Source organism: Neoroseomonas terrae, assembly GCF_018129025.1.
GTDB classification, from domain to species: domain Bacteria; phylum Pseudomonadota; class Alphaproteobacteria; order Acetobacterales; family Acetobacteraceae; genus Neoroseomonas; species Neoroseomonas terrae.
Genome location: NZ_JAAEDI010000002.1, coordinates 112529 through 222943, shown reverse-complemented (window position 1 = coordinate 222943; position 110415 = coordinate 112529). Strand labels below are relative to the sequence as shown.

The following is a 110415-nucleotide window of genomic DNA, read 5'->3' as shown; positions in this document are numbered from 1 at the left end:
GCCGCGGCGGCGGGAATCGCCCAGGCCACGGCGGCCCGCCGTCCTACCGAAGAACGGCAGGGGCCGAAACCCGGGCAGGCTTCGAAGCGAAGAAGGGCGACGCGCCCCTATGCGCGAATATGCCCCGCGGATGACTGCGAAGGGCTTTGAGCCATTCCCGACCACATCCCGGCAAAGCCGGGAGGGCCGCTGCAACCCCCCTCGTGCCGAGCAATACCGTTCGTCCGGAGTGGCGAGGCTGTAGGGAACACGTCCTGGCGACGGACGCGAAGGGCGCCGGCCCTTCCGGCCCCAACGCCAAATCAAGGTTTCCAAAGGCCCTTCGGCCTTTGGCGGGGTGAGGCCTGGAGAGGGGCAGAGCCCCTCTCCACCGCCACCGCGGACAGCGAAACCCCTTACCCGGCGCTCAGCCCCAGTTCCTGGATCAGCGCCGTCTCCTGCTGCACCATCTCCCGCAGCAGCGCCGCGTAGTCCGCGCTGTTGCGGTATTCCGGCAGCATCTCGTAGCGGTCGCGCATCTCGATGAAGCCCGGGTCCTGCATCGCCGCGTGGAAGGCTTCATGCAGCCGCGCCGTGATCGGCGCCGGCAGCCCGGCCGGAGCCATCAGCCCGAAGGGCGTCGTGACCACCTTGTTGTAGCCGAGGTCGATCAGCGTCGGCGTGTCCGGGAAGCGACGCAGGCGCTGCGGCGTCCAGGCCTGGACGAAGACCGCCTGGCCGCCCTCGACGAGGCCGGCCATGCTGGTCGAGCCCGCCATCAGGTCGATATGCCCGCCGATCATCGCCTGGGACCCGTCGGCATCGCCGCGGAAGGGCACATGCGTCACGTCCAGCCCCTCGCGCTTGCACAACTCGGCAAGGTGGACATGCGGCGTGCCGTTCGCGCCCGTGCTGCCGAAGGTCAGCTTGCCCGGGTTGGCGCGGGCTTCCTCGACGAAGCTGCGCCAACCATTGGCGAAGCGCCCGGTCTTGGCGGCCACGACGAAGGGATAGCCCACGACGCAGATGACCGGTGTGAAGTCCCGCAACGTGTCATAGGGCAGCCGCTGGAGGATCTGCACGCGGATCGCCGAGGCCGGGAACTGCGTCAGGGTGTAGCCATCCGGCCGGGCGCGGGCGACCTGCGCGGCGCCGAGCGTGTTCGCCGCGCCGGGCTTGTTCTCGATGACGATGGGCTGGCCGAGCAGCTTCGCCGCCGCCTCGGCAAGCGCACGCATCGAGATGTCGGTGGTCCCGCCCGGCGGAAAGGGCACGATCAGCGTGATCGGCCTCGTCGGGAAGGCGCCTTGGGCCTGGGCGATGCCGGGTGCCGCCAACGCGCCGAGCATCAGCGCGCGACGACGCAGGGTGGGGGTGATCGTCATGTCGTTCCTCCGGCAGGTGTCGGCCGGAAGCTAGGGATGGCGCGCAGTGGCCGCAATGCCGAGTTCGCGATCTTCGCTGCGGGCAGTCCGGGATGCGAGCGGCGACTGGTTGCCGGAGACCGGCCGAGCCGCACCTCTGGCCGATCGACGAGAGCAGGTTACTGTCTGGGTAGAGCGAAGGCCCGTGTCAGTCGAACGCGGAGTTCATCAACCCACGCCGCACGGACAGGGGTCCACACTCGCCCCAACATGCGCTCTCCGGCCTCCCGATCACCGGCATGCTGCGCCAGAGGCACGATCAGCGGCATGAGCTGGCCCGCGATGCTCGGATACTCGAGACTTTGTTCAGCGAGTGCCAAGGCGTCTGCATGGCGACCCATCATAGCGAGGCCGCGCACCATCCAATACTGGCCAATCGGTCTTCCCGACTTCCCAGTACGGCATAGTTCCTCCGCCAGCTCGTGGAGCTTCTCGCCGTTGTGACACCTGGAGGCGCAGATGCACGCGACCTCCAGCAAGGTCCGCCGTTCGTGCCCCAGCACGGCGGTGGCGTGCTTCACAATCGTATTCGAACGCCATGGCGTCGTCGCGCGACCGGCGAGATTCCGCAAAAAGGCTCGTGTGTCTCGACGCCGCCGCACGGACCGCCGCCACGCAGAAGCATTCCATGAGCCAGCGACGAACTCGTCGAAAACCGGGCCAAGCAGTGCCATGCGTTGCAAGTGCTCCGGCACCGCATGGCCAACAAAAGGTATGCGGAGAAATGTCGCAGCGTTCCCGAGACGGTCGGCGTGCTTAGCGTCAAGCCGCTCGTGCGGATCAAAGGTGACCAGCGCGCGACTCGCCCGATCCACCCCATGCTTCCCGTCGCGGAAAGCGCCGTCCCAATTCTGCCGGCGCCCCTGCGGAAATCTGGATTCCCATGGCACGATGCGGGTGTCCAACGTCGTTTGGGGATTGTGCGCGACGATGATGGCGCCGGGTGCCGCCGCCGCGAATGCGCATGCCCCGTAGCCCCCCATCGAACTGCCATAGAAGATGTGGCGATCATGAGCGGCGAGTAGAGTTCGAAAGGCTGCGCTTTTGAAATACGCATGAAGCGCCTCGCCTCGGTACCAGTCGTTCTCAAGCGGAACGATGCCAAGAACGCTGAAGTTCCGTTTTAGCAGAAAGGAGCGTCCCCAGACGTCCCGCTCGCCCGTCACCGCCAAGGGCTTCATCGGCGAGAAGGTGATAGCCAGCGAAGCCCCGCCCCGCGTGTAGGACAGCACGTACCCGCTCAACTCGAGCCTGAACGCGTCCATCACCGGGTGATTCTATACCGCCCGGAAGGAAATTGGCTTCGCCCCATCCCACAACACCGATCGCCCGACGACCGCGAGGCGATCGATCCCCTCGCGGATCGTCAGCACATGGTTGCCGGCAAGCTGCCCGGCCTTGGAGGCGAAACAGGTCGGGCCGTAGGCGACCAGGATCTCGGTCTCGCTGACCCCGCCGGGATAGACGATGACCTGACCGGGCGCAGGGTAGGAGGTCGCATTCTCGAAGCCGAGGCCGAGGTCGAAATCGCCCATCGGGATCCAGCACGCCTCGCCCGACCAGCGGACATGGATGATCCGGTTGGAATAGGGGACGAAGTCGCGGAAGCGGGCAACGGTCCTGGGCGCGTCCTTGGCCTCGTAGAAAGCCTCGAAGACCTCGCCGCCGATGTCGATGATCACGTCCGCCACGCCGGTCGCTCCTGCTGGTGTGGCGCCACGATGCAGCGGTTCGCGGCGCGGGGGAATATCCTCCCCCCGCGCGCGCCGCCCCCCTTACGAATTGGGGCCGCGTTCCATCGAATAGGGCTGCCAACGGCGCAGGGAGGACTTCTCCAGCACCGTCGGGTTGACGCAGGACATCGGCCACTTGCCCTGCAGCGTCAGCGCCAGTTCCTGCCCCACGCGCCGCTTGCGCGCCGGGTCGAAGCGGGAGGAGGCGGAGGCGTTGTGCGGCGACAGGATGATGTGCGGCATCTTGTGCAGGGGGTTGTCCTGGCGGGTCGGCTCGATCTCGAACACGTCGAGCCCGGCGCCGGCGATCCACTTCTCCTCCAGCGCCTTGATCAGCGCAGCCTCGTTCACCGTCGGGCCACGGCCCGTCGTGACGAAGATCGCGGTCTTCTTCATCTGGCGGAAGTGCTTCTCCTTCAGGAAGCCGCGGCTCTCCGGCGTGTCCGGCAGGTGCATGGAAACGAAGTCGGCGGTGGACAGCACGTCCGACAGCGATGCCGGCTCGACGCCGAGCGCGGAGAGGGTCAGCTCCTCGACATACGGGTCGTACGCCTTCATGTGCAGGCCGAAAGCCTTGGCGCGGCGGGCGGTCGCGCGGGCCACGCGGCCGAAGCCGATGAAGCCGAGCGTCTGGCCCATCAGGCGCGGCACCGTCAGAAGCTGTGGCCGGCCCTCGGCCCAGCGGCCTTCGCGCACCATGCGGTCCTGCTCGATGCAGCGGCGATGCGCCGCGAGCAGCAGCATCATCGCGTGGTCGGCGACTTCCTCGATGAAGGTGTCCGGGCAGTTGGTGACGGGAATGCCCTTCGCCGTCGCCGCCGCGACATCGACATAGTCCACGCCCACCGTCCCGAGCGCGATGTGCCGGCACTTGGCCAGCGCATTGATCATCGGCGCCGTGAACTTCATGCCCTTGGCATAGACGGCGTCCGCCTTGGGCGCCGCCGCGATGAAGCCTTCCTCAGTCGCCGGACACTCGACGATCTCGGCATCGAGGCCTTCCAGCGCCTCCAGCTCATAGTCATAGCCACCGCCGGCCGTCGTGAATGAAGCGCCGGCCGGCGTCAGGATCGTGTACTTCGCCAAGGGTGTTCTCCTGTGTGGGGCGTCACTCCTTCACCGCGCCGGTGAGGGAGGAGACGTAGTAGTCGACGAAGAAGGAATAGAAGATCGCGACCGGCAGCGAACCCAGCAGCGCGCCTGCCATCAGCGCCCCCCACTGGTACACGTCCCCGGTGACGAGCTCGGTCAGGATGGCGACCGGCACCGTCTTGTTCTCGCTGCTCTGGATGAAGGCGAGCGCGTAGATGAACTCATTCCAGGACAGGGTGAAGGAGAAGATGCCCGCGCTGATCAGGCCGGGGATCGCGAGCGGCAGGGTGATCTGTCGCAGAATCTGCAGCCGCGTCGCCCCGTCGATCAGCGCGCATTCCTCAAGTTCGTAGGGGATCGACTTGAAGTAGCCGATCAGCAGCCAGGTGCAGAAGGGCACGAGAAAGGTCGGATAGACCAGGATCAGCGCGATCGGACTGTCGAACAGGCCGAACTGCACGATGGTCGTCGCCAGCGGGATGAACAGGATGGACGGCGGGACGAGATAGGCGAGGTAGATCGCCAGCCCGACATACTGGCTGCCACGAAAGCGCAGGCGCTGGATCGCATAGGCCGCGAGCGTGCTCGACAGCAGCGACAGGAAGGTCGCGCCGATCGCGACCGACATGGTGGTGAACAGCCAGGACGGATACGCCGTCTCGAACAGCAGCTTGTAGATGTGGTCGAGCGTCGGGGAGGTGATCCAGAACGGGTTGTGCCGGCCGAAATCATACAGCTCCGCGTTCGGTTTGAAGGCCGTGACGGTCATCCAATAGAACGGGAACAGCAGGATCAGCAGGAAGCAGCAGAGCGGCAGCCACAGGACCACCATCCGGCGCGCGCCGCTGTCCCACGACAGGCGCTCGGGTGGAGCGGTCTTGGTGCTCTCGGCGTGATTCTCGGCGAGGGTTGCGTCAGTCATTGGACTCTCCCTGCTGCCACTTCCGCCGCGCGAGCGCGAAGTAGGAGAACAGCGTCGCGAAGACGAGGAAGGGGATCATCGACACGGCGATCGCAGCACCCTCCCCCAACTGTCCGCCCGGAATGCCGCGCTGGAAGGCGAGCGTCGCGAGGAGGTGGGTGGAGTTCACCGGCCCGCCGCGAGTGATGGCGTAGACGAGTTGGAAGTCGGTGAAGGTGAAGATGATGCTGAAGGTCATGACGATCGCGAGGATCGGCAGCAGCATCGGGAAGGTGACGTAGCGGAATCGTTGCCAGGCGCTGGCGCCGTCAAGCATCGCCGCCTCGTACAACGAGGGCGAGATGGTCTGCAGCCCGGCGAGCAGCGAGATCGCCACGAAGGGAATGCCGCGCCAGATATTGGCCGCGATCAGCGACCAGCGCGCCGGCCAGGCGGTGTTGATGAAGTCGACATTCGTCTCGCGGATGCCGGTCTCGATCAGCACCCAGGAGATGATCGAGAACTGCGGATCGTAGATCCACCAGAAGGCGATGGCGGAAAGCACCGTCGGCACGATCCAGGGCAGCAGGATGATCGCGCGCAGCAGGGACTTCATCGGCAGGTGGTTGTTCAGAAGCAGCGCCAGCCACAGGCCGAGGGCGAATTTCCCGACCGTCGCGACCGATGTGTAGAAGACGCTGTAGAACACCGCATTCCAGAAGATCGGGTCCTCGAACAGGAACTCGAAATTCTCCAGCCCGACGAAGACGCCACGGCGGCCGATGGTGGTGTCCGTGAAGGCCAGCCAGACGCCGAGGCCGAGCGGGTAGGTGAGGAAGACGCCAAGAAGCCCAATCGCGGGCAGCAGACAGGCAATGATCAGGAAAGCCTTGTTGTCGAACAGGCGCACCAGCGCAGATTGCTGCTTGGCGGGCCGTATCCAGCGCTCAGCGGCGGTAACGGACATGGGGTTCTCCCCGCGCCGTGCCGGCGGCCCCCGAGGGACCGCCGGCGGCGCGACCGGTCAGCGGCGGAAGAAGCGGCGGGCGCGGCGCTCGGCCTCGCGCACCGCCTGTTCGGGCGTGGCCTGGCCGGACGCGACCGAGGCGCACATCTGGACCATGATGTAATCCGCATTCGCGGCGGCCGAGGCCTCGCTGATGGGACCCTTGTAGCCGATCCAGAAGTTGCTCCGCATCGTGTCCTTGAAGATGCGGACCTTCGGATCGCTGTCCCACACCGCGCTCGCCGCATAGGCCTCCAGCGGCTGCGCCCAGTAGCCGAGATTGGCCTGTAGCCACGGGTCGTATTGCGGCGTCTCGAGCAGGAAGCTGAGCAGCGCCTTCGACGCGTTAGGGAAGCGGCTGTGCTTGAACACCATGGCATTCAGCGTCAGCCCCGCCATCGGTGAGGTATCGAGCTTGCCCTTCGGCAGCAGCGTATGCTCGGTGTCGTCGGCGATCGCGCGCGTCGCCGGATCGTTCTTCAGCGCGAAGTACAGCGACACGCCGTTCGCCGTCAGCCAGCATTCCTGCGCGGCATAGGCGCGGTTGTTGCTGATGTCGCCCCAGGCGATCGTGCCCGGCACGAAGGTAGCGTAGAGTTCCTTGAGGTAGTTCAGCGCCTCGATCGACTGCGGGCTGTTGATCGCGACCTTGCCTTCCTCATCGACCAGATAGCCGCCATGCGACCAGATCAGCCAGTTGGCAAAGCCGTTGCCGTCGCCGACGGCGTTGCCCAGGGCGAAGCCCGGCGGCTTGTTCGCGGCCTTCAGCTTCTTGCAGAGGTCGAGATACTGCGCGAGGTCATCCGGCGGCGCCTGGAATCCGACCTGGTTGAGCGCCGATTTCCGCCACACCAGCGGACCGCCCGACGCACCGAAGGGCAGGCCGATCCAGTTGTTGGTGCCATGCCGCTTGCCATATTTCTGCGCCAGCGGCAGCCAGCCGCCGTACTTCGTCCCGATGTATTCGGCGACGTCGTTCAGCTCGACCAGCTTGTCGACATAGATGTGCGGGGCCTCGTTGAAGCCGATGATCACGTCCGGGCCGGCACCGGTATTGGCCGTGACGGCGGTCTGCTGGGTAATGTCCTCCCATCCCACGAAGTCGACGCGAACCTGCACGCCGGTCTGCTGGGTGAAGCGGGCGCAGTTCGCGCGGAACACTTCCTCATCCGGCTGAACGAAACGGACCGGGCGCAGCATGCGCAGCGTCGCGCCGTTCTCGATCGGCAGGTTCGGCGCCGTCGCCGGCTGCGTCTGGATCGCCGATTGGGCGAAGGCGCTGCCGCCCGCCGCGATCGCGGCGCTGGCGCCGAGGATGCTCCGGCGTGTGATGATGTAGGACATTTCTTTTCTCTCCCTTCGACTTCTTCGTTGTCGTTATCTAGATGCGTTGCCCCGTCTTCTTGTCGAACAGGTGCACGAGCCCGGGGTCGGGGCTGACCGGCAGGACGTCCCCCGGCCGGGCCGAGACGCGCTCGCGGAAGGCGCCGCTCACATTGGCCTCGCCGATGCGCAGCAGGACCTGGGTTTCCGATCCGGTCGGCTCCACCAGCTGCACGGTGGCGGGAATGCCATCGGGATCGAGGCGCAGATGCTCGGGCCGGATGCCATAGATGACCTCGCCCGCCGGCGGCGCATGGCCGTTCGCGGGCAGCGGCCAGGCGGCCCCACCGGGGCCTGCGAAATGCCCGTCCGCGATGCGTCCCTCCATCATGTTCATCGCCGGGGATCCGATGAAGCCCGCGACGAACAGGTTGGCCGGCCGGTCATAGAGTTCGAGCGGCGCGCCGGCCTGCTCGATGCGGCCATGGTTCATCACCACGATCAGGTCGGCCATGGTCATGGCCTCGATCTGGTCATGGGTGACGTAGACGGTCGTGACCTTCAGCCGCTGGTGCAGTTCCTTGATCTCGGAGCGCATCTGCACGCGCAGCTTGGCGTCCAGGTTCGACAGTGGCTCGTCGAACAGGAAGACCTGGGGGTTGCGCACGATGGCGCGGCCCATCGCCACGCGCTGCCGCTGCCCGCCCGAGAGCTGGCGGGGGAACCGGTGCAGCAGCTGTTCCAGGCCGAGGATCTTCGCGGCCTTCTGCACCTCCCTCTCCATGACCTCCTTCGGCGCGCCGGCGAGCTTCATGGAGAAGGCCATGTTCTGGAACACGGTCATGTGCGGATACAAAGCGTAGTTCTGGAACACCATCGCGATGTCCCGGTCCTTGGGCGGGACGTTGTTCACCACCCGCCCGCCGATCGCGATCTCGCCGCCCGTGATGTTCTCCAGCCCCGCGAGCATGCGCAGCAGCGTGGATTTCCCGCAGCCCGACGGGCCGACGAGGACGACGAACTGCCCGTCCTCGATCCCGACGCTGACCCCATGCAGGATCTGCGTCGTCCCGAACGCCTTCCGCACCTCGCGGATATCGACCGTCGCCATTCATCCTCCCTTGTGGCCGGGCGGGTTTCTCCCGCCTCGTGGCCGATGGTGTCGCCTACAGACGGGACACGGCGGTTTCCTTGGACGTGATGAACTCAAGCAGGGCCGGCGTCCCGTTCCGCGTCTGCTCGATGCCGCGCTTGATGGCCGGCACGATGTCCGCAATCTTCGTCACACGCTCGCCATAGCCGCCGAAGGCGCGGGCCATCGCGGCATAATCGCCCGAAATATCGGTCGAGCGATACTTCTCCGTGCTGACCGGCATGACTTTCAGCTCGATCGCCATGGAGAAGTTGTTCAGCAGGATGGACAGGATGGGGATGCGCTCGCGCACCGCCGTCTCGAAATCCATGCCGGTGAAGCCGATCGCCGCATCGCCCCACACGTTGATGCAGAGCTTGTCCGGTGCCGCGAGCTTCGCCCCCATCGCGAGCCCCAGCCCGTAGCCGAGCTGCGTCGTCTTGCCCCAGCCGAGATAGGAGAGCGGCGTGCGGCTTACCCAGAACGGGGAAAGCTGGTCGCGCGGGCTGCCGGCGTCGTGGGTAATGATCGTGTTGTCCACATCGACGGTGCGCCAGAGGTCGCGCAGCACGCGGTACGGGTTCAGCGGCTCCGCATCGCTGTCCGTCTTGGCCGCCCAGGCAGCGAGCCATTCGGTACGGTGTTCCTGGATCTCCTTCGCCACCGGCCCGTGATCGCGCTTCTGCTTTACGCGGCCGGCGAGTTCCGCGACCAGAGCATCCAGCGTCAGCGCCGCATCGCCGATCAGCCCGATGTCGCAGGCGACATCCTTGTTGAGATGATCGGGGTCCAGCGTGGCGTGGATGATCTTCTTTCCCGCCGGCATCTTCACGCCGAAATTCGTCTCGGTGAAGGAGCAGCCGATGCCGAAGATCAGGTCGGCATTGTCGAGGAAATGCCGCACCGGCTTCGGGATGGCGAGGCCGCCCGAACCCAGCGCCAGCGGATGATCCTCGGGGAAGGACGACTTGCCGCCGAGGCTCGTCGTCACCGGCGCGGCCAACAGTTCCGCCAGCGCCTTGAGCTGCGGCCAGGCCTTCGCCCAATGCACGCCGGTCCCGGCGTAGATCACCGGCCGCTTCGCCGCCGCCAGCGCATCCGCCGCGCGCGCCACGTCGGCCGGGTCCGGCCCGTAGCGCGTCGCGATCACCGGCGTATAGACCAGCGGCTCCGGCACCTCGTCGTTCCACATGTCGGTCGGGATCTCGACCAGCACGGGGCCGCCACGGCCGTTCCTCAGCCGCGTGAAGGCGCGCCGCAGGATGTTCGGCACCTCCGCCGCCGAGGTGATCGGCTCCGCGGACTTCGTGATGCCGCGCATCTGCACGGAGGAATTGAAGTTCGGATCGACATGCGCGAGCCGGCGCGCATAGCCCATCGGCAGCACCAGCACCGGGATGCTCTCGCCATAACACTGCGCGACGCCGCCATAGGCGTTTTCAGACCCCGGCCCGTGCTGCATGCAGAAGGCGCCGATGGTGCGGCCGGAGGTGACGCGGCTGATCGCATCGGCCATATGCGCCGCGATGCGCTCCTGGCGGACCATCACCGGGCGGATGTCGATCTCCGCCGCGTATTCGATCAGGTGATTGACGGGATAGCCGGTGAGGATCTCGATGCCCTCACGCTTCATGATCTCGGCGATGGCGGCGCCCAGCTTCATCGTATCGTTTCCTCTTGGCCGGCGCTAACGTTGCCCGACTGCTATGGCAGCCTACCCACCGCCTTGTGTTGCCGGCAACCCCCTGCCTCGCCTGCCCAAAGCGAAGGCATAGCTTACGCCGCTTAACATGCGCTCGGCGCTGGCGCGGCCTCGCAACGATCGTCTAGCCTTCCCCCAAGCACGGCGAAGCCGCGCAGGGGAGGCGTGACAAGATGCATCTGTCGGACCGGGTGACGGGCGGCTTCCTCGTGCTGCTCGGCGCCTTCGCCTTCTGGGCCGGATCGCGCCTCCCCGCCGTGCCGGGCCAGGATGTCGGACCGGCGGTCTTCCCCATGGTGATCGGCGGCGGCCTCATGCTGTGCGGGGCGCTGATCGTCCTCGGCGTCGGGCGCAGCTTCGAGGAGCCGGATCCCGAGCCGACCGAGGCGCATGCGGGCCTCGCCCGCTGGCTGGGGAAACGCCGCGTGCTCGCCGCCCTGGTGCCGCCGGCGCTGCTGCTGTTCTACGTGCTGGCCGCGGACACGCTCGGCTTCCTGCTGACCGGCTTCGCGATGGTCCTCATCGCGGCGCTGTCGCTGGGGGCGACGCTGCGGCTGGCGGTCGCCATGGCGATCGCCGCGCCGCCCGTGATCCATCTCGTCTTCTACAAGCTCCTCCGGGTGCCGTTGCCTGAAGGTCTGCTCGCGGCGCCCTGGGCCTGACGCGATGGGCACCCTTCTCGACGCCCTCGCTATGGTCGCGGCAGCGGATGTGCTGATCGCGATCATGGCCTCCGCGGTCTATGGCCTCGTCGTCGGCTCGCTGCCCGGGCTGTCGGCCACCATGGCGACGGCGCTGCTCGTACCCGTGACCTTCTACCTCTCGCCGATCGCGGCGGTCGCGACGATCATCACCGCCTCGGCCATGGCGATCTTCTCGGGCGACATTCCCGGCGCGCTGATGCGCATCCCCGGTACGCCCGCCTCTGCCGCCTACACCGACGAAGCCTACGCCATGACCCGCAAGGGCCAGGCCGAGCTCGCCCTCGGCGCCGGGCTGTGGTTCAGCGCCATCGGCGGCATCGTCGGCACGCTCTCGCTGGTGCTCATGGCGCCGCTGCTCGCCGAGATGGCGCTGTCCTTCTCGACCTACGAGTATTTCTGGCTCGCCCTGCTCGGCCTGATGTGCGCGACACTGGTCGCCCGGTCCTCGCCCATCAAGGCGATCGCCTCGATGCTGCTGGGCCTGCTGTTCGCCTGTGTCGGCATCGAGAATCCGGGTGGCGTGCCGCGCTTCACCTTCGGCAGCACCGACCTGCTCGGCGGCATCGAGGTCATCCCCGCCCTCGTCGGCGTCTTCGCGGTCTCCGAGGTCATGCGCGCCATGACCACGCCGGAACCGCCCCCGCTCCCGCGCCGGCGCTTCGGTTCCATCCTCGCCGGCCAGTGGGGGCTGACGAAGAAGTACCAGTGGCCGATGTGGCGGGGGAACGTCATCGGTATCATCATCGGCGTGCTGCCCGGCGCCGGGGCGGACATGGCGGCCTGGGTGTCCTACGCCATGTCGAAAAGGTTCTCGAAGGAGCCTGAGAAGTTCGGCACCGGCCATCCGGAGGGCCTGGTCGAGGCCGGCGCCTCCAACAACGCCTCCCTCGCCTCCGGCTGGGTGCCGGCGCTGCTGTTCGGCATCCCGGGCGACACCATCACGGCGATCGCCATCGGCGTGCTCTACATGAAGGGCCTGAACCCCGGGCCGACGCTGTTCACCGAACGCGCGTCGAGCATGTACGCGCTCTACATCATCTTCGTGCTCGCCAACATCATCATGATCCCGCTCGGCATCGCGATGATCCGGCTGGCCTCGCTGGTGCTGCGCGCGCCGCGCGCCGCGGTCATGCCGGTGATCGTGCTGATCTGCGCGGTCGGCTCCTTCGCCACCGGCAACAACCTGTTCTCGGTCATGCTGGTCGGGCTGTTCGGCATCATCGGCTTCGTCATGGACCGCAACGGCTACCCCGTCGCGGCCATGGTCCTCGGCATCGTCATGGGCACGATGGTCGAGCAGAGCTTCGTCACATCCCTCATCAAATCCGACGGCGACATCCTGCCCTTCTTCGAACGGCCGGTCTCCGCCGTGCTGGCCGCCATGGCGATCGCCGCCCTGCTCTGGCCCGTCCTTGTCTGGGCGATGCGCCGCTTGCGGCACGCCGAACCGGCTTGATAGCGTCGTTCCACTATCGGGAGGAAATCAGGACATGATCAAGCTCACCCGACGCGGCGCGCTCGCCGCCGGCGCCCTTGCCGGGCTCGCGCGGCCCGTCCTCGCGCAGCCTCGCTATCCGGCCCGCCCCGTCCAGGTCATCGTGCCCTGGGGCGCGGGCGGCGGCACCGATGCGACGGCCCGCATCGTCGCCTCCCTGCTCGAGAAGGAGATGGGCCAGCCCTTCAACGTCGTGAACCGCACCGGCGGCTCCGGCGTCGTGGGCCATGCCGCGATCGCCCAGGCGGCACCGGACGGCTACACGATCGGCATGATCACGGTCGAGATCTGCATGATGCACTGGCAGGGTCTCACCGAACTCAAGCGGACCTCCTACACGCCGCTGGCGCTGATGAACGAGGACCCGCCGGGGGTGCAGGTGAACGCCGGTTCGCCCTACCAGGACGTGAAGGCGCTGTCCGAGGCGATCAAGGCCAGCCGGCCGGGCCAGTTGAAGGCCTCGGGCACCGGCCAGGGCGGCATCTGGCACCTCGCCCTCGCCGGCTGGCTCGGCGCCATAGGGCTGCGCGCGGACCATGTCCGCTGGGTGCCGTCGAACGGCGCGGCGCCGGCGATGCAGGACCTCGCGGCCGGCGGGCTCGACCTCGTCACCTGTTCGGTGCCCGAGGCACGGGCGATCATCGAGGCAGGGCGCGCGCGTTCCCTCGCGATCATGGCGGCACAGCGCAACCCGCAATTCCCCAACGTGCCGACGCTGAACGAGTCGCTCGGCATCACCTACAGCGTCGGCGCCTGGCGCGGCCTGGCCGCGCCGCTGAACCTGCCGGCGCCGATCGCGCAGCAGCTCACCGCCGCACTGCAGAAGGTCTACAACGGCCAGGAGTTCAAGGACTTCATGAACGCCCGTGGCTTCGCAATGACCTGGGGCGACGCCGGGCAGTTCGAGCGACACATGGAGCAGTCCGACGCGACGCTGGGGGCCGCGATGCGGGAGGCGGGGCTGGTGCGAGGGTAGGAAGCGCGCGCTTCCCGGAGAGGGGCTTTGCCCCTCTCCGGACCTCACCCCACCAAAGGCCGAAGGGCCTTTGGAAACCTCGACCTGGCGCCGGGCACGGCTCAGTGTAGAGCAGGGGACGATCGCTCCGGGCCCGTTGCAAGGAGTCTTCTCGGGCACCGGTGCGGCGCGTGCCCTCCACCCCCGTCCGCGCGATGCCGGACCTATAGGGCCGGCCCATTCACGGCCTGACCCACATCCAGGCACGCCCCCCTGCCAGGGCGGTTCAAGGTATCCAAAGGCCCTTCGGCCTTTGGCGGGTGGGGCCCGGGGAGCGCAGAGCCCTCCCCGGTCCTCTCCTCACCCCCGGCGTCGCGCGACCCAAAGCGCCAGCACACCCAGCGCCAGCCCGTAGATCACGTTCATCCCCGCCATCGACAGCGGCACCCCCGGGATCAGATACGTCGCCGCGTCGCAAGGCTTGTTCGGCGCGGCCGCGAGGCTGCGCATCATGTCGTCGATGCTGGCAGCCGCACCGGCTGTCGGTGCTGCGCAGCCCGGCAGCGGCGACGGCCACCACCCCTGCTCGACCCCCACATGCAGCACCCCGGTCCCGGCCGAGACCAGAGCGGCCAGCCCGGCCAGGCCGATCAGCACCGCGCGCCCACGCCCCGGAACCACGGCGCCGAGCAACGCCAGCGCCGCCGCCGCCCAATAGGGCCAGCGCTGCCACAGGCACAGCTCGCAGGGGGCCAGCCCCCACCAGCTTTCGCTGCCGATGGCGAAAAGGGGCGCAGCGGCGGCGAGCACCGCGATCAGGAGGGCGTAGGCCATGGCGCGCATGTTGCGCGGCGGGACGGACAGCGCAACTGGACCGTCGCCCGTCCGGCGCCTAGCCTCCCGCCCGAACCGCGGGAGGATGCGATGCAGAAGCTCTGGGGCCGGACCAGTTCCAGCAATGTCATGAAGGTGCTGTGGACCCTCGAGGAACTCGGCCTCGACTACGAACGCATCGACGCCGGCGGCGCCTTCGGCCGCACGCGGGAACCGGAATACCGGGCGATGAACCCGATGGGGCTGGTGCCGACCTGGCAGGAGGATGACGGCTGGTCGGTGTGGGAAAGCAACACCATCGCCCGCTACCTCTGCAACGCCCATGCGCCGGACGGCACGCTTTACCCGTCCGGCCCCCGGCCGCGCGCCGAGGTCGAGACCTGGATGGACTGGATCCTCGGCCATCTGGTCAATCCGATGGTCGTGATCTTCTTCACCCACGTCCGGCTGAAGGAGAACGAGCGCGACTGGAATGCGGAGAAGAAGGCGCGCGAGGATTGCGCCCGGCTATGGAAGATCGTCGATGCGCGGGTCGCGAACCAGCCCTTCATGTGCGGCCAGGCGGTGACGCTGGCCGACGTCGCCCTGGGCTGCTGGGTGCATCGCTGGTTCAGCCTGCCGATCGAACGGCCGGACCTGCCGAACCTCGCGCGCTACTATGAGACGCTGAAGACCCGGCCGGGCTTCGTGAAGCACGTCGCCCTGCCGCTGGAGTAACCCATCAACGGGAGGAAACGATGGCACGGACCACGACCAGCCACGCCGAGGGTGCCGAGTTCGAGCGGGGGCTGCGCGCCTTCTTCGAATACCGCGACCTCGGCATCAAGGACGCGACGGCGGGCGCCTTCGGCGCCCATGTGATCCGCGCCATCCCGGGCGAGCACGCGACCGGCCAATGGCACACCCACGACCTGCCCTTCCAGATGTTCTTCGTGCTCAAGGGCTGGGTGAAGTTCGAGTACGAGGACATCGGAGAGCGCACCTTCAAGGCCGGGGATTGCTGCTACCAGCCGCGGCTGGTGCGGCATCGCGAGATCGCGCATTCCGACGACGTCGAGATCCTGGAGATCACCGGCCCGGCCGAGTTCGAGACGAAGACCGTCGAGGCCCCGGCGCGACCCGCGGCGGCGGAGTAACCACGGGCCGCCGTCACGGGGGCTGTGGCAGAGAGGCGGAAGACGCTCTATAGGTCCGACGCCGCGCCTCCCCCGCCGGGAGGGGGCGATCGGCTGCGCCGTGCGGGCGTGGCGGAATGGTAGACGCAGCGGACTCAAAATCCGCCGTCCTCACGGACATGTCGGTTCGAGTCCGACCGCCCGCACCAGGTTTCTGCGCGTCATGCAGCCAAGGCGGGCCGTGTGGCGTTCCGCCTGCGGAGCCGGCGCCCGGTGCGCCGTTCCCGTCAGGAGGACGCGATGGCGCGACTGCCCCGCAGGACCGACTTCCCCGTCTCGGAAATCCGCCGATATCTGGAGCCCGGGCCGATCGTGCTCGTCTCCTCCCGGCACGGCGATGCCACGAACATCATGACCCTCGGATGGCACACGGTGCTGGAGTTCGTGCCCTCGCTCATCGGGCTGATGATCTCCGCCGGCAACCACAGTCATGCGATGATCCGCGACAGCGGGGAGTGCGTGGTCAACCTGCCGACCTCGGTGCTGACCGACACGGTGGTGGGCATCGGCAACACCACCGGTGCGGAGATCGACAAATTCGCCCATTTCGGCCTGACCGCCGTGAAGGCCCACAAGGTCAAGGCGCCTCTGATCGGCGAATGCCACGCCAGCTTCGAGTGCCGGCTGCACGACGATGCCCTGGTGAAGGGCTACAACTTCTTCGTCCTCCGCGTCGTGAAAGCGCATGTCGCCCCACGGCCCGCCCATCCTGAGACCCTGCACTACATGGGCGATGGCCGCTTCATGCTGGCGGGCCGGACCATCAGCCGCCGATCACGCTTCCGGCCCGAGATGCTCGGCTGAAGCGCTTCATCCGCGCGGCGCGCCGGCGCCAGCAAGATGGTCGCAGGCCCGCGCCGTTCCACTCGCCAGCGCGACGCCAATCAGCATCGGCACGGCAAAGTCGTGATCCGCGCCCGTGAATTCGAAGCCAAGCATGATCGCCGTGATCGGCATGCGCTGCGACACCGCGAGGAAGGCGACCGCCCCCACCAGCGCGAAGGCGGCCTGCCCTGGCGCCGATGGCCACCACAGGCTCCACGCCGCGCCGAGCAGTACCCCCGCCAGCGCGCCGATCGACATCCCCGGAGTCAGCAGCCCGCCCGCCGCCCCGGCCCGCAGGGCCGCCAGCGTGGCGAGCACCTTCAGCACGAGCAGCATGGCCGCGAGGCGCAGCCCCAGATCACCTTCGAGCCCGAGTTGGATGGGTCCCTTGCCGTTGCCCGGCAGTTGCGGGAAGGCCATGGCCAGCACGCCGATGGCGGCGAAGACCAGGAGGCAGAACGGGATGATCCGCGCATCCTCGGGCGCGGCTGCCCGCGCACGCTCGGCCAGCCGCGCGAACACCCAGGCGCCGGCGCCGAGGGCCGGCCCGGCCGCCACCGCCCAGGCCACCAGCGACGCGCTGATGCCGATCCGCTGCAGGTCGTACTGATAGACGTCGCCAAGCCCGACCCAGGCGACGCAGGCGCCGATCACCGAAGCCGCCATCGCCGGCACCGCGACGACCGGGGCAAAGCTGCGGAGCAGCACCTCCATGATGAAGACCGTGCCGCCGAGAGGGACGTTGTACACGGCGGCGAGCCCCGCCCCCGCGCCGCAGGCGACCAGGATGCGGAGTTCCTCACCCGTTATGCCCAGCCGCCGCGCGACGCCCGCGGCCAATAGCGCCCCGAGTTCGCGCGGCGCCACCTCCCGTCCCAGTGGGGAACCGAGCGCCACGGTGGCGATCTGCAGCAGCACATGGGCCAGGGTCGCGCCCGCCGGCATGCGGGCGGACGGATCGGCGACCACGTCCCGGATCGGCACAAGCTTCCGCCCGAATCGATACACCGCCCACCAGCCGAGCCCCGCGACCAGCCCGCATGCGGCAAGTACCGCCAGGCGGCGCTCCGGCGCCGCGCCGGTGACACCGTCCAGGAAACTCTCGCCGCCGACCAGCGCATCGAGGCTGTAGCCGTAGGCGAGATGCTGGATCCCGTGCAGCAGCAGGGCGAGCGACAAGCCGGCCAGCCCGCCGGCCAGGCCGGTGAGCACGACAGCAAAGGGGTAGGCGACAAGTGACCGCCGCCGTGCCGCCTGCGGTGGTCGTGCCGCAGAATCAACGGTGGCGCCGTCCTCCGCGGTCGTTTCGGGGGTGAGTGCCACGGGCTGTCGCTGCGCCTCCCCGCCGCAGGATGCTGCGGCGGCGCCGGAGCCTCGGGGCCCGGACGCCCGGGGTCAACCACCGGCCGTCAGGCCCGCGGCGCGTGGGAATCGCCCCGCTGCCCAGTACCCGGGTGCCGACGCAGGCCGTCAGCCGGTCGCGACGCGGGCGGCCAAACCTTGCCTTCCGCGTCCATTCGCGCCAAAGACGCCCCCCAATCCCTTTTCCTCACCCCGGATTCCCACGGAGGGCCAGCCATGGCCACGTCCTTCGACCGCATTGCGGACATCATCGCCGAAAACAGCGAAGTCCCGCGCGAGAAGATCCTGCCCGACAGCCACGTCATCAACGACCTCGGCATCGACAGCCTCGACTTCCTCGACATCGTCTTCGCCATCGACAAGGCGTTCGGCATCAAGGTGCCGGTCGAGGCCTGGACGCAGGAAGTCAACGCCGGCACCGCGCCGGCCGAGCAGTACTTCGTCATGAAGAACCTCGCCGCCCGCATCGACGAGCTGGTCGCCGCCAAGGGGGGCTGACCTCCCTTCCCGCGCAAGGAGCACCCGCGTGCGGCTCGAATACTTCCAGATGATCGACCGCGTCGCCGCGCTGGAAGGCGAGGCGATCACGGTCGAGAGCACCATCCCCGATGCCTCCCCGGTCTTCGAGGGGCACTTCCCCGGCTACCCGCTGATGCCCGGGGTGCTGCTGGTGGAGACCATGGCCCAGGCCTCGGGCTGGCTGCTGCTCAAGCTGATGAATTTCGAGCGCATGCCCTTCCTGATGGGGGTGAAGGAGGCCAAGTTCCGCTCCTTCGTCGGGCCCGCCACGCCCGTGACGGTGCATGCGCAGCGGCTGCATGACGGGTCCGGCTATGCCGTGACCAAGGCGCGCATCGAAGCCGGCGGCAAGCGCATCTGCGACGCGGAGCTGACCTTGCGCATCATGGATTTCCCCGCCCCCGAGCTGGCCGCCGCCATGCGGCAGCGCGGGCAGGAGCTTGGCCTCGCATGAAGAAGCAGGACGTCGTCATCACCGGCATCGGGCTGGTCTCCTCCCTCGGCGAGGGCGCTGACCTCCATTGGGAAACGCTGTCCCGCCCCGGCGCGAAGCCTGTCCTGGACGAAGCCGGCTTCGCCCCCTTCCCCGTGCATCCGCTGCCGGCGCTGTCGCTCGACAAGCAGATCCCGAAGAAGGGCGACCAGCGACAGATGGAGCCCTGGCAGCGGCTCGGCACCTATGCCGCCGGCCTCGCCATCGACCAGGCCGGCGCGCGCGATCTCGTCTCCGACATGCACCTGATCGTCGCCGCCGGCGGCGGGGAGCGCGACGTGGCGGTGGACGAGGCGGTGGCGACCGCGTTCTGCACGACGCCGCCCGATGAAGCCGGCCCGCTGCTGAACGAGAAGCTGGGGACCGAGCTGCGCCCGACGCTGTTCCTCGCGCAGTTGTCGAACCTGCTCGCCGGCAACATCTCGATCGTGCACGGCGTCACCGGCTCCTCCCGCACCTTCATGGGTGAGGAATCCGCCGCCGCCGACGCGGTCCGCATCGCCGCCGCACGGCTCGCGGAAGGCCGCGGCGGCATCGCGCTCGTGGGCGGCGCCTATGCGTCCCAGCGCTGGGATCTGGAACTGCTCTACGGCTCGGGCGGCGCGCTGTGGCGCGGCGCCTTCGCGCCGGTCTCGGCGCGCGGCGAAGCAGGCGGCTTCGTCGGCGGCGCGCTCGGCGCCTTCCTGGTGCTGGAGACGGCGGAGCATGCGGCCCAGCGCGGCGCAACGGCCCTCGCGAAGCTGTCCGGTGTCGCAACCGACACCGCCCATATGCGGCCGGACGCTTCGGCCGCCGCAGCGGCCGCGTTGTGGCAGAAGCTCGGTGCGCCCTCCGACAGCCTCGGCGTGCTGTCCGGCATGACCGGCGTGGCAGAGGCCCGCGCCGCGGAGGACGCCTTCCTTGCGGGGCTTGGCGCGGCGGCGGTGCGCCGCACCGGCTCGCTGATCGGGCATGGCATCGAGGCCACCTTCCCTGCCAACGTCGCCCTCGGCGCGCTCGCCCTGTCGCGTGGCGGCTTCTACCCCGCCATGGACCCGGCGGACACCGGGGAAGGCGCGGTGGACCGCATCCTCGTCACCGGCTTCGGCCAGTGGCGCGGCGAAGCCCTGGCCCTGTTGGAGCGCGTGGCATGAAGGACCATCTCGGTCGGCCCCTCGTCGCCGTCACCGGCATCGGCATCGTCACCCCCCTCGGCTGGGGACGGGAGGAGAGCTGGGCCGCGCTGAAGGCCGGCACCTCCGGCATCAGTCGCATCCGCCGCTTCCCGGTGGACAAGCTGCGCACCACCATCGCCGGCACGGTCGAACTGCCCGAGGAAGCCGCCGGCGGGCCGGTGGTCTCGGCCGCCGCGCGCGTGGAGCGCATGGCCGAAGCCGCGGTGACCGAGGCGCTGGCCCAGGCGAAGCTCGGCGACGACGGCGCCTTCCCCGGCCCGCTCATGCTCGGCATGCCGCCGGTCGAGATGGAATGGCCGCAGCGCTTCGAACTCGCCCGCCAGGCGAACGGCTCCGGCGCCTATCCCGCCATCACCGAGCGCGCGCTCGGCCGGCGCGACATCTACGAGACCTTCCTGTTCGGCGGCGTCGGCGAACGCCTGGCCGCGCGCTTCGGCACCACCGGCGCGCCGATCGCGCTGACCACCGCCTGCGCCACCGGCGCTTCCGCCATCCAGATGGCGGTGGAAGCGATCCAGCGCGGCGAATCGGACGCGGCGATCGCCCTGGGCACCGACGGCTCGGTGCAGCCGGAAGCGGTGATCCGCTTCTCGCTGCTCTCGGCGCTGACCGCCCGCAACGCCGATCCCGAGAAGGCATCCCGCCCCTTCGAGAAGGCGCGGGACGGTTTCGTCATGAGTGAAGGCGCGGCCGCGCTGATCCTCGAAAGCCTGGAACACGCGACGGCCCGCGGTGCCGAGGTGCTCGGCATCATCGCCGGCTGCGGCGAACGCGCGGACAGCTTCCACCGCACGCGCTCGAATCCCGATGGCTCCGCCATCATCGGCGCCATGCGCAACGCCATCGCCGATGCCGGGCTGAGCCCCGAGGACATCGGCTACGTCAACGCGCACGGCACCTCGACGCCCGAGAACGACAAGATGGAGACGCTCGGCATGCGCGCCGTGTTCGGCGAGGCGCCGCCGCCTATCTCGTCCAACAAGTCGATGATCGGCCATACCCTCTCCGCCGCCGGCGCGCTGGAAGCGGCCTTCAGCCTGCTAACCATCCGCGACCAGGTCCTGCCGCCGACCATCAACCACGACGAGCCGGACCCGACCATCGCGCTGGACGTGGTGCCCAACGTGGCGCGGCCGGTGGAAGGGCTTCGCCACGTGCTGTCGAACTCGTTCGGGTTCGGGGGGCAGAATGTGTGCCTGGTGGTGAGCGCGGCGCCTGGCGCGTAGAGCCGAGGAGGGGCTTTGCCCCTCCCCCTACCCCACTCCACCAAAGGCCGAAGGGCCTTTGGAAACCTCAATTTGGCGCTGCATTTCGCGGTTTGGCCTGCCGGTGCGGGTCGGACTCTGTTCCGGTGCTGGGCACACGGCGGCCCTGCGCCTATAGGAAGACCCCCACTGCCCGGCACCAGCTTGAGGTGTCCAGAGGCCTTCGGCCTTTGGCGGGGTGGTTTGGAGGGGCAGCGCCCCTCCAATTCTGACTGACGGGAAGCCATGCGCGCACTTCGCCTCCACGCCGACCGCGACCTCCGCCTGGAAGACGTCGCCGACCCGCCGCCCCCCGCCCCGGGCGAGGTCACGCTGCGCATCAAGGCGGTCGCGCTCAACCACATCGATGTCTGGGGCTTTCGCGGCATGGCCTTCGCCAAGCGCGAGATGCCGCTGATCGTTGGCGCCGAGGCAGTGGGCGAGGTCATCGCGGTCGGTGACGGCGTCACCGACTGGAAGGTCGGCGACCGTGCCGCGCCCTATGGCGCGCTCACCTGCGGCAAGTGCCGCCGCTGCCTGGCCGGCCAGGACAACCTCTGCGAGGACGTCCGCGGCGTGAAGGGATTTCATGTCGGCGGCTTCGCCTGCGAGAAGGTGAACCAGGAAGCGCGTCTGCTGGTGCGCGTGCCCGATGGCATCTCCTGGGACGACGCCGCCTGCGGGACCATCACCTTCTCCACCGTCGAGCACATGCTGTTCGACAATGCGAAGCTGGAACCGGGCGAGACGATCCTGGTGCACGCAGCCGGGTCCGGCATCGGCACGGTGGCGGTACGCATCGCGAAGGACATGGGCTGCACCGTGATCGCCACCGCCGGCGATGACGAGAAATGCGCGAAGGCCAAGGCGCTCGGTGCCGACGTCGTGGTGAACTACTCCACGCAGAACTTCCCGACCGTGGCCCGTCGCGCGACGAACAAGGTCGGCGTCGATGTGGTGTTCGAGCATGTCGGCGCCTCGACCTGGTCGGGCAGCCTGCTGTCGCTGCGCATGGGCGGACGGCTGGTGACGTGCGGTTCGACCTCCGGCGTCAGCGCCGAGACGAACCTGATGATGATCTTCCAGCGGCAGCTGCGGATCTTCGGGTCCTTCGGCGCGTCGATGCGCAACATCGCCGATGGCTACGCCAAGATGGCGCGCGGCATCCTGCCGGTGCTCGATACCGTCCTGCCGGTGGAACGCTTCACGGAAGGGCTCGACCGGCTGGAAAGCCGCCGCGTCTTCGGCAAGATCGTTGTTACGCTTTAAGTACAGGCTCTGGCTCGTCGCGGACCGCCTGTTCGGACTGCTGGTCCGGGCGGTCTTCGCGCTGCTGCGCCTGCTCGGGCCCGATAGCGGGCCGCGCATCGGGGCCTGGATCACGCGCAACCTCGGGCCCCTGACGAGTGCGAACCGCATCGCGCGCGACAACATCGCCGCCGCCTTCCCCGAGAAGACGCAGGCGGAACGCGACGCGATCCTGACGGAGGCCTGGGACAATCTTGGCCGCGTCGCCTGCGAATACGTCCATATGGATCGCATCTGGGATTTCGACCCGGAACGGCCCGATGCGGGACGGATCACGGCCAGCACCGGGACCATTGAGCTGTATGAACGCCTGCGGGATGACGGCAAGCCCGCCATCGTATTCTCGGCGCATCTCGCGAACTGGGAGCTGCCGGCGATCGCCGCGGCGCGGCACGGCATCGACAGCGCGGTGCTCTACCGCACGCCAAACAGCCCTGCCGTCGCGAAGGAGATCCTGCGCCTGCGGCAGGACAGCATGGGCACGCTGGTGGCAGCCGGCATGTCCGCCCCCTTCAAGCTGGCCCGCGCCCTGGAACGCGGCCGGCATGTCGGGATGCTGGTGGACCAGCGGTTCGGCCGCGGGCCGCGCGTGATGTTCCTCGGCCGCCCCGCCCATGCGAACCCGCTGCTGGCGCAGCTCGCGCGCCGTTTCGACTGCCCGGTGCATGGCGCGCGCGCCATCCGCCTGCCGGATGGCCGGTTCCGCCTGGACCTGACGGAGGAAATCGCCCTGCCGCGCGATGCCGAAGGCCAGATCGACGTCGAGGCGGCAACGCAGGTCATGAACGACGTCATCGCCGGCTGGATCCGCGAATACCCGGGCCAATGGCTGTGGATGCACCGCCGCTGGCGATAGCGTTGCGCAGCCGGCCCTGACCGCCGCACCCTGCCGCCTCGCCTTGAACGGGAGAGACGGCCTTGCCCCACATCATGGTCACCGCCGGCGCGCTCGACGTCGGCGTGGAGCTGCATGGGCCGGAGGACGGCACGCCCGTCATCCTGCTGCACGGCTTCCCCGACGACGTCCGCACCTATGACGGCGTCGCGCCACCGCTTGCCTCCGCCGGGTTTCGCGTGGTGGTGCCCTACCTGCGCGGCTATGGCCCGACGCGCTACCGGAACCCGTCCACGCCGCGATCCGGGCAGCAGGCCGCCCTAGGCGCCGACCTGCTCGCGCTGATGGATGCCCTCGGCATCGGGCGCGCCCTGCTGGCTGGCTATGACTGGGGCGGGCGGGCCGCCTGCATCGTCTCGGCCCTGTGGCCGGAACGGGTGATCGGGCTGGTCTCCGCCACCGGCTACAACATCCAGGACATTGCCCGGTCGGCCGAGCCGCGCGATCCGGAGGCCGAACTCCGCTACTGGTACCAATGGTATCTGCACACCGAGCGCGGCATCGCGGGGCTGACCGCGAACCGCGCCGCCTTCTGCCGGAAGCTGTGGGAGCTGTGGTCCCCCACCTATCCGCTGACCGACGCGGAATATGCCGTGACGGCGGCGAGCTTCGACAATCCGGACTTCGTCGCGACCGTGGTGCAGTCATACCGCCATCGGCACAAGGCGGCACCGGGCGATCCGGCACTGGAGGACATCGAGACGCGGTTGGCGGCGCAGCCACCCATCACCGTGCCCACCGTTGTGCTGCACGGCGCAGAGGACGGCGTGGACCCGCCAGCCAACAGCGAAGGAGCGTCCCGGCGTTTCCGCGGGCCCTACCAGCGCATCGTCGTGCCTGGCGCTGGTCATTTCCTGCCGCGCGAGGCGCCACAACCTTGGATTGCATGCCTGCAGGAGCTGGCGGCCCGATAATGGCCTGACCATTCGCAAATTCGGTTCAGACTTCCGAAAAAATGCTCACAGAATCTTTTTTCATACGAACAGAAGGTGAAAATCTGCTTGAGAATGCTATCATAGGTGGTATTCTACGCCTGTAAGGTGAGAGGACACCAAAATGCGCGTCTTATTAGTTGAGGACGATCTCACAACAGCTCGCGGCATCACGATGATGCTCCGCCAGTCCGGCATGATCGTCGACAGCGTGGACACGGGTGAGGAAGCGGTCGACCTCGCCCGCCTCTACGACTACGACATCATGATCCTCGACCTGATCCTGCCCGACATCGACGGCTCGGAAGTCGTGCGCCGGCTGCGCGCCGCGCGGATCGAAACGCCGGTGCTGATCCTCTCGGGCGTCAGCCGCCCGCAGACCAAGGTGAAGGTCTTCGGCATGGGCGCCGATGATTTCATCACCAAGCCCTTCGACCAGCAGGAGCTGGTGGCGCGCATCCAGGCCATCGTCCGCCGCGCCAAAGGCTTCAGCCAGCCGATGCTTGCGGTCGGCCCGCTGAACTTGAATCTCGGCTCGCGGGAAGTGACCGTGGAAGGCCGCGCCGTCCACCTGACCGGCAAGGAATACGCGATCCTGGAACTGCTCGCCCTGCGCAAGGGCGTGGTGATGACCAAGGAAGCCTTCCTCAACCACCTCTATGGCGGCATCGACGAACCCGAGGTGAAGATCATCGACGTCTTCATCTGCAAGCTGCGGAAGAAGCTGTCGCAGGCGGGCGCGGCGGACCTGATCGGCACGGTCTGGGGCCGCGGCTATGTCCTGCGCGACCCTGCCGCCATGCGCGCGGCGGGCTGGTCGTCGCAAGCCGGCACCACGCCCACCCCCGCCGTGGACATGCGCGCGGCCTGATGCCTCCGGCCACGGCCCGCAGCCGCCGGGCCGGCCCCGGACGGGCCAGGCCCATTCAGCCTGCGCGGGCAGTGGCGCGCGCCGGCTCATAGACGCCCCGCTCCCCTGCCGCCGGCGTCAGCCGGTCGGTCAGTCCAAGCACCGTCTCCGCCCCGCCCAGATAAACGACGCCGTCAGTTGCCACGCGCCCGGCCAGCGCGGCCAGCACGCGCGACTTGGTCGGCGCGTCGAAATAGATCAGCACGTTGCGGCAGAAGACGATGTCGAAGCGGCCGAGCGCGCGCGCATCGTCCAGCAGGTTGAAGCCCTGCCAGCGCACCATGGCGCGCAGTTCCGGCGCGATGCGCCAGCGCGTCCCCTCCTGCCGGAAATGCTTCACCAGCATCGTCACCGGCAGGCCGCGCTGCACCTCGAACTGCGTGAAGACTCCGTCCTGCGCGCGGTCCAGCATCTCCCTCGAGATGTCGGTGCCAAGGATGTCCACACGTCGGCCGCCAAGCTGCGTCGCCAGTTCCACGGCGACCATGGCGACTGAATAGGCCTCCTGCCCGGAGGAACAGGCCGCCGACCAGATGCGGATCGCCTGGCCCGGCGGCCGCGCGGCAGCGAGGCGCGGCAACAGCTTCCGCAGATGCTCGAACGGCCTGCCGTCGCGGAAGAAGGAACTCTCGTTCGTGGTCAGCGCCTCGACCACCTCGGCCGCAAGCGCGTGGGCCATCGGCCCGCGCAGGCGCATCGCCAGCGCGTCCAGCCCCGGGATGTTCTCTCGCCGCAGCAGCGCGCCCAGCCGGGTCTCCAGCATGTAGCCCTTGTCGGCAGTCAGCACGATGCCCGATCGCGCCTTCACCAGGCCGGCCAGGAAATTGAAGCTGTCCGGCGTCATGCGACGATCCTCTCCGCAGCGATGACGGCAATGCGGTCGGCGAGCGATTCTGGCGGTGCAACCCACCCCGGAAGCCCGGCGCGAACGACGGCACCGGGCATGCCCCAGACCACCGAACTCGCTTCGTCCTGCGCCAGCACCTGGCCGCCGGCGGCAATGACCGCCCGGCACCCGTCCAACCCGTCATGGCCCATGCCGGTCAGGATGGTGGCGAGCACGCGACCCTTCACGGCCTGCGCCGCACTGCGCAGCATCGGGTCCACGGCGGGGCGACAGAAATTCTCCGGCGGGTCGGTCGTCACCCGCGCCAGCAGCCCGGCGCGCGATGCCTCGACCAGAAGGTGCCGGTCGCCGGGCGCGAGATACACCCGTCCCGCCAGCAGCGCCTCCCCATCCTTCGCCTCAGCGCAGCGCATCGCGCCGCTGCGGTCGAGATGCTCCGCCAGCATCGCGGTGAAGCCCGCCGGCATGTGCTGCACGACGACAACCGGCACCGGCAGCGGCGGCAGACGCTTCAGCAATACGCCCAACGCCTGCGGCCCACCGGTCGAACAGCCGATCGCGAGGATCGCCGGCCGCGCGGTCGCCACCGGCCGGGTGGGCCGCACCGCCGGGGGCGCTGCCGCCACGCCCGCTCCTTCGCGCCGCTTCATCCGGGCCCAGCCGCGCACCTTGGTGACCAGCTCGGTCCGGAAGCCCGGATCGGTCGCGCCGCCCGCCGCACCCTGCGGCTTCGGGATGTAGTCCACCGCCCCGGCGGCAAGCGCCGCGATCGCCGCCTTCGCCCCGCGCTGGGTGAGCGCCGACGCCACGATCACGGCCACCTTCGGCGCCACCTTCAGGATCAGCGGCAGCGCCGTCATGCCGTCCATCACCGGCATTTCGAGGTCGAGCAGCACGACATCCGGACGTGCCTCAGCCAGCGCCGCGAGCGCCGCCTGGCCATCCGCCGCGCGATGCACGACACGGATACCCGGCTCGGATTCCAGCAGCCGGGCAAGGATGGCGCGCGCCGTCGCGCTGTCGTCACACAGCATCACCCGGATCTCCGCCGCGGGCGGCGAAGCCGTCACGCGACCTGCTCCATCAGCCCGGCCTGGGTGAACTTGTCGCGGATGATCTCCGCGTCGAAGGGCTTCATCACGTATTCCTGGGCGCCGGCCTCCAGCGCCTCGAGGATGCGGGCCAGCTCCGCCTCGGTCGTGCACAGCACGATGCGCGGTCGCTCCGGGCCGAACTCCGCCCGCGCGGCGCGAGGAAGGCGATGCCGTCCATCACCGGCATGTTCCAATCGAGCAGCACGCCGTCCGGCAGCGATTCGCGACAGGCGTCGAGCGCCTCCTGCCCATCCTTCGCCTCCCGGACCGTGAACCCCAGGCCCTCCACGATGCGGCGCGCCGCCTTGCGCACCACAAGGCTGTCGTCCACCACCAGGCAGCTCCGCTGCGTCATCGCCGCCCCTCCTCAGCCGATCGCCAGCACGCGCGCGACGTCGAGCACGATGACGAGGTGCCCTTCCCGCCGCTGCACGCCGCGCGACACCTCCCGCCACAGCACGTCGAGCGTCGGCGGGTTGGTGGTCAGCCCGCCGGCGGGCAGCGGCACCACCTCCCCCACCTGGTCGACGAGCAGGGCGTAGAGTTCGCCCGACTGCTCGACGACGACGCTCATCGCCGGCGCCGCCGCGGCCTCGCGCGGCGGCAGGCCGAGCCGCTGTCGCAGGTCGAGCGCGGTGACAATCCGCCCACGCAGGTTCAGGCTGCCCGCGACCTCCCCAGGCGCGAGGGGAATCCGCGTGATGGCGTGCGCACCCAGCACGTCGCGCACGGCGAGCACCGGCACCGCGCAGGCCTGCTCCGCGACGGTCAGCGTCAGGAAGACGTCCGCCTCCCCAGCTCCCGCGGCAATCACGGGCGGCGGCGCAGCGGACGTTGCGACGGCACTTTGCATCCCGGTCATCCTTTCAGGCCGCTAGCGGCGCCGAGAGACAGTCGGCGAGCGACTGCAACAGCGCCTCGCGATCGTATTTCGCGACGTAGTCGGTGAAGCCGGCCTCCCGCCCGCGCGCGACATCGGCAGGCTCAGCGCGGGAGGACAGCGCGATCAGCGGCGCCTCGGACCATGTGCCCCCGGCGCGCAGCGCCTGCGCGAAGGCGATGCCGTCCATGTCGGGCATCTCGATGTCGGAGACGATGGCGTCGAAGGGCACGCCTTCCTCGCGCAGCCGCAGCGCGGCGACCGGACCGTCCACCGCTGTCACCTCGTACCCGCCGGCCGAGAGTGCCGGCACGACGAGATGGCGGAAGAAGGCACTGTCCTCGACCAGCAGCAGGCGTGGCCGGACAGCATCCCGCCGCGCGGCCACGCCGCCGCGGAACCAGTCGTCACCGGCCCGCGCGAGCCAGTAGGCTGTGTCGATCACCTCCGTGACCCGCCCGGCGATCACCGCGCTGCCGATGAAGCCGGGCCGGCCCGTACCGGGCTGAATCTCGAGCGCCTCATCCAGCACGTCGAGGATCTCCTCGACCGCGAGGCCCATGGCGCGGTCGTTCTCGGTGAAGACGAGCACCGGCTGCCGCGCCTCGCCGTCCGGCGCGACCCAACCAGCCGAGACCGGTACGATCGGCATCAGCGCGCCGCGGTACTGCACCACCGGCGTCAGGCCGGACATCTCGATGCGGTCCCCGGGAATGTCCTCCAGCCGCGCCACGAGACCGAGCGGCACCGCCTTCGGCCCCCCGTCACCGGCCCGGAACAGCAGCAACGCGGTCTGCGCGTTCGATCGCATGCCGATCGCCGCTGGCGCCCGCCGCTCCTCCTCCACCGCGGTATCGAGCCCGACGCCCGCCGCGCGCGCGATGCCATTCGGGTCGAGGATCATGATCACCGACCCGTCACCGAGGATGGTGTTGCCGCTGAACATGGTGATGTGGCGCAGGATGGGCGCGACCGGCTTCACCACGATCTCCTCGGTGTCGAAGACGCGGTCGAGGATGATGCCGAAGACCTGCCCGCCGACCTGCATCACCGCGACGAAGCCGGCATCCTCGGCGGCGGGCGGCAGGCGCAGCAGCCCGGCGAGCGACACCAGCGGCAGCAGGCGGTCGCGCAGCCGCAGCACGGGCGCGTCCTTGATGCGCTCGATGCGCGGTGCGCCGTCCTGCGCGGCACCCACGCGAACGAGCTCGACCACGCCGATCTGCGGCAGGGCGAAGCGCTCGCCGCCCGCCTCGACGATCAGCGCCGAGGCGATGGCGAGCGTCAGCGGGATCTTGATGGTGAAGGTCGTCCCGCGTCCCTCGCGCGACGTCAGCTCGACCGTGCCGCCGATCTTCTCGATGTTGGTCTTCACCACGTCCATGCCGACGCCGCGGCCCGACACGGCGGTGACCTGCTGCGCGGTGGAGAAGCCCGGCGCGAAGATGAAGCGCAGGATCTCCCGCTCGCTCATCTGCGCCAGATCGGCCTCCGTCGTCAGCCCGTTGCCGAGCGCCTTGGCGCGGATGCGGTCCACCGGCAGCCCGCGCCCGTCGTCGCCGACCTCGATGATGATGTGCCCGCCTTCATGATAGGCATTGAGGACGATCCGCCCGGTCTCCGGCTTGCCCGCCGCACGGCGGTCGGCCGGCGCTTCCAGCCCGTGGTCGCCGGAATTGCGCACCATGTGCGTCAGCGGGTCGCGGATCAGTTCCAGCACCTGCCGGTCGAGTTCCGTCTGCGCGCCGCGCATGTCGAGTTCGATCTTCTTGCCCAGTTCATGGGCGAGGTCGCGCACCAGCCGCGGCAGCTTGGCCCAGGCGTTGCCGATGGGCTGCATGCGCGTCTTCATCACCCCCTCCTGCAGGTCGGAGGTGATGTGCGACAGCCGCTGCAACGGGACCGCGAAGGCATCGGACTGATGCGCGCGGGCAAGCTGGAGCAGCTGGTTGCGCGTCAGCACAAGCTCGCTGACGAGGGTCATGAGGTTTTCCAGCACGTCGACGGAGACGCGGATCGTCTGCGGCGCCGCGCCGCCGGCCAAATCGGTTGTCGCCATTTCCGCGGACGGCGCCTCGACCGGCGCGGGATCGGGGCGTGCGACGTCGATGGCGCCCGCCTCGGTTGCCGGCGGTGAATCGAGCGCGTGCCGGATGTCGGCGGGCGGCGGCTCCACGGCCTGCCCTTCGGCGGCTGCGTCCAGCGCCCCGATAAGCGCGGCATCGTCGCCCGCCGGCTCCGTCCCGCTCGCCTCGATGCCCGCGACGATCGCCTTCACCCGGTCCAGCGCCGACAGGATCAGCGTGATGCCGCCCGCCGTTACCGCCAGCGTGCCGTCGCGATACCGGCCGAGCACGTTCTCCGCCGCATGCGCCACCGCCTCCAGCCGCGGCAGGCCGAGGAAGCCGCAGGTCCCCTTGATGGTGTGGACCAGGCGGAACACCTCGGACAGCGTCGGCTGGTCGTCCGGCGCGCGTTCCAGCCGCACCAGCGCAGAATCGAGGGCGACCAGCCCCTCATGCGTCTCGGTGAGGAAATCCGCCAATAGATCGTCCATCGCAGCCCTCGCACATCGAGGGCCGCAGACTCACCCGCCGCAGCCGAATATTCCGTAAAGCCGACCCCCAGGACATCCGGATCGCCGCCAGGCTGCCATCCGCGGGCGCGCAGCGCGACCCACGCTCAGGCCGTCCGCGGCCGCCGATTCGGCAGTGCATGGCGCGAAGGCGGGCCGGACGGACGGATCAGCCAACACTCACCATCAACGGCCCGATCTCCTGCCCGGGCGGCATGGCGATGGACAGCCGTACCCCGGCCGTGGCGGCGACCGTGCACAGCCAGACCACCGTCACCTCCCGCCCCATCGGATCGGGCGGCATCTCGCCGGCGAGTGCCCGCACCAGCGATGCCGGCCAGGCCGCGCGCTGCCCGTCGGGCCAGATCGCGAGTTCCTGCGCAGGGTCGCCGGCGAGCCGTACCAGGCCCCCGCGCGGCAGGGCCTCGCCGCCCATCAGCATCGCGGCCAGGACCACCGGCACGATCGGTTCGGCCAGGCGCTGCGCGGGGTCCAGCGTCCCAAGGTCGGCCTCAGCCCGGCCGCCAGCCAATTGGCCCTTCAGCAGTGCGACCGTGTCGCGCAGGGTGGCTTCCCCCTGCCCGCCCAGCATGGCGCGCCACAGCACCAGCCGGCACCGCAGCACCTCCGCGGCATCCTGGGCCAGAGTCGCCGCCTCCCCGCCCGCGCCGGGCATCATGTCGAGCGCATTGCCGATGGTGCCGACCACGCCCCCGAGGTCATGGCACAGGCGTAGCCCGACGATCCGCGCCAGGGCGATGTCGGCGGTCGGCGGGATGGTCATCGTCCGGGGGTCCCTTGCATCATGGCCGCGAACGGTATCCTCTGCGGTCCTTGACGCCACCTTAGCGCCGGACCCGTGAGCGCGACCATCGAACCAGGCATGCGTGTCCGCCTCCCGGCGCATCCCGAATGGGGAATCGGGCAGGTGCAGTCCGTGGCGGGCCATCGCATCACGGTCAACTTCGAGCATGCCGGCAAGGTCCTGATCAACGCCGCCGTGGTGGAACTCGTCATCGAGGAGGATGATCGGCGTTGAACAGCCTGTCCGAGGCCGCCTGGACGGTCTTCGCCGACTGGCGGCTGCTGGCCGCCGTCCTCGCGACCGCCGTGGCCGGGGTGATGCGCGGCTATTCCGGCTTCGGCACGGCCGTGATCCTCGCGCCGATCTACTCGCTGCTCTGGGGGCCGCGCGCCGGCGTCCCGGTCATGCTGCTCATGGAACTGCTGGTCTCGGTCCAGCTCCTGCCCTCCGCGCTGAAGGAGGCCGACCGGCGCGTGGTGCTGCCGCTGGGCGGCGCGGCGGCCATCGCCACGCCGATCGGCGCCTGGATCCTGTTCACCGTGGATGGGGAGGCGCTTCGGCGCTTCATCGGCGGCTTCGTGCTGGTCTTCGGCCTGCTGCTGATGTCCGGCTGGCGGTACCACGGCACCCGGCCCCTATCGCTCAACATCATGGTCGGCACGCTGGCGGGGTTGCTGAAGGGCTCGACAGGCATGAGCGGCCCGCCGGTCATCCTCTACCTGCTTGCAGGGCTCGAGGAAGCCAGGCGTCACCGGGCCAACCTGATCATGTTCTTCGCGACCATCGCGATCGTCTCGGTGATCGTGCCGATCCTCGGCGGGCTGGTCGATATTCCCGCGCTTCTGCGCCTCGCCGTGCTGCTGCCGGTCATGGCGCTGGCGGTGCCCATCGGGGCGCGGCTGTTCCTCGTGGTCCCGGATCGGCTCTACCGGCCCTTCGCCATGGCGGTGCTGCTGGTGGCGGGTGGCATGGCGCTGTTCGGATAAGTGGCGGAAGGGGCTTGCGGCGGCCCGCCGTCCGGCCCCAAATCCCGGCAATGCGCGATCGTGACCCAACTGCCGCCGCCGGCCTGGTCGATCCGTTCGGGCGCGCCATCACTTACCTGCGCGTTTCCGTGACGGACCGGTGCGACCTTCGCTGCGTCTACTGCATGGCGGAAGACATGACCTTCCTGCCCAAGAAGGACATCCTGACGCTCGAGGAACTGGACCGGCTCTGCGGCGCTTTCGTCGCCCTCGGCACGGACAAGATCCGGTTGACCGGCGGGGAGCCGCTGGTGCGCAAGGGTGTGATGACCCTTGTGCGCAGCCTGGGCGCGCGGATCGGCCCCGGCGGGCTGCGGGAACTGACCGTCACCACCAACGGCACCCAGCTCGCCAGGATGGCCGGCGACCTCCATGCCGCCGGCGTCCGGCGCGTCAACGTGTCCATGGATACGCTCGATCCGGCCGTCTTCGCCGCCGTCACCCGCTGGGGCAAGCTGGAACAGACGCTCGACGGCGTCTTCGCCGCCAAGGCGGCCGGCCTCGCCGTGAAGATCAACGCCGTCGCGCTGAAGGGCGTGAACGAGAATGAGTTCGACCGCATGGTCGCCTGGTGCGGCGAACACGGCTTCGATCTCTGCCTGATCGAAACCATGCCGATGGGTGACATCACCGGCGACCGCACCGACCAGTACCTGCCGCTGTCCCTCGTCCGGTCGCGCCTCCGCCAGACCTGGACGCTCGAGGATACCGACTACGCGACAGGCGGCCCCGCCCGCTACGTCACGGTCAAGGAAACCGGGCGGCGGATCGGCTTCATCACGCCGATGACCCATAATTTCTGCGAATCCTGCAACCGCGTGCGGCTCACCTGCACGGGCACGCTGTTCATGTGCCTCGGCCAGGACGATGCCGCCGAGTTCCGAGACCTGCTGCGCGACCCCGGCGTCGACGAGGCCGCCCTGGCCGATGCCATCCGCGACGCCATCACCCGGAAGCCCAAAGGCCATGACTTCGTGATCGACCGCCGCCACAAGCGCCCCGCCGTGGCGCGCCACATGTCCATGACGGGCGGCTGAGATGCTGCAGGGCCTCGTCGAGAAGCTGACCATCCCCGGCCTGCCCTCCTGGGTGGGCCTCGTGCTGCTGGCGGCGATCGCGGTATCGATCCTCGCTTTCCTCGCCATGCCCTTCGCCGTCTTCGGGGTGAAGTCGCGGCTGGAGGCGATCGAGGCCGAGCTGGCCGACCTGCGCATGGAAATCCGCGCCATGGCACTGCAGGCGACGGGCGGCCCCGCCGCGGCGCGCCCGCCCGTGGAAATGGACTACGTCCCCCCGCCCGCACATGGCGGCCGCCGGGCGCCGGAGATTCAGCCGCGCGTCGCGGCGCCGGTGCCGCCGCCACCCGCCCGGCCATCCCGCAGCGGCCGCGCGGAACCACGGCTGGATTGGCCGAGGACGGACCGGAGCGCGTGAGCGCGCCTCCAGCCAGAGATGTCCACTCCGAGCGCCCCGATGCCCCGGATCGGGTGACGGACGCTAAGCGCGACCGCGCCCAGGCCACGATGTCATGGCACGAAGCCGAGCGGCCCGGACGGGCGGCGCCCACCGTCTGAGGAACCAAGCACCGTGCGCGTCTCCGTCATCCAGATGAACCAGGGCAGCGACAAGGCTGCCAATCTCGACCAGGCCCGCCGCCTGATCGAGGCGGCGATCGACGCCGATCGCCCCGGACTCGTCACCCTGCCCGAGACCTGGACGAATCTCGGCGGCGGCCGCGAGAGCCGGCGTGCGGCGGCCGAGGTGCTGCCTGAGCCCGGCAAACAGGGCGGCGCCGCCTATGAGATGCTGCGCGGCCTCGCCCGCACCCACGGCATCACCGTCCATGGCGGCTCCATCATCGAGGATGGCGGCGAGAAGCTGTTCAACACGACGCTGGTCTTCGGCCCGGATGGCACCGAGATCGCCCGCTACCGAAAGATCCACCTGTTCGACATCACGGCGCCGGACGGCACGGGATACAAGGAAAGCGCGCTGTACGGCGGCGGTTCCGACCTGGCGTTCTTCGAGGCCGGCGGCATCCGCTTCGCCTGCACCATCTGCTACGACATCCGCTTCCCGGAACTGTACCTGACGCTGCGGCGCATGGGCGCCGAGGCCATCCTGGTCCCGTCCAACTTCACCCTGCAGACGGGCAAGGATCATTGGGAAGCGCTGCTGCGCGCCCGCGCGATCGACACGCAATGCTGGATGATCGCCGCCGCGTCCTACGGCACGTATGAGGAGCGTGGCGCGGCGCGCAGCGTCTACGGCCATTCGCTGATCACCGATCCCTGGGGACACGTGGTCGCGAAGTGCAGCGACGGCACCGGCTGGGCCACCGCCCGCATCGACCCGAAGCTGACGGCCCGCGTGCGCGCCGGCATGCCCCTCGAGGAACATCGCGATGCCGCCCGTGCCTGGCATACCCGGGCGGGGTCGTGAAGCTCGCCATCCTCGCCGCTCAGAACGAGGCTGCGCGCGTCGCGCAGGAGGCGCTGGCCGCGCGCTACGGCGCCGCGCCGCCCGACCAGGCCGATATTGTCGTCGCCCTCGGCGGCGATGGCTTCATGTTGGAAACGCTGCACCGCTTCCTCGGCCGTGGCACCCCAGTCTACGGCATGAATCGCGGCTCGGTCGGCTTTCTGATGAACGACTATGCCGAGGAGGATCTGCCGGCCCGGATCGCCGCCGCGCAGGCCTCCACGCTGCACCCGCTGCGCATGCGCGCCATCTCCAACGGCAGCGAACCGGTCGAAGCGCTGGCGATCAATGAGGTCTCCCTGCTGCGCGAAAGCCGCCAGGTGGCGAAGATCCGCATCCTGATCGACGGCCGCGAACGCCTGCCGGAGCTGATGTGCGACGGCGTCCTGGTCAGCACACCGGCGGGCAGCACGGCCTACAACCTGTCGGCCCACGGGCCGATCGTGCCGCTGAACGCGAACCTGCTGCCCCTGACGCCGATCTCGGCCTTCCGCCCGCGGCGCTGGCGCGGCGCGCTGCTGCCCTCCGACGTCGAGGTGGTCTTCGAGATCCTGGAACGCGACAAGCGGCCCGTTGCGGCGGTCGCGGACTACACGGAGGCGCGGGACGTGTCCCGTGTCGAGGTCCGGGAGGCACGGGACGTGTCGCTGACGCTGCTGTTCGACCCCGACCACGGGCTGTCGGAACGGATCATCGCGGAACAGTTCACCGTGTGAGGACGCGCGTGGCGCGCCGGAGAAGGGCGCTGCCCCTCCGTAACCCCCCCGTCCCCAAAGGCACCCGGGCCTTTGAAGGGCGATACGTTGAGCGGGCCGTGGCGGGCGCGGAACCGCGCTGCCGGTGCCCGTCCTGCTCAACGCGCCACCTGCCAAGCCGAGCACCGAACTGCGGTTCCGAAAGGCCCGCTGGCCGATCACAGTGCCGTGGCAACGTTGCAGGGCACCCGCCGCGGCGTCGGATCCGGCGGGAGGCAACCCACGCTTCCGGCGCGCCTTCCCCATCATGCTGACCCCGCCCGGCATCCCCGATCGCACCCTGATCTGGGGCACCGCGATCACGCAGTTCATCGGCTGGGGCACGCTCTACTTCTGCTTCCCGCTGCTGGTCGCACCAATGGAAGCCGAACTCGGCTGGTCGCGGGTGCTGATCAATGGCGCCCTCACCGGCGGTCTGCTCGTCGCCGGCCTGCTCGCCGTGCCGGCCGGGCGTTGGCTAGATACGCGCGGCGCGCGCGGCATGATGACCCTCGGCGCCCTCGCCGGCGCCCTGCTGCTGGTGGCCTGGAGCGTGGTCGATCACCCCGTCGCGTACGTCGTCGTGTGGCTGGCGATCGGCGTGGTGCATGCGACCGCCCTGTGGGGCCCCGCCATGGCGGTCGTGGTGGCGGAGGCGCGCGATCCGATGCGCATCATCACCGCCATCACCTTCATCACGGGCTTCACCGCGACGGTGTTCCTGCCGCTGACGGAACTGCTCGTGCAGGCCCTCGGCTGGCGCGGCGCGCTGCAGGCGCTGGCCGCGATGCAACTCGTCTCGGCCTGGCTGACCTGGCGCATGCTGCGGGACGCGCGGCCGCCCGCGGGGGACGCCCGCAGCGGCCCGCCGGCCGGCCTGATGCGACGGCTGCGGGATCCGGCCTTCCTTGGCCTGGCACTGTGCATCGCCGCCCACGCCTTCATCGCGACGGCCCTCGCCGCGCATCTCATCCCGCTGCTGCGCGAACGCGGCTGGCCGGAAGCGACGGTGCTGCTGATCGCCGCCGCCCAGGGCCCGGCACAGGTCGCCGCCCGCGCGCTGCTGTATGCCGCGCGGCAGGGGCTGACGATGCGCCGCGTCGGCGTGTTCGCGACGGCGCTCGTGCCGCTCGCCATGATCGCCCTGGCGCTCGGCGGCGCGAACATCGCCATGGCCGCATTGTTCATGCTGCTGTGGTCGGTCGGCGACGGGCTGATGGGCATCGTGCGCGCCGCGGGCACGGCGGACATCCTCGGGCGCGAGGATTACGGCGCGATCAGCGGAGCGCTGACGGCGGTGTCCACCCTGCCGCGCACCTCGGCGCCGCTGATCGTCGCCCTGGTCTGGGAGGGCGCCGGCAGCTACGGGCCGGTGCCGTGGCTGCTGGCAGCGGTGGGCGCGTTGTCGGTCGCGGGCTTCATCGTCGCGGCGCGCCGCTGATCAGCGCCCGCCCGCGGCGGCACCGATGCCGCCGCCGACATAGGCGCCCCGCGAACCATGGCCCTCGCACGCCGCCACCAGTACCAGGACGGCAAGCAGGGCAAGCGCCCGCGTCACGCCATGTCGTTCAGATGGCACGCGCTGCGCTGGCCGGGCGCCACAGTCTTCAGCTCCGGCTTCTCCACCTTGCACCGTTCCATCGCATGCGGGCAGCGAGGATGGAAATGGCATCCGGGCGGTGGGTTGAGCGGCGACGGGATCTCCCCCTTCACCACCGAGAACGCGCGCTTGCGGCTTTCGATGCGCGGCACAGAGGCGAGCAACGACTGTGTATAGGGATGGTTCGGACTGGCGAAGACCGTCTCGGACGACGCTTCCTCGACCACCCGGCCGAGATACATGATCACCACGCGGTCGGAGATGTGCTCCACCACGCCGAGATCGTGGCTGATGAACAGGTAGGTCAGGTCGAGTTCCGAGCGCAGCCGGATGAACAGGTTCAGGATCTGCGCCTGGATCGAGACGTCGAGCGCGGCGACGGCTTCGTCGCAGACGATGAAGTCCGGCTTCACCGCGAGCGCGCGGGCGATGCCGATGCGCTGCCGCTGCCCGCCCGAGAACTGGTGCGGGTAGCGCCGCTTGAAGGCGGGATCGAGTCCGGCCCGGCGCATCTGTTCGTCGACGTAGGCATCGAAGCCCGAGCGGCTGGTGATGCCGTGGACCAGCGGTGCCTCGCCGACGATGTCGACGACGCGCATGCGAGGATTCAGGGACGCATAGGGGTCCTGGAAAATCATCTGCGTGCGCAGCTTGAGTTCACGCGCCGCGGCGGAATCGCGGTCGAGCAGTTCCGTCCCATCGCGCAGGATGCTGCCGTCCGAGGGTGGCAGGATGCCAGCGACCATGCGGCCGAGGGTGGACTTGCCGCAGCCGGATTCGCCGACAAGGCCGACCACCTCACCCTTGCGGATCGTCAGATCGACATTGTCGACGGCGTGTACCGTTTCTTCGCGGACGCCGGCGCCAAGGCGCTTCGCCAGCCGCCCGGCGAAATCGAGCTTCTTCTCGAACCGGCGGGAAATGCCCCGCAGTTCCACCATCGGGGCGCCGTCACCCAGGGCGCGGCGCGCAGCGGCCATGCTCTCGCTCATGCCGCCTGCTCCGCCGCTTCGTTCATCGGTCGGAAGCAGCGTGCTTCGCGCCCGGGTGCGAGTTCGCGGATCTCGGGTTCGGCCATGCAGACCTCGGCGGCGCGCGGGCATCGGGTGCGGAAGGCGCAGCCCGGCGGCAGGTTGAGAAGCGAGGGGGTCATGCCCGGAATCTGGCGCAGCGGCTCGCCGCGCTTGTTGCGCGACGGCACGGAACCGATCAGGCCGAAGGTGTAGGGATGCAGCGGCGCGTCCAGTACGTCGGACACCGCGCCCTTCTCGACGATGCGGCCGGCATACATGACCGCCACCTCGTCGGCGAGGCCGGCGACGACGGACAGGTCATGGGTGATCCAGATCAGCGAGGTGCCGGTCGTCGTGGCGAGCTTCTGCACCTCCGCCAGAATCTGCCCCTGGATGGTGACGTCGAGCGCCGTGGTCGGCTCGTCCGCCACGATCAGATCCGGTTCGTGCAGCAGCGCGATGGCGATCGCCACGCGCTGGCGCATGCCGCCGGAGAACTGATGCGGGTACGACTTCAGCCGCTCATCCGGGGACGGTATGCCCACCATGCCGAGCGTGTCCCGCGCGCGCTGGCGGGCTTCCTCACGGCTGACCTTCTTATGGGCCAGCACGGTCTCGATCATCTGGGTGTCGACGCGCAGGACCGGATTCAGCGTCATCATCGGGTCCTGGAAGATCATCGCGACGCGGTTGCCGCGCAGGTCGCGCATCTCCGCCTCGGACATCTTCGTGAGATCCCGGCCCTGGAACAGGATCTCACCACCGACGATCCGCCCCGGCGGATCGACCAGGCCGAGCACGGAAAAGCCCGTGACCGTCTTGCCGGAGCCGGATTCCCCCACCAGGCCGAGGACCTTGCCCCGGCCGATGGAGAAGGAGACGTCGTCCACCGCCTTCACCACGCCGGCGCGGGTGAAGAAGTGGGTCCGGAGGTTGCGGACCTCGAGGGTCGGAGCGGCGGCGGGGCTGGCGGGTGTGCTGGCGACCGTCATGTCCTGCTTTACTTCTTCAGTCGGGGATTCAACACGTCGCGCAGCTGGTCGCCGACGAGGTTGATCGAGACGATGGTGATGAGCAGCGCGATGCCCGGGTAGAAGCTGATCCAGTACTTGCCGGAGAGCATGTACTCGTAGCCGTTGGCGATCAGCAGGCCGAGCGAGGGCTCGGTGATCGGCACGCCGAGGCCGAGGAAGGACAGGGTCGCTTCCAGCGCGATGGCGCGCGCCACCTGCATCGTCGCGATGACGATCAGCGGCGGCAGGCAGTTCGGCAGCAGGTGCCGGAACATGATGCGATGCGTCGGCAGGGCGAGGCACTGCGCCGCCTCGATGTACTCGCGCCGGCGTTCCACCAGCGCCGTGCCGCGCACGGTGCGTGCGTAGTACGCCCATTCCACGATGACGAGCGCGATGACGACGTTCATCACGCCCTTGCCCAGGAAGGCAAGGATCATCAGCGCGACGAGGATCGACGGGAAGGACAGCTGCAGGTCCACCAGGCGCATGATCGCGGAATCGGTCCGCCCGCCGGCATAGGCCGCGAGCAGCCCGAGCGACGCCCCGACCAGGCAGGCGATCAGCGCAGAGCCGGCACCGACAGTCAGCGAGATGCGGAGCCCGTACATGATGCCCGAGAGCATGTCGCGCCCCTGGTCATCCGTGCCGAGCCAGTAGGTGAAGCCCGCACCTCCCACAGTGCCCGGCTCCATCCGCCCGTCCATGATGTCGAGCTGAGCGAGGTCGTACGGGTTCTGCGGCGCGATCCAGGGTGCGAGGATCGCGATCAGGGCGATGATCGAGAAGACGATCAGCCCGAACATCGCCACTTTGGATTCGGCGAATTCGGACACGAAGCGCCGGAACGGCGTCTCCACCTTGTCCTTGCGCGGGGCAGCCGGGGTGGCAGCCCCGCCGATGGCGGCCTGGCTCATGCCTTGCTCTCCAGCCTGACGCGGGGATCGAGCATCGAATAGGTGAGGTCGACCACGAGGTTGATGGTGATGAACAGCAGCACGATGATCATCAGGTAGGCGACGATCACGGGCCGGTCGAGCACGTTGATGCTGTCGATGATCAGCTTGCCCATGCCCGGCCAGGCGAAGACGCTTTCCGTCACCACCGAGAAGGCGATGGTCGAACCGAGCTCAAGCCCGACGACAGTGACGACCGGGATCAGGATGTTCTTGAAGACGTGCACGAAGGTAACGCGGGACGGCGAAAGCCCCTTGGCCCGCGCGAACTTCACGTAGTCCATCAGCATCGTCTCGCGCACGCCCGCGCGGGTCAGGCGGATGACGAGGCTGATCTTGAACAGCGCGAGGTTCAGGGCCGGCATCGCCATGTGCGACAGGCCGTTCAGCGTCAGGAACGACCATTGCGTGCCGGAGCTGCACGAGGTCAGCCCGACGAAGCCAAGGACCGAGCATGTCTCCCCGCGGCCCGTGGAGGGTAGCCAGCCGAGCTGCACGGCGAACACCATGATCAGCATCAGCCCGACCCAGAAGGTCGGCAGCGAGAAGCCGAGGATCGACCCCGCCATGATCGTCTTGGACGCAGGCGAGTTCGGCCGCAGGCCCGCATACAGTCCCAGCGGCAGGCCGATGATGATCGACAGGAACATCGCGCCAAAGGCGAGTTCCAGCGTCGCCGGCATGCGCTGCAGGATCAGCTTCAGCGCCGGTTCGTTGAACACGAAGGACCGACCGAGATCGCCCTGCACCGCATTGGTCAGGAAGACCAGGTATTGCTGCCACAGCGGCAGGTCGAGGCCGAGCGCCCGCACGGCGCGCTCGCGCTCGATCTGGTCGGCATCCGGGCTGATCAGGATCTCGACGGGGTCGCCGATGGCATAGACCCCGACGAAGACGATCACCGACATCGCCAGGACGACGAACAGAGCCTGTATCAGGCGCCGCACAAGGTAAACGGTCATGGGCGGCGCCCTCTCTAATCAGGTCAGCGTGCGGCCGGACGCAGGTCCTGCGCCCGCGTCAGCTCGTCGTTGCGGGCAGTGAACTCGAAGCCGCGGCGCACCGCCCAGATGTTGGTCTGGATGTGCAGCGGGATGACGCCGACATCGGTCATGGCGATCCGCATGCCTTCGATCACCTGCTGCTCGCGCTTCGCCTCGTCCATCTCGCCCAGCGATTGCAGCAGCAGCGCATCCACCTGCGGGTTGGAGTAGCGCCCGCGGTTGGAGGAGCCCCAGCCGCGATCGCGGTTCACGGTGGCGAGGATGTTGCGCAGCGGGTGCGATCCGTCCGGGTTCGACCCCCAGCCGATCAGGAAGGCCGAGTATTCCTGGCGGCCGGCGCGGCCGACGAAGGTCGCCCAGGGTTGCGCCTCGACCGTCGTGCGGACGCCGATGCGCGTCCACATCTGGCCGATCGCCTGGATGATGCGCGAATCGTTGATGTAGCGGTCGTTCGGCCCATTCAGCTGGATGCGGAAGCCATTTGGATACCCGGCCTCGGCGAGCAGCCGCTTCGCGCCGTCCGGATCGTAGCTCGCCGCCGCCAGGTTGGCGACGTAGCCGAACACGCCCTCCGGCAGGAACTGGTTGGCCGGCACCGCCGCGCCTTCCATGATGCGCTCGACGATGGCGCGGCGGTCGATCGCCATGGACAACGCCCGGCGCACCCGCACGTCCTGCAGCGGATTCCGTCCGAGCGGCTTGCCGTCATTGTCGGTGACGAAGGGCGAGTTCTCATTCCCCGGCCGCAGGAAGTCGAGGCCGAGGAAGACCAGCCGCAGACCCACCGTCTCGGACAGACGCACGTTGTTGTTGCGGCGCAGATTGGCCAGGTCCGAGGTCGGCACCTGGTCGATCAGGTCCACATCGCCGGCCAGCAGCGCCGCGGTGCGTGCCGCGTCATTGGTGATCATGCGGTAGTTCACGCGCTGGAACGGCGCGCGCTCGCCCCAGTATTCGTTGAAGCGCTCGAATTCGATGCGATCGCCATTGCGATGGACAACGGCGCGATAGGAACCGGTGCCGACCGCCGCGCGCAGCGCGTTGAAGTCGTCGGTCGTCGCGTGCTCGGCCGTTTCCTTGTCGATGATGCGGACATTGGTCATGTCCAGCGGCAGCAGCGGATACGGCTCCGGCGTATGGAAACGGATGGTCAGCGGATCGACGATCTCGACGCGCGAGATCGGGCGGGAATACGCCGCGAAGGAGGACGGGCTGTTCGGCACATTCGGCAGGCGGGCCAGGGTGAAGGCCACATCCTCCGCCGTGAAGGCGTTGCCGTTGTGGAACCGCACATTCGGCCGCAGCTTGAACTCCCACACGGTCGGCTCGACGACGCGCCATTCCGTGGCGAGGCCCGGCACCATCCGCGCGCGCTCATCGGTATTCACCAGACGCTCGAAGATCGTGTCCGCGACCGCGTTGTTCGGCGACAGCTGATGGTAATGCGGGTCGAGCGACGTGACCGGCGCGCCGACGGCCATCGTCGCCGTCTGGGCCGACGCATGGCTGGCCAGCAGCGCGAAGGCTGCGGCGACGGTCGTGGTGACGGCCACACCCCGCCCCGAATTATGCCTCATTTTGTTTCCCCACATTTCGTCCCAGACGCCGTCTTGTAGCAGCCCGTTCAAGTCGCCGCTAGGCTACGGCCCGTAACGAACCACTGCCGGAGCAACCGACCATGATCCGCCCCACCCTGCGGCGCGCCGCCTTCGCGGCAGCCGTCACCCTCGTTGCCGCCGCGCCCGCTGCCGCGCAGCCGCTGACGATCGGCATCGGCGGGTCCCCCACCTCGCTCGATCCGCATTTCTACAACGCCTCGCCCAACATCAGCCTGACCCAGCATCTGTTCGACCGGCTGGTGGAACAGGATGCGCAGGCGCGCCTGCGCCCGATGCTCGCGGAATCCTGGCGCGCGGTGGAGCCGACCGTATGGGAGTTCAAGCTGCGCCCCGGCGTGAAGTGGCATGACGGACGCGACTTCACCGCTGACGACGTCGCCTTCACCATCGGGCGCGTGCCCACGGTGCGCAACAGCCCCGGCACCTTCGCCGGGCTGATCCGCGCCATCACCCGGGTGGAGGTGGTCGATCCGACGACGGTCCGCTTCCACACCGCGTCCCCCCACCCGCTGCTGCCGACCGAACTGGCCTCGATCCAGATCATCTCCCGCCACGCCGGCACGGACGCGGAGACCGAACAGTACAATTCCGGCCAGGCCGCGATCGGCACCGGGCCGTACCGCCTGGTCTCCTATCGGTCCGGCGACCGCACCGAGTTCGTGCGCAACGACGGCTACTGGGCCGGCCCGCAACCCTGGGCGCGCGTCTCCTACCGCTTCATCGCCAACGACACCTCCCGCACCGCGGCGCTGCTGGCGGGCGATGTGGACCTCATCGACCAGGTGCCGTCCTCGGACATTGCCCGGCTGCGGCGTGAGCCGCGCGTCAGCCTGTTCGATATCCAGGGCCTGCGGCTGATCTACCTGATCCCCGACTATTCCCGGACCGAGAACCCGCTGTGGGTGACCGACAACAACGGCCAGCCGCTGGCGCGCAACCCGTTCCACGATGTCCGGGTCCGCCGCGCCATGTCGATCGCGATCGACCGCGCCGGCCTCGCGGAGCGCGTGATGGAGGGCACGGCGCGCCCGACCGGCCAATGGCTGCCGGAAGGCGCCTTCGGCTTCAATTCGGACGTGCCCGTGCCGCCGCACGACCCGGAAGGCGCGCGGCGCCTGCTGGCCGAGGCCGGCTTCCCGCAGGGCTTCCGCATGACACTGTCCTGCCCCAACGACCGCTATCCCAACGACGCGCGGACCTGCCAGGCTGTCGCGCAGATGTGGGCGCGCATCGGCGTGCGCACGGAAGTGCAGGCGCTGCCTTGGTCCACCTTCTCCGCCCGCACCTCGCGGCAGGAGTTCAACATGCGCATGGGCGGGTGGGGCAGCGTGACCGGCGAGGCATCCTACATGCTGGTCAACATCTTCGGCACCTATGACCGCGAACGCCGGCGCGGCGCCTCGAACTCGTCCCGCTGGTCCAGCGCCGCGCTCGATTCGCTGACCGAGCGCGCGGCCGCGACGCTCGACGACACGCAGCGCGAGGCCATGCTGCGCGAGGCGGTGCGCATGGTCACCGTGGACGACCAGGCGATGATGCCGTTGTTCCAGCTCGTGAACTTCTGGGCCGCGCGGCGCGGCGTGGCCTATGAGGCGCGGATGGACGAACGCACCACGGCGATGTCGGCCAAGCCGGCGAACTGAGGCGCCGACCTCCGCGCGTGATGGAGAGGGGCCGAGCCCCTCTCCGATGCCCCCTCACGCCGACAGCTTCAGCCCGACGATCCCCGCCAGGATCAGCCCGACGCAGGCAAGCCGCATCGCCGTCGCGGCTTCCCCGAACAGCACGATGCCCAGCACCACCGTGCCCACCGTCCCGATCCCGGTCCAGATCGCGTAGGCGGTGCCCAGCGGCAGCGTGCGCAGCGCGAGCCCGAGCAGGAACAGGCTCACGATCATGCTCACGACGGTCAGTATGGTCGGCAACGGGCGCGTGAAGCCTTCCGTGTACTTCAGCCCGACCGCCCAGCCGATCTCCGACAATCCGGCGGCCAACAGATACAACCAACCCATCACAGGTCCCCTTTCGGTCCTGTGGCGGGGTCGTCCCCACCTGTTGAATGACGCGCCGGGGTCGTCCCCGGCGCCATTCGTCAGCCCTGTCGGGTCGCGACGAAGCGCTCCAGCCAGTGGATGGTGTATTCCCCGGACTGGAATTCCGGATCGTCCATCACCGCCTGGTGCAGCGGCAATGTAGTGCGGATTCCCGCGACGACCATCTCGTTCAGCGCGCGCCGCATCCGCGCGATGGCCTCGGGCCGCGACGGCGCATGCACCACCAGCTTGGCAACCAGGCTGTCGTAGTGCGGCGGCACCGTATAGCCCGAATACAGCGCGCTATCGACGCGGACGCCGAGCCCGCCCGGCGCGTGATAGGTGTTCACCCGGCCGGGGCTGGGCGCGAAGGTCTCGGGATCCTCGGCGGTGATGCGGCATTCGATCGCATGGCCGGCGAAGGCGACGTCCTTCTGGCCGTAGCCGAGCGGTTCGCCCGCGGCGATGCGGATCTGTTCCTTCACCAGGTCGATGCCGCAGACCATCTCGGTCACCGGATGTTCGACCTGCAGGCGGGTGTTCATCTCGATGAAGGCGAACTGCCCGTCCTGCCACAGGAATTCCAGCGTCCCGGCATTGCGGTAGCCCAGCTTCGCCAGCCCCGCCGTGACGCGGGCGCCGAGTGCCTCGCGATCCGCGGCGGAAAGGACCGGGCTGCCCGCTTCTTCCACCAGCTTCTGGTGCCGGCGCTGCAGGGAACAGTCGCGTTCCCCGAAATGCACGACATTGCCGTGGGTGTCGGCCAGCACCTGCAGCTCGATATGCCGCGGCCGGTCGAGATACTTCTCCATATAGACGCTGTCGTCGCCGAAGGCGGCCTTGGCCTCCGCGCGCGCGACGCGCCAGGCCTCCTCCAGCTCATCCGCGCTGCGCGCCACCTTCATCCCGCGCCCGCCACCGCCGGCGGCGGCCTTGATCAGCACGGGGTACTTGATCTGGTCTGCGACCGCGCGCGCTTCCTCCAGCGATTCCAGCGCGCCGGGCGAACCGGGGACCAGCGGCACGTCCAGCCGCCGCATGGCATCCTTCGCCGCGATCTTGTCGCCCATCATGCGGATGTGGTCGGGCGTCGGGCCGATGAACTTCAGCCCGTGCGCCTCGACCATTTCCGCAAAGCGCGCGTTCTCGGAAAGGAAGCCGTAGCCGGGATGCACCGCATCCGCGCCGGTAATCGTCGCGGCCGACAGGATGGCCGCGACGTTCAGATAGGAATCGCGCGCCGCAGGCGGCCCGATGCAGACACTCTCATCCGCAAGGCGCACATGCATCGCCGTCGCATCCGCCGTGGAATGCACGGCGACGGTGCGGATGCCCATCTCCTGACAGGCGCGGTGGACCCGCAGCGCAATCTCGCCGCGGTTCGCGATCAGAACTTTCCCGAACATGGCGGGACTATTCGATGATGATCAGCGGCTCGCCGTACTCGACCGGCATGCCGCTCTCGACCAGGATGCGCGTCACGGTGCCCGCGCGCGGCGCCTTGATCTGGTTGAAGGTCTTCATCGCCTCGATCAGCAGCAGCGTCTGGCCCTGCGAGACCTTGGCCCCGACCGTGACGAACTGCGCAGCACCCGGTTCCGGCGCCAAGTAGACGACGCCCACCATGGGGCTGACGACCGCGCCCGGATGGTCGGCATCGGCTGCCACGACCGGCGCGGGCCCCGCCGCGACGACCGGCGCGACCACCGGCGCCGCCCCGGCAACCGGCGCCACCACGGATGCGGCCACCAGCGCCTGCCGCACCACCCGCAGCCGGGCCTCGCCGTCCACCAGCTCGATCTCGGTCAGGTCCGTCTCACGCAGGATCTGCGCCAGTTCGCGAATCGCCGCCGCGTCGAATTCGATGAAGTTGCCCATCATTCCTCGTCCTGCTCGACCAGATCGGCCATGGCGCGCATGGCGAGCGCATAGCCCGCCACCCCCAGCCCGCAGATGACCCCGGTCGCCGCCTTGGAGATAAAGCTGTGATGCCGGAATTCCTCCCGGCGGTGGATATTCGTGATGTGCACCTCGATGACCGGCACGTCGACAGTCAGCAGCGCGTCCATCACGGCGATCGAGGTGGTGGTGTACCCGGCAGGATTGATGATGATCCCGGCTGCCCGGCCCCGGCATTCCTGCACCCAGGTCACCAGTTCCCCTTCGGAATTCGTCTGGCGGAAATCGATCGCCAGGCCGAACGCATCGGCCGTCTCGGCGCACAGCGCCTCGACGTCGTCCAGCGTGGCGGTGCCGTATTTCTCCGGCTCGCGCACGCCGAGCATGTTGAGGTTCGGGCCGTTCAGCACGACGATCAGGGGGGGTGTCACGGGCGATTCCGGCGGAAAACAGGGCGTGGTGGGCTAGCACGGGCGGTTTGGGGGGGGCAAGCGGCGGGGCACCCCTGCCATGCGGGCCACCCGGCTTGCCGCCGCCCCAACCCTTCGCCACATTCCGCCCCATCATGTCCAAGACGATTGCCATCACCGTAAACGGAGAGGCGCGGGAGATCGCCCCCGGCGAGTCCCTCGCCGCCCTGCTCCGCGCCATCGGCCTCGACACGCGCAAGGTCGCGGTCGAACGGAACGAGGAAATCGTGCCGCGCTCGACCTATCCCACGGTCGCGCTCGCCGCCGGCGATCGTCTGGAAATCGTGCACTTCATCGGCGGAGGCTGAGACCATGGACGGAACCCCCGCAGCGATGGGCGACGACAGCTGGGAGGTCGCAGGCCGCCGCTTCCGCTCCCGCCTCATCGTCGGCACCGGCCGCTACAAGTCGCTTGAGGAAACAGCCGCGGCGATCGCCGCCTCGGGCGCCGAGATCGTCACCGTGGCCGTGCGCCGGGTGAACCTCTCCGACCCCAACGCGCCGATGCTGCAGGATTTCGTCTCGCCCAAGGACTACACCTACCTGCCCAACACCGCCGGCTGTCACACGGCGAACGAGGCCGTGCGCACCCTGCGCCTGGCGCGCGAAGCCGGCGGCTGGAACCTCGTGAAGCTCGAGGTCCTCGGCCCGCCGCCGTATCTGTACCCCGACATGGAAGGCACCCTCGAAGCCGCCAAGGCTCTGATCTCCGATGGCTTCGAGGTGATGGTCTACTGCGCGGATGACCCGGTCGCAGCGAAGAAGCTCGAAGATCTCGGCTGCGTCGCCATCATGCCGCTCGGCGCGCCGATCGGGTCGGGGCTCGGGCTGACCAACCCCTTCATGATCCGCTCCATCAAGCAGAACGCGAAGGTGCCGGTGCTGGTGGATGCGGGCATCGGCACGGCGTCGGATGCGGCGAAGGCGATGGAACTGGGCTGCGACGCGGTGCTGCTGAACTCCGCCATCGCGCACGCGAAGGACCCGGTGCGGATGGCGGTCGCGATGAAGGCTGCGGTCGAGGCCGGTCGAGACGCGTTCCTCGCGGGCCGGATGCCGTGGAATTACCAGGCGGATGCGTCGAGCCCGATGACCGGGCTTATCCGCTAGAAGCTCAAGGTCGGGGGAGAGAACTCCCCCGAACCCCCTCCTTTTTCTGTCTGTTGGACGGGCGCGTGGCGTGGCGGGCGTGCACGATCGCCGCAGTATTGCTCGCGGAGCGGCGGCCTCTTAAAACGAAATCGCAACAAGTAGGGCGAGCCCAACATGCTGCGGCATTTCGACCATCTGACGATCGTCGTCCGGGATCTCCCGAAGGCGAAGGCCTTCTTCGTCGCGCTGGGCTTCAGCGAGGCCCAGGCCGTCGTCATCGAAGGCGAGCCCTTCGGCTCCTACATGGGTGTCCCCGGCATTAAGGCTGATCATGTAACGCTGGTGCTGGACGACGCCTCCCCGCGGACCGAGATTCAGCTCCTGCACTATTGGCACCCTGATCGCCTGCCCGACCCGCATATCCGCGACCTGAACAAGCTCGGCATGAACCACATCTGCTTCGCAGTGGACGACGTCGAGGCCGAAGTGGCCAAGCTCAAAGCGCTCGGCTTCCACACCCGCAACGAGATCATGGATTTCCATTCCAGGAAGCTGGTCTTCCTCGACGGACCAGAAGGCGTGACTGTCGAATTGGCCGAGTGGCACTAGGGGGCCGGAGCGGAAAGCCTCGCTCCGACTCAGCCTAGCAGCCCCCGCAGCTTCTCCGGATTCCGCACCACATACACGGCCCGGATCGCCCCAGCCTCAATCTCCAACGCCATCGTCTGCATCGACCCGTCCTCGAACCGCGTCACATAGCCGGGCAGGCCGTTAATCCACGCCATCTCGTGGTGGTGCCCGAGACGCCCCTTCCGCGCGAGGCCGGCAAAGAACCGGGCGATGCGGCTGGCCCCAAGCAACGGCCTGGTCGCCGCCCGCGCGACACCGCCGCCATCAGCTCGAAGCACGGCATCCTCAGCCAGCAGCCGCTGCAGCGCCTCGCCGTTTCCGGTCTCCATCGCCGATCGGAACGCGCCCGCGATGCGCCGCCCCTCCTCCGGCGTCACCGGGAAGCGCGGCCGCGCCTCCTGCACATGCGCCCGCGCCCGGGCCGCGAGCTGCCGCACCGCCGCCGGCGTCCGCCCCAGCGTCGTCGCCACCTCCTCGGACTTCCCGCCGAACACGTCGTGCAGCAGGAAGGCGGCGCGTTCCAGCGGCGACAGCCGTTCCAGCGCGAGCATCAGCGCGACCGACACCTCTTCCGCCGCCGCCTGGCCGGCGAGCGGATCGGTCTCCACCACCGGCTCCGGCAGCCACGGCCCGACATAGGTCTCGCGCCTGCGACGGGCGGATTTCAGCTCGTCCAGGCACAGCCGGGCGACGATGCGGCGCAGATAGCCCTCCGCATCGCCGACGCTCTCCCGGTCCGCCTCCGCCCAGCGCAGCCAGGCGGCCTGCACCACATCCTCGGCATCCGCCATGGAACCGAGGAAGCGGTACGCCAGCGCCCGCAGCCGCGGCCGGGCGGCGAGGAAGGCTTCCGCCCCAGCCGCGGCGCCCGACATCAGGCTGCCACCTTGCCGCCGCGCGCCGGCTCCGCCCGGAAGCCGACAGCGAAGCGGTTCCAGCCATTGATCGTCACGATCGCCAGCGTCAGCGCCACCTGCTCCTCCGCGCTGAACTCGGCCGCCATCGCCTCGAAGGCCGCATCCGGCGCGCCCGTCTCGGCGAGGCGCGTCAGAGCATCGACCCAGGCCAGCGCGGCACGCTCGCGCGGCGTGTAGCAGGTCGCTTCCTCCCAGGCGGCGAGCATGATCAGCCGCTCCTCAGTCTCGCCCGCCGCCCGCGCCTCGCGCGTGTGCATGTCCAGGCAGAAGGCGCAGCGGTTGATGATCGAGGCGCGGGTCTTCACCAGTTCCAGCAGGCTGTGCTCCAGGCCGTTGCTGCGGCTCGCCTTCTCGAGCGCCATCATGGCCTGCATCACCTTCGGCGCGGCGGTCCAATGGTTCAGTCGGGTGGTCATCGGTGCTTCTCCTGCATCCGGTTGGCTTCCGAAGACAGGACGAGGTAGCGCCCGCCGCTGTGACACGCCCCGGCGACTATTCCTGCGCGCCATCCCGCAGGGCACGGATCTCCGCCGCCACGACCTCGTCCGCCAGCGTCGCCACCCAGCGCGCCGGAACCTCGAGGGCCGCCGCCAGACGCGCCTTGTACTCCGCCTTGGGGATCTCGACCGTGCCGAAGCGCGCCAGATGCGCCGTCAGGAACTGCGTGTCGCAGAGCACGAAGCCGCACAGCCGCAGCCGCGCCACAAGATGCACCAGCGCGACCTTCGAGGCGTCCGTCACGCGGGAGAACATGCTTTCCCCGAAGAACGCCCCACCAAGCGCCACCCCGTACAGCCCGCCGACCAGCCGCCCGTCCAGCCAGGTCTCCACCGAATGGGCGAAGCCGCGCCGATGCAGTTCCACGAACAGCCGCTCGATCTCGTCGCTGATCCAGGTATCGCTCCGCCCCGGCGCCGGTTCGGCGCAGCCGCGGATCGCCCCGGCGAAGTCCTTGTCCGCCGTGACGGTGAAGCGGTCCGACAACGCCGTGCGCCGCAGCCGCCGCGACAGATGGAATCCGCCATCGAGCGGCAGCACCCCCCGCAGCGCCGGGTCCAGCCAATACATCCGGTCCGAGCCGCGGCTTTCCGCCATCGGGAATACGCCGGCGGCATAGGCGCGGATCACCAGGTCGGGCGTCACTTCAAGCTGCCGGCGGCTCATGGGCAAAGCCTGCACCAGCCGGCCGGCACCCGTCACGCCTCGTCGTCATCCGGCGGTGCGACAGGCACCATCGCGGTCTCCTTGGCCGTCAGCAGCGCGATGACGGTCTCCGTCCGCTCCACGCCGGCGCAGCGCCGGACCTCCTGCGCGACGAAGTCCTCCAGTTCCCGCAGCCCCGGCGCGCGCAGCTTCAGCATGTAGGACCACGGCCCGCTCACCGCGTGGCATTCCAGCACCTGCTCCAGCGGCAGGATCGATTCGCGGAACTTCTGGTCCAGCGCCCCCGCCCGCAGGGCGACGAACACCCAGGCCAGCAGCGGGCAGCCCACCGCCGCCGGATCAAGATCCGCCCGCCAGCCACGGATCGTGCCGCGTTCCTCCAGCCGTTTGACGCGTTCCGCCGTAGCGGAGACCGACAACCCCGCGACCTTCGCGAGCTCCGCCAGCCCCGCCGCACCATCGTGCTGCAGCGCGACCAAGATGTTCCGGTCTATGCTGTCCATGACCGCAGCCTATCCGGCGCCTGGACAAAACGGAACGAGGAATCGGGCGTCAGAGATGGAAAGCGCCTCCCCCTCATTCCAGACCACGCCCCACCGAAGGCCGGAGGGCCTTTGGAAACATCGCTTTGGCGAGGGGCCGGACGCAGGGAGGAAAGCGCCCTTGGGGCATCAGCCAGCGGGCGCGGCGCGACATGGTCACGGCCAGGCACCCAGGGCGAGCAACGCCCGGTACCGGGCTTCGAAGGCCCTTCGGCCTTCGGTGGGGCAGGCCCGGAGGGGGCAATGCCCCTCCGGCCACCGCCTCAGTTCGGCATTTCGAGGTCTTCGGACAGCACCACGATCTGCACGGCGTAGGACACCTCACCATCCTCGGCATCCCGATGGATGGTGCCGATGAACTCGTCGCCCACGCGCAGCTCCACGCTTGCGCCCTTGCGCTCCGGCGCCATCACGGCGATCCGGTTGTTGCCGAACAGGCGGCGGAGATGAGCTTGCACGGCAGCGCGTTCGGCCGGGGTCATGGCGGGGCCCTCATGTTGGAATGGCCGGCTGATAGACCCCGTGCGCCGCGGGTGCAAACCCCGTAGCATGTCCGCCCTTCATGGCCCTCCCTCCTGCCTTCCTTGACGAGCTTCGCGCCCGCACCCCCCTGCCTGGGCTGATCGGGCGCAAGACGCGGCTGGCGAAGTCCGGGCGGAACTGGAAGGGCTGCTGCCCCTTCCATGGGGAGAAGACGCCCTCATTCTACGTCTACGACGACCACTTCCACTGCTTCGGCTGCGGCGCGCATGGCGACGCCATCACCTTCATCATGCGCGCGGACGGTGCCTCATTCCCCGAAGCGGTCGAGCGGCTGGCGTCCGAGGCCGGGATGGACGTCCCCAAGCCCTCCGCTCAGGACGCGGCGCGGGACCGCCGCGTGCGGGACCTGCATGCGGTCATGGCCGTCGCCGCGGACGCCTATCACCGCCGCCTGTTCCTGCCGGAAGGCCGGCCGGCGCTGGATTACCTCCTGCGACGCGGGCTGACCGAGCGCACGATCCGCGACTTCGCCCTGGGCTGGGCGCCCGGCGGGCGCGGTGCGCTGGCCGCGGATCTGCGCGCCGAGGACATCACCGAGGCGCAGATGATCGAAGCCGGGCTGCTGCGCCGCGGCGAGGGTGGCGACCCGCCGCGCGACTTCTTCTTCGCCCGCGTGATGTTCCCGATCCGCGACCGCCGCGGCCGCGTCATCGCCTTCGGCGGCCGCATCCTGGGCGATGGCCAGCCGAAGTATGTGAACAGCCCGGAGACTCCGCTTTTCCGCAAGCGGATGGGACTCTACGGCCTGGATCTGGCGCGGGAGGGTGCGTTCCGCGGCGCCCCGGTCGTCGCCGTCGAGGGCTACATGGATGTCATCGCGCTGCACCAGGCGGGCTTCACCGGGGCGGTCGCGCCGCTCGGCACGGCGCTGACGGCCGAGCAGCTTGAGGAGCTGTGGCGCCTCAACCCCGAGCCCGTGCTCTGCTTCGACGGCGACGCCGCCGGTGCACGGGCGGCCGCACGCGCCGCCGAAGTGGCGCTGCCGCTCATCAGCAGCGAACGCAGCCTGCGCTTCGCGACCCTGCCCGCCGGGGATGACCCCGACACCCTTACGGCGAAGCGCGGCTCCGGCGCCTTCCAGGCCGTGCTGGACGCCGCACGCCCAATGGCCGAGGCACTGTACGGCCTGGTCGCGGAAGGCCGTCCCGCCGTGACGCCGGAACAGCGCGCCGCGCTGCGCCATCGCCTGACCGGCGCCGCCGGGGCCATCGCGGACAAGGCGCTGTCGGCCGAGTATCGCCGGGTGCTGCTGGATCGCTTCTTCGCGGCATCGCGCCGCCCGCAATCCGGCGGCCGCCCCCCGTCGCGCACCCTACCCCGCCCGGCCATCGCCGCCGGCCCCGTGCAGGCCGAACGGGCCCGCATGATGTTCGCCGTCATCCTCCGCCACCCCTGGCTTTTGCCTCAGGTGGAGGAGGCTGTGGGTCTGCTCGACCTGCCTCCAGGCCCCGCGACGCAACTGAGGGACGCGCTTCTCGCATCAACTGTTGCCGCGGAACCGCTTGACTCTGAGGGTCTGATCGCCCAACTCGCCCGATACGGCGTTGAAGATGCGGTGTCCTGGGCCCTTGCGCCCATCGGCCTGCCCCTTGCGGCGAGGGCCGAGGCCCTGCCCGGGGAGGTCGAGGAAGGCTTCTGGCACTTCTTCCTGCGCCTGCGCGGCGAGGCGGAATTGATCGAGGACCAGCAGGACGCCTTGAAGGCACTGGCCGAGACGAACGACCCCTCGGCGCAGCGGCGGCTCATCCTGGTGTCGGAGGCGCTCGATGCGCTCCGCCGCGGGGAAGGTGCCTCCGGGGCGTCCGGCGACGCCGCATAGGTTAGGGACTGAAATTTCTTCGGGCATCCGGCCCCCCGGATGCCCGAAACCGTTGGACGGAGCGGAACACGCATGGCGAGCAAGGCGGCGGCAGGGGCTGAGACGACCGAGACGCGTGACGAGCAGGTCGAGGGACTGCTGCTCGACACCCAGTCGGCGGCCGTGAAGAAGCTGATCGCCCGGGGCAAGGAGCGCGGCTACGTCACGGTGGACGAGCTCAATGCCGCCCTGCCCTCCGAACAGGTCTCCTCCGAGATGATCGAGGACACCATGGCGATGCTGAGCGAAGCCGGCATCAACGTGGTCGAGGCCGAGGAGAACGAGGACGGCGAGACGGTCGCCAAGCCCGCCGAGAAGAAGGACGGCGACGAGGAGGAGGAATCCGGCGGCAACGTCGATGAGGAATCCCTCGGCCGCACCGACGACCCCGTGCGCATGTACCTGCGCGAGATGGGCAGCGTCGAGTTGCTCTCCCGCGAGGGCGAGATCGCGATCGCGAAGCGCATCGAAGCCGGCCGCGACATGATGATCGGGGGCCTGTGCGAGAGCCCCCTCACCTTCCAGGCGATCCTGCGCTGGCATGAAGCGGTGAAGGCGACCCCGCCCCGCATGCTGCTGCGCGACGTCATCGACCTTGAAGCCACGCAATCCGCGGGCAACCCCGATGGCGGCCCCTCCGACGCCGCCAATGAGGAGGAGTTCGAGGAAGGCGAGGAAGGCGAGGGCATGGGCCTGTCCCTCTCCGCCCTGGAAGAGAAGCTGAAGCCCGAGGTCCTGGCGAATTTCGCCGAGATCGAGAGCCTTTACGGCAAGCTTCAGAAGCTGACCTCGAAGCGCATGGATGCCTACCATGCCGGTGAGGAGCTCGCCGGGCGTGGCGAGAAGAACTACGAGAAGCAGCGCCGCGACCTGATTACGCTGGTGGAGAAGGTGCATCTCCACAACAACCGCATCGAGGAACTGGTCGACCAGCTCAAGGGCCTGAACCGCAAGCTGACGGTGCTCGAAGGCCAGGTGCTCCGCCTTGCCGAGGCGCAGAAGGTGAAGCGCGAGGACTTCCTCCAGCATTGGCGCGGCGCCGAGCTGGATCCGGCCTGGCTGGAGCGCGTCGGCGCCCTGCCTGGCAAGGGCTGGAAGCTCTTCGTCGCCAAGTCGAGCGAGGAGGTGGAGGCCATCCGCGCCCGCATCGCCGAGGTCGCCAACCTGACCGGCATGCCGGTCAATGAATTCAAGCGCGTCTACGCCACGGTCAGCCGCGGCGAGCGCGACATGACCCAGGCGAAGAAGGAGATGATCGAGGCCAATCTCCGCCTCGTGATCTCCATCGCCAAGAAGTACACGAACCGCGGCCTGCAGTTCCTGGACCTGATCCAGGAGGGCAACATCGGCCTGATGAAGGCCGTGGATAAGTTCGAATACCGCCGCGGCTACAAGTTCAGCACCTACGCGACCTGGTGGATCCGCCAGGCGATCACGCGGTCCATCGCCGACCAGGCGCGGACCATCCGCATCCCGGTCCACATGATCGAGACGATCAACAAGCTGGTCCGCACCAGCCGGCAGATGCTGCACGAGATCGGCCGCGAGCCGCAGCCCGAGGAACTGGCCGAGAAGCTCGGCATGCCGCTCGAGAAGGTCCGCAAGGTCCTGAAGATCGCCAAGGAGCCGATCTCCCTCGAGACGCCGATCGGCGACGAGGAAGACAGCCACCTGGGCGACTTCATCGAGGACAAGGCCGCGGTCATCCCCCTGGATGCCGCGATCCAGTCCAATCTGCGCGAGGCGACCACCCGCGTCCTTGCCTCCCTCACCCCCCGCGAGGAACGCGTTCTCCGCATGCGCTTCGGCATCGGCATGAACACCGACCACACGCTGGAAGAGGTCGGCCAGCAGTTCAACGTGACGCGCGAGCGTATCCGCCAGATCGAGGCCAAGGCCCTGCGCAAGCTCAAGCACCCGTCCCGGTCGCGGAAGCTGCGGTCCTTCCTCGATAATTGAATACGGTCCGGGGCTTTCGCCCCGTTGACCGGCGCCGGTCCATTCCGCGAGATTTCGCGCCATACGAGGGGTGCGCGGCCATGGCGGCAACGATGAACGCGGTGCAGGAGGTGATGATCGACGTCACCTTCCTGCGCATGGAAGACCCGCCGTCCGATCCGCCACGTCCCTTGCCGCCGGACGTCCGGGTCGAACATGTGCGACACTGCTCGGTTCCCTATTACCGCTATCTTTACGACACGGTCGGGGAGCCCTGGCTGTGGTGGATGCGGCGCACGGCTTCCGACGCCGACCTCGCCGCCCTGCTGTCGCTGCCGGCGGTATCGATCCACGTGCTGATGAAGGATGGCGAGCCGGCCGGGTTCTACGAACTCGACCGGCGACACCCGCAGGCCGTCAACCTCGCCTATTTCGGGCTGATGCCCTGGGCGATCGGCACGGGCCTCGGCCGCGCCTTCCTGCGCCATGCGGTGGATACGGCGTGGGCCGGGGGAAAGCCGATGGTGACGGTCAACACCTGCACGGCAGACCATCCGCGCGCGCTGCCGTCCTACCTGGCCGTCGGCTTCCAGCGGCTGCGCACGGTGCGCGAGCTGTGGCCGGTCCCGACGCGCCTCGGGCTGAAGGTGCCGGCGCATCTGGCGCGGTAGCGGCGGTGTGACGCCCGCGCGCGATGGGTGACCGGAAAGGGGCGTCGCCCCTCTCCGGACCTCTCCCCAGCAAAGGCCGAAAGGCCTTTGCAAACCTCCACTTGGTGCCGGGCGTGACGGGCAGGAACGGCGCCGAAACCCACTTCTGTGCCTGAAACGCGCGTGGTTGTTGTGGCGTGTCCGGGCGTGGCGCCAACAAGTTCGGTCCAGGAGCTTCAAGCACCGGGGCACGCCATTGGCGTTGCAGACTTGGAGAGGGGCCGAGGCCCTCTCCAATTCCCCCTACGCTCCCACGTACTTGATCACGCACCCATAGGGCGGCGTGCTCGCGCGCGTCACCGCCCGTCCCTCCGCCACTTCGACGAAGGCGTTGCGGAAGAAGGGCTCGGCCGTCGCGACGTCGGCCGGGCGGGTCGAGCGGATCGAGTCGATCCCGCCCATGTAGCGCAGCATCCCATCCGCCGAGATGACGAACATGTGCGGGGTTACGGAGGCGCGATAGGCCCGTGCCGCCACCGAGGAATGGTCCAGCAGCACGGCGGCCGGTGCCGCATTGCGGCTGGCCGTCAGTTCCTTCGCCTGGGCGCCGGTGACGTAGCCCTGCTCCCCGGCGGGTGAGGAGGCGATGGTCAGCCACACGCCGCCGCGTTCGGCGACCAGCCGCTGCAGCCCCTGCATGTTGTTGCTGCCGTAGTGCTTCCGCACATAGGGGCATTCGTGGTTGGTCCATTCCAGGACCACCACCTTGCCGCGGAAATCCGACAGGCGACGGGTGTCGCCATCCTGGTCAGGCAGGCTGAAATCGGGCGCCGCGGCGCCGATCACTGGGTTGGCCGACGCCGCTCCCGGCGCAAGGGCGAGAAGACCGGCGGCGCCAAGCGCGCCGCGGCGGGTGATCATCGAGATCGTCATCAGCTGCTTCCCGTTGCGTTGATGGTTTCGCGGATGATCCCTTCAGTCAGGATCTGCGGCAGGATTCGCGGCGCACCGCCGCCCGCCGGGTAGAACAGGTACAGCGGCACGCCGTCCCGCTGGTGGGCGCGCAACACGGCGGTGATCGCCGGATCGCCGCGCGTCCAGTCGCCGGTCAGCAGGGCGATATTGCGGTCGGCGAAGATCTGCCGCGTGCCCTCGGTCGCGAGCGCCACGCGCTCATTGACCTTGCAGGTGATGCACCAGGCGGCGGTCATGTTGACGAAGACGGGGCGGCCCTCGGCGCGCAGCGCAGCGAGCCGTGCTTCGGACCATGGCTCCCCAGCTTCGACGGCAGCCTGGGCGGGCCGGGGCGCGGCGCTGAGCCCCGGCAGCAACGCCAGCGCGGCAACCACCGCCGCAGCCCCGGCAATGCGCCCGACGCGCCCGCCCGAACTCTGCGCGACGCCGATGGCCCAGGCCGCGAAGCCGATCAGCACGGCGCCGGCCAGCGCCGCCAGCACCGCCGGGGAGCCGGCCTGCTCGGACAGCACCCAGACCAGCCAGGCCGCGGCCCCGTACATCGGGAAGGCCAGGCCTTGCTTCAGCCTGTCCATCCATAGTCCCGGCCGGGGCAGCAGCCTCGCCAATCCGGGAGCGACGCCCAACGCCGCATAGGGCAGCGCCATGCCGAGCCCCATCGCCGCGAAAACCGCCAGCGCCTCGATTGCGCCCATGCCAAGCGCGGCGCCGATCGCCGCCGCCATGAAGGGCGCCGTGCAGGGCGTGGCGACCAGTACCGCGAGCATGCCGGTGAAGAAGGACCCCGCATGCCCGCCCTTGCCCGCCAGCGACCCGCCCGCCGACACAGGCCCACCGACGGCATAGACCCCCGACAGATTCAGCCCGACGGCCAGCATCAGCCAGGCCATGGCAGCGACGAAGACCGGCGAGGTGAACTGGAATCCCCACCCTGCAACCCCGCCCGCCGCCCGCAGCCCGACCAGCAGCCCGCCAAGCGCCAGGAACGAGAGCACCACGCCGGCCGTGTAGCTTGCCGCATGTGCCCGCACCCCGCCGCGCGCCGCCCCCGACAGCTTCGCCAGCGACACCGCCTTCATGGCGAGGATCGGGAAGACGCAGGGCATCAGGTTCAGGATGAGCCCGCCCAGCGCCGCGAAGGCCAGCGCCTGCCATAGCGGCAACCCTCTGGGCGCGGCGCCCGCCACAGGCACCGCCCCCGGCGCGGCCGCGACCAGATAGGCCCCGCGTACGCCCGCCGCGTCGGTGATGGCGATGACGCCGTCCACCTGGGCCGGCAGCGCCTCCGCTTGGCCGCGCGTCAGGCCGAGGCGCAAGGCGCCGTCCGTCACCGTCATCGGCTGCGGCGCGGCGTTGTCGATCACGCCCCAGGGCAGCGGAAAGAAGAAGGCGTCGCGCACAGAGCCAGGCGCGATGCCGGGACCGGCGACCTCGATCGCGCCGGCCTGACCTTCGAAGCCGAGCCGAGCGGTGAAGGGCGCGGCACGCGGCGCGGCCGCCTCGGCCGCCGCGAACAAAGCGCGCGTTTCGGGCGCCGCCGGCACCGCCGTTCCGGCCACCGGGATGTCCAGCCGGAACACGCCCTCCTCGGGGATGCAGACACGCTCGCAGACCAGCCAGTCGGCCTGCGCCTCGATCGGGAAGCTGCTGCCGGGGGCGGCATCGGCCGGCACATTGACCGGAATGGTGAAGACCGCCTCGCCCTCGTAACCGAAATTCATCAGCGGCCCAAAGGGGATGCGCTCCGGCGCCGGAAACTGCATCGCGCCGGCCGAGGCGCCCTCCGGCAGGGTCAGGCGCATCTCGGGTGGCTGCCCGGCGTCGCCCGGGTTGGTCCAGTAGGTATGCCAGCCTGGCGCCAGCCGCTGGCGCAGCGCGATGCGGAAGGACTGGCCCGGAGCGACGGCGTCATGGTCCGCAATGACCGTCACCGTCGCCCGGGGCGAGGTAACGGCGGGCGTTTCCAGCGCCCCCGCGGCAGGCGCCAGGGCCAAAGCGACGAGGAGGATCGTGAGCGCGCGCAACATGGACACAAAGAAAGGTAGCAGGCCGCAGTCCGCAAGCCTCGAATCCATGAATTGGCGGTGGCGCTACTCGATTGAGTTGCTTTCCCAGGCCGCGTCCCGAATGGCGGGGTAGCGGCGCAGTTCGTGCAGCACCGCATCCATCTCCCGCGGCGCCACCGAGGTACTCACCAGTTCGGCGACGATCTCGACCGCCTCCTCCCCGCGTTCGGTCACGTTGATGTCCGCGACCGGGAAGCGGGCCGCCTGCAGCCGCTCGATGACATGGCGACGGACGGTAGCCAGGTGGGCGGCGTCGGTCGTCACGCGGATCTCGTTCTGCGCCTCGGTCACCACCCGGTCGAGCGGCCGCCGTTCCACCCAGGTCACCACGGGCAGCAGCAGCGTGTTGCCCGCCAGGACGAAGACGGTGATCAGCACCGCCTCCACCACCAGGTCGGAGCCCGCAGCCGCGCCGATCGCCGCCGAGCACCACAGCGTCGCCGCCGTGTTCAGGCCGCGGACATTCATCCCCTCCTTCATGATGACGCCGGCGCCGAGGAAACCGATGCCCGAGACGACATAGGAGATGACGCGCACGGCTTCCGCGTCACCAGCCAGGCGTTGGGCGATGTCGACAAAGGCCGCGGCCCCTACCGCGACCAGCGTGTTCGTCCGCAGCCCGGCACTACGCTGACGGATCTGGCGTTCGACGCCGACCAACGTGCCGAGCACGAACGCGACGAACAGGCTGAAGGCGCTATCGAGCAGCGCCATCGGTTGGATGGTGGCGAGGAAGTGCAAGGGCGGCGACTCGGGAGGATGCGTGGGAGCCCGGATGCTAGAGCATGCGGCGTTCGCTTGCGCTCCCGCCACCTGTTCCGGCCTTCCGTTTGGCGAACATCGTCATGCGCCCGGATGATGCCATCTGAATGCGACGCGCCCTAGCAGGGCCGCGCTAACGCGGGCCGCTGTCCAAAAAGAATCACGAAGGCCGCGCTGAACGGCTTCACGGCACTGTCGCGACGACGGCCAGGCGTCATGAACGTTCCGTTATCCTCATGCTACTCGACAGCCGCGAGGCCGGCATCCGGCCCGTCGCGGATGCAGGCAGCCAGGATCCCAGCCACCTCGCCCGCTTCCCCGAGAAGGAGAGGAACGCGAATGCGTGGAATGATGTCCCGAACGGCGGCGATGGCCGCCATCGTCCTGCTGGCGGCAGCCTGCGGCGGAGACGAGGCGCCCTCAGGCGAGTACGGCCGCACCGAAGCCGGCCAGTGGTTCACCATCCTGAACTTCCGCTCTGGCAACCAGGTGACGCTGACGATGATCGGCAGCTCGGACGCCATCAACGGCACCTTTCGGCACGAGGGCGATACCGTGGCGGTGACTGCCGCCGGCGACAGCCGGACGCTCCGCATCGACGGCAATGGCTGCCTGGACGGCGGGCCGGGGAACGCCCTCTTCTCCGGCGTGATCTGCAAGAAACGCTGAGGCGTGCAGGCGGAGAGGGGCAAACAGCCCCTCTCCCACGCGCGCTGTACTTTCAGCTATGCGCCAGCATCGCCAGCAGCAGCAGGGCGACGATGTTGGTGATCTTGATCATCGGGTTCACCGCCGGCCCGGCGGTGTCCTTGTACGGGTCGCCCACCGTATCGCCGGTGACCGCCGCCTTGTGGGCGTCCGATCCCTTGCCGCCATGGTGGCCGTCCTCGATGTACTTCTTGGCGTTGTCCCAGGCGCCGCCGCCGGTGGTCATCGAGACCGCGACGAAGAAGCCGTTGACGATGACGCCGAGCAGCATCGCGCCGAGTGCCGCGAAGGCCTGCGCCTTCCCGGCGATCGCCTGGATGCCGAAGTAGATCACCAGCGGCGAGAGCACCGGCAGCAGCGAGGGGATGATCATCTCCTTGATCGCCGCCTTGGTCAGCATGTCCACCGCGCGGCCGTAATCCGGCTTCTCGGTGCCCTGCATGATGCCCGGCTTCTCACGGAATTGGCGCCGCACCTCCTCGACCACCGACATCGCCGCTCGGCCGACCGCCGTCATCGCCATGCCGCCGAACAGGTACGGCAGCAGGCCACCGAACAGCAGCCCGACGACGACGTAGGGATTGGCCAGCGAGAAGTCGATCGCCGTGATGCCCGCGAAATACGGGTACTGCGTCGAATTCCCGATGAAGTAGGCCAGGTCCTGCGTATAGGCCGCGAACAGCACCACCGCGCCGAGCGCGGCCGAGCCGATCGCGTACCCCTTCGTCACCGCCTTGGTGGTGTTGCCCACCGCGTCGAGCGCGTCGGTGGTCTGGCGGATTTCCTTCGGCAGCCCGGCCATTTCCGCGATGCCGCCGGCATTGTCGGTGACGGGGCCGAAGGCATCGAGCGCAACCACCATGCCGGCCAGGGCCAGCATCGTCGTGACCGCGATGGCGATGCCATAGAGGCCGGCAAGCCCATAGGCCACCAGGATGCCGAAGATGATCACCAGCGCCGGCAGCGCGGTGGATTCCATCGAGACGGCCAAGCCGCGGATGACATTGGTGCCGTGGCCGGTCACCGAGCTTTCCGCGATCGCCTTCACGGGCCGGAAGTTGGTGCCCGTGTAGTACTCGGTGATCCAGATGATGAGCCCCGTCACTGCCAGGCCGACGACCCCGCACAGGAACAGGTCCATGGCGCCGAAGGTGGCGCCGGCCGCCGTCATCATACCGGAACCGAAGACCAGGTAGGTCAGCGGCAGCAGCGCGATCAGCGAGAGCACGCCGGTCACCGCGAAGCCGCGATACATCGCCCCCATGATCGAGTTGTTCGACGGCAACTTCACGAAGTAGGTGCCGGCGATCGAGGTGACGACGCAGACCGCGCCGATCGCGAGCGGATAGACCATGCCGGCACGCAGGAACTCCGACCCGGCGAAGGCGATGGCTGCCAGGACCATGGTCGCAACCATGGTCACGGCATAGGTCTCGAACAGGTCGGCCGCCATGCCGGCGCAGTCGCCGACATTGTCGCCGACATTGTCTGCGATGGTCGCCGGGTTGCGGGGGTCGTCCTCGGGGATGCCGGCCTCGACCTTGCCGACCATGTCGCCGCCGACATCCGCACCCTTGGTGAAGATGCCGCCGCCCAGCCGCGCGAAGATGGAGATCAACGAGGCGCCGAAGCCAAGGGCCACCAGCGCATCGATCACCAGTCGCGAATTCGGGGCATTGCCGCCGATGCTCACCAGCAGGAAGAAGTAGACGGCGACGCCCAGCAGCGCGAGGCCAGCCACGAGCATCCCGGTGATCGCGCCCGACTTGAAAGCGACATCGAGGCCACCGGCGAGCGAGCCAATCGCCGCCTGCGCCGTGCGAAGATTGGCCCGCACCGAGACGTTCATGCCGATGAAGCCGGCCACGCCCGACAGCACCGCGCCCAGCAGGAAGCCGATCGCGACGGTAATGCCGAGCCGCCAGGCGACCAGCACGAACAGCACGACGCCCACGATGGCGATGGTGGTGTATTGCCGCTTCAGATACGCGCTAGCGCCTTCCTGGATCGCCTTCGCGATCTCCTGCATGCGCTCATTGCCCGGGTCGCGGGACAGGACATCCTTCGCGGTGATCATGCCATAGGCGATGGACAACGCCCCGAGCGCGATCACGAGGATCAGCCAAACGGTCAACAAATTGCGGACTCCCCCTGGTCATTGCGCGGCCGGCAGCCGCTCCGGGCCCGTCTTATGCAGGCCGGAACGAAGGCTAGAGGGGGAATGGGAGACGGCGCAACGGCGCGCGATTATGCTGGCGCACCGCCGTCTCACCGCGCTATAGGAAAATTATCAAGAGCCAGAATAGGGCCCGAAGGCAAAGGCGCCACGGGTAGCGTGCCTCCCGCCTCGGCAAGCCCCCTCGCTCCTTCGGCCCGTATCAGGTGCCAAGCGTCCCGGCGTCACCTTGAAACGGCTTAGGCAATCCAAAGCCGAATGGCCTGCGCAAACCCCAATCTTCTACTGCCCCGTTCTACGGTAGCCGCACCTCCCGCAGAGGGCTGACCCTTGGCCCGGCGCCAAAAGATTGCGGTCCAGGATGCCCAGCATCCTGGCGGGGTGGTTCGGAGGGGCGGCGCCCCTCCGATACAACCGCCGACGTGCAGACCCGCGCGCGCCTTCCTCACCGACGGACCACCCCCATCCTGGCGCCGAAAGTTGCGGTTCCTGGTGCCGGCGAGCCGACCCGGAGGGCGGCGCCGCCCCTCGCGACGGTAGCGGCGGCGACCCGCCGCAAAATAAGGGGATAAAAGCCTAAAAACTTAAAGCGACCACAACCGTAGGGTGTGTCACGACCGCCACCTACTTCTTCGCGCGTTCGATCGCTTCCACGATCAGCCGCTTCGCCTCCTCCGCGCCGCCCCAGCCCAGCACCTTCACCCACTTGCCGGGTTCCAGGTCCTTGTAGTGCTCGAAGAAGTGCTGGATCTGCTCGAGCGTGATGCGCGGCAGGTCGGTATGCGTCTCCACATGGGCATAGCGCTGCGTCAGCTTCGGGGACGGCACGGCGATGATCTTCTCGTCCCCACCGCCGTCATCCTCCATGCGCAGCACGCCCACGGGCCGGACGTTGATGACCGCGCCGGGAATGATCGGGCGGGTGTTGGCCACCAGCACGTCGATCGGGTCGCCGTCCTCGGACAGCGTATGCGGGACGAAGCCGTAATTCCCCGGATAGCGCATCGGCGTGTAGAGGAAGCGGTCGACGAACAACGTCCCGGCCTCCTTGTCCATCTCGTACTTGATGGGTTCGCCGCCGACCGGCACCTCGATGATGACGTTGACGTCGTCAGGGGGGTTCTTTCCGATCGAAATGGCGTCGATACGCATGGAATGATTCTCCGGGACAGTCGCGGCGGGCTGGTAGCAGACCCGGGCGGCGCGGCCAATCGCAGTGCAACATGACCTTGCACGACAGGGCGGTGGCGGCGAGGCTGGATTCATGACCGAACGCAACGACTTCGCCACCGAAGCCGCCGCCCGCGCGCCGGAGGTGGTGGCCATCGCCCGCCGCCTGATGGCCGTCCCCTCAGCCAATCCGCCCGGCGACGTGAGGGCATGCGCCGAGGAAGCGGCCGCCCTCGTTCAGGAACTCGCCCCGGAAGCCGAGGTCACGCTGCACGCCACCTCGGCCGAGGTAACGAACCTGGTCGCCCGCATCGCCGGCGCCGAACCGGGACGGCTGCTGGCCTTCAACGGCCACCTCGACACCTACCCGGTGAATGAGGCGCTGCCCTGGACGGTGGACCCGCTGCACGGGGAGGTGCGCGACGGCCGCCTCTACGGCCGCGGCGCGGCGGACATGAAAGGCGGCATCGCGGCCTCGATCCTCGCCTTCGCCCTGCTGGCGCGGCATCGCCACGCCTGGCGGGGGGAGGTCGTGCTGACACTGGCCGGCGACGAGGAAAGCATGGGCCCGCTCGGCACCAAATGGCTGCTCGACAACGTGCCTGGGCTCGCGGCTGCCGGGGCGGTGATCATCGGCGACGCCGGCAGCCCCCGCGTGCTGCGCTTCGGGGAGAAGGGCTTCCTCTGGATCGAAGTCGAGGCCGTCGGCACCGCCGCCCATGGCGCGCATGTCCATCTGGGCGAGAATGCGGTGGACCGGCTGCGCGTGGCGCTCGACGCCGTGGTGCGCCTGCGCGACCTGCCGGTGGACGCGCCAGCCGGGGTCACCGCGGCGATCGCGGCGGCGAAGCCGGTCAGCGAACCGCTCGCCGGCGTGGGGGAAGCCTACGTCCTCGGCAACGTCACGGTGAATGTCGGGCAGGTGGTGGGCGGCACGGCGCCGAACCTAGTCCCGGCCTCGGCCCAGGCGGCCTGCGACATCCGCCTGCCGGTCGGCATCACCTGCGCGGATGCCGAGGCGGCGCTCGCCCGCGGCCTGGACGAGCTGCCCGGTATCGCCTGGCGGGTGCTGCGCCGCTTCGAGCCGAACCACACCGACCCCGCCGCCGCCATCGTCCGCGTCACCCACGCGGCGGCCGAGGAAGTGCTCGGCGCGGAGGTCGCGGTGAACATGCGGGTGGGCGGGTCGGATGCACGGTGGTTCCGCATGGCCGGGTTGCCGACCGTCGTCTACGGACCGACGCCGCACAACATGGGCGGCGCCGACGAGTGGGCCGACGTCGCCGAGCTCGAGGCGGTCGCGCGCGTTCACGCCCTGGCGGCCTTCGACTTCCTGTCCGGCTGAGGTCAATCCCGTCCCGCGCCGACCACCCTCCCTCGGGATGACCGGTGCATTCCGGCTGAAGCTGTGCAGCCTGCCGAGGGATGCGTGCTCGCGCAGGTCTTGCCGCCAGCCATCGTCCGCGGTTTGGCAATCGGTTCATCGACGGCCTTTCGGCTTCGCGACACGCAGCGCGATCATCGGGCCGTGCCGGCGCGACCGCCATGCTTGCGACAGGGGTTTGATTTCCCACGCCGCTGCGGGCAATCAGGGGGCATCGTGGGCCTGTAGCTCAATGGTCAGAGCGGACCGCTCATAACGGTTTGGTTGCAGGTTCGAGTCCTGCCGGGCCCATGAATTCCACCCGCCAAGGCAGGTGAAAGTCATCCGCCGGACGCAAGGCGACAAAGCCGGCAGGGAGGCGCCCTCCCCGCGGGCGTACCGCGCGAGCGAGGGAAATTCCGGCGCACCTTCCCTCCGGCACCCTCCCCAGCCCCGCGCCGCTGGGCTAGACCACGCCGCGTGACCCCGACACGCTTCTTCCTCGTCCGCCATGCGCTGGTGGAGCCCTCCGCCCGCGCCGTGCTCTACGGTTCGATGGACGTCGCGCTGTGCGACCTCGCGCTGCAGCAGGAGGCAGCGTCGTATCGCTGGCTCGCGCATCGCCTGCCGCAGCCGGCACGGTGGTTCGTCACAACGCTTTCCCGCACCCGCTTCACCGCCGCGGCGATCTTCGCAGCCGGCTACCCGGAAGCGGAACTGGAGGCGGAGCCCGACCTGGTCGAGCAGCATCTCGGCGACTGGCAAGGCATTCCGCATGAGGCATTGCCCGCCCTGCTGACCCACCCGGCGCATCCGTTCTGGCCGCATGGCGGGGAGGAACACCCCCCCGGCGGCGAATCATTCCGCGAGGTGCAGGCGCGCGTCGCCGCCGTGATGGAGCGCATGGCGACGTTGCTCGAAGGGCAGGATGTGGTGATCGTCGCCCATGGCGGGTCGATCCGCGCTGCGCTGGCCCACGCCATGGGGCTGACGCCGGACCAGGCATTTGTCTTCAGCATCAAGAACCTGTCGCTCACCCGGATCGAGAAGCACGGCCCGGCATGGCGCGTCGCCGCGGTCAACGAGGAACCCTGGACGCCGCCTGCGCAGGGCAGCTAGCGGCGCCATCACGCCTGCGACATCGCGAAACCTTTGTCTTGCCCCCAAAGGCGCGTTAGAACAGCGTCGCATCAAGGACTTGGGGGGTCTGCTTCATGCGCTGTCTTGCGATCATCGCCGTCACGGCGCTGAGCCTCATGGCCAGTGGACGGGACGCGCGCGCGCAGGCCGAACAGCAGTCGCTGGTCGATCGCGCCACCCTTTCGCTGCAGGAAATCCTCGATATCGGCGACATGTCCGCCGATGCGCGGTCGATGCTCGGCCGCTCGAGGGCCGCCATGATCTGCCCGCGCGTCTTCCGCGCCGGCTTCATCATCGGCGGCCAAGGCGGCGACTGCGTGCTGGTGGCACGCGACGGCAACGGGTCCTGGTCCTCGCCGTCCTTCTTCACCATGGGCGGCGGGTCGATCGGCTTCCAGATCGGCGTGCAGGACGCGCAGGTCCTGATGCTGATCATGAATGAGAAGGCACTCGACGCGGTACTGAACCACAACTTCAAGTTCGGTGCGGATGCGGGGGTCGCGCTCGGCACGCTCGGGCGCGGCATCTCGGGTTCCACGACCACGGCAGTCGGCGGGGACATCGTGACCATCGCCCGGGCACGCGGGCTGTTCGCGGGGGTCTCGCTGGACGGCGCGTATCTGGATCCCCGCACCGAATGGAACCGTGCCTATTTCGGCCGCGATGCCACGGCACGGCAGGTCGTGGTGGAAATGGCGGCGCACAACCCTGGCAGCGACCCGCTGCGAGCGGCGCTGATGCGGCTGTCGGAAGCACCGGCAGCGGGTGGCGCGCCGATGCAGGCAGCGGCTCCGCAGGGGGCGGCCCCGCAGGGGGCAGCCCTGCCGCGGGAAGTAATCACGCCCGCGCCGGGCAATACCGCGACGCCGCGGGTGCAGTCGGAGAACCTGCCGATGCCGCCGAGCGGGACTAGGTAAGCGCGTTGAAGAGGCGTCACCCGGCCTGGGGCCGAGAGGTCCTGCTGGTGACCTGCCTGATACGCCATTGAAGAAACGCGCCTGGCGGGTCAACAAGCCCGCCATGCCCGGCGCCAACGGATTGCGGTCCAGGGGTCCACCCCCTGGCGGGGTGGTTCGGAGGGGCAGAGCCCCTCCGATCTCCGGTGGCGGACGTCTGAGGGTAACCGGGCCGGCCTTATCGACGTTTGCTGAGGGCAACGCCCACTGGGACGCCCAACGCCGCCCTCCAATCTCCCCACAGCGGCGCGTCTGGTCTATGCTGCTGTCGTGTCCCCGACCCCTCCCTTCTGGCGTGAAAAGCCGCTCAGCGCGATGTCGCGGGCGGAGTGGGAGAGCCTGTGCGACGGCTGCGGCCGCTGCTGCCTGCACAAGCTGCGGGACGAGGATACGGATCGGCTCGCCTACACCAACGTCGCGTGCCGGCTGCTCGATGGCGATACGTGCCAGTGCAAGGACTACGCGAACCGCAAGGCGCGCGTGCCGGATTGCGTCAAGCTCACGCCAAAACGCGTCGCCGCGATCGACTGGCTGCCGCCGACCTGTGCCTATCGCCTGGTGGCCGAGGGCAAGGATCTGCCGTGGTGGCATCCGCTGGTTTCCGGCCGCGCGGAAACGGTGCATGAAGCCGGCGTCTCGGTGCGGGGCCTGACGGTACCGGAGCGCGAGGCCGAGGATTTCGAAGACCACGTCGTCACCTGGCCCGGTCGCTGGCCGCCGGGGGCGCGGAACCGGAGGAGAGCCGGATGAAGGACGCTATCTATGGCGGCGTGAATGCCGCGGTGCTGACGGCGATGGGCCCGGACCTGACGCCGGACCTCGACCGCATGGCGGCGCATGCGAAGTGGCTGCTGGCGACCGGCTGCAACGGGCTGGGCGTCCTCGGCACGACGGGCGAGGCCAATTCCTTCGGCCTGCACGAGCGCAAGGCGATCCTGGAAGGCTTGATCGCGCGCGGCATCCCGGCGGCGAAGATGATGCCCGGCACGGGCTGCGCGTCGCTGACCGATTCCGTCGAACTGACGAAGCATGCGCGCGACGCCGGCTGCCCCGGCGTGTTGATGCTGCCGCCCTTCTACTACAAGGCGCCGTCGGATGACGGGCTGTTCGCCTACTTCTCGGAAGTGGTGAACCGCGTCGGCGGCGGGGTGAAGATCTACCTGTACAACTTCCCGCAGCAATCGGCGGTGCCGTTCACGCTCGACCTGCTCGGCCGGCTGATCAAGGCCTTCCCGGGCACGATCAAGGGCGTGAAGGATTCCTCGGGCGACTACGCCAACATGCAGGCGATGGTGAAGGCCTTCGCCGCCGAGGGCTTCGAGGTCTATTCCGGCAGCGACGAATTCCTGCAGCAGATCCTGGCGGAGGGCGGCGCGGGCTGCATCACGGCGGCGTCGAATGCGAACAGCCATTGGGGCGGCATCGTCTATGCGAAGCGCACGGGGTCGGAAGCCGACGCGGCGCAGGCCGTGCTGACGGCGACGCGCCGGGCCGCGACCTCGGTGCCGCTGATCTCGGGGCTACGCGAGATCATCGCGCGCAGCACCGGCGATGCCGGCTGGCGCGTGATCCGCCCGCCCCACCTGCCGCTGACGCAGGAACAGGCCGACAAGGTCTGGGCCGCGTGGAGCGCAGCCGGGGCCATCCCGCTGCCGGGGCTGTCGCCGGCGAAAGCCGCGGCGGAATGAACGAGCCCCTGCGCTGCCGCGCCCCCGCCATCCCCACCGTGCAGGTGGATGACGAGAACGTCCGCGTGACCCGGTGGGACTTCCCACCGGGGTCCGAAACCGGCTGGCACCGGCACGGCATGGCCTATGTCGTCGTGCCGGTGAACGATGCCTCGATGCTGATCGAACTGCCCGAGGGCAAGACGATGCGCGCCGAGATCCGGACCGGCGTAGGCTATGCGCGGCTCGCCGGCATCGAGCACAACGTAGTCAATGACGGGGACACGCCGTTCTCCTTCGTCGAGACCGAGATCAAGCACCTGATCGGTTGACGCGCCGGCCGGGCAGCGTGACGAGCGCGAGCCCGGCAAAGATCAGCATCGCGGCCGGGATCGTCAGCGGACCCGGCCGCTCCCCGAACAGCAGCCATCCCCAGGCCATGCCCGTCAGGGTGATGATGTAGCCGGTCTGCGACGTGACAACGCTGCCGTAGGTCACGATCGAGCGGAACCACAGCAGGAAGGCGCTCGCCATCACCGTGACCTGCAGGGCGGAGATCGGCAGGCCTTCGGGCGGCGGCATGCGGAACTGCCCGATCAGCAAAGCGAAGATCGCCACCTGCACCGCGCCGACGGCAAGCGTGCCCGTTGCCAGCGCAGGCGGCGGGGTACCTTGCGGCGCAAGGCGCGCCGCGAACAGATTCGACATCGCGTAGCAGACTGGCGTCAGCGCCGCGAGCATCGCCCAGCCCAGCACCGACCGGTCGGGCAACGCCGCGCCCGGGCTCATCGCCACCATCACGCCGGCCAGGCCGAGAGCCGTGCCCAGCACGCGCCGCGGCGTCACGCGCTCCGCACCGATCAGCGCGGCACCGAGTACCGTGATGATCGGCGAGAGCGGTACCAGCATCGCGAAGAAGCCTGCGGGAATGTGCTGCAGGCTGGTGAAGCCCACCAGGTTGGCGAGTGCCATGCCGAACAGGCCGTTGACCGCGTAGTAGCGAAGGTGCCGCGCATCGAGCGGGACGGCGATGCGGCGCACCCGGCAGAGCGTGAACAGGATCGCCGAACTCCCCGTCGCGCCGAACACCGCGATCATCAGCGGGGGCCAGCCGATGCTGCCCAGATGCTTCACGAACACCGGCGTCACGCCCCACAGCGTGCCCAGGAGGAATAGCGGCGGCAGCATGCGGAGCGCGTCGTGCATGGATGACGAGCGTCGCGCGTCGCCGTCGCCTGTCAAGCGGTTGAACCTTTCATCGCCGATGAGCCATCTTGGCCCCATGCAATCCACCGAGTCGGAAACCGTGCTGTTGCGTCCTGGCATGCTCGCTGCGCCCGTGGGCTGCCCGGTGCGCTGGTGCCGCTCGACACGCGCACGCCGGGTCAGCCTGCGCATCGATCCGCGCGCCGGTGAGGTCATCGTCACGCTGCCGATGCGCGAGGCACGCCGCGCCGGCATGGCGCTGCTGACGACGCATGCCGCCTGGGTGATGCAGCGGCTGGCCGCCCTCGCCCCTGCCGTCTCGCTGGCGCCGGGGGCGGAGGTGCTGTTGGGCGGCCGGCCGCACGTTATCTGCCACGACCCGTCGGCGCGCGGCGGCGCCTTCCTGGAGGGCGCGACAATCACGGTGACGGGCCAACTGGAATTCCTCGCGCGGCGCGTGAAGGATTTCCTGCGCGCGGAGGCGAAGCGCCGCATTGCCGTGCTGGCGGACGGCCACGCCGCAACGCTCGGCGTGAAGATCCGCGCCATCCGGCTGAAGGATACGCGCAGCCGCTGGGGGTCCTGCGCGCCGGACGGCACGCTGGCCTTCTCCTGGCGGCTGGTGATGGCCCCCGACTGGGTGCTCGACTACGTCGTGGCGCATGAGGTCGCGCATCTGCGCGAACTCAATCACTCCCCGCGCTTCTGGGCGCATGTCGAGACGCTGGCACCGGATCGGGAGGCCGCGCAGGACTGGCTTCGTGACAACGGGCCGGCGCTGCTGCGCGTGGGCTGAATTCGGCCTATATCCTCCGCAACCAGGCGGAGGATGCGATGAAGGCGATCGGTTTCACGGCGTGCCATCCGGTGGATCATCCGGAGGCGTTGCTCGACCTCGACATCCCCGCACCGGGTGAACCTGCGGGACACGACATGCTGGTCGAGGTGCGGGCGATGTCGGTGAACCCGGTCGATACCAAGCGTCGGCGCAGCGAGGAGCCCAAGGACGCGCCGCGCATCCTGGGCTTCGACGCCGCGGGGGTGGTGCGCGCGGTGGGGCCGCTCTGCACCCTGTTCCGGCCTGGCGATGAGGTGTTCTACGCCGGCGTCGTGAACCGCCCGGGCAGCAATGCCGAGTTCCAACTGGTCGACGAACGGATCGTCGGCCGCAAGCCGAAGACGTTGAGCTTCGCCGAGGCGGCTTCGATGCCGCTGACGACGATCACGGCCTGGGAAGGGCTGCACGACCGGCTGGGCCTGCACGAGGGTGTGGGGGAGGGTCAGGCGCTGCTCGTGATCGGCGGCGCCGGCGGCGTCGGTTCCATGGTCATCCAGATCGCGCGCCAGCGCACGGCGCTGACGGTGGTCGCGACCGCGTCGCGGCCCGAGACGGCGCAGTGGTGCCGCGACCTCGGCGCCCATCACGTGGTGGACCATCGCGAGGACATCGCGGCGCAGCTCCAGACTATCGGGGTAAGGCCGCGGTATGTGTTCTCGACCAACACCACGGCGCGCAACTGGGACCAGATCGTCGCGTCGGTGGGGCCGCAGGGTGCGATCGTGCTGATCGAGTCCCAGGCGCCGATCGACGCGCGGCAGCTCATGCCCAAATCCGTCTCCCTGCACTGGGAACTGATGTTCACGCGGCCGATGTTCGGCACCCCCGACATGGTCGAGCAGCACCACCTGCTGAACGCGGTATCGGAGATGGTGGATCATGGCCGCATCCGGCACACCATGACGCGCAATCTCGGCCCCGCCACCGCGGCGCGGCTGCGGGAGGCGCATGCGCTGGTGGAAAGCGGCACCATGATCGGCAAGGTGGTGCTGGAAGGGGTCTGAGCGGAAGCGCGTCGGCCGTCCGCTCGCTTCGGCCGTTCATCGCGTGGCGCCCTTCAGGCCGCCACGCGTTTACAAGGCTGATCAGTCTACAGCGGCGCCCGCGGCTCGGGCCTTGTCCACCATGTAGCCGCGGGCCGCCTGCATATCGTCCAGCGTGCCGAAGGCATTGGTGTAGGCGCCGCGATAGCCCTTGCCTTCCAGCAGGGCGAACATCGCGCCGAAGTCGAAATCGCCCTTGCCCGGGATCAGGTGTTCCTCGAACCCGTTGCGCCAGCAATCGGCGAGGCGGACCTCCTTCACGCGATCGAGCGGAATCTCCGCGACGAAGCCATCCACGCCCGGCGGCAGCAGATGCGCGTGGTTGGCGGTGAAGGACAGCGCGAAGGCCGGCGAATGGATGGCGTCGAAGTAGTAGCGCCATTCCTCCATCGTATGGGCCAGATAGTGGACCTCGGCGTTGTCCGGCTCCCGGTTCAGGTTCTCGAGCAGCAGCAATGCGCCGTGCTGCTCCGCATGCTTCACCATCCGCTGCAGGCGATCACGGCCGGCTTCCATGCGCATCGGCACGTCGGCAGTGAAGTGATAGCCGGCATGGACGACGATCCATTCCGCTTCCAGCTTCGGCGCGACCTCGATGTAGGCGCGCATGTAGGCGTCCACGGCGTCCGACAGGAAGGGCGAGTACTCGGCCACATTGACCGCCGAGAGTGTGTGCAGTGCGATATGCACGCCATTCGCCTTGGCGCTCTGCCTGATCGTGCGGCAACGTGCCTCATCGAAAAGCGTCACGGCATTGGCGCCGGTGTCGAGCTGGATGTCGATATGGCGGACCTCGTTGCGGGCCGCCCACTCGATGGCGTCCTCCAGCCGCAGCTTGCGGCCGACATCCACGCCGATGCGGTCAATCAGGGACATGTCTTTCCTCCGTTACGTTGCTGCCCGTTTACAGCGCCGGGCATGGGTGGCAACCTTCCCTGGTCCAAGAAACAGCGCAAGGCGATGAGACCGCGAAGGCGGCCGCGCAGGCGCTTCCGTGCGGGAGGAAGGCCAATGTTCCTGTTAGGCAGGAGACAGGCCCTGGCGCTGGCGGCGTGGTCCGCGACAAGCAGCCAGGCCTGGGCGAATGCGCCACTGACACCGCGCGAGCAGGAGCTGTACGAGGCCGCCAAGCGCGAAGGCGAGATCACTTGGTATTCCGGGCAGTACAGCGCCGATTCGTCGGAAGCCGCCGGTCGTGCGTTCAATGCGCGCTATCCGGGCGTGCGCTGCAATGTGGTGCGCTCTACGTCGCAGGTCGCCTTCCAGCGGCTGTCGCAGGATGCCCGCGCCGGCGTTGGGCAATGCGACGTGTTGTCCTCGACCAACAGCGGCCACCTCCTGCAGCTCAAGCGGCAGAATCGGCTGACGCAATATCGGCCGGTCAATGCCGACGGCATGCTGCCCGCCATCCGGGTGTCGGATCCGGACAACTACTTCCAGACGACCTTCCTTGGCATCTTCGTGATGGCGCACAACACGAATTTGGTGCCGGAGGCGGATGCGCCGCGATCCTGGACGGACATCCTTGAGCCCAAGTGGAAGGACAAGCTGGCCGTCGGCCATCCCGGCTACAGCGGCGCCATCGGCATCTGGGCGCTGCAGATGCGCAACATGTACGGCCCCGACTATCTGCGTCGGTTCGAGGCCAACAAGCCGCAGGTCGGGCGTTCCTCGGTCGATCCGGTGACCATGCTGAATTCCGGCGAACGCGCCATCGCCGTGGCGACGGCGACGGGCACCATCCTGCTGTCCGCATCGCGCGGCAATCCGCTTAAGCCGATCTACCCGAGCGAAGGCGTGCTGGCGGCCATCTCGCCGTCCGGCATCATCCGCAACGCGCCGCATCCGAACGCCGCGAAGCTGTTCATGGAATTTCAGACGGGGCCGGCGATGTCGATGGCGGTGCGCGAATTGTTCGCCGACAGCCTGCGTCCGGACGTGCCGCCGCCCCAGGGCTCGCGCCCGCTCGACCAGGTCACGCTGCTCTCCCCCAGCATGGAGGAGGCGGAACGGGGCGTGCCCGAGATCCGCGAGCAGTGGCGCGAGATCTTCGGCATCTGAACAAGCAAAAAGCAGGTCAAGGGAGGAATGGTCCGATGGTTCTGATCGACAGGCGGCAGCTGCTGGCCCTTGCCACATGGGCGGCCGCGTCCAGCAAGGCATGGGCGCAGCAGGCACCCATGAACGAGCAGGAGCGCACGCTATACGAAGCGGCGAAGCGCGAAGGCGAGGTCACCTGGTACACGGGGCAGTACAGCGCGGATGCGTCGGAAGCCGCGGGGCGCGCCTTCAATGAGCGCTACCCCGGCGTGCGCTGCAACGTCGTGCGCAGCACCTCGCAGGTCGCGTTCCAGCGCCTGTCGCAGGATTTCCGCGCGGGCGTCGGGCAATGCGACGTCTTCTCCTCGACCAATGGCGGACACTACGTCCAGTTGAAGCGGCAGAATCGGCTGGTGAAGTTCCGCCCGCTGAACGCGGACGGGCTGCTGCCAATCCTGCGCCGGCCGGACCCGGACGACTATTTCCAGTCGTCCTTCCTCGGCATCTACCTGATGGGCCACAACACCACCCAGGTGTCGGAGGCTGATGCGCCGAAATCCTGGACCGACGTGCTCGACCCGAAGTGGAAGGACAAGCTCGCCGTCGGCCATCCGGGCTTCAGCGGCGCCATCGGCCTGTGGGCGCTGCAGATGCGCACGATGTTCGGGCCGGACTACCTCCGTCGCTTCGAACGCAACAAGCCGCAGGTCGGGCGGTCCTCGATCGACCCGGTGACGATGATGACGGCCGGTGAGCGTGCGGTCGGCGTGGCGGTGCCGTCGGCCTCCACGCTGTTCGCGGCATCGCGCGGCAATCCGCTGAAGCTGATCTATCCGACCGAAGGCGTGATCGCGGCGATGTCGCCCTCCGCGATCCCGACCAATGCGCCGCATCCCAATGCGGCGAAGCTGTTCCAGGAATTCCAGACCGGGCCGGCGCTCTCGGCCGCCGTCCGCCTGCTGTTCAACGAGAGCATCCGACCCGACGTGCCGCCGCCGGAGGGGTCCCGCCCGCTCGACCAGGTGACCATGCTGGCGCCGAGCCTGGAGGAAGCGGAGCGCGGCGTGCCCGAGGTCCGGGAGCAGTGGCGCGAGATCTTCGGCGTCTGAGTCCTGACGCCGTCGTTGCGGATGCGCGCCCCGCGCGCGCATCCGATCTGCCTAGCCGGAGGATGGTGAGTGTTTCTGATTAACAGGCGCGAGATGCTGGCGCTCGCTGCGTGGTCCGTGGCGGCGAGCCGGGCCTGGGCCGATGCGCCCATGCATGCGCAGGAGCGAGAGCTCTACGAGGCAGCCAAGCGCGAAGGCGAGATCACCTGGTACTCCGGCCAGTACAATGCCGATTCCGCCGAAGCGGCCGGGCGCGCCTTCAATGCGCGGTATCCCGGCGTGCGCTGCAACGTGGTGCGCAGCACGTCCCAGGTGGCGTTCCAGCGGCTCTCACAGGATCAACGCGCCGGCGTGGCGCAGTGTGACGTCTTCTCCTCGACCAACGGTGGGCACTACATCCAGTTGAAGCGGCAGAACCGGCTGACGCAGTTCCGCCCCGTCAACGCCGACGGCCTGCTGCCGATCCTGCGCATCGCCGATCCCGACAACTACTTCCAGTCGTCCTTCCTCGGCGTCTTCCTGATCGGCCACAACACGACGATGGTGTCGGAAGCCGACGCGCCGCGGTCCTGGGCGGACATCCTCGATCCGAAGTGGCGGAACAAGCTGGCCGTCGGGCATCCGGGCTTCAGCGGCGCCATCGGTGTCTGGGCGCTGCAGATGCGCACCATGCTCGGTCCCGATTTCCTTCGCCGGCTCGAGGCGAACAAGCCGCAGGTCGGCCGTTCGTCGATCGACCCGGTAACCATGATGAATGCGGGGGAACGGCCCATCGGCGTGGCCGTCTCGGCCAATTCCACGCTGCTGGCGGCGTCGCGCGGCAATCCGCTAAGGCTGATCTATCCCTCGGAAGGCGTGGTCGCGGCGATCTCGCCCTCGGCCATCCTCGCGAATGCGCCGCACCCGAATGCCGCAAAGTTGTTCATGGAGTTCCAGACCGGCCCTGGGCTCTCGGCGGCAGTCCGGGAAATCTTCAACGAGAGCATCCGTCCGGACGTCCCGCCACCGGTCGGTTCACGGCCGCTGAGCGAAACCACCATGCTGGCGCCGAGCCTGGAGGAGGCCGAGCGCGGCGTCCCTGAGGTGCGCGAGCAGTGGCGCGACATTTTCGGAATCTGAGCCGCCCCATGTGTCCGGGCTGGAGGTTGACGGCGTGGTTTTGATCGATCGACGGCAGATGCTGGCGCTATCTGCCTGGGCCGCGGCATCGAGCCGGGCATGGGCCCAGGCGCCGATGGAGCCCCATGAGCGGGACCTATACGAAGCGGCGCGGCGCGAGGGTCAGGTCACGTGGTACTCGGCCCAGTATTCAGCCGATACCTCGGAAGCGATCGGCCGCGCTTTCACCGAACGGTATCCCGGCGTGCGTTGCAGCGTGGTCCGCAGCACCTCGCAGGTCGCCTTCCAGCGCCTGTCGCAGGACCAGCGCGCGGGCGTCGCGCAGTGCGATGTCTTCGCATCCAGCAACGGCGGACACTACATCCAGCTGAAGCGGCAGAACCGGCTGACGCAGTTCCGTCCGGTGAATGCCGACGGGATGCTGCCCATGCTGCGCACTGCCGATCCCGACAATTACTTCCAGTATTCCTCGCTCGGCATCTACCTGCTGGGTCACAACACCAACATGGTGTCGGACGCCGAGGCGCCGAAGTCCTGGGCAGACGTGCTGGATCCGAAGTGGAAGGACAAGCTCGCTGTCGGCCATCCGGGCTTCAGCGGCGCCATCGGCATCTGGGCGCTCCAGATGCGCTCGATGTTCGGCCCCGATTTCCTCCGCCGGTTCGAGCGTAACAAGCCGCAGGTCGGCCGGTCCTCGATCGATCCGGTCACCATGATGACGGCCGGCGAGCGTGCCGTCGGCGTGGCCGTGCCCTCTGCCTCCACATTGTTCGCGGCGTCGCGCGGCAATCCGCTGAAGCTGATCTATCCGACCGAGGGCGTGGTCGCCGTGCCGGCGCCGTCCGCCATCATGAGCAATGCGCCGAACCCCAACGCCGCGAAGCTGTTCATGGAATTCAACACCGGACCGGCGCTGTCCCGCATCACGCGGACGATGTTCAGCGAAAGCCTGCGTCCGGACGTGCCGCCGCCGGAGGGATGCCGGCCGCTCGACCAGGTGACACTGCTGTCTCCGAGCCTCGAGGACGCCGATCGCGGCGTGCCAGAGCTCCGCGAACAGTGGCGCGATATCTTCGGCGTCTGAGGGATAGCAGGATGAGTGCCAGTACAGACACCGCGACCCTGGCGGGGAGCCAGCGCCCCAGCCGCCTCCGCCTTCTGGAGCCGATCACCATCCTATGGGTCGCACTGATCGCGGCGCTGTTGGTCCTGGTCGCCCTGCCGCTGCTGAAGATGTTCGTCATCTCCTTCGAGGAGCAGGACACGGGCGTCTTCACGATCCAGAACTACCTCACCGCCTATGGGCGGCAGCGCTACCTCGACGCGGTGCGGAACTCGCTGCTGCTCGGTACCCTGTCGGCCGCGATCTCGGTCGTGCTCGCCGTGCCGATGGCCTGGGCGGTCTCGCGCACCGACATGCCGGGCAAGGGCTTCACCTGGGCCATCGTGCTGGCGGCCTTCATCATGCCGCCCTATCTCGGCGCGATCGGCTGGGTGCTGCTGGCAGGGCCGAACTCGGGCTGGATCAACGTCGTCTGGCGCAGCCTGACCGGGGCGACCGACCCGCTGGTGAACGTCTACACCTTCACCGGCATGGCCTTCGTCATCGCGCTGCATTCGTTCCCCTTGGTCTTCATCTTCGTGAAGTCGGCGCTCGACCTCATCTCCTCGGAGATGGAGGACGCCGCCAACATCCTCGGCGGCGGCACCTGGGTGACGATGCGCAAGGTGACGCTGCCGCTGGTTTGGCCGTCCATCCTCGGCGGCTTCATCCTGATCTTCCTCGAGACCATCGCGTTGTTCGGCACGCCGGCGATCATCGGCATCCCGGCGCGCATCAACGTCGTCACCACGCAGCTATGGCAGTTCTTCGAGGACCCGGTCCGCGTCGAGGTCGCCTCGGCCTTCGCCATGCCGCTGCTGCTCGTCACCATCGGGCTGATCGCGGTGCAGAAGCTCCTGCTGGCGCGCAAGGGCTTCGTTTCCCAGACCGGCAAGGGTGGTGAGCGGCGCCAAGTGAAGCTGGGCCCCTGGCGCTGGGTGCTGTTCGGCTGGTGCGTGCTGGTGGCGCTGCTGTCCGTGGTGAAGCCGCTGATGGTGCTGCTGCAGGCGTCCTTCGCGAAGGCCTGGGGGCGCGGCTTCTCCTTCGACAACCTGACGCTGCGCAACTACCAGTTCCTGCTGTTCGAACACGACATGGCGCCGCAGGCGGTGTGGAACACGGTGTGGTTCTCGGCCACGTCCGCGACCATCGCGGTGGTGCTGGCGCTGCTCGTCGCCTACATCGTGGTACGGCGGCTGATCCGCTTCGCGGATGCGCTGGGTTTCCTCGCCATGGCGCCCTTCGTCATCCCCGGCATCGTGATGGCCATCGGCTTCTATGCCGCCTATGCCGGGCCGCCGCTGTCGCTCTACGGCTCGGCACTGCTGATCATCCTGGCCTTCGCCTCGCGCTTCCTGCCGATCGCCTATGCCTCCTCGCAGGCCGCGATCCGCGCGGTGCATCCGGAGATGGAGGAGGCCGCGCGGATCCTCGGCTCCGGGCGGCTGCACGCCATCCGCAAAGTGACGGCGCCACTGCTGAAGACGTCGCTGCTCGGCGGCTGGCTGGTGGTGTTCATCGTCGCCTCGCGCGAACTCTCGGCTGCGATCTTCCTGGTCGGGCCGCGCACGCGGACCATGTCCGTGCTGCTTTACGACCTGACGGAGCAGGGCAATTTCGAGGTCGTGTCCGCGTTCGGCGGCATCCTGCTCGTCATCACCATGGCCATCGTCGGCATCGGCATGAAGCTGGTCGGCCGAGACTTCATGCTCCGGAGGGAATAGCGTGCCCCGTTTGACGCTCACCGGCCTGACCAAGGCCTATGGTAAACTCACCGTCGTCGACAAGGTGAACCTGACGCTGGAGGAAGGCGAGTTCGTCTCCCTCCTCGGCCCCTCAGGCTGCGGCAAGACGACGACGCTGCGCATGATCGCGGGCTTCGTCGACCCGACCGGGGGCAGCATCTCGGTGGACGGGAAGGTGCTGTCGGCGCCCGGCGCGGTCGTCCCGCCGGAACGCCGCGGCATGTCGATGATCTTCCAGTCCTACGCCATCTGGCCGAACATGACGGTGGAGCAGAATGTCGCCTTCGGCCTGAACCTTCGAAAGCTGCCTGCCGCCGAGGTGAAACAGCGCGTCGGCGAGATCCTCGAGGTCGTGAAGCTCAATACCCTCGCGCACCGCTATCCGGCCGAACTCTCCGGTGGGCAGCAGCAGCGGGTGGCGCTGGCGCGCGCCATCGTGGTGAAGCCGTCCGTGCTGCTGCTCGATGAACCGCTGTCGAACCTCGATGCCAATCTCCGGGAGGAGATGCGCTTCGAGATACGACGCCTGCACGACGAGTTCCGCATCACGACCGTCTACGTCACCCACGACCAGGGGGAGGCGATGGCGACGTCGGACCGGATCGCGGTGATGAACGCCGGACGGATCGAGCAGGTCGACGCGCCGCACCTGCTCTACACGCGGCCGCGCACGCGCTTCGTCGCGGGCTTCGTCGGACGGACCAACCTACTTGATGCGGCGGTCGAGGGCGGGCAGCTCGTGCTGGGCGGCATCAGCCTCGGCCCCGCCGCCAGCGCGGGCGTTGCGGAAGGAACGGCGGGGAACGTGCTCATCTCTCTCCGTCCGCAGGCCATGACGGTGCTGACCGCCCCGCCGCCGGCAGGCGATGGCGGATTGGTCCTGCCGGCAGCGGTGAAGGAACGCACCTATCTCGGCGAAGCCTGGGACTACGTGGTCGAACCGCAGGGCACGAACCTTCGCCTGCGCGCCGCCGCGCCGCCGCTTGAGGCGTACGACGTCGGCACGCCGGTCTGGCTGCGTGTCGACCCGCGGCAGGTGGCAGTGGTGGCGTAGCGCCCACTGCCCCCGGCGGGCCAATCGCGCCTATGCTGCCGGCGGGGAGTGACCGCCGCAGCATGACCACCGACATCCTGCTCGCCCTGGACCAGGGTACGACCAGCACGCGCGCCATCGCCTTCGATGCCGCGCTGCACCCGATCGCCTCCGCCCAGCAGGAGTTCCGACAGCACTTCCCGGCCCCTGGCTGGGTCGAGCATGAGCCGGAGGACATCTGGCGCACCAGCCTGGCGACGTTGCGCGAGGCGCTGGGCGGCGCAGGCGTCGACCCGCGCCGCGTCGCCGGGATCGGCATCACCAACCAGCGCGAGACCACGCTGCTGTGGGACCGCGCCACCGGGCGCTGCCTGCATCGCGCCATCGTCTGGCAGGACCGCCGCACCGCGGAGCATTGCGCGCGGTTACGATCCGAGGGCGCCGAGCTGCTGCTGAACGAACGCACCGGGCTGCTGGCCGATCCGTACTTCTCCGCGACCAAGCTCGCTTGGCTGCTCGACCACGTGCCCGGTGCGCGGGCGGCGGCGGAACGCGGCGGCCTCGCCTTCGGCACGGTGGATTGCTTCCTGATCTGGCGCCTCACCGGCGGGCGGCTGCACACGACGGATGCGACCAACGCCGCCCGGACCATGCTGTTCGACATCCGCCGCGGTGATTGGGACGACGAGTTGCTGCGCCTGTTCCGCATTCCGCGCGGCGTGCTGCCCACGGTGCGCGATTGCGCGGCCGATTTCGGGCTGACGGATGCCGTGCATCTCGGTGCCGCCGTGCCGATCCGCGGCGTTGCCGGGGACCAACAGGCGGCGACCGTCGGCCAGGGCTGCTTTCAGCCCGGCATGCTCAAATCCACCTACGGCACCGGCTGCTTCGCGCTGCTGAACACCGGGGAGACGCCGGTGGCCTCCCGCACGCGGCTGCTGACCACGATCGCCTATCAGATCGAGGGGGTCCGCACCTATGCGCTGGAAGGGGCGATCTTCGTTGCGGGTGCGGCCGTGCAGTGGCTGCGCGATGGGCTCGGCATCATCGCGACCGCCGCCGAGGCCGGCGACCTGGCGGCCAAGGCCGATGCCGCTCAGTCCGTGGTGTTGGTGCCGGCCTTCACCGGCCTCGGCGCGCCGCATTGGGACGCCGAGGCGCGCGCGGCCATCTTCGGTCTGACCCGCGGTGCCGGCCGGGCCGAGCTGTGCCGCGCAGCGCTGGAAGCTGTCGCCTTCCAGACGCGCGACCTGACCGACGCCATGCGTGCCGACTGGCCCGATACACACGCAATGGTGCTGCGCGTCGATGGCGGCATGGCCGCCTCCGACTGGACGATGAAGTTCCTCGCGGACATCCTCGGGGCGCCCGTCGACCGGCCTGTGGTGCGGGAGACGACGGCGCTCGGCGCGGCCTATCTCGCCGGGCTGCAGGCGGGCCTGTGTCCCGCGCCAGGCGCGTCGGGCGCCACGCATTGGCGGCTCGAACGCCGCTTCATGCCCACCATGTCGCGGGAGGAGGCTTCGCGGCGGCACGGCATCTGGCAAGATGCGGTGCGCCGGACACTGACGCATTGAAGGAACTATTGTGGCCGAAGCCTGGCTGATTCTGGAACTGGCGGGATACGCCGCCCTGCTCCTGTGGGGCCTGCACATGGTGCAGAGTGGCGTGATGCGTGCCTACGGCACCCGGTTGCGCCAGTATCTCGGCGTCGGGCTGGCCACGCGGGCGCGCGGCTTCGCCGCCGGGATGGCCGTGACGGCAGTGCTGCAGAGCAGCACGGCCACAGCCTTCATGGTCGCCTCCTTCTGCGCCGGCGGCGCGGTGGCGCTTGTGCCAGGGTTGGCGGCGATGCTCGGCGCCAATGTCGGCACGGCGCTGATCGTGCAGGTCATGTCGTTCGACGTCTCGGCAGTCGCGCCGGCGCTGATCCTCCTCGGCGTCCTCGCCTTCCGCAGCACGGGCCACGCGCGGCGGCGCGACCTGGGCCGCGCGGGCATCGGGCTCGGCCTGATGCTGCTGGCACTGCACATGATGTCGGTGGTGATGGCGCCGATCGAGTCCTCGCCCGCGCTGCGCGCGGTGCTCAGCGCGGTCGCCGACCAGCCACTGCCGAATCTGCTGATCGCCGCCTTCCTCGCCTGGGCGATGCACGCCTCGGTCGCGGCAGTGCTGTTCGTCGCCTCCCTTCACGCGGTCGGCGTGATCGGGCCGGAGGCGGCGATCGTCATGGTCGTCGGTGCGAATATCGGCAGCGCGCTGAACCCGGTGCTGGAAGGGGATCGCAGCGAATGGGCGCGGATGCGTGTGCCACTGGGCAATCTTGCCAACCGGTTGGCCGGCGGCTTGGTGGTGCTGGCGGCACTGCCCTGGGCGACCGAGGCGATGCTGCGGCTCGACCCGACGCCGGCGCGCCTCGTCGCCAATGCGCATCTCGCCTTCAATCTCGTCTTCGCCATCGTATCGCTGCCGCTTCTGCCTGCGGCCGGCCGGCTGCTGAAGCGCCTGCTGCCGGATGCCGACCCAGCCGGCGACCCGGCTGCGCCCCGGTACCTGGACGCCGCGGCACTGCAATCGCCGCCTGTGGCACTCGCGAATGCCGAGCGCGAGGCTTTGCGCCAGGCCGATGCGCTGGAGGAGATGCTGCGCGCCATCTCTACGGGCTTCCGCAAGGAGGATCGCGATCTCGCCAAGGGCGTTGCCCGGCTGAACGAGGTCGTGGACCGTCTGAACCGGGCCGTGCAGCTCTACCTCGCCGGGTTGAACCCCGAACTGCTGGGGCAGGAGGAGCAGCGCCGCGTCGCCGAGATCCGCACCTTCGTCCTGAATCTCGAGAGCGCCGGTGACGTTCTGGAACGCAGCCTCGCCCGCGTCGCGGCCAAATGGGCCAAGGAGGGCGCACGCCTGGACGACGCGATGCTGGACGCCATCCAGGCGCTCCACGGCCGCGCGCTCGAACAGCTTCAGCTCGCCGTCGCGGCTTTCATGCGCGAGGACGTTACCGCCGCACGCCGTCTTATCGAGGAGAAGGAGCGGATGCGGGTCGAGGAGGATGAGGCGGCGCAGTCCTTCTCCCTCGCGACCGATCCGTCTGCCATCGCCGCGCAGGGCTTGCTGCTGGAAGTCGTGCGCGACCTCAAGCGCGTCGGTGGGCACCTGGCGGCAACGGCACATCCCCTGCTGGAGCGTATGGGCGCGCTGCGACCGAGCCGCCTGACCGAAGCCGAGGACGGCCTCGCGACGACATGACGAAGGTGTGCTGCGCATGAGCGAACTGTTCCTGGTGGGCAATGCCTCCGGCTTCTCCGGCGACCGGATCGATGCGGCGCCGCCCGTCGTCCGTGCGCTGGTCCGTTCCGGCAAGCCCGCAGCGCTGTTCTTCGAATGCCTTGCGGAGCGCACCATTGCGCTGGCGCAGATCGAGAAGCGGCGCGACCCGGAGGCGGGCTACGAACCGATGCTGGAGCGGCTGCTGGAACCGATCCTGGCGGACTGCGCGCGGGCGGGGATCCCGATCCTCGGTAATTTCGGCGCGGCCAATCCGGTGGCGGCGGCGCGCTGCGTCGCGCGGCTGGCGCGACGGCTCGGCATCGAGGATCTGCGCATCGGCGTCGTCACCGGCGATGACGTGTCGGGCAGCGTCGATCTCGGCAATCTCGCGGCGCATGAGACCGATGCGGGCTTCGACATGTCGTCCTGGACCATGATCTCGGCCAACGCCTATATCGGCGCCGCGCCGCTCGCCGAGGCGCTGTCGCGCGGCGCGCAGGTGGTGGTGGCGGGACGGACCTCCGATCCGTCGCTCGCCATCGCGCCGCTGATGCATCACTACGGCTGGGCGGAGGACGACTGGCAGGCGCTCGCCGCCGGCGCGGCCTGCGGGCATCTGCTGGAATGCGGGTCCCAGGTGACGGGCGGCGTGTTCTGGGACCCTGGCTTCAAGGACATTCCCGACCCCGCGAATATCGGCTTCCCGATCGCCGAGGTGTCGCCGGACGGCTCGATGGTGATCACCAAGCCTTGGGATACCGGCGGGCTCGTCGACCTGCGCAGCGTGAAGGAGCAGCTTCTGTACGAGCTGCACGACCCCGCCGCCTATCTGACGCCCGACGTGGTCATGGACATCACCGGCGTGACGATGGAACAGCTCGGGCGCGACCGCGTCGCGCTGCGCGGGGTACGCGGTCATCCTCGCCCCGACCGGCTGAAGGTGACCGCCTGCTACGAAGGATCATGGTTGGGCGAAGGCGAGGTGTCGGTGGCCGGGCCGAATACGCTGGCCCGGGCGCGGGCGACAGCCGACGTCCTGTTGCAGCGCGTGCAGCAGCGGGGCCTGGCGCGGCGGGCGCGGGCCGACCTGATCGGCGTCTCGGCCGTGCATGACTCCGACGATGGAGCGCTTTGGCGGTCCTATGACGGGCCGGAACCGCCCGATATCCGCATCCGCCTGGCCGTCGAGACCAGCACGCGCGACGACGCCGACCAGGCGGCGCGCGAGGTGCTGGCGATGCTGTGCTGCGGCACGGCCGGGACCTCCGGCGCGCGCTGGCGCGTTACGCCGCGGTTGCTGACGCGATCCTTCCTGGTGCCGCGCGAGATGGTGCCCATCGAGGTGCGCGTGCTGGAGGCAAGGGCATGGAATTGAAGGAAGTGCCACTGCACGCCGTCGCGCATGCCCGGGCGGGGGACAAGGGCAATCGCGGCAATATCTCGCTCATGCCCTACGACCCGGCACTGTATCCGGTGCTGGCGGAGCAGGTGACGGAAGCCCGGGTGCTGGCGCTGTTCGCGCATCGCGGGGCCACGCGCTGCGTGCGGTACGACCTGCCGCTGATCCACGCCTTCAACTTCGTCATCGACGACGTGCTGGAAGGCGGCGTGAACGGCTCGCTCAACCTGGACGGGCACGGCAAAAGCCTGTCGTTCAGGCTGCTGTCGCTGACCGTGCGGATCCCCGACGCGGGCTGACAGCCGCGCATCCTTCGCCCCCCCGCTGCGTTTCACGCGGTGGAGGTCGAGCATGACGCCAGCCGAACGCGCCGCCGCGCTCGCCGCGTTGCAGCAGGAGATCCGAGAGGACTGCGCCTCACCGCTCGCCGCGGCGGCGACACAGGCGGTGCCGGGCGAAGGGCCGCTCGATCCGTTGCTCATGCTGGTCGGCGAGCAGCCCGGCGATGAGGAAGACCGCGCCGGCCGCCCCTTCGTCGGCCCGGCTGGGCGGCTGCTGGACCGGGCGCTCGCGGAAGCGGGGATCGAGCGCGGCGCGCTCTATGTCACCAACGCGGTGAAGCACTTCAAATTCGTCCAAACCGGCCGCAGGCGCCTGCATCAACGCCCGGATGCGGGCGACATTGCACATTACCGGCCGTTCTTGGTTCGGGAGATTGCGCTGGTGAACCCGCACCGCGTGCTGGCGCTCGGCGCGACGGCCGCGCAGGCGATCCTTCGGAGCCGCGCATCCATCGCCTCGCTCCGCGGGGGAGAGCAACAGGTGGACGGCCGGCCGGTCCGCGTGACCATCCACCCATCCTACCTGCTGCGGCTGCGCGGCGAGCCCGCAACGCGCGAGGCGGAGTTCGCCCGCTTCGTGCGCGACCTCGAACGGGCCGCGCGCTGAGGTCAGCAGCCTTGCGTGTTGACGTAGCAGGCGTAGAGCGACTGTGCCGCCGCCATGAACAGCCGGTTGCGATGCCGGCCACCGAAGGCAACATTGGCGCAGCGTTCCGGCAGGTGGATGTGCCCGATCGGCGTTCCGGCGTTATTGAACACGCGCACGCCGTCGAATTCGGCGGTCATGCCCCAGCCGCACCACAGATTGCCGTCCACATCGACGCGGAAGCCGTCGGGCGTCTCGCCCGGCTTGCAGGTGATGAAGGTGCGGCCGTTGCGCAGCGTGGCGCCGGCGACGTCATAGGCGAGGATGCGGCGTGGCTCCGCGCGGCTCTCGACGATGTAGAGGATGCTTTCATCCGGGCTGAAGGCGAGGCCGTTCGGATGGTCGATATCGTCCGCGACCAGAGTGATTTCCCCGGTCTGGCCGTCCACGCGATAGACGTTGGTGTGCGGCAGTTCCGGGTCGTGGCGCTCACCCTCGTAGAAGGCATAGATGCCGAAGGGCGGGTCGGTGAACCAGATCGACCCGTCGGACTTCACCACCACGTCGTTGGGGCTGTTCAGCCGCTTGCCCTGGAAGCTGTCGGCGATGACGGTGATCGAGCCGTCATACTCGAAGCGCACGACGCGGCGGCCGAGATGCTCGCAGGCGATGATGCGGCCCTGGCGATCGCGGGTGTGGCCGTTGGCGTTGTTGGATGGCTTGCGCCAGGCGGAGACGGCGCCGGTTTCCTCATCCCATTTCAGCACGCGGTTGTTCGGGATGTCGGACCACAGCAGGCAGCGCGCATCGCCGAGCCAGACCGGCCCCTCCCCCCAGCGGGTGCCGCGATACAGGCATTCGACCGCCGACAGCACCAGGTGATAGCGCTTGAAGGACGGGTCCAGCGCGACGATGGACGGGTCCGGGTAACGCTCGCTCGGCTGCCAGCGCGACGCATCGGTCATGATTGGTTTCCCCCTGTGGCTTGCGGCGGGCCAAGCATGGCCCGCCGCAGCCGCACGCTCAACCGCCGGCGACGCCCTGGGTATTGACGTAAAGGCTGTAAAGCGAATGCGACGCCGTCATGAACAGGCGGTTGCGGTGCCGGCCGCCGAAGGCAAGGTTGGCGCAGCGCTCCGGCAGCCGGATGTGACCGATCGAGGCGCCGGCGGCGTTGATGACGCGCACGCCGTCGAGTTCCTCCGTCCCCATGCCCCAGCCACACCACAGATTGCCGTCCACATCGACGCGGAAGCCATCCGGCGTCTCGCCGTCCCGGCATTGGTAGAAGACGCGGTTGTTCGCCAGCCGCGTCTGCGCACCATCGCCGGACACGTCGAAGGCACGGATCACGCGCGGCGTGGCGGCAGCCTCGACGACGTAGAGGATGCGTTCGTCCGGGCTGAAGGCGAGGCCGTTCGGCCGACCGACATCGCCGGACATCACCTGGATGGCGCCGGTCTGGCCATCGATGCGGTAGATGTTGGTGGGCAGCTCGGGCTGCGCCATCTCCCCTTCGTAGAAGCCGAGGACGCCGAAGGGCGGGTCGGTGAACCAGATCGACCCGTCGCGCTTCACGACAACATCGTTCGGGCTGTTGAGCGGCTTGTTGTCGAAGCGGTCCGCAAGGACGGTGATCGCGCCGTCCGGCTCGGTGCGGGTGACGCGGCGCGTCAGGTGCTCGCAGGTGACGAGCCTGCCCTGGCGGTCCCGGGTGTTGCCGTTGCTGTTGTTCGCCGGCCCACGGAAGACGTCGGTGCGGCCGGTCGTCTCGTGCCAGCGCAGCATCCGATTGTTGGGGATGTCCGACCAGATGAGGCAACGCTGATCGCCGAACCACGCTGGGCCCTCCGACCAACGCGCGCCGGTGTAGAGCCGCTCCACGCTGGCGAGCACCAGGCGATAGCGGTTGAAGGACGGGTCGAGCACCAGCACGGCCGGATCGGGATAGCGCTCGCTGGGCCGCCACTGAGCGAAGGCAGGCGATGCGGCGAGCGCAACAGCGCCGCCGGCGGCGCCCAGCAGGGCGCGGCGTTGCATGTGCATGATGGGCATTTCCTTCCTGGCTCGGCCCTCTGGCGGGGCCGCGGACAGGCTAGGGCAGATGGTGCGCCGGTGGAATCGCCGTGTTGCTCAGCCCGGCGGCCAGGCGGCCTTCGGCATGCGGTCCATCGAGGCGGTATCGGGTTCGATCGCGGCGCCAAGGCCGATGGCATCGGCGACGCCGCCCAGCTCCAGCACGCCTTCGCGGATCGCCAGGCGCGGACCGCGCGGGGTGTCGGCGTAAAGGTCCGGACAAGCCTCCATGAAGCGGATGCCCTCGGCCTTCGGTCGGCCGGCGAAGCCGTCGACGAAATGGTGGCCGTTGCGCTCGACATGGGTCAGGCCCATGGCGCTGACCAGGGCAAGGTCCTGCTGCACGCAGACGCCCGCGAGCGTCGTCAGGTCCTCGGCACTCATGAAATAGCGCGGCTCGGGCGCCGCCGCGTTCCAGGCACGGCAGCGCGCCAGGTTGATGAGCGACCGCCACACGCCCTTGCAGGCCTTGGAGGAGATGCCCGTATACCCGAGCGCCTTCGCCTGCACGAAGGCGTCGAGCGGGCCGTCGCTCTCATCCACGATCACTGGTCGTTCAGCGGCGAGCGCGCCCATCGCGCCGTCCAGCGCCTTGGCACGCTTCACCGGCTGCTCGATGAAGGCGATGGACGCGTTGAGCCGCGCCAGCCGCGGTTCCGCCTGCATGGCACGCCATAGGGCAAGAACACCGTCGGCATCCTCGTACTGCTCATTGCCGTCGAGCGAGACGTGATAGCCATGCAGCCGGTCGAGCACCGAGGCAATGCGGCACAACCGATCCACATCCGCCGCGACATTCCCGCCGACCTTCAGCTTCCACCATGTGTGCCGGTAGGTGGCGACGACCTCCTCCACCGTCTCGGGCAGGCCGTCGTCGACGCGCTCGGCCTGGTCGGCGGCGGTGATCGGATCGACCAAGCCGACCGTGTGCCGAGCGTGCATCCGCCGCGCCGGGGTCAGCGAGGCGAGCATCGCGCCGAAATCCACGCCGACGAGATCCGGGATCGCCGCATGCGGCGCCATGCCGCCGATGTTGGCGTGCAAACCGGCGGCGAAGGACAGCCCCTTCGCCTTCAACAGCGCATCGAGCATGGCGCGGTCGACCAGCGCACGGCCATAGGCGGCGACCAGCGGGTTCAGCCCTTCCGCACCGCAGGCGGCGACATGCGCGGCATAGGCATCGGCGTAGTGGCCGAAGGCGGTGTTGGCGCCGGCGGCGAGGGTCGCCTCGCTCGCGATCTCCAGCGCGCGGCGGAGCTGATGCTCGTTCTGCGCGTCCGACCAGCGCGGGTCCTTGTCGAACCACTTGGCCGCCAGCGTTTCGGCGGCCACGCCCCAATGCTCGCTGCCGTCCTCCAGCGCGATGCGCGCGCGCAGCACGGCTTGACGGCCGTGCGTGACGGTGATGACGCCGAAGCGGAACGGCATGCGCAGCTTGAACGGCCATTCGAAGCGCTCGACCTCGAGCAGGCGGAAGCGGGGTGCCGTCATGCGAGGGTCTCCTCGAGCGCGCGAAGGTAGCCGATGGCGCGCGCGGCGCTGGTCGGCCCATCAGGGACGTAGTCGAAGGGTTCGACCGCGGCGAAGCCGGCGTAGCCGCTGCGCTTCAGCGCGGCGAACACCGGCCCGAAGCGATCGGTCCCCTGCCCCGGCCCGCGCTTGTTGCGGTCGTTGAAATGCACATGGGCGATGGCACCGGTCGGAACGAAGCGCTCGAGCAGCGCGACGACGCTTTCCGTTTCGCCATTCCCGGCCGAGCAGGTGTCGAGCATGGTCCGCAGCGCGGGATTGCCGATGCGTTCCACGATCGCTGCACCCTCGGCGACGGAGGTGCACCAGTTGGTCTGACCGGGATCGAGCGGTTCGACGCAGTAGGTCACGCCATGCTGCGCAGCCAACTCGCCGGCCCTCGCCATCGCGTCCTCGGCGCGGGCGGCGTCGCCGTCAGCCTCGACGCGCCGCTGGCCCGGCGAGCCATGCACCAGGATCGTCGCTCCGAGATCGGCCGCGAGCCCAACCAGGCGTTCCATCACGTCCAGCGTGCGCGTGCGCAGCGCGGGATCCGCGCTCGTGATCGACAGGCCGGTCGGCGCAAGCAGCAGCCAATGCAGGGACGTGATGGCCGTGCCGGCATCGGCCGCGGCGCGGCGCAGCTCGACGCGGCGAGAGGTCGGCAGCAGATGCGGCGCCTCGGCATCCAAGGTGAACGGCGCGACTTCCAGACCGTCGTAGCCGAGTTCGGCCGCCAGCGTGCATTGCGCCGCGAAGGGCAGGTCCCGCACGACCTCGTTGCACAGACTGATGCGCATCAGGCGATTTCCTCCAGCGCGACGACACGCGCTTCCTGCGCGGAGCGCCGCGCAGCGTCCAGGATGCGCGCCGGGGCGACGGCGCCGGCACGCAGGTCCGCGTCCGGTTCACGGCGCGTTCGTATCGTATCGATGAAGGCGGCGAGTTCAGCCGCGACGACCTCCACAGGGTCGGCGGCCGGAATCGGCAACTCCTCGCGCGCGCCGTGCTGCGGCAGCCAGGCGCCATGCGCGGCGGGCGCGTGGCTGCCGCGGCGCAACGCGAAGGTCTCGGCAGCGAAATCCACCTCGGCCAGCGCGTTCCGCCCGGCGATGACGACTTCCTTGCGCGTCTCCGCACCGGCCACCACCGCATCGGGCCAGCGGCCGGGGAGCACGCAGCCGGCCTCGATCAGAGCCGTCGCGCCAGAGGGGAACATCATCTGGATGACCGCAACGTCCTCCCGCCCCCGACAAAGAGGGTCGGCCATGGTCGCGAAGACACGCGTGGGGGCCTCGCCGGCGATCCAGGGCAACAGGTCGGCGAAGTGCACGGCATCGTTCAGCAGCGCGCCGGAATCGCCACGCGCCCGCTTCAGGCCGGAGAAGCGGGCGGCGAGGTAGTGGACCGCGCCAAACGTACCATCCGCCACCATGCGGCGAAGCGCGATCGCCTTCGGGTGGAAGCGGAAATACAGCCCGACCTGCGCGATACGGCCCGCCTGCCTGGCGAGCGCCGCCAGCGCCATGGCTTCCGCGGCCGTCTCCGTCGCCGGCTTCTCGAGGAACAGGTCGCGTCCGGCATTGAGGACGGCGGTCGCCACCGCCACATGCGTCGGCACCGGCGTGACAACGATCGCGGCCTCGCAGGATGCGAGCCCCGCCCCGATGCTCTCGGCAACCGGCAACCCCGTCGCGGCTGCCAGGGACATATCGGCGTCGTGGACCATCACCGCCGCGCCAATCCGCCGCAGCGCCGCGAGATGCACGCGTCCGAAGGCGCCGCAGCCGATCAGCAGCAGCCGGGGTCTGTCCATGCCGCCGAGTGGGCCGTCAACGCGAAGGCCCGTCAAGCGGCTTGACGGGAGCGCGCCTGCATCGTGGCATCCCACGATGCAGGCGCATCCGATGACCGAGGCGGCGGTGCAGCGTGCCGCCGCGCTCTCTTTCCTGATCGGCTGGAACCAGACGCCGCGCGACTGGTCGCTGTTCTTGCGGGATGGCGCGGTGCGGGCGATCGACGACGGGCAGGAGGCGCTTGCCGCCACCGCGGCCTACATCCGGTATGGCGGTGACCTCGCCTGGATATCCATGGTGCTGGTACGACCGGACCAGCGCCGGCGCGGCCACGCGACGGCGCTGATGCGCTGGGCGGTCAAGGCGTTGGGCGGTACACGCTGCGCGGCGCTCGACGCGACGCCAGCGGGTCGGGAGGTTTACCGACAACTGGGGTTCCGCGACCTGTGGGGCTTCGCCCGCTGGTCCGTGCCGCAGCGCCTGCCCGCCGCGCCCGGCATTCGCCCGCTGGCCGATGCGGACTGGCCGACGCTACTGGCGCTGGACACCGCTGCCTTTGGTGCGCCGCGGCCAACCCTTCTGCGCGACTTCGCCGCGCGCCTACCCCAGGCGGCCTTCATCGCTGAGGACGGCAGCGGCTTCGCCCTGGCGCGCGACGGGGCGCGAGGACCGCAGATCGGCCCCATCGTGGCGGCGGACGACGCCACGGCACGCGCGCTGATCGCCGCCGCGCGCAACACGCTGCCCGGCCCGGCCGTGATCGATCTGCCGGATGCGCAACGCGGCCTCGCCGGGTGGCTGACGCAGCACGGAGCCGCCGCGCTGCGCCCCTTCACGCGTATGGCGCTCGGTGCCGACGTGCCGGGTGACCCCAAGCTGTTCGCTGCCGTGGCAGGTCCGGAATTCGGCTGACCGCCGCTTGACGCGACCGTATCGACCACCGCACCATCTCTGGTAACTGGCAGGTTACTCCATCGGACACCGCGAGCAACGCGGCGCCATCAGGGAAAGGTCGAAGATATGCTGTTGCGCAGGCATGTGCTCGTCGCTGCCGCCGCCGGACTGGCCGCCCCCGCCACGCTGCGCGCCCAGGGCGCCTGGCGGCCGGATCGCCCGGTCACGATCATCGTTCCCTGGGCCGCCGGCGGGTCGACCGACCAGATGGCCCGCCTGGTCGCGGCCGAGTTGGAAGCGCCGCTCGGCCAACGCGTCGTCGTGGTGAACCAGCCGGGCGCCTCGGGGTCCATCGGCACGCGCAACGCGCTGGAAGCGCCGAAGGACGGGATGACCTGGGCGGCCGGCGCCGCCGTCGATGTGGGCTGCTACAAGGTGCTCGGCCTGCTCGACACGCAGTTGTCGGATTGGAACCTATTCTTCGCGGTGGCCAATGTGAATGTGCTGGTCGCCAACCCCCAATCGGGCTTCCGCGACTTCGCCCAGGCCTTCGAGGCGCTGAAGACCCGCGGGCAGAGCATCGGCGTCGCCACGGCGGGTGTCTCCTCCGCCGGCCACAACATGATGGAGGCGCTGCGCGCCGCGACGCCTGGGCTCCAGTACCGTCACGCCACCTATGACGGCGGCAACCCGGCGATGATCGCCACCGTTTCGGGCGAAACGCAGCTCGGCGCCATGCTGCTGGTCGAGGCTGCGGAGATGATCCGCGCTCGCCGCCTGATCCCGCTCGCCGTGCAGTCGGACGACCCGGTGACGCTGGCCGCGCAGGGCAGCAGCCCGGCGATCGAGATCCCCTCCGTCCGCCGCTGGGTGCCGAACATGCCTGCGCCGCTCAACTATTTCGGCATCTGGGCGGCGAAGGGGGTGCCGGAGAATGTGGTGGCGACAATGACCGAGATCTGGCGCACGACCATCGCGAATTCCCAACGGCTGAAGGATTACGCGACCTCCCGCGCCGCGCTGTTCACGCCGCTCTATGGGCAGCAGGCCTATGACGAGGCGTGGAAGATGGTCCGCCAGACCGCCTGGCTCTATTTCGACGGCGGCAAGGCGCGGGTGAGCCCGGACACCGTCGGCATCGCGCGTCTCTGATGCGGCTGCTGCCGGTCCCTGCTCGCGACGGGCGCGCATGAGCGAGCCCGACGCAGCCTCCCCGTTCGAGGGCGAGAAGGCACCGGCCTCGCCGCGCGCCGATCTTGTCACCGCCGCGGTGCTGTGCGTCTTCGGCATCGCCGTCGTGACGCAGGCCTGGCAGATGCCCCGCTTCGTGGAGCAATCCGGCACCGGCCTGACGGCACCAGGCATCGTGCCCGGCTTCTATGGCGTCGTGATCGCGCTGCTGTCGATCGTTCTTGGCATGCGGGCGATCCGGCGCGGCGGCTGGGCCGTGCGCGGCGCCGCGCAGGGCAGCGCCGCCGACCGTCGGCAGCTCGCGACCGCAGCGGTGCTCGGCGTGGTCTATGCCGGCGGGATGGTCGGCCGCGTGCCGTTCTGGCTTGCCTCGGCGCTGTTCGTCTTCGCCTTCACAACGGCTTTCGAATGGGAGCTCGGGCCGCAGGGCCGGTTGCGACGCGTCATCGAGGCGGCGCTGATCGGCATCGGCACGGGCATCGGCGTGATGCTGGTCTTCGAGAAGCTCTTCCTGCTGCGGTTGCCCTGATGGACGCTCTGAACAACCTGGCGGGCGGCTTCGCCCATGTGCTCGGCGGCGGCGCCATCTTTCACGCGCTGTGGGCGACGCTGATCGGCATCATCATCGGTGCGCTGCCCGGCCTGACCGCGACGATGGGCGTCGCGCTGCTGACGACGCTGACCTTCGGCATGGGGCCGGACAAGGCGATGCTCGTGCTGGTCTGCGTCTATGTCGGCGCGATCTATGGCGGATCGCGCAGCGCCATCCTGCTGAACATTCCGGGCACGCCGGCCTCGGCGGCCTCGACGCTGGACGGGTTTCCGCTGGCGCGGCAGGGCCTCGCCGGCCGGGCGATGGGCATTTCCACCAGCGGCTCGTGGCTCGGCACGCTGTTCGGCACGATGATCCTTGCGCTCTTCGCGCCGTCCTTCGGCGAGTTCGCCCTGCAATTCGGCTCCTACGAGATGTTCTGGGTGGCGCTGTTCGGCATCGTCATCGCCGGGTCGCTGTCCGGCGGCGATCCGCTGAAGGGCTACATCGCGGGCTTCCTCGGCCTGTTCGTCGCGACCATCGGGCAGGAGACGAACCACGCCTATGCCCGCTTCGCCTATGGGAACGGCGATCTCGCCGGTGGGCTCGGGCTGCTGCCGGTGCTGGTCGGCGTGTTTGGCGTGGCGGAGGTGCTGTCAGCGATGCGCGGCCCGGCCGTGATGGCCGTGTCCTCCAAGATCGACAGCGTCATCCCACGCATCCGCGACGTGACGCAGCATTGGAAGACGATCCTGCGCTCGGGCGCGCTCGGCACCTTCATCGGCGCGATGCCCGGTCTGGGTGAGGACATCGCCGCCTGGACTTCCTACGCCGCGGCGAAGCGGGCCAGCGCCGAGCGCGAGAAGTTCGGCAAGGGAAGTATCGAGGGCCTGATGGCCGCCGAAACCGGCGAGAGCGCCTGCGTGCCGGGCGCGATCATCCCCGTGCTGACACTGGCCGTTCCCGGTTCCGCGCCGGCCGCCGTGCTCATGGCGGCGATGATGATCCATGGGCTGAACCCCGGGCCGATGCTCGCGATCACCACGCCGGAATTCATCTACCAGATCGTGGCGATGCTGATCATCGCGGATATGGTGAAAATCTTCTATGGGCTGGCGTTGGTGAGACCGCTGCTGTGGATCCTGCTGATCCCGCGGGCGCGATTGATGCCGGTCGTGTTCGTGCTGTGCACGGTTGGCGCCTTCGCCATCACGTCGCGATTGTTCGATATCTGGGTGATGCTCGGCGCGGGGGTTGTAGGCTTCATCCTTCGCGAGCTGCGTTTTCCGATGGCGCCGCTGGTGCTCGGCATCGTGCTGGGGGAACTGCTCGACAAGAACCTGTTGCGTGGGCTGGTGCTGTCGGGTGGCGACATCTCGCCCTTCTTCACGCGGCCGATCAGCGTGGGGCTGTGCGCGCTGACGCTGGTGGCGGCGGCATGGTCGATTCCGGGTCTGGGATCCCTCTTTCGGCGGAAGCGCGCCATCGCGTAGGGAACACTGGACAGGCCATGCTTCGCCGGCGTCGCAATGTGGGCGGCGCGCCGATTGATCAGGCCGCCGCCTCAAGGATCGCGACCACTTCCTCCGGCCGCGTGATCCGGACCGGATTCGTGTGCAGCCACGGGTCGCGCATCGTGTTGGTGGCGAGCAGCGGAAACTGCTCCGCCGTCACGCCCACCTCCGACAGCCGCGAGGGTAGGCCGAGTGAGGCGACCAGTTCGGCCACCGCATCCGCCGCCGGCACGCCCGGCCGGCCGAGCGCCTCCGCCACCAGCGCTTGGCGATCCGCGTTCGCCGCCGCGTTGTGGCGCAGCACATGCGGCAACATGATGCAGGAGGTGTAGCCGTGCGGCACGCCCGCGGTACCCCCGAGCACATGGCCGATCGCGTGGCTTGCCCCCATCTGCACCCCACCCCAGCGCCCGACGACGGACAGCCACACGGCAAGCTGGCATTCCTGCCGCGCCGCAAGATCGCCCGGATCGGCCTTCACCCGCGGCAACGCGCGCGACAGCAGGCGAAGTGCCTGCAGTGCGCTCGCATCGCTCACAGGATTGTTGAGCGGCGAGCACAGCCCTTCCGTCGCGTGGTCCACCGCCCGGATGCCGCTCGCCAGCCACACCCACATCGGCGTGCCGACCGTCGGCGCAGGGTCGAGGATGGTGACGCGCGGCACATGCAGCGCGTGGCGGAAGCTCTGCTTCACTTTCTTTAGCGGGTTGGTGCAGCCGGCCTGGGAGTTGTACTCGCCGCCGGACAGCGTCGTCGGGATGGCGATCTGCCGCACCACCGGGCCGTCATACTCCGGCAAGTGCCGCGTGCCGTCCGGGTTGGTCACCATCCGGAAGGGCTCAAGCTGCTCCATGGCCGTGATGCCGTGACGCAGGCAGAGTTGCATCACCTTGCCCGCATCCGTGACGGAACCGCCGCCGAAGGTGGCGAGAAGGTCGGCATCGACAGCGCGTGCCGCCGCCGCCGCCGCGACCACCACATCCATCGGCGTATGCGGGGGGATGCCCTCATGCAGCCCGGCGAAGCGTGCGCCCAGCGCGTCGCGGAGCGCCGCGACATGCCCCGTCTCGCGATTCATGGTGCGGCTGACGACCAGGAACACGCGCCGCGCATCGAGCCGCTCGGCCTCGGCCAGCAGCGCCTCCGCCGCGGGGATGCCGCTCTGGACCCGTTCGATCGCCGGAAGGGCGATGGTGCCACGCCACATGAGAGACGACTCCGCTGCTGCTCCGCGTCTGACCTTATCGGCGCCACCGGGCGTGACCAGACGGGATGCGCCGCATCTCCGATAACGGGCCGCGACCGGAAGCCGCTTCGCCATCCCGCATCATCGCGGCAAGGATCTTGCTCCGCCTCGAATTCGTCTCGCCGACCTCTGCCGCGCGACGCAGGATGCGCGCCGGACGCGACGCAAGGAGCATGCAGCCGATGATCCCTTCCGCGACATTCCTTCGACGACGTCATCTCGTCGCGCTGCCGCTCGCCGCGCTGACGGTGCCATTGGCGAGGCCGGCACTGGCGGCCTTCCCCGACCGCCCGGTCATCATCGTCGTGCCGTTTCCCCCCGGCGGCGGCGTCGACGCCGCGGCGCGCGCGATCGCAGATGGGATGGCCGCCGATCTCGGTGCCGCCGTGCAGGTGGACAACCGTCCCGGCGGGACGAGCTCAATCGGTGCTGGCTTCGTCGCGCGCTCGGCACCGGACGGGCATACGCTGCTGATCGGCACCACGTCGCTGTCCATCAATCCGGTAATGCAGCCAAGCCTGCCCCCCGGCGACCCGCGCACCGCCTTCGCGCCGGTCGGCCAGGTGCTGGAGGTGCCCTATATGCTGACCGCCGGGCCGACGGCGCCCCCGGGCGACCTGGCGGCGCTGATCGCCTGGTCACGGGCCAATCCCGGGCGGCTCGACTTCGCCAATGGCGGCAGCGGCAGTGGCCAGCGCATGGCGGCATCGCTGCTCGCCCATCGTGCCGGGATCGAGGTCAACCACGTGCCCTATCGCGGCACTGCGCCGGCGGTGATCGATCTGGCGGCGGGCCGCGTGCAGACGATCTTCGCCCAGCCCATCGAGGTCGCCCCGGTCCTGCAGGCCGGCACGGCGCGGGCGGTTGCGGTCAGCACGGCAACCCGATCACCGGCCTTCCCCGACATACCCGCGGTCGCCGAGATGCTGCCCGGCTTCAACGTTGGAAGTTGGAGCGGCCTCTTCGCCCCGGCCGCGACCCCCGACGCCGTGCTCGACCGGCTCAACGCCGCGCTGAACGCGGCCATCCGCAACGAGGCCATGCGTGCCCGATTCCGCGCGGAGGGCGCGGAATTCGTCGGTGGCACGCGCGCCGCCTTCGCGGAACTTCTTGATCGCGAGATACGCGGCTGGATGGAATTGCAGCGGGCGACCGGGCTAACGATCGACTGAGCCTCAAGGGACGGGGATGCCGATACGCGACAGCCGGTGGGCGGCCGCGGCGTTCACCGCATTGTCGGGTATCTCACCGCGCGCCAGGGCGGCGACCTGCCGCACGGTGTCCATCGCCTGATGCTCCATCGCCTCCGGCGTCATGCCGGCGATGTGCGGGGCCGCCAGCACGTCGGGCCGTCGCGCCAGGAAGGCGGAGGGCCGCTGATCCGGCGCGCGCCCGACATCCATCGCGGCGCCAGCGAGCTGCCCACTGTCGAGCGCGGCCTCCAGCGCATGCTCATCCACCAGCTCGCCGCGGGACAGGTTGATGAAGCGCGTGCCGCGCTTCATCCGCGCGAAGGCGTCGGCGTTGAACAGGTCGCGCGTCTCGGGAACGGAGATGGCAAGGCAGACGACGATGTCCGCCTCCGCCAGTACGGCGTCGAAACTCACCTGGGTGATACGCGGGTCTTCCACAGTCGCGTGCGGGTCCGACACCAGCACGCGCATGCCGAGCGCGAGCGCCACTTCCGCCAGCCGCCGCCCGATCCGCCCATAGCCGACGATGCCGAGGGTCGCCGCCGAGAGCTGCAGACCCATCCGGCCCACCGGCTCCTCCCCCGCGCGATAGGCGCGGGAATAACCGGACAGGTCGCGCGCGAGATCCACCATGAAGCCCAGGCCGACCTCCGTGACACTGTCGACGAAGCCCGGCGTCGCGCGCGTCACCAGCACGCCCGCCGTGCTCGCAGCCGGTACGTCGATGGTGCTGATGTCGACGGCGACGCGGAGGAAGGCGACGAGATCGGGGGCAGCGGCGAAGGTTTCCGGTGTGCCGGGCGTCGAGCGGTCGGCGACGATCGCCTGGCAGCCGCGCGCGGCCTCGGCAAGGGCGGCGCCGGTCAGCACCGTGCTGACGGGGTTTCGCACCACTTCGGCATGCTCGCGCAGCGCGGCCAGCGCGCGATCCCCGTAGTAGCCGACGAACATCTCCGGCGTATGCGTCAGGAACACGCGCAGCATCGGCTTCCTCCCACCCGTTGGCTGGCATGATGGCGCCGCACCGTCAGCGGGTCGAGGGCGCTCCCTGCATCTGCCACTCGCGAACGGCATCGAGCGGCCAGACCAGCATCACCACGTTGAGGGCGAGATTGTCGCGGATCATCCAGCCGGCCAGCGCCTCCATGCCGATCACGATGACGACCGACAGCACCACCGGCAGCCGAGCCGCCAGGAAGAACCCGACCAGCATCGCCACGCCGTCGCCGAAGGAATTGACGATGCTGTCGCCATAATAGTCGAGCGAGGCCGTCACCTCGCGGTAGCGGTCGATGATGAGCGGCGTGTTCTCCACGACCTCCCAGCCGCCTTCGATCAGCATCGCCGCCACGGCGCGCCACGCCACGGACCAGCCGGGTCGAAGCCAGCGCAGCAGGGCATAGAAGATGAACCCGTGCGCCAGGTGCGACAGCGTGTACCAGTCGGTCAGGTGCTGCGAATTGCCCGAGGACCAGACATCGCCGTGCCACAGCCTGACATAGCCGCAGGTGCAGATGGGCACGCGCCCCATCGCGTACTGGATCGCAGCGACGGCCGCGAGGATGCCGGCGATCGCCGCCCAGGGCCACCAGCGCCGGTTCATTCGCGCCACCGCGCCAGGATCATCATCATGCCCCCCGCCAGAAGCCCCCAGAACGCCCCGCCGATGCCGAGGAAGGCGACGCCGGAGGCCGTGACGACGAAGCAGACCAGCGCCGCCTCCCGCCCCTGCGGCGCCTGGACGGCGCCCAGCATCGCCCCGCCGAACGGCCCGAGCAGCGCAAGCCCCGCCACCGCCTGGATCAGCACCGGAGGTGCCGAGGCGACGAAGGCCGTCACCGCGCCGGCCAGCAGGCCGAACACGATGTAGGTCGCGCCGGCCACCACCGCGGCAACCCAGCGTCGCGCCGGGTCCGGCCCCGCGCCTTCACCCGCGCACAGCGCGGCGGTGATGGCCGCCAGGTTGACCGCATGGCCGCCGAAGGGCGCGCCAGCCAGGCTGAACAGCCCGGTGGTGGTGAACAGCGGCCCGGCCTCCGGCCGGTAGCCATTCGCCGACAGCACCGCGAGACCGGGGATGTTCTGCGATGCCATGGTCACGATGAACAGCGGCAGCGCGATGCCGGTCAGCGCGGCCAGCGAGAAATCCGGCACTACGAAAACCGGCTGTGGCATCCAGCCGGTCATCGGCAGCGGCGCGGAACTTGCGATTACCCCGACCGCGACCAGTACCGCCGCCGGCACGGCCAGCACGCGGTTGATCCGCGCCACCACCGCCCAGGCCAGCACGATGCCGAGGCCGGCCAGCGGCTGTTCCGCCACCGCCCGCACCGGGGCGAGGCAGAGCGTGAACAGAATGCCGGCCAGCATGGCATTGGCGAGCGGCGCCGGAATCGCCGCGACCGCCCGCCCCAGCGGCTTCCATAGCCCCGCCACGGTCAGCAGCACGCCGCAGACGAGGAAGGCGCCGACCGCCTCCGCAAAGCCGCCGCCGGGCACGGCGGTCGCCGCCAGCAGCGCCGCGCCCGGCGTCGACCACGCGACGCTGATCGGCAGGCGCAGCCTGAGCGACAGCACGATGCCGGCGAGCCCCATCGCGACCGACAGCGCCATGAGGCCCGAGGCGGCCTGGGCCGGGTTCGCCCCCACCGCCACCAGCCCCTGCAGCACCACGGCGAAGGAGGAGGCGAAGCCCACGAACCCCGCGAGCAGGCCGGCCGAGACCGCCTGCATCAGCGCCGCGCCTTCGGCAGCGTGTCCAGCACCGCGGCGAGGCGCGCCGCGGCATCCGGTGTTACCTGGCGGATCTCCCGCGCCAGCCGGTTCGCGAGGTCTGTCACCGCGGGGTCGAGGCCGGCGGTGTCGAGCACCACGCGCGGGTGCGATTGCCGCGCGAGGCGCGCGAGATCCTCGGCATCATCCCAGATCAGTCCGAAATACTCGTTCACCTGATGCACCAGACCCGCCGAGGGCTTGCCACGCCGGCCATGCTCCAACGCCGAGAGATAGGCCGGCGAGACCTGCAGCGCCGCGGCCAGATCCTTCAGCGTGACCTGCCGCTGCGCCCGCAACTCGCGAAGGCGCGCGCCGAAGGGCGTCATGCCGGCTGGTTCTGCGGCGGGGAGGCATCGGTCATGAACGTCGTTATCAACGATGCGCTGGGTCGTCGGCAAACCCGGATCGCCTACGGCCACGCCACCTCGGGCGGCAGCGACATCAGGATCGCCTCGACATTGCCACCGGTGCGCAGGCCGAACAGCGTGCCGCGATCGTGGATGAGGTTGAACTCCACGTAGCGGCCGCGGCGCACGAGCTGCTGCTGGCGCTCCGCCGCGGTCCAGGGTTCCCGCATGCGGCGGCGGACAATCTTCGGATAGGCATCCAGGAACGCGAGGCCGACATCCTTCGTGAAGGCGAAGTCGGCCTCGGCGCCATGGCCCGGCGTGCGGTCCCCCAGCCAATCATAGAAAATGCCCCCGAGGCCGCGCGGCTCGTTGCGGTGCGGCAGGAAGAAGTACTCGTCACACCACTGCTTGAAGCGCGGGTAGTAGCCCGGGTCCGCGCGATCGCAGGCAGCCTTGAAGGCGGCGTGAAAGCCACGCGCATCCTCGGCGGCCTCCTCGCTGTCGGGGAACATCGGCGTCAGGTCGCCGCCGCCGCCGAACCAGGCGCGGTTGGTGACGATGAAACGGGTGTTCATGTGGGCGGCGGGTACACGCGGGTTGCGCATGTGCGCAACCAGGGAGACGCCGGTCGCCAGGAAGCGCGGATCCTGCTCGGCGCCGGGGATCTGGTTGCGGAACTCGGGCGAGAACTCACCGAAGACAGTGGAGACGTTGACCCCGACCTTCTCGAAGACCCGCCCCCGCATCACAGACATCACGCCGCCGCCGCCCTCCGGCCGGTCCCACGCCGTGCGCTCGAAGCGTCCTGCCGGCAGGTCGCGGTGGGGGCCCGTGACCAGTTCGCGCTCGATCGCCTCGAACTCGGCGCAGAGCCGGTCGCGCAGGCCTTCGAACCAGGCACGGGCAGGACCGGCCATGGGATGGTCCGACGGGGATGCGCGATGCGCGTCGGCTTCGGTCATGCTCCACTCCTGTTGTGCGGCGGCCGTCCGATGCCCCGCAACGGGCCGACTGCGCAAGACCAGGGTGTCCGCATGCCCTCACGTCGGCGGCCGGCTCGGCGCGCGTACCCCAGCCCTGGCGCGGCAGGCGCGACTGCCGGCTCGGGCGCCTTCGCGCGTGCACTCACGGCCCGAGGCTTGCCCGGGCCGCCGGTTGTCGCGGTCAGATCGGGCTGCGGCCCGCAGAGCATACCGCCCGGATCATCGTGTGCACTGCGCTGGGCCACCGGCCGCCTGCCATGGACACCCCGCGGGAGCCGCCCTTATAAGGTCCGCCGCGCAGGAAGGGCAGCGCGCGTGGCCGCGCGCCTGCCCCACACACTGCTCGCGGGTGCCGCACCGGTGCCCGGATACGGGTTGATGCGGCCGGCACCACGACTGTGGCGTGCCGGCGGAAGGGATGGTGAGGCATGGCGGATAGTGGCGAGGCCACCGCAGGCGGCGGGACGCCGCGGCGGGATTTCCTGAACCTGGTGACGGCGTCCTTCGTCGGGGTCGGCGTCGGTGCCATTGCCTGGCCCTTCATCAACTCGATGCAGCCGGCGCGCGACGTGCTCGCGCTGGCCAGTACGGATGTCGAGCTCGGCCCCGTGGCGGTTGGCCAGGCGGTCACGGTAATGTGGCGTGGCAAGCCGATCTTCATCCGGCACCGCACCGCCAAGGATATCGAGGAGGCCCGCGCCGTCCCGATGTCCGACCTGAAGGACCCGGCGACCGACCAGTCCCGCGTCCAGAAGGAGCAGTGGCTGGTGATGATCGGCATCTGCACCCATCTGGGCTGCATTCCGCTCGGCCAGAAGCCGACGGACAACAAGGGCCAGTACGACGGCTGGTTCTGCCCCTGCCACGGCAGCGCCTATGACACGTCGGGCCGCATCCGGCAGGGACCCGCGCCGCGCAACCTCGACATCCCGCCATATACTTTCACTTCCGATACCAAGATCCGGATCGGCTGAGGGCGCGACGATGGCAAGCGGTCTGCACAACAGCGACGTCCCGAACCCCGTCCTGCGCTGGATCGACCAGCGCATGCCGGTCATCACCATGATGCAGAAGGAGTACGGCTCCTTCCCGACGCCCCGGAATTTCAACTACTTCTGGAATTTCGGCGCGCTCGCCATGGTCAACCTGATGATCATGATCGCGACGGGCATCTTCCTCGCGATGCACTACACGCCGCACACTTCGATGGCGTTCGATTCCGTCGAGCGCATCATGCGCGACGTGAATTTCGGCTGGCTGATGCGCTACGTGCACGCCAACGGCGCCTCGATGTTCTTCATCGTGGTGTACATCCACATCTGGCGCGGCATGTACTACGGCTCCTACAAGGCGCCGCGCGAGCTGCTGTGGATGCTCGGCGTCGTCATCTTCCTGCTGATGATGGCGACCGCCTTCATGGGCTACGTGCTGCCCTGGGGCCAGATGTCCTTCTGGGGCGCCACCGTCATCACCAACCTGTTCTCGGCCTTCCCCCTGGTCGGCGACTGGATCGTGACGCTGCTGTGGGGTGGCTTCTCGGTCGACAACCCGACGCTGAACCGGTTCTTCGCGCTGCACTACCTGCTGCCCTTCGTGATCGTGGGCGTCGTGTTCCTGCACGTCGTCGCGCTGCACATCACCGGGTCCAACAACCCGCTCGGCATCGAGCCGAAGGGCCCGCAGGACACCCTGCCCTTCCACCCGTACTACACGGCGAAGGACAGCTTCGGACTGGTGATCTACTTCATCGTCTTCGCGGTGCTGGTGTTCTTCGCGCCGAACTACCTCGGCCATCCGGACAACTACATCCCGGCCGACCCCCTGGTGACGCCCGCACACATCGTTCCGGAATGGTACTTCCTGCCGTTCTACGCGATCCTGCGCGCGGTGCCGGACAAGCTTGGCGGCGTGCTGCTGATGTTCGGGTCGATCCTGGTCTGGTTCGTGCTGCCCTGGCTCGATCGCTCGCCGGTCCGGTCCATGCGGTTCCGCCCGATCGCCCGGATCTGCTTCCTGCTCTGGACCGTGTCCTTCGCGGTGCTGCTGTGGTGCGGCGGCAAGCCGGCCGAGGAGCCCTACGTGACCATCAGCCGGTTCGCGACCGCGTATTACTTCGGTTACTTCCTGGTGATCCTGCCGCTGCTCTCGCGCATCGAGAAGCCGCTGCCGCTGCCCGAAAGCATCGCCCGTGCCGTCCTCGGCGCAGGGGCGCTGCCCGCCGGCGCCGCGGCGAAGCCGATGGAGAAGGCCTGACCATGTTGCGTACGTCGCTCAAGGCCCTCGCCATCGTCGGCGGGCTGCTCGGCGCTTCCCCGGGCGCCCAGGCGGCCGGTGAGTCGGTTGCGCCTCCCAATGCCGGCTTCAGCTTCAACAGCACCTTCGGCACCTTCGACCGTGCCAGCGCGCAGCGTGGCTTCCAGGTGTACCAGCAGGTCTGCGCCTCGTGCCACGCGGCGCACCTGCTGTCGTACCGCAACCTTCAGGCCCTCGGCCTGACGGAAGCGCAGGTGGCGGCGATCGCCTCCCAGGTGCAGATCCAGGACGGGCCGAACGATGAGGGCCAGATGTTCGAGCGGCCGGGCCGCCCATCGGACCGTTTCCGCAGCCCGTTCCCGAACCAGCAGGCGGCGCGCGCCGCCAACAACGGCGCCTATCCGCCCGATCTTTCGGTCATCGTGAAGGCCCGGCCGGACGGGGCGAATTATCTCTACGGCCTGCTCACCGGTTACGAGGACCCGCCCGCCGGCTTCGCCATGGGCGAGGGCATGAACTACAACCGGTACTTCCCGGGCCATCAGATCGCCATGGCGCGGCCGCTCAACCCCGATCAGGTCGAGTTCGCCGACAACACGCCCGCCACGGTCGAGAACATGGCCCGCGACGTGACGACCTTCCTGGCCTGGGCCGCAGAGCCCGAGCTCGAGGAACGTCGCGCCATGGGCATCAAGATCATCGGCTTCCTGGTGATCCTTGCCGGGCTTGCCTATGCGGTGAAGCGTAAGGTCTGGGCGAACGCGCACTGAGTAGCGGGCGCCGCTGAGGCGCCGCACGCGCTTCCCTGAAAACGGGACTGGAACGGCGAGTCGGTGGGCGACCACGACTCGCCGTTCTGCGTTTGCGCATACTTCCGATGACGGAAAAGACCGCGCCAGGCCGCCTGCATATGCCGCGGAAAGCGTACGACCCCTCAGCGCGGAGAAGCGCCTACCGCACGCTGGCCAGGCGCCCGCAGCGCCACGGGCCCGTCGCTCGTTCAAGCAGCCATACCGCTCCGTTGCCCAGCACCGAGCAGTGAGGCAAACCAAACTATAACGAGCATTTCCCGTTTTTATACTCGCGTTATGGGTGTATCTTAGCTGCCGAAGACGCGGAATGCAGGAAGATGTTCTGGCGTACCCCGTTCTGGCGTCGGGCAGGCTACCCGGAACCGCAGGGATTTCGACGCCAGGTTAACCCCAATAGGTCACTTTCATGAACAAGCACGTTTCGCTCCGCGATGGCCTCGCTGCCCTGCTGGCAGGATGCGCAGCCTTTCCCGCCGCTGCAGTGGCTCAAGCGCCCGCCATGCCGCAGAGCGCCTTCTACCTCGGCGTCGGCGCGAGTGCCCGCATTGCGGATTTCGGCACTCAGGACGTGTACGCGGTCGGGACCTCCGACGTCTTTCGCGACGGCGTACGCGTCTCCAGCGGCTCGGCAGACGGTCCCGGCACCGTCGGGATGGGGAGCGAAACCGGCGTGTCGCCCGTCGTGCAGCTCGGCTACTTTCAGCGTTTCGCCGACAGCCCGTGGCTGTGGGGGGCGAACCTCAACTACACCTACATGAACGCCTCCAGGACCCGGTCGAACGCTCGCATCCCGCAGGCGGGCACCAACACCCCGGTGGACACTGGCATTCCGGAGCCCTTCGTCGGCAATGCGATCGTCCGGTCCTATCAAACCGAGCTGACCCACCAGGTCGCACTGATGCCGTTCGTGGGTTACGCCTTCGACGCGGGCGGCTTCGTCTATCTCGGCGCTGGCCCGACGCTTTCGCGCATGCGCACCAGCCTGAACGGCCTGGTCGGCTTCGCCCGACCCGACGGCACGCCGACCGACGTGTCGGGGGCTCCGCAGAACTTCGGCACCGAGGGCTGGGTCTGGGGCGGCGCGGCGATGCTGGGCGTGACGCTGTTCTTCGACGCGTCCTGGTTCCTGGACGTCCGCTACATGCTGACGCTGACCGAGCGCCAGACCGGCAACTACTCGAGCACCTTCACCAACCCGAATGCGGCTAATGGTTCAGTCACCTCGGGAACGCTCGTTGGCAGTTCCTCCGGACGCGCCACGACGCAAGGCATCGTGCTGACGATTAACCGGGCCTTCTAACGCAGGGCAGGACTGCCGGGGGCACTGCCGCTTCTGCGCCGGCGCCCCCGATCACGCCAGTTGGCCTCGACGGCGGCACCGATGGAGAAACTCGCCAACGTCCGTTGGCTCAAGGCCCGTCAGTCCTCCTTCTTCGCGCCGTCCAACAGGGCCCTCCGTCGTGCTTCTGCCTGGGCATCGCAGGTCTTCTCGGCCTTGCTGCGCCCATGCTTCGCGCGGTTCGCGGCGGCGTCCGCCGCGGCCTCCGCCTTGGCGCGCGCCTTCCGCGCCTTGTTCAGGTTGACGATCTCGCCCATGCGGTGAGGATACGCCGCCACACGCCCGAGGGAAAACGCCATGCCCATGATCTCGCTGACCGCCGCGGACGGCCACCGGCTTTCCGCCTATCGTGCCGGCCCGCAGAACGCCGCCCGCGCACTGGTCGTGGTGCAGGAGATCTTCGGCGTGAACCGCCATATGCGGAACGTATGCGAATCCTTCGCCGCCGAGGGCTACGCCGTCGTGGCCCCGGCCCTATTCGACCGCGTCGGTAGGGGCATTGAGCTCGGCTACGAAGCCGCGGACGTCGCGCAGGGACGCGAGCTGCGCGGCAAGATCGATGACGGGCTGACGGTACTCGACATCCTCGCCGCCGCTGCGTCGCTGCCGGCCGGCGTGAAGCGTGGGATCGTCGGCTATTGCTGGGGCGGCACCGTCACCTGGCATGGCGCGACACGCACCAGCGCCTTCAGCGCGGCCTCCGCCTGGTATGGTGGCGGGATCGCGGCGGCGAAGGATGAAGTCGCGCGCTGCCCGGTGCAGATGCATTTCGGCGAGACCGACGCCTCGATCCCGATGACGGATGTGGCGGCGATCAAGGCCGCGCAGCCTGGTGCAGAGATCCACGTCTATGGAGGCGGCCACGGCTTCGGCTGCGACGAACGCGGTTCCTTCGTGAAGGCGGACTACGAAGTGGCGCAGAAGCGGACGCTGGCGTTCTTCGCGAAGCATCTCTGAGGGTGTTACGAGCCGGCGCCAAAGGCGCCGCCTCCTGACCCTTTCACCACGGGCCTGCGCCCCCCGGATTGCCCTGAATGGTGCGCCCGACGAGGAACTGGCGGCGCCACTGCGCCAAGCCACACTATGCCCCGGACCGCCGGCATCTGGCGTCGGGTAGACGGGCATCCTGCGTTCAGTAAGGCGCGCTTGGGGTGCAGGCGCGGGTTTCGCGCTTCATCCTGCCCGCCCCGCGCAGCGCCAGGTTGAGGTTTGCAAAGGCCCTTCGGCCTTTGCCGGGGCGGGGTTCGGGGAGGGGCGGAGCCCATCCCCGATCCAACCGTGAACCCTATCTCCGCCCTATTGCTGCTGGATTCCAGCGGCCCGAGCCGCCGCTCCCCACTTCTCCATCTCCGCTTGCGTGAAGGCCCGCATCTCCTCCGGCGAGTTCGATACGATCGCGGCGCCGAGCGTCTTGTGTCGATCGACCACGGTCGGGTTCTGCAGGGCCGCCCGGATGTCGGTATTGAGCTTCGCCAACACGGGCGCCGGCAGATTGGCGGGGGCGATGATCATCCCCCAGGTTGATGCCTCGAATCCCGGCAGGAAGGATTCGGCCATCGTCGGCACGTTCGGCAGTTGCGGACTGCGCTGGGCGCCGGTGGTCGCCAGCGCCTTCAGCGCGCCGGATTGGATGTGCGGCAGGGCGGCCGGGACAGTATCGAACATGATGTTCACCCGGCCGCCGATCAGGTCCGGATGGGCCTGGGTGCTGCCGCGATAGGGCACGTACTCCAGCGTGACACCGGCGCGCTGCGCGAAAAGCACCGGCGCCAGCCGCACCACGCCGCCGGTGCCCGCGAAGGTCACGCCGGGGTTGCGCTTGGCGTACTCCGCCAGCTCGGCTGGGGTATTGGGTGCGAAGGCCGGCGCGGCACAAAGCACCAGCGGTGTCGAGGTCGTCTGCGTGACGAAGGTGAAGTCGCGCATCGTGTCGAAGGGCAGCCGGTAGAAGGCGGCATTGACCGGATGCCCCACGGACACCAGCCCAAGCGTGTAGCCATCGGCCGGGGAGCGGGCGACCACTTCGGTGCCGATCACGCCGTCAGCGCCGGCGCGATTCTCGACGGGGACAGGCTGCCCCCAGGCGGCGGCGAGCGGTTCAGCAATCAGTCGCGCGGTGATGTCCGATACGCCGCCGGGCGTGTAGGGCACCACGATGCGGACGGCGCGGCTCGGCCAGGCAGCCTGCGCGTGGGCGTTGCGGGCAGCGGCGATGGCGGGTGCGCCGAGAAGCCCGGCGCCCAACAGGCGTCGCGTGATGGTCATGACGGTTCCTTCCTCCGGACTTCGTTGCGTCCTTGGCGCCATCCTGACGAGTCGCCCGGGGCGACGGAAGTCCCGCCAATGCGAAAGGAGCACCCTCGATCCGATTTCCGGCCATCGCCCCTGCCAGACTGATTCCGCGCGAGCCGGATCTGCTCTAGAGCCGCCTCCATGAGAATTCTCGCCATCGAGGGTGCGCTGGCCCGCTGCTCGGTCGCCCTCGCCGTGGATGGCACCGTGCGGGCGGTGCGGCAGGCGGAGGCGGCGCGTGGACACCCCGCCCTGCTGCCGCGCTTCGCCACCGAGGTGCTTTCCGAAAAGCGTCTGGCCGGGCCAGATCTCGACGCCATCGCCGTCGGCGTGGGGCCAGGGAGCTTCACCGGGCTGCGCGCCGCGATTGCTCTGGCGGAGGGCGTCGCACGGGCTGCCGGACGGCCGTTGATCGGCGTGACGACGGGGGAGGCGCTCGCCACTGCACTACCGGCGGCCGATCGGGCGCGCCCCGTCTGGGCCGCGATCGATAATCGCCGCGGCCGCGTCGTGCTGGAGCGCTTCGCCCCGGGAGCGACGATGCCCGACCCGCCCGTGGTCGCGCCGCTCGACTCCCTGCCGGCGTGGGAGCCGGACCTGATCATCCTCGGCGATGCGGCGGATGCGGTCGTCGCCCAACTCGCCACGCGCGGCGACAAGGCGGAAGCGCGACCCGGCCTGCCTTCGGCCGAGGCGGTCGCGCTGCTGGCGGTCCGGCGCCTGGCGGGTGATTTGCCGCCCCGCGCTGCAACGCCGCTTTATACGGAACCGCCCGCGGTAACCCCGCCGGCGACGACCCGCACGCGGTGAGTCGCCTGGCGATCCGCCCGGCCGGCGCTGAAGCGGCCCCACTTCTAGCCGCGCTGCATGCTGAGGCCTTTCCGCCGATGGATCGCTGGCGCGCACAGGCGATCGCATTGCTGCTCGAACTGCCCGGTCATTTTGCCCTGCTGGCCACTGCTGGCGATGACCCGCTCGGGTTCGGCATGGGCCGGGTGGCGGCGGACCAGGCGGAGGTGCTGACCCTCGCGGTCCGCCCGTCGGCGCAACGCGGCGGCGTCGGCCGCTTGCTCATGCAAGCCATAACGGAGGAAGCGGCGGGGCGGGGCGCGACCGAGTTGTTCCTCGAGGTTGCCGAATCGAACGTCGCGGCCCGCTGTCTCTACGTCTCCCTCGGCGCGATCCCCGCCGGACGGCGCCGTGCGTACTATCCCGATGGCGGGGACGCGCTGGTGCTGCGCCTGCCGCTCATCCGCCCCGGCGCAGAAGGAGCCGGGTGATCCCCGCCTCATCCTCGGTCTGCGACAGGACGAGATGCCCTTGTTCCGTCGCCGTGCGCGGGACAT

At 69.1% G+C, this 110415-nt stretch carries 112 protein-coding genes, 2 tRNA genes and 1 pseudogene (1 of these 115 running past the window's edge); 62 read left to right on the top strand and 53 right to left on the bottom strand.

The window, feature by feature from the left end:
* Positions 1 to 395: 395 nt before the first annotated feature.
* The 9 genes from GXW78_RS02475 to GXW78_RS02435 form a co-directional block, all read right to left on the bottom strand.
* Complete coding sequence (locus GXW78_RS02475; protein ID WP_211865751.1) at positions 396 to 1364, bottom strand: Bug family tripartite tricarboxylate transporter substrate binding protein; 969 nt, start codon at positions 1362 to 1364, stop codon at positions 396 to 398.
* A 158-nt stretch (positions 1365 to 1522) separates the two neighbouring features.
* A complete protein-coding gene (locus GXW78_RS02470; protein WP_211865749.1) occupies positions 1523 to 2671 on the bottom strand; it encodes a hypothetical protein in 1149 nt (382 codons plus the stop codon).
* A 9-nt stretch (positions 2672 to 2680) separates the two neighbouring features.
* On the bottom strand, positions 2681 to 3094 hold the full coding sequence (locus GXW78_RS02465; RefSeq protein ID WP_211865747.1) for a DUF3830 family protein: 414 nt from the start codon (positions 3092 to 3094) through the stop codon (positions 2681 to 2683).
* 84 nt (positions 3095 to 3178) lie between these two features.
* Positions 3179 to 4222, bottom strand: coding sequence for a C-terminal binding protein (locus tag GXW78_RS02460; RefSeq protein ID WP_211865745.1), 1044 nt, complete (start codon positions 4220 to 4222; stop codon positions 3179 to 3181).
* Between the two features lie 22 nt (positions 4223 to 4244).
* Positions 4245 to 5150, bottom strand: a complete 906-nt coding sequence (locus GXW78_RS02455) for a carbohydrate ABC transporter permease (protein ID WP_211865743.1) — start codon at positions 5148 to 5150, stop codon at positions 4245 to 4247.
* Complete coding sequence (locus tag GXW78_RS02450; RefSeq protein ID WP_211865741.1) at positions 5143 to 6096, bottom strand: carbohydrate ABC transporter permease; 954 nt, start codon at positions 6094 to 6096, stop codon at positions 5143 to 5145. The genes GXW78_RS02455 and GXW78_RS02450 overlap by 8 nt, the downstream gene beginning before the upstream one ends.
* A gap of 57 nt (positions 6097 to 6153) precedes the next feature.
* Positions 6154 to 7479 (bottom strand): ABC transporter substrate-binding protein, encoded by a 1326-nt coding sequence (locus tag GXW78_RS02445; protein ID WP_211865739.1) that lies wholly within the window; start codon positions 7477 to 7479, stop codon positions 6154 to 6156.
* Between the two features lie 37 nt (positions 7480 to 7516).
* Positions 7517 to 8569, bottom strand: a complete 1053-nt coding sequence (locus GXW78_RS02440; protein ID WP_211865737.1) for an ABC transporter ATP-binding protein — start codon at positions 8567 to 8569, stop codon at positions 7517 to 7519.
* 55 nt (positions 8570 to 8624) lie between these two features.
* Positions 8625 to 10253, bottom strand: coding sequence for a thiamine pyrophosphate-requiring protein (locus GXW78_RS02435; RefSeq protein ID WP_211865735.1), 1629 nt, complete (start codon positions 10251 to 10253; stop codon positions 8625 to 8627).
* A 212-nt stretch (positions 10254 to 10465) separates the two neighbouring features.
* On the opposite strand from GXW78_RS02435, the gene GXW78_RS02430 reads away from it, so the two are divergent.
* Genes GXW78_RS02430 through GXW78_RS02420 form a run of 3 tightly spaced genes read left to right on the top strand, consistent with a single transcriptional unit; the run spans position 10466 to position 13467 of the window.
* Complete coding sequence (locus GXW78_RS02430; RefSeq protein ID WP_211865733.1) at positions 10466 to 10954, top strand: tripartite tricarboxylate transporter TctB family protein; 489 nt, start codon at positions 10466 to 10468, stop codon at positions 10952 to 10954.
* A gap of 4 nt (positions 10955 to 10958) precedes the next feature.
* Positions 10959 to 12452 (top strand): tripartite tricarboxylate transporter permease, encoded by a 1494-nt coding sequence (locus tag GXW78_RS02425; protein WP_211865731.1) that lies wholly within the window; start codon positions 10959 to 10961, stop codon positions 12450 to 12452.
* Positions 12453 to 12486: 34 nt separating this feature from the next.
* Complete coding sequence (locus GXW78_RS02420) at positions 12487 to 13467, top strand: tripartite tricarboxylate transporter substrate binding protein (protein ID WP_211865729.1); 981 nt, start codon at positions 12487 to 12489, stop codon at positions 13465 to 13467.
* A gap of 339 nt (positions 13468 to 13806) precedes the next feature.
* Here GXW78_RS02420 and GXW78_RS02415 read toward each other — a convergent pair whose 3' ends face one another.
* Positions 13807 to 14280 (bottom strand): disulfide bond formation protein B, encoded by a 474-nt coding sequence (locus GXW78_RS02415; RefSeq protein WP_211865727.1) that lies wholly within the window; start codon positions 14278 to 14280, stop codon positions 13807 to 13809.
* Between the two features lie 90 nt (positions 14281 to 14370).
* On the opposite strand from GXW78_RS02415, the gene GXW78_RS02410 reads away from it, so the two are divergent.
* The 4 genes from GXW78_RS02410 to GXW78_RS02395 all read left to right on the top strand — a co-directional run bounded on the left by GXW78_RS02410 (position 14371) and on the right by GXW78_RS02395 (position 16259).
* Positions 14371 to 14997: a glutathione S-transferase family protein gene (locus GXW78_RS02410; protein WP_211865725.1), complete on the top strand. Its 627-nt coding sequence runs from the start codon at positions 14371 to 14373 to the stop codon at positions 14995 to 14997.
* A 20-nt stretch (positions 14998 to 15017) separates the two neighbouring features.
* A complete protein-coding gene (locus GXW78_RS02405; protein WP_211865723.1) occupies positions 15018 to 15416 on the top strand; it encodes a cupin domain-containing protein in 399 nt (132 codons plus the stop codon).
* A gap of 102 nt (positions 15417 to 15518) precedes the next feature.
* A tRNA-Leu gene (locus tag GXW78_RS02400) sits at positions 15519 to 15604 on the top strand.
* A gap of 91 nt (positions 15605 to 15695) precedes the next feature.
* Complete coding sequence (locus GXW78_RS02395; RefSeq protein WP_211865721.1) at positions 15696 to 16259, top strand: flavin reductase family protein; 564 nt, start codon at positions 15696 to 15698, stop codon at positions 16257 to 16259.
* 6 nt (positions 16260 to 16265) lie between these two features.
* On the opposite strand, the gene GXW78_RS02390 is transcribed toward GXW78_RS02395, so the two are convergent.
* The gene (locus GXW78_RS02390; RefSeq protein WP_211865719.1) at positions 16266 to 17492 is read right to left on the bottom strand and encodes a chloride channel protein; all 1227 of its coding nucleotides are present in this window, start codon (positions 17490 to 17492) and stop codon (positions 16266 to 16268) included.
* A 366-nt stretch (positions 17493 to 17858) separates the two neighbouring features.
* On the opposite strand from GXW78_RS02390, the gene GXW78_RS02385 reads away from it, so the two are divergent.
* From GXW78_RS02385 to ctrA, 8 genes are all read left to right on the top strand, one after another.
* Positions 17859 to 18140, top strand: a complete 282-nt coding sequence (locus GXW78_RS02385; protein WP_211865717.1) for an acyl carrier protein — start codon at positions 17859 to 17861, stop codon at positions 18138 to 18140.
* Between the two features lie 28 nt (positions 18141 to 18168).
* On the top strand, positions 18169 to 18615 hold the full coding sequence (locus tag GXW78_RS02380) for a 3-hydroxyacyl-ACP dehydratase FabZ family protein (protein ID WP_211865715.1): 447 nt from the start codon (positions 18169 to 18171) through the stop codon (positions 18613 to 18615).
* Positions 18612 to 19787, top strand: a complete 1176-nt coding sequence (locus GXW78_RS02375; protein WP_211865713.1) for a beta-ketoacyl-ACP synthase — start codon at positions 18612 to 18614, stop codon at positions 19785 to 19787. Before GXW78_RS02380 ends, GXW78_RS02375 begins: the two co-directional genes overlap by 4 nt.
* The gene (locus GXW78_RS02370; protein WP_211865711.1) at positions 19784 to 21055 is read left to right on the top strand and encodes a beta-ketoacyl synthase N-terminal-like domain-containing protein; all 1272 of its coding nucleotides are present in this window, start codon (positions 19784 to 19786) and stop codon (positions 21053 to 21055) included. The genes GXW78_RS02375 and GXW78_RS02370 overlap by 4 nt, the downstream gene beginning before the upstream one ends.
* A gap of 264 nt (positions 21056 to 21319) precedes the next feature.
* Positions 21320 to 22342 (top strand): zinc-binding dehydrogenase, encoded by a 1023-nt coding sequence (locus GXW78_RS02365; RefSeq protein ID WP_211865709.1) that lies wholly within the window; start codon positions 21320 to 21322, stop codon positions 22340 to 22342.
* Positions 22329 to 23237 carry a lipid A biosynthesis lauroyl acyltransferase gene (locus GXW78_RS02360; protein ID WP_211865707.1) on the top strand — a complete coding sequence of 303 codons (909 nt, stop codon included), beginning with the start codon at positions 22329 to 22331 and terminating at the stop codon, positions 23235 to 23237. The genes GXW78_RS02365 and GXW78_RS02360 overlap by 14 nt, the downstream gene beginning before the upstream one ends.
* A gap of 62 nt (positions 23238 to 23299) precedes the next feature.
* Entirely contained in the window at positions 23300 to 24190 is an 891-nt protein-coding gene (locus GXW78_RS02355; RefSeq protein WP_246521775.1) for an alpha/beta fold hydrolase, read from the top strand.
* 142 nt (positions 24191 to 24332) lie between these two features.
* Positions 24333 to 25079 (top strand): response regulator transcription factor CtrA, encoded by a 747-nt coding sequence (ctrA, locus tag GXW78_RS02350; RefSeq protein ID WP_211865705.1) that lies wholly within the window; start codon positions 24333 to 24335, stop codon positions 25077 to 25079.
* A 55-nt stretch (positions 25080 to 25134) separates the two neighbouring features.
* Here ctrA and GXW78_RS02345 read toward each other — a convergent pair whose 3' ends face one another.
* From GXW78_RS02345 to GXW78_RS02320, 7 genes and pseudogenes are all read right to left on the bottom strand, one after another.
* Positions 25135 to 25962 carry a CheR family methyltransferase gene (locus tag GXW78_RS02345; RefSeq protein ID WP_211865703.1) on the bottom strand — a complete coding sequence of 276 codons (828 nt, stop codon included), beginning with the start codon at positions 25960 to 25962 and terminating at the stop codon, positions 25135 to 25137.
* Positions 25959 to 27035, bottom strand: a complete 1077-nt coding sequence (cheB, locus tag GXW78_RS02340) for a chemotaxis-specific protein-glutamate methyltransferase CheB (RefSeq protein ID WP_338147663.1) — start codon at positions 27033 to 27035, stop codon at positions 25959 to 25961. The genes GXW78_RS02345 and cheB overlap by 4 nt, the downstream gene beginning before the upstream one ends.
* Positions 27032 to 27175: a hypothetical protein gene (locus tag GXW78_RS28690; RefSeq protein ID WP_456307070.1), complete on the bottom strand. Its 144-nt coding sequence runs from the start codon at positions 27173 to 27175 to the stop codon at positions 27032 to 27034. Before GXW78_RS28690 ends, cheB begins: the two co-directional genes overlap by 4 nt.
* Before the next feature lie 101 nt (positions 27176 to 27276).
* A pseudogene (locus GXW78_RS28685) lies at positions 27277 to 27414 on the bottom strand (hypothetical protein); the annotation flags it as partial.
* Between the two features lie 12 nt (positions 27415 to 27426).
* Entirely contained in the window at positions 27427 to 27912 is a 486-nt protein-coding gene (locus GXW78_RS02330) for a chemotaxis protein CheW (RefSeq protein WP_246521774.1), read from the bottom strand.
* A gap of 13 nt (positions 27913 to 27925) precedes the next feature.
* Complete coding sequence (locus GXW78_RS02325; protein ID WP_211865699.1) at positions 27926 to 30496, bottom strand: hybrid sensor histidine kinase/response regulator; 2571 nt, start codon at positions 30494 to 30496, stop codon at positions 27926 to 27928.
* A gap of 187 nt (positions 30497 to 30683) precedes the next feature.
* Complete coding sequence (locus GXW78_RS02320) at positions 30684 to 31298, bottom strand: histidine phosphotransferase family protein (RefSeq protein ID WP_211865697.1); 615 nt, start codon at positions 31296 to 31298, stop codon at positions 30684 to 30686.
* A 99-nt stretch (positions 31299 to 31397) separates the two neighbouring features.
* Between GXW78_RS02320 and GXW78_RS02315 the strand changes: the two genes are divergently transcribed.
* The 7 genes from GXW78_RS02315 (at position 31398) to GXW78_RS02285 (ending at position 37000) form a co-directional block, all read left to right on the top strand.
* Positions 31398 to 31553 (top strand): DUF3553 domain-containing protein, encoded by a 156-nt coding sequence (locus GXW78_RS02315; protein WP_211865696.1) that lies wholly within the window; start codon positions 31398 to 31400, stop codon positions 31551 to 31553.
* Positions 31550 to 32305, top strand: a complete 756-nt coding sequence (locus GXW78_RS02310) for a sulfite exporter TauE/SafE family protein (RefSeq protein WP_211865694.1) — start codon at positions 31550 to 31552, stop codon at positions 32303 to 32305. The genes GXW78_RS02315 and GXW78_RS02310 overlap by 4 nt, the downstream gene beginning before the upstream one ends.
* 50 nt (positions 32306 to 32355) lie before the next feature.
* Positions 32356 to 33381 (top strand): GTP 3',8-cyclase MoaA, encoded by a 1026-nt coding sequence (gene moaA, locus GXW78_RS02305; RefSeq protein WP_211865692.1) that lies wholly within the window; start codon positions 32356 to 32358, stop codon positions 33379 to 33381.
* Between the two features lies 1 nt (position 33382).
* A complete protein-coding gene (locus GXW78_RS02300) occupies positions 33383 to 33778 on the top strand; it encodes a hypothetical protein (protein ID WP_211865690.1) in 396 nt (131 codons plus the stop codon).
* A gap of 153 nt (positions 33779 to 33931) precedes the next feature.
* Positions 33932 to 34786, top strand: coding sequence for a carbon-nitrogen hydrolase family protein (locus GXW78_RS02295; RefSeq protein WP_211865688.1), 855 nt, complete (start codon positions 33932 to 33934; stop codon positions 34784 to 34786).
* The gene (locus GXW78_RS02290; RefSeq protein ID WP_211865686.1) at positions 34783 to 35541 is read left to right on the top strand and encodes an NAD kinase; all 759 of its coding nucleotides are present in this window, start codon (positions 34783 to 34785) and stop codon (positions 35539 to 35541) included. Before GXW78_RS02295 ends, GXW78_RS02290 begins: the two co-directional genes overlap by 4 nt.
* A 286-nt stretch (positions 35542 to 35827) precedes the next feature.
* Positions 35828 to 37000: an MFS transporter gene (locus tag GXW78_RS02285; RefSeq protein ID WP_211865684.1), complete on the top strand. Its 1173-nt coding sequence runs from the start codon at positions 35828 to 35830 to the stop codon at positions 36998 to 37000.
* A 113-nt stretch (positions 37001 to 37113) separates the two neighbouring features.
* Here the strand turns inward: GXW78_RS02285 and GXW78_RS02280 are convergent, their stop codons facing one another.
* The 5 genes from GXW78_RS02280 to GXW78_RS02260 are packed head-to-tail and all read right to left on the bottom strand — an operon-like array spanning position 37114 to position 42722.
* On the bottom strand, positions 37114 to 38151 hold the full coding sequence (locus GXW78_RS02280; RefSeq protein WP_211865682.1) for an ABC transporter ATP-binding protein: 1038 nt from the start codon (positions 38149 to 38151) through the stop codon (positions 37114 to 37116).
* Complete coding sequence (locus GXW78_RS02275) at positions 38148 to 39164, bottom strand: ABC transporter ATP-binding protein (protein WP_211865680.1); 1017 nt, start codon at positions 39162 to 39164, stop codon at positions 38148 to 38150. The genes GXW78_RS02280 and GXW78_RS02275 overlap by 4 nt, the downstream gene beginning before the upstream one ends.
* Before the next feature lie 8 nt (positions 39165 to 39172).
* Positions 39173 to 40102, bottom strand: a complete 930-nt coding sequence (locus GXW78_RS02270) for an ABC transporter permease (RefSeq protein ID WP_211865678.1) — start codon at positions 40100 to 40102, stop codon at positions 39173 to 39175.
* On the bottom strand, positions 40099 to 41103 hold the full coding sequence (locus GXW78_RS02265) for an ABC transporter permease (RefSeq protein ID WP_211865677.1): 1005 nt from the start codon (positions 41101 to 41103) through the stop codon (positions 40099 to 40101). The genes GXW78_RS02270 and GXW78_RS02265 overlap by 4 nt, the downstream gene beginning before the upstream one ends.
* A 23-nt stretch (positions 41104 to 41126) precedes the next feature.
* Complete coding sequence (locus GXW78_RS02260; RefSeq protein WP_211865674.1) at positions 41127 to 42722, bottom strand: ABC transporter substrate-binding protein; 1596 nt, start codon at positions 42720 to 42722, stop codon at positions 41127 to 41129.
* Positions 42723 to 42823: 101 nt separating this feature from the next.
* Here GXW78_RS02260 and GXW78_RS02255 point away from each other — a divergent pair, with 101 nt between their 5' ends.
* On the top strand, positions 42824 to 44407 hold the full coding sequence (locus GXW78_RS02255) for an ABC transporter substrate-binding protein (protein ID WP_211865672.1): 1584 nt from the start codon (positions 42824 to 42826) through the stop codon (positions 44405 to 44407).
* Between the two features lie 54 nt (positions 44408 to 44461).
* Here GXW78_RS02255 and sugE read toward each other — a convergent pair whose 3' ends face one another.
* The 4 genes from sugE to aroQ form a co-directional block, all read right to left on the bottom strand.
* Positions 44462 to 44776, bottom strand: coding sequence for a quaternary ammonium compound efflux SMR transporter SugE (gene sugE / locus GXW78_RS02250; protein ID WP_211865670.1), 315 nt, complete (start codon positions 44774 to 44776; stop codon positions 44462 to 44464).
* Between the two features lie 80 nt (positions 44777 to 44856).
* On the bottom strand, positions 44857 to 46203 hold the full coding sequence (gene accC, locus GXW78_RS02245) for an acetyl-CoA carboxylase biotin carboxylase subunit (protein WP_211865668.1): 1347 nt from the start codon (positions 46201 to 46203) through the stop codon (positions 44857 to 44859).
* A 7-nt stretch (positions 46204 to 46210) separates the two neighbouring features.
* The gene (gene accB / locus GXW78_RS02240) at positions 46211 to 46678 is read right to left on the bottom strand and encodes an acetyl-CoA carboxylase biotin carboxyl carrier protein (protein ID WP_456307068.1); all 468 of its coding nucleotides are present in this window, start codon (positions 46676 to 46678) and stop codon (positions 46211 to 46213) included.
* Positions 46675 to 47127, bottom strand: a complete 453-nt coding sequence (gene aroQ / locus GXW78_RS02235; protein WP_211865666.1) for a type II 3-dehydroquinate dehydratase — start codon at positions 47125 to 47127, stop codon at positions 46675 to 46677. The genes accB and aroQ overlap by 4 nt, the downstream gene beginning before the upstream one ends.
* A 134-nt stretch (positions 47128 to 47261) precedes the next feature.
* Here aroQ and thiS point away from each other — a divergent pair, with 134 nt between their 5' ends.
* The 3 genes from thiS (at position 47262) to GXW78_RS02220 (ending at position 48867) form a co-directional block, all read left to right on the top strand.
* Entirely contained in the window at positions 47262 to 47474 is a 213-nt protein-coding gene (gene thiS / locus GXW78_RS02230) for a sulfur carrier protein ThiS (RefSeq protein WP_211865664.1), read from the top strand.
* A gap of 4 nt (positions 47475 to 47478) precedes the next feature.
* Positions 47479 to 48276 (top strand): thiazole synthase, encoded by a 798-nt coding sequence (locus tag GXW78_RS02225; protein WP_211865662.1) that lies wholly within the window; start codon positions 47479 to 47481, stop codon positions 48274 to 48276.
* A 156-nt stretch (positions 48277 to 48432) separates the two neighbouring features.
* Entirely contained in the window at positions 48433 to 48867 is a 435-nt protein-coding gene (locus GXW78_RS02220) for a VOC family protein (protein ID WP_211865659.1), read from the top strand.
* Positions 48868 to 48896: 29 nt separating this feature from the next.
* On the opposite strand, the gene GXW78_RS02215 is transcribed toward GXW78_RS02220, so the two are convergent.
* From GXW78_RS02215 to GXW78_RS02195, 5 genes are all read right to left on the bottom strand, one after another.
* A complete protein-coding gene (locus GXW78_RS02215) occupies positions 48897 to 49763 on the bottom strand; it encodes a sigma-70 family RNA polymerase sigma factor (protein ID WP_211865658.1) in 867 nt (288 codons plus the stop codon).
* Complete coding sequence (locus GXW78_RS02210) at positions 49763 to 50221, bottom strand: carboxymuconolactone decarboxylase family protein (RefSeq protein ID WP_211865656.1); 459 nt, start codon at positions 50219 to 50221, stop codon at positions 49763 to 49765. Before GXW78_RS02210 ends, GXW78_RS02215 begins: the two co-directional genes overlap by 1 nt.
* Positions 50222 to 50297: 76 nt before the next feature.
* Positions 50298 to 50969, bottom strand: a complete 672-nt coding sequence (gene aat / locus GXW78_RS02205; protein WP_211865654.1) for a leucyl/phenylalanyl-tRNA--protein transferase — start codon at positions 50967 to 50969, stop codon at positions 50298 to 50300.
* 32 nt (positions 50970 to 51001) lie between these two features.
* Positions 51002 to 51472 (bottom strand): Lrp/AsnC family transcriptional regulator, encoded by a 471-nt coding sequence (locus GXW78_RS02200; RefSeq protein WP_211865652.1) that lies wholly within the window; start codon positions 51470 to 51472, stop codon positions 51002 to 51004.
* A gap of 302 nt (positions 51473 to 51774) precedes the next feature.
* Positions 51775 to 51993 (bottom strand): DUF3126 family protein, encoded by a 219-nt coding sequence (locus GXW78_RS02195; RefSeq protein WP_188965867.1) that lies wholly within the window; start codon positions 51991 to 51993, stop codon positions 51775 to 51777.
* A gap of 80 nt (positions 51994 to 52073) precedes the next feature.
* Between GXW78_RS02195 and dnaG the strand changes: the two genes are divergently transcribed.
* The 3 genes from dnaG to GXW78_RS02180 all read left to right on the top strand — a co-directional run bounded on the left by dnaG (position 52074) and on the right by GXW78_RS02180 (position 56521).
* Entirely contained in the window at positions 52074 to 53873 is a 1800-nt protein-coding gene (dnaG, locus tag GXW78_RS02190; RefSeq protein ID WP_211865650.1) for a DNA primase, read from the top strand.
* Between the two features lie 72 nt (positions 53874 to 53945).
* Positions 53946 to 55871 (top strand): RNA polymerase sigma factor RpoD, encoded by a 1926-nt coding sequence (rpoD, locus tag GXW78_RS02185; protein WP_211865648.1) that lies wholly within the window; start codon positions 53946 to 53948, stop codon positions 55869 to 55871.
* Between the two features lie 80 nt (positions 55872 to 55951).
* Complete coding sequence (locus GXW78_RS02180) at positions 55952 to 56521, top strand: GNAT family N-acetyltransferase (protein ID WP_246521773.1); 570 nt, start codon at positions 55952 to 55954, stop codon at positions 56519 to 56521.
* Between the two features lie 282 nt (positions 56522 to 56803).
* On the opposite strand, the gene GXW78_RS02175 is transcribed toward GXW78_RS02180, so the two are convergent.
* The 3 genes from GXW78_RS02175 to GXW78_RS02165 all read right to left on the bottom strand — a co-directional run bounded on the left by GXW78_RS02175 (position 56804) and on the right by GXW78_RS02165 (position 60255).
* Positions 56804 to 57433 (bottom strand): redoxin domain-containing protein, encoded by a 630-nt coding sequence (locus GXW78_RS02175; protein WP_211865646.1) that lies wholly within the window; start codon positions 57431 to 57433, stop codon positions 56804 to 56806.
* Positions 57433 to 59502 carry a protein-disulfide reductase DsbD family protein gene (locus GXW78_RS02170; protein ID WP_246521772.1) on the bottom strand — a complete coding sequence of 690 codons (2070 nt, stop codon included), beginning with the start codon at positions 59500 to 59502 and terminating at the stop codon, positions 57433 to 57435. The genes GXW78_RS02175 and GXW78_RS02170 overlap by 1 nt, the downstream gene beginning before the upstream one ends.
* Before the next feature lie 63 nt (positions 59503 to 59565).
* On the bottom strand, positions 59566 to 60255 hold the full coding sequence (locus GXW78_RS02165; protein WP_211865644.1) for an MgtC/SapB family protein: 690 nt from the start codon (positions 60253 to 60255) through the stop codon (positions 59566 to 59568).
* A 417-nt stretch (positions 60256 to 60672) separates the two neighbouring features.
* Here GXW78_RS02165 and GXW78_RS02160 point away from each other — a divergent pair, with 417 nt between their 5' ends.
* Positions 60673 to 60972 (top strand): hypothetical protein, encoded by a 300-nt coding sequence (locus GXW78_RS02160; protein ID WP_211865643.1) that lies wholly within the window; start codon positions 60673 to 60675, stop codon positions 60970 to 60972.
* Between the two features lie 52 nt (positions 60973 to 61024).
* On the opposite strand, the gene GXW78_RS02155 is transcribed toward GXW78_RS02160, so the two are convergent.
* Both GXW78_RS02155 and ppa read right to left on the bottom strand, forming a co-directional pair.
* A complete protein-coding gene (locus tag GXW78_RS02155; RefSeq protein ID WP_211865642.1) occupies positions 61025 to 63145 on the bottom strand; it encodes a sodium-translocating pyrophosphatase in 2121 nt (706 codons plus the stop codon).
* A 666-nt stretch (positions 63146 to 63811) separates the two neighbouring features.
* Positions 63812 to 64339, bottom strand: a complete 528-nt coding sequence (gene ppa / locus GXW78_RS02150; protein WP_211865641.1) for an inorganic diphosphatase — start codon at positions 64337 to 64339, stop codon at positions 63812 to 63814.
* A gap of 112 nt (positions 64340 to 64451) precedes the next feature.
* Here ppa and GXW78_RS02145 point away from each other — a divergent pair, with 112 nt between their 5' ends.
* From GXW78_RS02145 to GXW78_RS02115, 7 genes are all read left to right on the top strand, one after another.
* Positions 64452 to 65702: a M20/M25/M40 family metallo-hydrolase gene (locus GXW78_RS02145; protein ID WP_211865640.1), complete on the top strand. Its 1251-nt coding sequence runs from the start codon at positions 64452 to 64454 to the stop codon at positions 65700 to 65702.
* Positions 65703 to 65959: 257 nt separating this feature from the next.
* Positions 65960 to 66032, top strand: a tRNA-Ile gene (locus tag GXW78_RS02140).
* A 168-nt stretch (positions 66033 to 66200) separates the two neighbouring features.
* Positions 66201 to 66839 (top strand): histidine phosphatase family protein, encoded by a 639-nt coding sequence (locus tag GXW78_RS02135; protein ID WP_211865638.1) that lies wholly within the window; start codon positions 66201 to 66203, stop codon positions 66837 to 66839.
* A 95-nt stretch (positions 66840 to 66934) separates the two neighbouring features.
* The gene (locus tag GXW78_RS02130; protein ID WP_211865636.1) at positions 66935 to 67777 is read left to right on the top strand and encodes a lipid-binding SYLF domain-containing protein; all 843 of its coding nucleotides are present in this window, start codon (positions 66935 to 66937) and stop codon (positions 67775 to 67777) included.
* Positions 67778 to 68086: 309 nt separating this feature from the next.
* A complete protein-coding gene (locus GXW78_RS02125; RefSeq protein ID WP_211865633.1) occupies positions 68087 to 68566 on the top strand; it encodes a YcgN family cysteine cluster protein in 480 nt (159 codons plus the stop codon).
* Complete coding sequence (locus GXW78_RS02120; protein WP_211865632.1) at positions 68563 to 69504, top strand: dihydrodipicolinate synthase family protein; 942 nt, start codon at positions 68563 to 68565, stop codon at positions 69502 to 69504. Before GXW78_RS02125 ends, GXW78_RS02120 begins: the two co-directional genes overlap by 4 nt.
* On the top strand, positions 69501 to 69815 hold the full coding sequence (locus GXW78_RS02115; RefSeq protein WP_211865631.1) for a cupin domain-containing protein: 315 nt from the start codon (positions 69501 to 69503) through the stop codon (positions 69813 to 69815). The genes GXW78_RS02120 and GXW78_RS02115 overlap by 4 nt, the downstream gene beginning before the upstream one ends.
* Here the strand turns inward: GXW78_RS02115 and GXW78_RS02110 are convergent.
* The gene (locus tag GXW78_RS02110; protein ID WP_211865630.1) at positions 69796 to 70689 is read right to left on the bottom strand and encodes a DMT family transporter; all 894 of its coding nucleotides are present in this window, start codon (positions 70687 to 70689) and stop codon (positions 69796 to 69798) included. The genes GXW78_RS02115 and GXW78_RS02110 overlap by 20 nt on opposite strands.
* A 76-nt stretch (positions 70690 to 70765) precedes the next feature.
* On the opposite strand from GXW78_RS02110, the gene GXW78_RS02105 reads away from it, so the two are divergent.
* Together GXW78_RS02105 and GXW78_RS02100 are read left to right on the top strand one after the other, a co-directional pair.
* On the top strand, positions 70766 to 71485 hold the full coding sequence (locus GXW78_RS02105; protein ID WP_211865629.1) for a M48 family metallopeptidase: 720 nt from the start codon (positions 70766 to 70768) through the stop codon (positions 71483 to 71485).
* A 38-nt stretch (positions 71486 to 71523) separates the two neighbouring features.
* A complete protein-coding gene (locus GXW78_RS02100) occupies positions 71524 to 72531 on the top strand; it encodes a zinc-binding alcohol dehydrogenase family protein (protein WP_211865628.1) in 1008 nt (335 codons plus the stop codon).
* 81 nt (positions 72532 to 72612) lie between these two features.
* On the opposite strand, the gene GXW78_RS02095 is transcribed toward GXW78_RS02100, so the two are convergent.
* Entirely contained in the window at positions 72613 to 73446 is an 834-nt protein-coding gene (locus GXW78_RS02095) for a sugar phosphate isomerase/epimerase family protein (RefSeq protein WP_211865627.1), read from the bottom strand.
* A gap of 135 nt (positions 73447 to 73581) precedes the next feature.
* On the opposite strand from GXW78_RS02095, the gene GXW78_RS02090 reads away from it, so the two are divergent.
* The 11 genes from GXW78_RS02090 to GXW78_RS02040 all read left to right on the top strand — a co-directional run bounded on the left by GXW78_RS02090 (position 73582) and on the right by GXW78_RS02040 (position 86335).
* Positions 73582 to 74631, top strand: a complete 1050-nt coding sequence (locus GXW78_RS02090; RefSeq protein WP_211865626.1) for an ABC transporter substrate-binding protein — start codon at positions 73582 to 73584, stop codon at positions 74629 to 74631.
* 35 nt (positions 74632 to 74666) lie between these two features.
* Positions 74667 to 75719 (top strand): ABC transporter substrate-binding protein, encoded by a 1053-nt coding sequence (locus tag GXW78_RS02085; RefSeq protein WP_211865624.1) that lies wholly within the window; start codon positions 74667 to 74669, stop codon positions 75717 to 75719.
* Positions 75720 to 75788: 69 nt separating this feature from the next.
* Positions 75789 to 76838, top strand: coding sequence for an ABC transporter substrate-binding protein (locus GXW78_RS02080; protein WP_211865622.1), 1050 nt, complete (start codon positions 75789 to 75791; stop codon positions 76836 to 76838).
* 34 nt (positions 76839 to 76872) lie between these two features.
* Entirely contained in the window at positions 76873 to 77922 is a 1050-nt protein-coding gene (locus tag GXW78_RS02075) for an ABC transporter substrate-binding protein (RefSeq protein WP_338147662.1), read from the top strand.
* An 11-nt stretch (positions 77923 to 77933) separates the two neighbouring features.
* Entirely contained in the window at positions 77934 to 79664 is a 1731-nt protein-coding gene (locus GXW78_RS02070; RefSeq protein WP_246521771.1) for an ABC transporter permease, read from the top strand.
* 1 nt (position 79665) lies between these two features.
* Positions 79666 to 80739, top strand: coding sequence for an ABC transporter ATP-binding protein (locus GXW78_RS02065; RefSeq protein WP_211865620.1), 1074 nt, complete (start codon positions 79666 to 79668; stop codon positions 80737 to 80739).
* A gap of 62 nt (positions 80740 to 80801) precedes the next feature.
* Complete coding sequence (glpK, locus tag GXW78_RS02060; RefSeq protein WP_211865618.1) at positions 80802 to 82295, top strand: glycerol kinase GlpK; 1494 nt, start codon at positions 80802 to 80804, stop codon at positions 82293 to 82295.
* Positions 82296 to 82305: 10 nt separating this feature from the next.
* On the top strand, positions 82306 to 83967 hold the full coding sequence (locus GXW78_RS02055; RefSeq protein ID WP_211865616.1) for a Na/Pi cotransporter family protein: 1662 nt from the start codon (positions 82306 to 82308) through the stop codon (positions 83965 to 83967).
* A 16-nt stretch (positions 83968 to 83983) separates the two neighbouring features.
* Positions 83984 to 85363 (top strand): acyclic terpene utilization AtuA family protein, encoded by a 1380-nt coding sequence (locus GXW78_RS02050; RefSeq protein WP_211865614.1) that lies wholly within the window; start codon positions 83984 to 83986, stop codon positions 85361 to 85363.
* Complete coding sequence (locus GXW78_RS02045; protein ID WP_211865611.1) at positions 85354 to 85686, top strand: AtuA-related protein; 333 nt, start codon at positions 85354 to 85356, stop codon at positions 85684 to 85686. Before GXW78_RS02050 ends, GXW78_RS02045 begins: the two co-directional genes overlap by 10 nt.
* A 52-nt stretch (positions 85687 to 85738) precedes the next feature.
* Entirely contained in the window at positions 85739 to 86335 is a 597-nt protein-coding gene (locus GXW78_RS02040; protein ID WP_211865609.1) for a UdgX family uracil-DNA binding protein, read from the top strand.
* 2 nt (positions 86336 to 86337) lie between these two features.
* Here the strand turns inward: GXW78_RS02040 and GXW78_RS02035 are convergent, their stop codons facing one another.
* The 5 genes from GXW78_RS02035 to GXW78_RS02015 all read right to left on the bottom strand — a co-directional run bounded on the left by GXW78_RS02035 (position 86338) and on the right by GXW78_RS02015 (position 91715).
* On the bottom strand, positions 86338 to 87279 hold the full coding sequence (locus GXW78_RS02035; RefSeq protein ID WP_211865608.1) for an SMP-30/gluconolactonase/LRE family protein: 942 nt from the start codon (positions 87277 to 87279) through the stop codon (positions 86338 to 86340).
* Between the two features lie 58 nt (positions 87280 to 87337).
* Positions 87338 to 88360 (bottom strand): SMP-30/gluconolactonase/LRE family protein, encoded by a 1023-nt coding sequence (locus GXW78_RS02030; RefSeq protein ID WP_211865607.1) that lies wholly within the window; start codon positions 88358 to 88360, stop codon positions 87338 to 87340.
* A gap of 87 nt (positions 88361 to 88447) precedes the next feature.
* Entirely contained in the window at positions 88448 to 89881 is a 1434-nt protein-coding gene (locus GXW78_RS02025; RefSeq protein ID WP_211865606.1) for an enolase-like domain-containing protein, read from the bottom strand.
* Positions 89878 to 90699 carry a sugar phosphate isomerase/epimerase family protein gene (locus GXW78_RS02020; protein WP_211865604.1) on the bottom strand — a complete coding sequence of 274 codons (822 nt, stop codon included), beginning with the start codon at positions 90697 to 90699 and terminating at the stop codon, positions 89878 to 89880. The genes GXW78_RS02025 and GXW78_RS02020 overlap by 4 nt, the downstream gene beginning before the upstream one ends.
* A complete protein-coding gene (locus tag GXW78_RS02015; protein ID WP_211865602.1) occupies positions 90699 to 91715 on the bottom strand; it encodes a Gfo/Idh/MocA family protein in 1017 nt (338 codons plus the stop codon). The genes GXW78_RS02020 and GXW78_RS02015 overlap by 1 nt, the downstream gene beginning before the upstream one ends.
* 76 nt (positions 91716 to 91791) lie before the next feature.
* Here GXW78_RS02015 and GXW78_RS02010 point away from each other — a divergent pair, with 76 nt between their 5' ends.
* The 4 genes from GXW78_RS02010 to GXW78_RS01995 all read left to right on the top strand — a co-directional run bounded on the left by GXW78_RS02010 (position 91792) and on the right by GXW78_RS01995 (position 95805).
* The gene (locus GXW78_RS02010; protein ID WP_211865600.1) at positions 91792 to 92607 is read left to right on the top strand and encodes a GNAT family N-acetyltransferase; all 816 of its coding nucleotides are present in this window, start codon (positions 91792 to 91794) and stop codon (positions 92605 to 92607) included.
* 108 nt (positions 92608 to 92715) lie between these two features.
* Positions 92716 to 93741, top strand: a complete 1026-nt coding sequence (locus GXW78_RS02005; RefSeq protein ID WP_211865598.1) for a tripartite tricarboxylate transporter substrate binding protein — start codon at positions 92716 to 92718, stop codon at positions 93739 to 93741.
* Positions 93742 to 93778: 37 nt separating this feature from the next.
* Positions 93779 to 94309, top strand: a complete 531-nt coding sequence (locus GXW78_RS02000; RefSeq protein ID WP_211865597.1) for a tripartite tricarboxylate transporter TctB family protein — start codon at positions 93779 to 93781, stop codon at positions 94307 to 94309.
* Positions 94309 to 95805: a tripartite tricarboxylate transporter permease gene (locus GXW78_RS01995; RefSeq protein ID WP_211865596.1), complete on the top strand. Its 1497-nt coding sequence runs from the start codon at positions 94309 to 94311 to the stop codon at positions 95803 to 95805. The genes GXW78_RS02000 and GXW78_RS01995 overlap by 1 nt, the downstream gene beginning before the upstream one ends.
* Positions 95806 to 95863: 58 nt before the next feature.
* Here the strand turns inward: GXW78_RS01995 and GXW78_RS01990 are convergent, their stop codons facing one another.
* A complete protein-coding gene (locus GXW78_RS01990) occupies positions 95864 to 97033 on the bottom strand; it encodes an iron-containing alcohol dehydrogenase (protein ID WP_211865595.1) in 1170 nt (389 codons plus the stop codon).
* 221 nt (positions 97034 to 97254) lie between these two features.
* Here GXW78_RS01990 and GXW78_RS01985 point away from each other — a divergent pair, with 221 nt between their 5' ends.
* Positions 97255 to 98244 carry a Bug family tripartite tricarboxylate transporter substrate binding protein gene (locus GXW78_RS01985; RefSeq protein WP_211865594.1) on the top strand — a complete coding sequence of 330 codons (990 nt, stop codon included), beginning with the start codon at positions 97255 to 97257 and terminating at the stop codon, positions 98242 to 98244.
* A 3-nt stretch (positions 98245 to 98247) separates the two neighbouring features.
* Here the strand turns inward: GXW78_RS01985 and GXW78_RS01980 are convergent, their stop codons facing one another.
* The 5 genes from GXW78_RS01980 to hemF form a co-directional block, all read right to left on the bottom strand.
* Positions 98248 to 99249, bottom strand: a complete 1002-nt coding sequence (locus GXW78_RS01980; RefSeq protein ID WP_211865593.1) for an NAD(P)-dependent oxidoreductase — start codon at positions 99247 to 99249, stop codon at positions 98248 to 98250.
* Positions 99250 to 99292: 43 nt separating this feature from the next.
* On the bottom strand, positions 99293 to 99868 hold the full coding sequence (locus GXW78_RS01975; protein ID WP_211865592.1) for a DUF2585 domain-containing protein: 576 nt from the start codon (positions 99866 to 99868) through the stop codon (positions 99293 to 99295).
* Positions 99865 to 100998 carry a benzoate/H(+) symporter BenE family transporter gene (locus GXW78_RS01970; protein ID WP_211865591.1) on the bottom strand — a complete coding sequence of 378 codons (1134 nt, stop codon included), beginning with the start codon at positions 100996 to 100998 and terminating at the stop codon, positions 99865 to 99867. The genes GXW78_RS01975 and GXW78_RS01970 overlap by 4 nt, the downstream gene beginning before the upstream one ends.
* A complete protein-coding gene (locus tag GXW78_RS01965; RefSeq protein ID WP_211865589.1) occupies positions 100998 to 101366 on the bottom strand; it encodes a helix-turn-helix domain-containing protein in 369 nt (122 codons plus the stop codon). Before GXW78_RS01965 ends, GXW78_RS01970 begins: the two co-directional genes overlap by 1 nt.
* Positions 101367 to 101449: 83 nt before the next feature.
* The gene (hemF, locus tag GXW78_RS01960) at positions 101450 to 102352 is read right to left on the bottom strand and encodes an oxygen-dependent coproporphyrinogen oxidase (RefSeq protein WP_211865587.1); all 903 of its coding nucleotides are present in this window, start codon (positions 102350 to 102352) and stop codon (positions 101450 to 101452) included.
* A 449-nt stretch (positions 102353 to 102801) separates the two neighbouring features.
* On the opposite strand from hemF, the gene petA reads away from it, so the two are divergent.
* The 4 genes from petA (at position 102802) to GXW78_RS01940 (ending at position 106738) form a co-directional block, all read left to right on the top strand.
* Positions 102802 to 103347: a ubiquinol-cytochrome c reductase iron-sulfur subunit gene (gene petA, locus GXW78_RS01955; protein ID WP_211865584.1), complete on the top strand. Its 546-nt coding sequence runs from the start codon at positions 102802 to 102804 to the stop codon at positions 103345 to 103347.
* A 10-nt stretch (positions 103348 to 103357) separates the two neighbouring features.
* Positions 103358 to 104626 (top strand): cytochrome b, encoded by a 1269-nt coding sequence (locus GXW78_RS01950; protein ID WP_211865582.1) that lies wholly within the window; start codon positions 103358 to 103360, stop codon positions 104624 to 104626.
* Positions 104627 to 104628: 2 nt separating this feature from the next.
* Positions 104629 to 105396 carry a cytochrome c1 gene (locus tag GXW78_RS01945; protein WP_211865580.1) on the top strand — a complete coding sequence of 256 codons (768 nt, stop codon included), beginning with the start codon at positions 104629 to 104631 and terminating at the stop codon, positions 105394 to 105396.
* A gap of 448 nt (positions 105397 to 105844) precedes the next feature.
* Complete coding sequence (locus tag GXW78_RS01940; RefSeq protein ID WP_211865579.1) at positions 105845 to 106738, top strand: outer membrane beta-barrel protein; 894 nt, start codon at positions 105845 to 105847, stop codon at positions 106736 to 106738.
* A gap of 119 nt (positions 106739 to 106857) precedes the next feature.
* Here the strand turns inward: GXW78_RS01940 and GXW78_RS01935 are convergent, their stop codons facing one another.
* The gene (locus GXW78_RS01935; RefSeq protein WP_211865578.1) at positions 106858 to 107034 is read right to left on the bottom strand and encodes a DUF4169 family protein; all 177 of its coding nucleotides are present in this window, start codon (positions 107032 to 107034) and stop codon (positions 106858 to 106860) included.
* 46 nt (positions 107035 to 107080) lie between these two features.
* Between GXW78_RS01935 and GXW78_RS01930 the strand changes: the two genes are divergently transcribed.
* Positions 107081 to 107734, top strand: a complete 654-nt coding sequence (locus tag GXW78_RS01930; RefSeq protein WP_211865838.1) for a dienelactone hydrolase family protein — start codon at positions 107081 to 107083, stop codon at positions 107732 to 107734.
* A 339-nt stretch (positions 107735 to 108073) separates the two neighbouring features.
* On the opposite strand, the gene GXW78_RS01925 is transcribed toward GXW78_RS01930, so the two are convergent.
* Entirely contained in the window at positions 108074 to 109042 is a 969-nt protein-coding gene (locus GXW78_RS01925; RefSeq protein ID WP_211865577.1) for a tripartite tricarboxylate transporter substrate binding protein, read from the bottom strand.
* A 168-nt stretch (positions 109043 to 109210) separates the two neighbouring features.
* Between GXW78_RS01925 and tsaB the strand changes: the two genes are divergently transcribed.
* Positions 109211 to 109879 carry a tRNA (adenosine(37)-N6)-threonylcarbamoyltransferase complex dimerization subunit type 1 TsaB gene (gene tsaB, locus GXW78_RS01920; RefSeq protein ID WP_211865576.1) on the top strand — a complete coding sequence of 223 codons (669 nt, stop codon included), beginning with the start codon at positions 109211 to 109213 and terminating at the stop codon, positions 109877 to 109879.
* Positions 109880 to 109956: 77 nt separating this feature from the next.
* Positions 109957 to 110349, top strand: a complete 393-nt coding sequence (locus GXW78_RS01915) for a GNAT family N-acetyltransferase (RefSeq protein ID WP_211865575.1) — start codon at positions 109957 to 109959, stop codon at positions 110347 to 110349.
* On the opposite strand, the gene GXW78_RS01910 is transcribed toward GXW78_RS01915, so the two are convergent.
* Positions 110318 to 110415, bottom strand: the end of a protein-coding gene (locus GXW78_RS01910) for a sulfurtransferase TusA family protein (protein WP_211865574.1). The gene runs 151 nt beyond the window's last position; 98 of the gene's 249 nt are visible here — the last part of the coding sequence; its start codon lies beyond the right edge, outside the window — the gene reads right to left on this strand; the stop codon is at positions 110318 to 110320. The two genes, GXW78_RS01915 and GXW78_RS01910, sit on opposite strands and share 32 nt — an antisense overlap.

Bases quoted from the DNA above. Each gene is read 5' to 3' on its own strand.
- GXW78_RS02475 (WP_211865751.1), bottom strand. From the start codon at position 1,364: ATGACGATCACCCCCACCCTGCGTCGTCGCGCGCTGATGCTCGGCGCG.
- GXW78_RS02455 (WP_211865743.1), bottom strand. From the start codon at position 5,150: ATGACTGACGCAACCCTCGCCGAGAATCACGCCGAGAGCACCAAGACC.
- GXW78_RS02450 (WP_211865741.1), bottom strand. From the start codon at position 6,096: ATGTCCGTTACCGCCGCTGAGCGCTGGATACGGCCCGCCAAGCAGCAA.
- GXW78_RS02445 (WP_211865739.1), bottom strand. From the start codon at position 7,479: ATGTCCTACATCATCACACGCCGGAGCATCCTCGGCGCCAGCGCCGCG.
- GXW78_RS02440 (WP_211865737.1), bottom strand. From the start codon at position 8,569: ATGGCGACGGTCGATATCCGCGAGGTGCGGAAGGCGTTCGGGACGACG.
- GXW78_RS02435 (WP_211865735.1), bottom strand. From the start codon at position 10,253: ATGAAGCTGGGCGCCGCCATCGCCGAGATCATGAAGCGTGAGGGCATC.
- GXW78_RS02430 (WP_211865733.1), top strand. From the start codon at position 10,466: ATGCATCTGTCGGACCGGGTGACGGGCGGCTTCCTCGTGCTGCTCGGC.
- GXW78_RS02425 (WP_211865731.1), top strand. From the start codon at position 10,959: ATGGGCACCCTTCTCGACGCCCTCGCTATGGTCGCGGCAGCGGATGTG.
- GXW78_RS02420 (WP_211865729.1), top strand. From the start codon at position 12,487: ATGATCAAGCTCACCCGACGCGGCGCGCTCGCCGCCGGCGCCCTTGCC.
- GXW78_RS02415 (WP_211865727.1), bottom strand. From the start codon at position 14,280: ATGGCCTACGCCCTCCTGATCGCGGTGCTCGCCGCCGCTGCGCCCCTT.
- GXW78_RS02410 (WP_211865725.1), top strand. From the start codon at position 14,371: ATGCAGAAGCTCTGGGGCCGGACCAGTTCCAGCAATGTCATGAAGGTG.
- GXW78_RS02405 (WP_211865723.1), top strand. From the start codon at position 15,018: ATGGCACGGACCACGACCAGCCACGCCGAGGGTGCCGAGTTCGAGCGG.
- GXW78_RS02395 (WP_211865721.1), top strand. From the start codon at position 15,696: ATGGCGCGACTGCCCCGCAGGACCGACTTCCCCGTCTCGGAAATCCGC.
- GXW78_RS02385 (WP_211865717.1), top strand. From the start codon at position 17,859: ATGGCCACGTCCTTCGACCGCATTGCGGACATCATCGCCGAAAACAGC.
- GXW78_RS02375 (WP_211865713.1), top strand. From the start codon at position 18,612: ATGAAGAAGCAGGACGTCGTCATCACCGGCATCGGGCTGGTCTCCTCC.
- GXW78_RS02370 (WP_211865711.1), top strand. From the start codon at position 19,784: ATGAAGGACCATCTCGGTCGGCCCCTCGTCGCCGTCACCGGCATCGGC.
- GXW78_RS02365 (WP_211865709.1), top strand. From the start codon at position 21,320: ATGCGCGCACTTCGCCTCCACGCCGACCGCGACCTCCGCCTGGAAGAC.
- ctrA (WP_211865705.1), top strand. From the start codon at position 24,333: ATGCGCGTCTTATTAGTTGAGGACGATCTCACAACAGCTCGCGGCATC.
- GXW78_RS02345 (WP_211865703.1), bottom strand. From the start codon at position 25,962: ATGACGCCGGACAGCTTCAATTTCCTGGCCGGCCTGGTGAAGGCGCGA.
- GXW78_RS02330 (WP_246521774.1), bottom strand. From the start codon at position 27,912: ATGCAAAGTGCCGTCGCAACGTCCGCTGCGCCGCCGCCCGTGATTGCC.
- GXW78_RS02325 (WP_211865699.1), bottom strand. From the start codon at position 30,496: ATGGACGATCTATTGGCGGATTTCCTCACCGAGACGCATGAGGGGCTG.
- GXW78_RS02320 (WP_211865697.1), bottom strand. From the start codon at position 31,298: ATGACCATCCCGCCGACCGCCGACATCGCCCTGGCGCGGATCGTCGGG.
- GXW78_RS02315 (WP_211865696.1), top strand. From the start codon at position 31,398: ATGCGTGTCCGCCTCCCGGCGCATCCCGAATGGGGAATCGGGCAGGTG.
- moaA (WP_211865692.1), top strand. From the start codon at position 32,356: ATGCGCGATCGTGACCCAACTGCCGCCGCCGGCCTGGTCGATCCGTTC.
- GXW78_RS02300 (WP_211865690.1), top strand. From the start codon at position 33,383: ATGCTGCAGGGCCTCGTCGAGAAGCTGACCATCCCCGGCCTGCCCTCC.
- GXW78_RS02285 (WP_211865684.1), top strand. From the start codon at position 35,828: ATGCTGACCCCGCCCGGCATCCCCGATCGCACCCTGATCTGGGGCACC.
- GXW78_RS02280 (WP_211865682.1), bottom strand. From the start codon at position 38,151: ATGAGCGAGAGCATGGCCGCTGCGCGCCGCGCCCTGGGTGACGGCGCC.
- GXW78_RS02275 (WP_211865680.1), bottom strand. From the start codon at position 39,164: ATGACGGTCGCCAGCACACCCGCCAGCCCCGCCGCCGCTCCGACCCTC.
- GXW78_RS02270 (WP_211865678.1), bottom strand. From the start codon at position 40,102: ATGAGCCAGGCCGCCATCGGCGGGGCTGCCACCCCGGCTGCCCCGCGC.
- GXW78_RS02265 (WP_211865677.1), bottom strand. From the start codon at position 41,103: ATGACCGTTTACCTTGTGCGGCGCCTGATACAGGCTCTGTTCGTCGTC.
- GXW78_RS02260 (WP_211865674.1), bottom strand. From the start codon at position 42,722: ATGAGGCATAATTCGGGGCGGGGTGTGGCCGTCACCACGACCGTCGCC.
- GXW78_RS02255 (WP_211865672.1), top strand. From the start codon at position 42,824: ATGATCCGCCCCACCCTGCGGCGCGCCGCCTTCGCGGCAGCCGTCACC.
- sugE (WP_211865670.1), bottom strand. From the start codon at position 44,776: ATGGGTTGGTTGTATCTGTTGGCCGCCGGATTGTCGGAGATCGGCTGG.
- accC (WP_211865668.1), bottom strand. From the start codon at position 46,203: ATGTTCGGGAAAGTTCTGATCGCGAACCGCGGCGAGATTGCGCTGCGG.
- accB (WP_456307068.1), bottom strand. From the start codon at position 46,678: ATGATGGGCAACTTCATCGAATTCGACGCGGCGGCGATTCGCGAACTG.
- thiS (WP_211865664.1), top strand. From the start codon at position 47,262: ATGTCCAAGACGATTGCCATCACCGTAAACGGAGAGGCGCGGGAGATC.
- GXW78_RS02225 (WP_211865662.1), top strand. From the start codon at position 47,479: ATGGACGGAACCCCCGCAGCGATGGGCGACGACAGCTGGGAGGTCGCA.
- GXW78_RS02220 (WP_211865659.1), top strand. From the start codon at position 48,433: ATGCTGCGGCATTTCGACCATCTGACGATCGTCGTCCGGGATCTCCCG.
- GXW78_RS02215 (WP_211865658.1), bottom strand. From the start codon at position 49,763: ATGTCGGGCGCCGCGGCTGGGGCGGAAGCCTTCCTCGCCGCCCGGCCG.
- GXW78_RS02210 (WP_211865656.1), bottom strand. From the start codon at position 50,221: ATGACCACCCGACTGAACCATTGGACCGCCGCGCCGAAGGTGATGCAG.
- aat (WP_211865654.1), bottom strand. From the start codon at position 50,969: ATGAGCCGCCGGCAGCTTGAAGTGACGCCCGACCTGGTGATCCGCGCC.
- GXW78_RS02200 (WP_211865652.1), bottom strand. From the start codon at position 51,472: ATGGACAGCATAGACCGGAACATCTTGGTCGCGCTGCAGCACGATGGT.
- GXW78_RS02195 (WP_188965867.1), bottom strand. From the start codon at position 51,993: ATGACCCCGGCCGAACGCGCTGCCGTGCAAGCTCATCTCCGCCGCCTG.
- dnaG (WP_211865650.1), top strand. From the start codon at position 52,074: ATGGCCCTCCCTCCTGCCTTCCTTGACGAGCTTCGCGCCCGCACCCCC.
- rpoD (WP_211865648.1), top strand. From the start codon at position 53,946: ATGGCGAGCAAGGCGGCGGCAGGGGCTGAGACGACCGAGACGCGTGAC.
- GXW78_RS02180 (WP_246521773.1), top strand. From the start codon at position 55,952: ATGGCGGCAACGATGAACGCGGTGCAGGAGGTGATGATCGACGTCACC.
- GXW78_RS02175 (WP_211865646.1), bottom strand. From the start codon at position 57,433: ATGACGATCTCGATGATCACCCGCCGCGGCGCGCTTGGCGCCGCCGGT.
- GXW78_RS02170 (WP_246521772.1), bottom strand. From the start codon at position 59,502: ATGTTGCGCGCGCTCACGATCCTCCTCGTCGCTTTGGCCCTGGCGCCT.
- GXW78_RS02165 (WP_211865644.1), bottom strand. From the start codon at position 60,255: ATGGCGCTGCTCGATAGCGCCTTCAGCCTGTTCGTCGCGTTCGTGCTC.
- GXW78_RS02160 (WP_211865643.1), top strand. From the start codon at position 60,673: ATGGCCGCCATCGTCCTGCTGGCGGCAGCCTGCGGCGGAGACGAGGCG.
- ppa (WP_211865641.1), bottom strand. From the start codon at position 64,339: ATGCGTATCGACGCCATTTCGATCGGAAAGAACCCCCCTGACGACGTC.
- GXW78_RS02145 (WP_211865640.1), top strand. From the start codon at position 64,452: ATGACCGAACGCAACGACTTCGCCACCGAAGCCGCCGCCCGCGCGCCG.
- GXW78_RS02130 (WP_211865636.1), top strand. From the start codon at position 66,935: ATGCGCTGTCTTGCGATCATCGCCGTCACGGCGCTGAGCCTCATGGCC.
- GXW78_RS02120 (WP_211865632.1), top strand. From the start codon at position 68,563: ATGAAGGACGCTATCTATGGCGGCGTGAATGCCGCGGTGCTGACGGCG.
- GXW78_RS02115 (WP_211865631.1), top strand. From the start codon at position 69,501: ATGAACGAGCCCCTGCGCTGCCGCGCCCCCGCCATCCCCACCGTGCAG.
- GXW78_RS02110 (WP_211865630.1), bottom strand. From the start codon at position 70,689: ATGCACGACGCGCTCCGCATGCTGCCGCCGCTATTCCTCCTGGGCACG.
- GXW78_RS02105 (WP_211865629.1), top strand. From the start codon at position 70,766: ATGCAATCCACCGAGTCGGAAACCGTGCTGTTGCGTCCTGGCATGCTC.
- GXW78_RS02100 (WP_211865628.1), top strand. From the start codon at position 71,524: ATGAAGGCGATCGGTTTCACGGCGTGCCATCCGGTGGATCATCCGGAG.
- GXW78_RS02095 (WP_211865627.1), bottom strand. From the start codon at position 73,446: ATGTCCCTGATTGACCGCATCGGCGTGGATGTCGGCCGCAAGCTGCGG.
- GXW78_RS02090 (WP_211865626.1), top strand. From the start codon at position 73,582: ATGTTCCTGTTAGGCAGGAGACAGGCCCTGGCGCTGGCGGCGTGGTCC.
- GXW78_RS02085 (WP_211865624.1), top strand. From the start codon at position 74,667: ATGGTTCTGATCGACAGGCGGCAGCTGCTGGCCCTTGCCACATGGGCG.
- GXW78_RS02070 (WP_246521771.1), top strand. From the start codon at position 77,934: ATGAGTGCCAGTACAGACACCGCGACCCTGGCGGGGAGCCAGCGCCCC.
- glpK (WP_211865618.1), top strand. From the start codon at position 80,802: ATGACCACCGACATCCTGCTCGCCCTGGACCAGGGTACGACCAGCACG.
- GXW78_RS02050 (WP_211865614.1), top strand. From the start codon at position 83,984: ATGAGCGAACTGTTCCTGGTGGGCAATGCCTCCGGCTTCTCCGGCGAC.
- GXW78_RS02045 (WP_211865611.1), top strand. From the start codon at position 85,354: ATGGAATTGAAGGAAGTGCCACTGCACGCCGTCGCGCATGCCCGGGCG.
- GXW78_RS02040 (WP_211865609.1), top strand. From the start codon at position 85,739: ATGACGCCAGCCGAACGCGCCGCCGCGCTCGCCGCGTTGCAGCAGGAG.
- GXW78_RS02035 (WP_211865608.1), bottom strand. From the start codon at position 87,279: ATGACCGATGCGTCGCGCTGGCAGCCGAGCGAGCGTTACCCGGACCCG.
- GXW78_RS02030 (WP_211865607.1), bottom strand. From the start codon at position 88,360: ATGCACATGCAACGCCGCGCCCTGCTGGGCGCCGCCGGCGGCGCTGTT.
- GXW78_RS02025 (WP_211865606.1), bottom strand. From the start codon at position 89,881: ATGACGGCACCCCGCTTCCGCCTGCTCGAGGTCGAGCGCTTCGAATGG.
- GXW78_RS02020 (WP_211865604.1), bottom strand. From the start codon at position 90,699: ATGCGCATCAGTCTGTGCAACGAGGTCGTGCGGGACCTGCCCTTCGCG.
- GXW78_RS02015 (WP_211865602.1), bottom strand. From the start codon at position 91,715: ATGGACAGACCCCGGCTGCTGCTGATCGGCTGCGGCGCCTTCGGACGC.
- GXW78_RS02010 (WP_211865600.1), top strand. From the start codon at position 91,792: ATGCAGGCGCATCCGATGACCGAGGCGGCGGTGCAGCGTGCCGCCGCG.
- GXW78_RS02005 (WP_211865598.1), top strand. From the start codon at position 92,716: ATGCTGTTGCGCAGGCATGTGCTCGTCGCTGCCGCCGCCGGACTGGCC.
- GXW78_RS02000 (WP_211865597.1), top strand. From the start codon at position 93,779: ATGAGCGAGCCCGACGCAGCCTCCCCGTTCGAGGGCGAGAAGGCACCG.
- GXW78_RS01995 (WP_211865596.1), top strand. From the start codon at position 94,309: ATGGACGCTCTGAACAACCTGGCGGGCGGCTTCGCCCATGTGCTCGGC.
- GXW78_RS01990 (WP_211865595.1), bottom strand. From the start codon at position 97,033: ATGTGGCGTGGCACCATCGCCCTTCCGGCGATCGAACGGGTCCAGAGC.
- GXW78_RS01985 (WP_211865594.1), top strand. From the start codon at position 97,255: ATGATCCCTTCCGCGACATTCCTTCGACGACGTCATCTCGTCGCGCTG.
- GXW78_RS01980 (WP_211865593.1), bottom strand. From the start codon at position 99,249: ATGCTGCGCGTGTTCCTGACGCATACGCCGGAGATGTTCGTCGGCTAC.
- GXW78_RS01975 (WP_211865592.1), bottom strand. From the start codon at position 99,868: ATGAACCGGCGCTGGTGGCCCTGGGCGGCGATCGCCGGCATCCTCGCG.
- GXW78_RS01970 (WP_211865591.1), bottom strand. From the start codon at position 100,998: ATGCAGGCGGTCTCGGCCGGCCTGCTCGCGGGGTTCGTGGGCTTCGCC.
- GXW78_RS01965 (WP_211865589.1), bottom strand. From the start codon at position 101,366: ATGACGCCCTTCGGCGCGCGCCTTCGCGAGTTGCGGGCGCAGCGGCAG.
- hemF (WP_211865587.1), bottom strand. From the start codon at position 102,352: ATGACCGAAGCCGACGCGCATCGCGCATCCCCGTCGGACCATCCCATG.
- petA (WP_211865584.1), top strand. From the start codon at position 102,802: ATGGCGGATAGTGGCGAGGCCACCGCAGGCGGCGGGACGCCGCGGCGG.
- GXW78_RS01950 (WP_211865582.1), top strand. From the start codon at position 103,358: ATGGCAAGCGGTCTGCACAACAGCGACGTCCCGAACCCCGTCCTGCGC.
- GXW78_RS01945 (WP_211865580.1), top strand. From the start codon at position 104,629: ATGTTGCGTACGTCGCTCAAGGCCCTCGCCATCGTCGGCGGGCTGCTC.
- GXW78_RS01940 (WP_211865579.1), top strand. From the start codon at position 105,845: ATGAACAAGCACGTTTCGCTCCGCGATGGCCTCGCTGCCCTGCTGGCA.
- GXW78_RS01935 (WP_211865578.1), bottom strand. From the start codon at position 107,034: ATGGGCGAGATCGTCAACCTGAACAAGGCGCGGAAGGCGCGCGCCAAG.
- GXW78_RS01930 (WP_211865838.1), top strand. From the start codon at position 107,081: ATGATCTCGCTGACCGCCGCGGACGGCCACCGGCTTTCCGCCTATCGT.
- GXW78_RS01925 (WP_211865577.1), bottom strand. From the start codon at position 109,042: ATGACCATCACGCGACGCCTGTTGGGCGCCGGGCTTCTCGGCGCACCC.
- tsaB (WP_211865576.1), top strand. From the start codon at position 109,211: ATGAGAATTCTCGCCATCGAGGGTGCGCTGGCCCGCTGCTCGGTCGCC.
- GXW78_RS01915 (WP_211865575.1), top strand. From the start codon at position 109,957: ATGGATCGCTGGCGCGCACAGGCGATCGCATTGCTGCTCGAACTGCCC.